The 112,487-nt window shown below is 74.3% G+C and carries 100 protein-coding genes and 1 riboswitch (1 of these 101 only partly in view); of the genes, 42 read left to right on the top strand and 58 right to left on the bottom strand.

The genetic code is table 11. From position 1 onward, the window contains the following. Positions 1-272: 272 nt before the first annotated feature. Positions 273-2,351, top strand: a complete 2,079-nt coding sequence (locus tag ACFVUH_RS24000; RefSeq protein ID WP_387915313.1) for an AAA family ATPase — start codon at positions 273-275, stop codon at positions 2,349-2,351. Positions 2,352-2,388: 37 nt separating this feature from the next. Here the strand turns inward: ACFVUH_RS24000 and ACFVUH_RS23995 are convergent, their stop codons facing one another. From ACFVUH_RS23995 to ACFVUH_RS23950, 10 genes are all read right to left on the bottom strand, one after another. Further along, complete coding sequence (locus ACFVUH_RS23995) at positions 2,389-3,372, bottom strand: NAD-dependent epimerase/dehydratase family protein (RefSeq protein WP_387915280.1); 984 nt, start codon at positions 3,370-3,372, stop codon at positions 2,389-2,391. 100 nt (positions 3,373-3,472) lie between these two features. Continuing rightward, positions 3,473-4,519 (bottom strand): hemolysin family protein, encoded by a 1,047-nt coding sequence (locus tag ACFVUH_RS23990; RefSeq protein ID WP_355365586.1) that lies wholly within the window; start codon positions 4,517-4,519, stop codon positions 3,473-3,475. Beyond that, on the bottom strand, positions 4,516-5,859 hold the full coding sequence (locus tag ACFVUH_RS23985; RefSeq protein ID WP_387915279.1) for a hemolysin family protein: 1,344 nt from the start codon (positions 5,857-5,859) through the stop codon (positions 4,516-4,518). The genes ACFVUH_RS23990 and ACFVUH_RS23985 overlap by 4 nt, the downstream gene beginning before the upstream one ends. A gap of 197 nt (positions 5,860-6,056) precedes the next feature. Next, positions 6,057-6,491 (bottom strand): PH domain-containing protein, encoded by a 435-nt coding sequence (locus tag ACFVUH_RS23980; RefSeq protein WP_387915278.1) that lies wholly within the window; start codon positions 6,489-6,491, stop codon positions 6,057-6,059. Positions 6,492-6,604: 113 nt separating this feature from the next. After that, positions 6,605-7,453, bottom strand: coding sequence for an ATP phosphoribosyltransferase (hisG, locus tag ACFVUH_RS23975; protein WP_355365595.1), 849 nt, complete (start codon positions 7,451-7,453; stop codon positions 6,605-6,607). An 85-nt stretch (positions 7,454-7,538) separates the two neighbouring features. Further along, positions 7,539-7,811, bottom strand: coding sequence for a phosphoribosyl-ATP diphosphatase (locus ACFVUH_RS23970; RefSeq protein ID WP_030306151.1), 273 nt, complete (start codon positions 7,809-7,811; stop codon positions 7,539-7,541). 106 nt (positions 7,812-7,917) lie between these two features. Further along, positions 7,918-8,388: a 6,7-dimethyl-8-ribityllumazine synthase gene (ribH, locus tag ACFVUH_RS23965; protein ID WP_355365599.1), complete on the bottom strand. Its 471-nt coding sequence runs from the start codon at positions 8,386-8,388 to the stop codon at positions 7,918-7,920. A 78-nt stretch (positions 8,389-8,466) separates the two neighbouring features. After that, positions 8,467-9,720 carry a bifunctional 3,4-dihydroxy-2-butanone-4-phosphate synthase/GTP cyclohydrolase II gene (locus ACFVUH_RS23960; protein ID WP_355365602.1) on the bottom strand — a complete coding sequence of 418 codons (1,254 nt, stop codon included), beginning with the start codon at positions 9,718-9,720 and terminating at the stop codon, positions 8,467-8,469. After that, a complete protein-coding gene (locus tag ACFVUH_RS23955) occupies positions 9,717-10,367 on the bottom strand; it encodes a nicotinamide riboside transporter PnuC (protein WP_387915277.1) in 651 nt (216 codons plus the stop codon). The genes ACFVUH_RS23960 and ACFVUH_RS23955 overlap by 4 nt, the downstream gene beginning before the upstream one ends. Next, the gene (locus ACFVUH_RS23950; protein ID WP_387915276.1) at positions 10,364-11,107 is read right to left on the bottom strand and encodes a riboflavin synthase; all 744 of its coding nucleotides are present in this window, start codon (positions 11,105-11,107) and stop codon (positions 10,364-10,366) included. Before ACFVUH_RS23950 ends, ACFVUH_RS23955 begins: the two co-directional genes overlap by 4 nt. Before the next feature lie 212 nt (positions 11,108-11,319). Further along, positions 11,320-11,447: riboswitch (FMN riboswitch) on the bottom strand. Positions 11,448-11,629: 182 nt separating this feature from the next. On the opposite strand from ACFVUH_RS23950, the gene ACFVUH_RS23945 reads away from it, so the two are divergent. After that, positions 11,630-11,878, top strand: a complete 249-nt coding sequence (locus ACFVUH_RS23945; protein ID WP_355365611.1) for an SCO4226 family nickel-binding protein — start codon at positions 11,630-11,632, stop codon at positions 11,876-11,878. 23 nt (positions 11,879-11,901) lie between these two features. Continuing rightward, on the top strand, positions 11,902-12,588 hold the full coding sequence (locus tag ACFVUH_RS23940; protein WP_387915275.1) for an MSMEG_1061 family FMN-dependent PPOX-type flavoprotein: 687 nt from the start codon (positions 11,902-11,904) through the stop codon (positions 12,586-12,588). Between the two features lie 66 nt (positions 12,589-12,654). Here the strand turns inward: ACFVUH_RS23940 and ACFVUH_RS23935 are convergent, their stop codons facing one another. Next, complete coding sequence (locus tag ACFVUH_RS23935; RefSeq protein WP_355365617.1) at positions 12,655-12,849, bottom strand: DUF1508 domain-containing protein; 195 nt, start codon at positions 12,847-12,849, stop codon at positions 12,655-12,657. A 160-nt stretch (positions 12,850-13,009) separates the two neighbouring features. Here ACFVUH_RS23935 and ACFVUH_RS23930 point away from each other — a divergent pair, with 160 nt between their 5' ends. Beyond that, positions 13,010-13,426, top strand: coding sequence for an HIT family protein (locus tag ACFVUH_RS23930; RefSeq protein ID WP_387915274.1), 417 nt, complete (start codon positions 13,010-13,012; stop codon positions 13,424-13,426). Positions 13,427-13,516: 90 nt separating this feature from the next. On the opposite strand, the gene ACFVUH_RS23925 is transcribed toward ACFVUH_RS23930, so the two are convergent. Further along, positions 13,517-14,290, bottom strand: coding sequence for a GntR family transcriptional regulator (locus tag ACFVUH_RS23925; RefSeq protein ID WP_387915273.1), 774 nt, complete (start codon positions 14,288-14,290; stop codon positions 13,517-13,519). A 277-nt stretch (positions 14,291-14,567) separates the two neighbouring features. On the opposite strand from ACFVUH_RS23925, the gene ACFVUH_RS23920 reads away from it, so the two are divergent. The 3 genes from ACFVUH_RS23920 to ACFVUH_RS23910 all read left to right on the top strand — a co-directional run bounded on the left by ACFVUH_RS23920 (position 14,568) and on the right by ACFVUH_RS23910 (position 20,524). After that, positions 14,568-15,497 (top strand): glycoside hydrolase family 19 protein, encoded by a 930-nt coding sequence (locus tag ACFVUH_RS23920; protein WP_387915272.1) that lies wholly within the window; start codon positions 14,568-14,570, stop codon positions 15,495-15,497. A 125-nt stretch (positions 15,498-15,622) separates the two neighbouring features. Further along, on the top strand, positions 15,623-16,711 hold the full coding sequence (locus tag ACFVUH_RS23915; RefSeq protein ID WP_387915271.1) for a serine hydrolase domain-containing protein: 1,089 nt from the start codon (positions 15,623-15,625) through the stop codon (positions 16,709-16,711). 123 nt (positions 16,712-16,834) lie between these two features. Further along, positions 16,835-20,524 carry a SpoIIE family protein phosphatase gene (locus ACFVUH_RS23910; protein ID WP_387915270.1) on the top strand — a complete coding sequence of 1,230 codons (3,690 nt, stop codon included), beginning with the start codon at positions 16,835-16,837 and terminating at the stop codon, positions 20,522-20,524. A gap of 8 nt (positions 20,525-20,532) precedes the next feature. Here ACFVUH_RS23910 and ACFVUH_RS23905 read toward each other — a convergent pair whose 3' ends face one another. After that, a complete protein-coding gene (locus tag ACFVUH_RS23905) occupies positions 20,533-21,501 on the bottom strand; it encodes a pseudouridine synthase (RefSeq protein ID WP_355365634.1) in 969 nt (322 codons plus the stop codon). A 330-nt stretch (positions 21,502-21,831) separates the two neighbouring features. On the opposite strand from ACFVUH_RS23905, the gene ACFVUH_RS23900 reads away from it, so the two are divergent. Continuing rightward, positions 21,832-22,932, top strand: coding sequence for a PP2C family protein-serine/threonine phosphatase (locus tag ACFVUH_RS23900; RefSeq protein ID WP_355365637.1), 1,101 nt, complete (start codon positions 21,832-21,834; stop codon positions 22,930-22,932). Between the two features lie 155 nt (positions 22,933-23,087). Continuing rightward, the gene (locus ACFVUH_RS23895) at positions 23,088-23,891 is read left to right on the top strand and encodes a DUF5995 family protein (RefSeq protein WP_387915269.1); all 804 of its coding nucleotides are present in this window, start codon (positions 23,088-23,090) and stop codon (positions 23,889-23,891) included. On the opposite strand, the gene ACFVUH_RS23890 is transcribed toward ACFVUH_RS23895, so the two are convergent. Beyond that, the gene (locus tag ACFVUH_RS23890; protein ID WP_355371424.1) at positions 23,852-25,291 is read right to left on the bottom strand and encodes a GuaB1 family IMP dehydrogenase-related protein; all 1,440 of its coding nucleotides are present in this window, start codon (positions 25,289-25,291) and stop codon (positions 23,852-23,854) included. The genes ACFVUH_RS23895 and ACFVUH_RS23890 overlap by 40 nt on opposite strands. A 298-nt stretch (positions 25,292-25,589) precedes the next feature. Here ACFVUH_RS23890 and ACFVUH_RS23885 point away from each other — a divergent pair, with 298 nt between their 5' ends. Next, positions 25,590-27,095, top strand: coding sequence for an SDR family NAD(P)-dependent oxidoreductase (locus ACFVUH_RS23885; RefSeq protein WP_355371427.1), 1,506 nt, complete (start codon positions 25,590-25,592; stop codon positions 27,093-27,095). 34 nt (positions 27,096-27,129) lie between these two features. After that, complete coding sequence (locus tag ACFVUH_RS23880; RefSeq protein ID WP_355371430.1) at positions 27,130-27,582, top strand: NUDIX domain-containing protein; 453 nt, start codon at positions 27,130-27,132, stop codon at positions 27,580-27,582. A 61-nt stretch (positions 27,583-27,643) separates the two neighbouring features. On the opposite strand, the gene ACFVUH_RS23875 is transcribed toward ACFVUH_RS23880, so the two are convergent. The 4 genes from ACFVUH_RS23875 to ACFVUH_RS23860 form a co-directional block, all read right to left on the bottom strand. After that, positions 27,644-29,959 carry a collagenase gene (locus ACFVUH_RS23875; RefSeq protein WP_387915268.1) on the bottom strand — a complete coding sequence of 772 codons (2,316 nt, stop codon included), beginning with the start codon at positions 29,957-29,959 and terminating at the stop codon, positions 27,644-27,646. A 335-nt stretch (positions 29,960-30,294) separates the two neighbouring features. Then, positions 30,295-32,529: an FtsX-like permease family protein gene (locus tag ACFVUH_RS23870; RefSeq protein WP_387915267.1), complete on the bottom strand. Its 2,235-nt coding sequence runs from the start codon at positions 32,527-32,529 to the stop codon at positions 30,295-30,297. Further along, a complete protein-coding gene (locus tag ACFVUH_RS23865; RefSeq protein ID WP_387915266.1) occupies positions 32,526-33,239 on the bottom strand; it encodes an ABC transporter ATP-binding protein in 714 nt (237 codons plus the stop codon). Before ACFVUH_RS23865 ends, ACFVUH_RS23870 begins: the two co-directional genes overlap by 4 nt. Next, positions 33,236-33,760, bottom strand: coding sequence for a PadR family transcriptional regulator (locus ACFVUH_RS23860; protein ID WP_355371441.1), 525 nt, complete (start codon positions 33,758-33,760; stop codon positions 33,236-33,238). Before ACFVUH_RS23860 ends, ACFVUH_RS23865 begins: the two co-directional genes overlap by 4 nt. A gap of 387 nt (positions 33,761-34,147) precedes the next feature. Between ACFVUH_RS23860 and ACFVUH_RS23855 the strand changes: the two genes are divergently transcribed. Together ACFVUH_RS23855 and ACFVUH_RS23850 are read left to right on the top strand one after the other, a co-directional pair. Then, complete coding sequence (locus ACFVUH_RS23855; RefSeq protein ID WP_387915265.1) at positions 34,148-34,819, top strand: hypothetical protein; 672 nt, start codon at positions 34,148-34,150, stop codon at positions 34,817-34,819. Between the two features lie 40 nt (positions 34,820-34,859). Beyond that, complete coding sequence (locus tag ACFVUH_RS23850) at positions 34,860-35,378, top strand: GNAT family N-acetyltransferase (RefSeq protein WP_387915264.1); 519 nt, start codon at positions 34,860-34,862, stop codon at positions 35,376-35,378. Positions 35,379-35,513: 135 nt separating this feature from the next. Here ACFVUH_RS23850 and ACFVUH_RS23845 read toward each other — a convergent pair whose 3' ends face one another. Together ACFVUH_RS23845 and asnB are read right to left on the bottom strand one after the other, a co-directional pair. Continuing rightward, entirely contained in the window at positions 35,514-36,191 is a 678-nt protein-coding gene (locus ACFVUH_RS23845; protein ID WP_387915312.1) for a YoaK family protein, read from the bottom strand. Positions 36,192-36,282: 91 nt separating this feature from the next. After that, a complete protein-coding gene (asnB, locus tag ACFVUH_RS23840) occupies positions 36,283-38,115 on the bottom strand; it encodes an asparagine synthase (glutamine-hydrolyzing) (RefSeq protein ID WP_355371449.1) in 1,833 nt (610 codons plus the stop codon). A gap of 182 nt (positions 38,116-38,297) precedes the next feature. Between asnB and ACFVUH_RS23835 the strand changes: the two genes are divergently transcribed. The 5 genes from ACFVUH_RS23835 to ACFVUH_RS23815 all read left to right on the top strand — a co-directional run bounded on the left by ACFVUH_RS23835 (position 38,298) and on the right by ACFVUH_RS23815 (position 41,875). Then, positions 38,298-39,233 carry a TIGR01777 family oxidoreductase gene (locus ACFVUH_RS23835; RefSeq protein WP_387915263.1) on the top strand — a complete coding sequence of 312 codons (936 nt, stop codon included), beginning with the start codon at positions 38,298-38,300 and terminating at the stop codon, positions 39,231-39,233. 97 nt (positions 39,234-39,330) lie between these two features. After that, positions 39,331-39,702, top strand: coding sequence for a BlaI/MecI/CopY family transcriptional regulator (locus ACFVUH_RS23830; RefSeq protein ID WP_355371600.1), 372 nt, complete (start codon positions 39,331-39,333; stop codon positions 39,700-39,702). Next, positions 39,699-40,589, top strand: coding sequence for a M56 family metallopeptidase (locus ACFVUH_RS23825; RefSeq protein ID WP_387915262.1), 891 nt, complete (start codon positions 39,699-39,701; stop codon positions 40,587-40,589). Before ACFVUH_RS23830 ends, ACFVUH_RS23825 begins: the two co-directional genes overlap by 4 nt. Positions 40,590-40,691: 102 nt before the next feature. Continuing rightward, positions 40,692-41,195: a metallophosphoesterase gene (locus tag ACFVUH_RS23820; RefSeq protein ID WP_355371458.1), complete on the top strand. Its 504-nt coding sequence runs from the start codon at positions 40,692-40,694 to the stop codon at positions 41,193-41,195. Positions 41,196-41,317: 122 nt separating this feature from the next. Continuing rightward, positions 41,318-41,875 (top strand): hemerythrin domain-containing protein, encoded by a 558-nt coding sequence (locus tag ACFVUH_RS23815; protein ID WP_387915261.1) that lies wholly within the window; start codon positions 41,318-41,320, stop codon positions 41,873-41,875. Here the strand turns inward: ACFVUH_RS23815 and ACFVUH_RS23810 are convergent. Further along, positions 41,851-42,882 carry an NlpC/P60 family protein gene (locus ACFVUH_RS23810; protein WP_355371464.1) on the bottom strand — a complete coding sequence of 344 codons (1,032 nt, stop codon included), beginning with the start codon at positions 42,880-42,882 and terminating at the stop codon, positions 41,851-41,853. The genes ACFVUH_RS23815 and ACFVUH_RS23810 overlap by 25 nt on opposite strands. A gap of 299 nt (positions 42,883-43,181) precedes the next feature. Between ACFVUH_RS23810 and ACFVUH_RS23805 the strand changes: the two genes are divergently transcribed. Genes ACFVUH_RS23805 through meaB form a run of 3 tightly spaced genes read left to right on the top strand, consistent with a single transcriptional unit; the run spans position 43,182 to position 48,325 of the window. Continuing rightward, positions 43,182-45,089, top strand: a complete 1,908-nt coding sequence (locus ACFVUH_RS23805; RefSeq protein WP_387915260.1) for a methylmalonyl-CoA mutase subunit beta — start codon at positions 43,182-43,184, stop codon at positions 45,087-45,089. Continuing rightward, the gene (gene scpA, locus ACFVUH_RS23800) at positions 45,086-47,314 is read left to right on the top strand and encodes a methylmalonyl-CoA mutase (protein WP_387915259.1); all 2,229 of its coding nucleotides are present in this window, start codon (positions 45,086-45,088) and stop codon (positions 47,312-47,314) included. Before ACFVUH_RS23805 ends, scpA begins: the two co-directional genes overlap by 4 nt. A gap of 12 nt (positions 47,315-47,326) precedes the next feature. Beyond that, on the top strand, positions 47,327-48,325 hold the full coding sequence (gene meaB, locus ACFVUH_RS23795; RefSeq protein ID WP_387915258.1) for a methylmalonyl Co-A mutase-associated GTPase MeaB: 999 nt from the start codon (positions 47,327-47,329) through the stop codon (positions 48,323-48,325). 8 nt (positions 48,326-48,333) lie between these two features. Here meaB and ACFVUH_RS23790 read toward each other — a convergent pair whose 3' ends face one another. Beyond that, positions 48,334-48,552 carry a hypothetical protein gene (locus tag ACFVUH_RS23790; RefSeq protein ID WP_387915257.1) on the bottom strand — a complete coding sequence of 73 codons (219 nt, stop codon included), beginning with the start codon at positions 48,550-48,552 and terminating at the stop codon, positions 48,334-48,336. A 618-nt stretch (positions 48,553-49,170) separates the two neighbouring features. On the opposite strand from ACFVUH_RS23790, the gene ACFVUH_RS23785 reads away from it, so the two are divergent. Next, a complete protein-coding gene (locus ACFVUH_RS23785; RefSeq protein WP_387915256.1) occupies positions 49,171-49,644 on the top strand; it encodes a hypothetical protein in 474 nt (157 codons plus the stop codon). 57 nt (positions 49,645-49,701) lie between these two features. Here ACFVUH_RS23785 and ACFVUH_RS23780 read toward each other — a convergent pair whose 3' ends face one another. Continuing rightward, a complete protein-coding gene (locus tag ACFVUH_RS23780; protein ID WP_387915255.1) occupies positions 49,702-50,304 on the bottom strand; it encodes a superoxide dismutase in 603 nt (200 codons plus the stop codon). A 163-nt stretch (positions 50,305-50,467) separates the two neighbouring features. Here ACFVUH_RS23780 and tsaD point away from each other — a divergent pair, with 163 nt between their 5' ends. The 3 genes from tsaD to ACFVUH_RS23765 all read left to right on the top strand — a co-directional run bounded on the left by tsaD (position 50,468) and on the right by ACFVUH_RS23765 (position 56,625). Beyond that, positions 50,468-51,535, top strand: a complete 1,068-nt coding sequence (gene tsaD, locus ACFVUH_RS23775; protein WP_355371484.1) for a tRNA (adenosine(37)-N6)-threonylcarbamoyltransferase complex transferase subunit TsaD — start codon at positions 50,468-50,470, stop codon at positions 51,533-51,535. A 194-nt stretch (positions 51,536-51,729) separates the two neighbouring features. Next, entirely contained in the window at positions 51,730-54,057 is a 2,328-nt protein-coding gene (locus ACFVUH_RS23770; RefSeq protein WP_387915254.1) for a collagenase, read from the top strand. Between the two features lie 231 nt (positions 54,058-54,288). Further along, complete coding sequence (locus ACFVUH_RS23765; protein ID WP_387915253.1) at positions 54,289-56,625, top strand: collagenase; 2,337 nt, start codon at positions 54,289-54,291, stop codon at positions 56,623-56,625. A gap of 90 nt (positions 56,626-56,715) precedes the next feature. Here the strand turns inward: ACFVUH_RS23765 and ACFVUH_RS23760 are convergent, their stop codons facing one another. Beyond that, complete coding sequence (locus tag ACFVUH_RS23760; RefSeq protein ID WP_387915252.1) at positions 56,716-62,616, bottom strand: TIR domain-containing protein; 5,901 nt, start codon at positions 62,614-62,616, stop codon at positions 56,716-56,718. 173 nt (positions 62,617-62,789) lie between these two features. Between ACFVUH_RS23760 and ACFVUH_RS23755 the strand changes: the two genes are divergently transcribed. Continuing rightward, entirely contained in the window at positions 62,790-63,992 is a 1,203-nt protein-coding gene (locus ACFVUH_RS23755; protein ID WP_387915251.1) for an SLC13 family permease, read from the top strand. On the opposite strand, the gene ACFVUH_RS23750 is transcribed toward ACFVUH_RS23755, so the two are convergent. The 7 genes from ACFVUH_RS23750 to ACFVUH_RS23720 form a co-directional block, all read right to left on the bottom strand. Beyond that, positions 63,993-64,844, bottom strand: coding sequence for an inositol monophosphatase family protein (locus tag ACFVUH_RS23750; RefSeq protein WP_387915250.1), 852 nt, complete (start codon positions 64,842-64,844; stop codon positions 63,993-63,995). Next, on the bottom strand, positions 64,816-65,490 hold the full coding sequence (locus tag ACFVUH_RS23745; protein WP_387915249.1) for a hypothetical protein: 675 nt from the start codon (positions 65,488-65,490) through the stop codon (positions 64,816-64,818). Before ACFVUH_RS23745 ends, ACFVUH_RS23750 begins: the two co-directional genes overlap by 29 nt. A 155-nt stretch (positions 65,491-65,645) precedes the next feature. Beyond that, positions 65,646-68,204 (bottom strand): ricin-type beta-trefoil lectin domain protein, encoded by a 2,559-nt coding sequence (locus ACFVUH_RS23740; RefSeq protein ID WP_387915248.1) that lies wholly within the window; start codon positions 68,202-68,204, stop codon positions 65,646-65,648. Between the two features lie 384 nt (positions 68,205-68,588). Beyond that, positions 68,589-69,602, bottom strand: a complete 1,014-nt coding sequence (adhP, locus tag ACFVUH_RS23735) for an alcohol dehydrogenase AdhP (RefSeq protein WP_355371516.1) — start codon at positions 69,600-69,602, stop codon at positions 68,589-68,591. Between the two features lie 147 nt (positions 69,603-69,749). Beyond that, positions 69,750-70,133 carry a VOC family protein gene (locus tag ACFVUH_RS23730; protein WP_355371519.1) on the bottom strand — a complete coding sequence of 128 codons (384 nt, stop codon included), beginning with the start codon at positions 70,131-70,133 and terminating at the stop codon, positions 69,750-69,752. Positions 70,134-70,281: 148 nt separating this feature from the next. Continuing rightward, positions 70,282-71,223 (bottom strand): helix-turn-helix domain-containing protein, encoded by a 942-nt coding sequence (locus ACFVUH_RS23725; RefSeq protein ID WP_387915247.1) that lies wholly within the window; start codon positions 71,221-71,223, stop codon positions 70,282-70,284. A gap of 83 nt (positions 71,224-71,306) precedes the next feature. Continuing rightward, the gene (locus tag ACFVUH_RS23720; protein WP_355371524.1) at positions 71,307-72,104 is read right to left on the bottom strand and encodes a glucose 1-dehydrogenase; all 798 of its coding nucleotides are present in this window, start codon (positions 72,102-72,104) and stop codon (positions 71,307-71,309) included. A gap of 164 nt (positions 72,105-72,268) precedes the next feature. On the opposite strand from ACFVUH_RS23720, the gene ACFVUH_RS23715 reads away from it, so the two are divergent. Both ACFVUH_RS23715 and ACFVUH_RS23710 read left to right on the top strand, forming a co-directional pair. Next, positions 72,269-73,702 carry an MFS transporter gene (locus ACFVUH_RS23715; protein WP_355371526.1) on the top strand — a complete coding sequence of 478 codons (1,434 nt, stop codon included), beginning with the start codon at positions 72,269-72,271 and terminating at the stop codon, positions 73,700-73,702. A 29-nt stretch (positions 73,703-73,731) separates the two neighbouring features. Next, positions 73,732-73,914 (top strand): hypothetical protein, encoded by a 183-nt coding sequence (locus ACFVUH_RS23710; RefSeq protein ID WP_387915246.1) that lies wholly within the window; start codon positions 73,732-73,734, stop codon positions 73,912-73,914. A gap of 32 nt (positions 73,915-73,946) precedes the next feature. Here the strand turns inward: ACFVUH_RS23710 and galK are convergent, their stop codons facing one another. From galK to ACFVUH_RS23690, 4 genes are all read right to left on the bottom strand, one after another. Next, positions 73,947-75,101, bottom strand: a complete 1,155-nt coding sequence (gene galK / locus ACFVUH_RS23705) for a galactokinase (protein ID WP_387915245.1) — start codon at positions 75,099-75,101, stop codon at positions 73,947-73,949. Beyond that, the gene (gene galT, locus ACFVUH_RS23700; RefSeq protein ID WP_387915244.1) at positions 75,098-76,333 is read right to left on the bottom strand and encodes a galactose-1-phosphate uridylyltransferase; all 1,236 of its coding nucleotides are present in this window, start codon (positions 76,331-76,333) and stop codon (positions 75,098-75,100) included. The genes galK and galT overlap by 4 nt, the downstream gene beginning before the upstream one ends. Positions 76,334-76,437: 104 nt before the next feature. After that, entirely contained in the window at positions 76,438-76,773 is a 336-nt protein-coding gene (locus ACFVUH_RS23695; RefSeq protein WP_387915243.1) for a sulfurtransferase TusA family protein, read from the bottom strand. Further along, positions 76,770-77,435, bottom strand: a complete 666-nt coding sequence (locus tag ACFVUH_RS23690; RefSeq protein WP_387915242.1) for an ArsR/SmtB family transcription factor — start codon at positions 77,433-77,435, stop codon at positions 76,770-76,772. Before ACFVUH_RS23690 ends, ACFVUH_RS23695 begins: the two co-directional genes overlap by 4 nt. 110 nt (positions 77,436-77,545) lie before the next feature. On the opposite strand from ACFVUH_RS23690, the gene ACFVUH_RS23685 reads away from it, so the two are divergent. After that, a complete protein-coding gene (locus ACFVUH_RS23685; RefSeq protein ID WP_355371544.1) occupies positions 77,546-78,829 on the top strand; it encodes an MFS transporter in 1,284 nt (427 codons plus the stop codon). A gap of 63 nt (positions 78,830-78,892) precedes the next feature. Then, positions 78,893-79,276, top strand: coding sequence for a hypothetical protein (locus tag ACFVUH_RS23680; RefSeq protein WP_387915241.1), 384 nt, complete (start codon positions 78,893-78,895; stop codon positions 79,274-79,276). A gap of 85 nt (positions 79,277-79,361) precedes the next feature. Here the strand turns inward: ACFVUH_RS23680 and ACFVUH_RS23675 are convergent, their stop codons facing one another. The 5 genes from ACFVUH_RS23675 to paaK all read right to left on the bottom strand — a co-directional run bounded on the left by ACFVUH_RS23675 (position 79,362) and on the right by paaK (position 84,142). After that, entirely contained in the window at positions 79,362-80,654 is a 1,293-nt protein-coding gene (locus tag ACFVUH_RS23675) for an MFS transporter (protein ID WP_387915240.1), read from the bottom strand. A 142-nt stretch (positions 80,655-80,796) separates the two neighbouring features. Beyond that, complete coding sequence (locus ACFVUH_RS23670; RefSeq protein ID WP_355371552.1) at positions 80,797-81,165, bottom strand: metalloregulator ArsR/SmtB family transcription factor; 369 nt, start codon at positions 81,163-81,165, stop codon at positions 80,797-80,799. A gap of 53 nt (positions 81,166-81,218) precedes the next feature. Next, positions 81,219-82,220 carry a tyrosinase family protein gene (locus tag ACFVUH_RS23665; RefSeq protein ID WP_355371555.1) on the bottom strand — a complete coding sequence of 334 codons (1,002 nt, stop codon included), beginning with the start codon at positions 82,218-82,220 and terminating at the stop codon, positions 81,219-81,221. 1 nt (position 82,221) lies between these two features. Beyond that, entirely contained in the window at positions 82,222-82,638 is a 417-nt protein-coding gene (locus ACFVUH_RS23660; protein WP_387915239.1) for a hypothetical protein, read from the bottom strand. Between the two features lie 145 nt (positions 82,639-82,783). Continuing rightward, complete coding sequence (gene paaK, locus ACFVUH_RS23655) at positions 82,784-84,142, bottom strand: phenylacetate--CoA ligase PaaK (protein WP_387915238.1); 1,359 nt, start codon at positions 84,140-84,142, stop codon at positions 82,784-82,786. A 217-nt stretch (positions 84,143-84,359) separates the two neighbouring features. On the opposite strand from paaK, the gene ACFVUH_RS23650 reads away from it, so the two are divergent. Both ACFVUH_RS23650 and ACFVUH_RS23645 read left to right on the top strand, forming a co-directional pair. Next, complete coding sequence (locus ACFVUH_RS23650; protein WP_387915237.1) at positions 84,360-85,304, top strand: ATP-binding cassette domain-containing protein; 945 nt, start codon at positions 84,360-84,362, stop codon at positions 85,302-85,304. Beyond that, complete coding sequence (locus ACFVUH_RS23645; protein ID WP_387915236.1) at positions 85,301-86,920, top strand: hypothetical protein; 1,620 nt, start codon at positions 85,301-85,303, stop codon at positions 86,918-86,920. Before ACFVUH_RS23650 ends, ACFVUH_RS23645 begins: the two co-directional genes overlap by 4 nt. Here ACFVUH_RS23645 and ACFVUH_RS23640 read toward each other — a convergent pair whose 3' ends face one another. Further along, complete coding sequence (locus tag ACFVUH_RS23640; RefSeq protein WP_355371568.1) at positions 86,921-87,658, bottom strand: hypothetical protein; 738 nt, start codon at positions 87,656-87,658, stop codon at positions 86,921-86,923. A gap of 93 nt (positions 87,659-87,751) precedes the next feature. On the opposite strand from ACFVUH_RS23640, the gene ACFVUH_RS23635 reads away from it, so the two are divergent. Then, positions 87,752-88,099, top strand: coding sequence for a GntR family transcriptional regulator (locus ACFVUH_RS23635; protein ID WP_387915235.1), 348 nt, complete (start codon positions 87,752-87,754; stop codon positions 88,097-88,099). Next, positions 88,096-89,085, top strand: coding sequence for a DUF1648 domain-containing protein (locus ACFVUH_RS23630; protein WP_387915234.1), 990 nt, complete (start codon positions 88,096-88,098; stop codon positions 89,083-89,085). The genes ACFVUH_RS23635 and ACFVUH_RS23630 overlap by 4 nt, the downstream gene beginning before the upstream one ends. A 30-nt stretch (positions 89,086-89,115) precedes the next feature. Here ACFVUH_RS23630 and ACFVUH_RS23625 read toward each other — a convergent pair whose 3' ends face one another. Next, entirely contained in the window at positions 89,116-89,958 is an 843-nt protein-coding gene (locus ACFVUH_RS23625; protein WP_387915233.1) for a LysR family substrate-binding domain-containing protein, read from the bottom strand. Positions 89,959-90,016: 58 nt separating this feature from the next. Between ACFVUH_RS23625 and ACFVUH_RS23620 the strand changes: the two genes are divergently transcribed. Together ACFVUH_RS23620 and ACFVUH_RS23615 are read left to right on the top strand one after the other, a co-directional pair. Further along, the gene (locus tag ACFVUH_RS23620) at positions 90,017-90,451 is read left to right on the top strand and encodes a DUF5997 family protein (RefSeq protein WP_387915232.1); all 435 of its coding nucleotides are present in this window, start codon (positions 90,017-90,019) and stop codon (positions 90,449-90,451) included. A 250-nt stretch (positions 90,452-90,701) separates the two neighbouring features. Next, positions 90,702-91,388 (top strand): transglycosylase family protein, encoded by a 687-nt coding sequence (locus tag ACFVUH_RS23615; protein ID WP_387915231.1) that lies wholly within the window; start codon positions 90,702-90,704, stop codon positions 91,386-91,388. Between the two features lie 39 nt (positions 91,389-91,427). Here the strand turns inward: ACFVUH_RS23615 and ACFVUH_RS23610 are convergent, their stop codons facing one another. Beyond that, positions 91,428-91,844, bottom strand: coding sequence for a cupin domain-containing protein (locus tag ACFVUH_RS23610; protein WP_355371582.1), 417 nt, complete (start codon positions 91,842-91,844; stop codon positions 91,428-91,430). Between the two features lie 383 nt (positions 91,845-92,227). Here ACFVUH_RS23610 and ACFVUH_RS23605 point away from each other — a divergent pair, with 383 nt between their 5' ends. Further along, positions 92,228-93,034 carry a GNAT family N-acetyltransferase gene (locus tag ACFVUH_RS23605; protein ID WP_387915230.1) on the top strand — a complete coding sequence of 269 codons (807 nt, stop codon included), beginning with the start codon at positions 92,228-92,230 and terminating at the stop codon, positions 93,032-93,034. A 62-nt stretch (positions 93,035-93,096) separates the two neighbouring features. On the opposite strand, the gene ACFVUH_RS23600 is transcribed toward ACFVUH_RS23605, so the two are convergent. From ACFVUH_RS23600 to ACFVUH_RS23585, 4 genes are all read right to left on the bottom strand, one after another. Continuing rightward, complete coding sequence (locus ACFVUH_RS23600; protein WP_355371587.1) at positions 93,097-94,410, bottom strand: M64 family metallopeptidase; 1,314 nt, start codon at positions 94,408-94,410, stop codon at positions 93,097-93,099. 89 nt (positions 94,411-94,499) lie between these two features. After that, positions 94,500-96,401 carry an amino acid transporter gene (locus ACFVUH_RS23595; protein WP_387915311.1) on the bottom strand — a complete coding sequence of 634 codons (1,902 nt, stop codon included), beginning with the start codon at positions 96,399-96,401 and terminating at the stop codon, positions 94,500-94,502. Between the two features lie 326 nt (positions 96,402-96,727). Beyond that, on the bottom strand, positions 96,728-98,977 hold the full coding sequence (locus ACFVUH_RS23590) for a heavy metal translocating P-type ATPase (protein ID WP_387915229.1): 2,250 nt from the start codon (positions 98,975-98,977) through the stop codon (positions 96,728-96,730). Between the two features lie 123 nt (positions 98,978-99,100). After that, positions 99,101-99,385: a heavy-metal-associated domain-containing protein gene (locus ACFVUH_RS23585; RefSeq protein WP_387915228.1), complete on the bottom strand. Its 285-nt coding sequence runs from the start codon at positions 99,383-99,385 to the stop codon at positions 99,101-99,103. A gap of 194 nt (positions 99,386-99,579) precedes the next feature. On the opposite strand from ACFVUH_RS23585, the gene ACFVUH_RS23580 reads away from it, so the two are divergent. Together ACFVUH_RS23580 and ACFVUH_RS23575 are read left to right on the top strand one after the other, a co-directional pair. Then, positions 99,580-99,861 (top strand): metal-sensitive transcriptional regulator, encoded by a 282-nt coding sequence (locus ACFVUH_RS23580; protein WP_387915227.1) that lies wholly within the window; start codon positions 99,580-99,582, stop codon positions 99,859-99,861. A gap of 88 nt (positions 99,862-99,949) precedes the next feature. Then, positions 99,950-100,936: a hypothetical protein gene (locus ACFVUH_RS23575; RefSeq protein ID WP_387915226.1), complete on the top strand. Its 987-nt coding sequence runs from the start codon at positions 99,950-99,952 to the stop codon at positions 100,934-100,936. A 149-nt stretch (positions 100,937-101,085) separates the two neighbouring features. Here ACFVUH_RS23575 and ACFVUH_RS23570 read toward each other — a convergent pair whose 3' ends face one another. Beyond that, positions 101,086-101,880, bottom strand: coding sequence for a metal-dependent hydrolase (locus ACFVUH_RS23570; RefSeq protein WP_355375506.1), 795 nt, complete (start codon positions 101,878-101,880; stop codon positions 101,086-101,088). A 320-nt stretch (positions 101,881-102,200) separates the two neighbouring features. Between ACFVUH_RS23570 and ACFVUH_RS23565 the strand changes: the two genes are divergently transcribed. Next, positions 102,201-102,806: a disulfide bond formation protein DsbA gene (locus ACFVUH_RS23565; protein WP_380690206.1), complete on the top strand. Its 606-nt coding sequence runs from the start codon at positions 102,201-102,203 to the stop codon at positions 102,804-102,806. Here ACFVUH_RS23565 and ACFVUH_RS23560 read toward each other — a convergent pair. Continuing rightward, positions 102,799-104,115: a DUF418 domain-containing protein gene (locus ACFVUH_RS23560; RefSeq protein ID WP_387915225.1), complete on the bottom strand. Its 1,317-nt coding sequence runs from the start codon at positions 104,113-104,115 to the stop codon at positions 102,799-102,801. The genes ACFVUH_RS23565 and ACFVUH_RS23560 overlap by 8 nt on opposite strands. A gap of 98 nt (positions 104,116-104,213) precedes the next feature. Between ACFVUH_RS23560 and ACFVUH_RS23555 the strand changes: the two genes are divergently transcribed. Then, positions 104,214-104,837: a GNAT family N-acetyltransferase gene (locus ACFVUH_RS23555; protein ID WP_387915224.1), complete on the top strand. Its 624-nt coding sequence runs from the start codon at positions 104,214-104,216 to the stop codon at positions 104,835-104,837. Between the two features lie 95 nt (positions 104,838-104,932). Here ACFVUH_RS23555 and ACFVUH_RS23550 read toward each other — a convergent pair whose 3' ends face one another. The 5 genes from ACFVUH_RS23550 to ACFVUH_RS23530 all read right to left on the bottom strand — a co-directional run bounded on the left by ACFVUH_RS23550 (position 104,933) and on the right by ACFVUH_RS23530 (position 109,247). Next, positions 104,933-105,370 (bottom strand): PPOX class F420-dependent oxidoreductase, encoded by a 438-nt coding sequence (locus ACFVUH_RS23550; RefSeq protein ID WP_387915223.1) that lies wholly within the window; start codon positions 105,368-105,370, stop codon positions 104,933-104,935. Then, complete coding sequence (locus tag ACFVUH_RS23545) at positions 105,367-106,341, bottom strand: NAD(P)-dependent oxidoreductase (protein ID WP_387915222.1); 975 nt, start codon at positions 106,339-106,341, stop codon at positions 105,367-105,369. Before ACFVUH_RS23545 ends, ACFVUH_RS23550 begins: the two co-directional genes overlap by 4 nt. Before the next feature lie 62 nt (positions 106,342-106,403). Next, positions 106,404-107,048, bottom strand: coding sequence for a response regulator transcription factor (locus ACFVUH_RS23540; RefSeq protein WP_355375509.1), 645 nt, complete (start codon positions 107,046-107,048; stop codon positions 106,404-106,406). Beyond that, complete coding sequence (locus tag ACFVUH_RS23535; protein WP_355375488.1) at positions 107,000-108,358, bottom strand: histidine kinase; 1,359 nt, start codon at positions 108,356-108,358, stop codon at positions 107,000-107,002. Before ACFVUH_RS23535 ends, ACFVUH_RS23540 begins: the two co-directional genes overlap by 49 nt. 1 nt (position 108,359) lies before the next feature. Continuing rightward, a complete protein-coding gene (locus tag ACFVUH_RS23530) occupies positions 108,360-109,247 on the bottom strand; it encodes a CPBP family intramembrane glutamic endopeptidase (RefSeq protein WP_387915221.1) in 888 nt (295 codons plus the stop codon). Positions 109,248-109,502: 255 nt separating this feature from the next. Here ACFVUH_RS23530 and ACFVUH_RS23525 point away from each other — a divergent pair, with 255 nt between their 5' ends. Continuing rightward, positions 109,503-110,429 carry a GNAT family N-acetyltransferase gene (locus ACFVUH_RS23525; RefSeq protein WP_387915220.1) on the top strand — a complete coding sequence of 309 codons (927 nt, stop codon included), beginning with the start codon at positions 109,503-109,505 and terminating at the stop codon, positions 110,427-110,429. Positions 110,430-110,471: 42 nt separating this feature from the next. Here ACFVUH_RS23525 and ACFVUH_RS23520 read toward each other — a convergent pair whose 3' ends face one another. From ACFVUH_RS23520 to ACFVUH_RS23505, 4 genes are all read right to left on the bottom strand, one after another. Next, positions 110,472-110,774 carry a DUF1905 domain-containing protein gene (locus tag ACFVUH_RS23520; RefSeq protein ID WP_355375480.1) on the bottom strand — a complete coding sequence of 101 codons (303 nt, stop codon included), beginning with the start codon at positions 110,772-110,774 and terminating at the stop codon, positions 110,472-110,474. 102 nt (positions 110,775-110,876) lie between these two features. Next, complete coding sequence (locus ACFVUH_RS23515) at positions 110,877-111,395, bottom strand: GNAT family N-acetyltransferase (RefSeq protein WP_387915219.1); 519 nt, start codon at positions 111,393-111,395, stop codon at positions 110,877-110,879. An 86-nt stretch (positions 111,396-111,481) separates the two neighbouring features. After that, the gene (locus tag ACFVUH_RS23510) at positions 111,482-112,054 is read right to left on the bottom strand and encodes a dihydrofolate reductase family protein (protein WP_387915218.1); all 573 of its coding nucleotides are present in this window, start codon (positions 112,052-112,054) and stop codon (positions 111,482-111,484) included. Positions 112,055-112,138: 84 nt separating this feature from the next. Next, positions 112,139-112,487 carry the 3' portion of an SRPBCC domain-containing protein gene (locus ACFVUH_RS23505; protein WP_387915217.1) on the bottom strand. Its footprint extends 389 nt past the window's final position, so 349 of the gene's 738 nt are visible here — the last part of the coding sequence; its start codon lies beyond the right edge, outside the window; it ends in the stop codon at positions 112,139-112,141.

Below are 112,487 nucleotides of genomic sequence, written 5' to 3'. Positions count from 1 at the left end.
CCGGATTCGGCCATCCGTCAACGGCCGTCCGCCGGATCGCTTTTGACATCGTGCGGCACCCTTCCGGATCAGCTCCGCGCCGGTACGATTCCTGGCAGGCGCATGTGCGCCCCGGGGGCAGACGACCACCGGCGGGGTCCGCAACGCCACCGCACCAGCCGGGCCCCGAGCCACACCGCGGGGGGCGTTGAGTGACGACGGACAGTTCCCAGAGCAGCAACGCGGGCGGCCCGGCACCGAACCGGCTCGCCGACCGCGCCTGGCTGCGTGCCATGGACGCCTACACGGCCGGGGCGTACAGCCGCGCCGAGGAGGAGTTCCGCGCGGCCGTGCGGCTCGACCCCGGCATGGCCGACGCCTGGCTCGGCCTGCACGCGCTGCGCAGCGACACCTCCGGCGCGCTGCTCGCGATGTACCGCCACCGCACACGGTTCGGCGAGCAGCGCCGTCGGCACGCCCGGCCGCTCAGCTCCTGGTACTGGCTGGGCTGGTGGGTGCAGCCGGTGCTGGAGAGCCCCCGCGACCTCGCCCTCGCGCACGCCTCGCACTGGCTGGACGGTCGTCATCTCGCCGAGCTGGAGCAGGCGTTGCAGCAGTGCCCGACCCCCGCCGAGGACCCTTCGGCGCGTTTCCTCAACGCCTGCCGCTCCTATCTGCTCAAGGACTGGGAGCAGTTGATCCGGGACACCGACCGGCTGCTCGACGACCCGCTGCTCGGCATCGAGGCCGGGCTGTTCGCCGGCATGGCGAGGGTCCGGCTGGACATGTGCGCCCAGGCCCAGACCCCGCTCGCCGCCTCGCTCGCCCGCTGCCGCTCCGAGCAGCCGCAGCGCAAGGAGCTGCGGTACTGGCTGGGCCGCGCCTACGAGGGCGCCGGGCGCAGCGCCGCCGCGTTACCGCTCTACCGGGCGGTGCACCGGGCCGATCCGGCGTTCATGGACACCGCGGCCCGGCTCGCGGCGATCTCGGCCGAGGACGCCGTCGCCGACACCCTGCTGGACACCGTCGTGGGCGGTGGCCGGGAGGCCGGCCGCACGGGCGGGCCGGAGGAGGACGCGCTGGACGCCGCGCTGCTGGACCAGCCGGACTTCGAGGCGTTCGGCATCGACCCGCTCGGGACGGACGGCGCGCCGGCCTCCCCCGGCGTCCCGGACCCCTTCGGCGGGCCGGTCCTCGGCGGGCCGGACCTCGACGATCCGCTTCTGGACGGGGCCGGCGCGGCGGACGCGGCCGACGGCGCGGGCGAGCCGGACCCGGACGGCGCCGCGCCGGACGACGACGGCTTCCCGGTCGTCCCGACCGGCGCCGGACCGGGCGGCGCGGGCACCGACAACCGGTCCGGCGGCACCGGCGCACCTCCCCCGCTGGCCACCGGCGGGCGCACCGGCTCCACCGCGCCGCAGCCCGCCGCCGGCTCCACCGCGGCGCCGGCGCGCGGCGAGGCTGCGCTCCCCCGGGTCGCCAACGCCTATCCGGCCCTCGAACGCGACGGCGACCAGGCCGAGTTGGACGCCGCGCTGGCCGAACTCTCCCGGATGGTCGGCCTGGAGCCGGTCAAGCGGCAGGTCCGGGCGCTGTCCGCGCAGCTGCGGATGGCCCGGCTGCGCGCCGAACAGGGCCTGCCGGTCCAGCCGCCCAAACGCCACTTCGTCTTCTCCGGCCCCTCCGGCACCGGCAAGACCACCGTCGCCCGGATCCTCGGCCGGGTCTTCCACGCCCTCGGCCTGCTCTCCGGCGACCATCTGGTGGAGGCCCAACGGGCGGACCTGGTGGGCGAATTCCTCGGCCAGACCGCCGTCAAGGCGAACGAGCTGATCGACTCCGCGCTGGACGGCGTGCTCTTCATCGACGAGGCCTACAGCCTCTCCAACTCCGGCTACAGCAAGGGCGACGCCTACGGCGACGAGGCGCTCCAGGTGCTGCTCAAGCGCGCCGAGGACAACCGGGACCGGCTGGTGGTGATCCTGGCCGGCTACCCCGAGGGCATGAACCGGCTGCTGGCGGCCAACCCCGGCCTCAACTCCCGCTTCACCACCCGGGTCGACTTCCCCAGCTACCGCCCCGGCGAGCTGACCGCGATCGGCGCGGCGCTCGCCGGGCAGGACGGCGACGGCTGGGACGAGGACGCCGCCGAGGAACTGGCCTCGATCTGCACCCATGTGGTCCGCGAGGGCTGGATCGACGAGCTCGGCAACGGCCGGTTCATCCGCACCCTGTACGAGAAGTCCTGCGCCTACCGGGACCTGCGGCTGACCCTGCTGCGCGAGCCGCCCGGCCGGGAGGACCTCGCGACGCTGCGGCTGCCGGACCTGGTGCAGGCCTACGGCGAGCTGATCGACGGCCGGGGCTGAGACCGCGCGCACGGCCCGGCCCCGGGCGTCCGCCGACTCAGCCGGCCAGGGCCGCCGCCTCGGTCCGCGGGTCCAGCCCCACCGCCGGCCGGTCCGGGCGCCGCGGCGCGACGCCGCCGATCGACCGCAGCCAGGCCCAGGTGTCGGCGACCGTCTCGGCCGTCGGCCGGCAGCGCAGCCCGGCGGCCAGCGCCTTGGTGGCGGCCGCGCCGTGCATGCTGTCGTGGAACTCGCCCGGCGGCACCCAGAACGGCAGCTGGGTCCACGGCTCGATGCCGGCGGCGGCGATCGCCTCCGGGGCCGTCCAGCGCAGCTCGGCGTCCGAGCCGGTGACCGCCGCACAGGCCTCCAGCAGCTCGCCCATGCTGCTGTGGCCGGGCGGGGCGACCAGGTCGTACGGGCCGCCGAGGCCGGCCGCGAGGGCGTCCAGGGTCCAGTCGGCGAGGTCGCGGACGTCGATGAACTGGAGGGCGAGGTCGCGCGGGCCGGGCGCGAGCACCGGGCCGCCCCGGGCGATCCGGTTCAGCCACCAGGGCAGCCGGCCGATGTTCTCGTAGCGGCCGACGATCAGCCCGGCGCGGACCAGCAGCGCCCGGTCGCCGAAGGCGTCCAGTGCCGCCAGCTCGCCGCCGCGCTTGGACTCGGCGTAGGGCACCTCGCCGTCGTCCGGCGAGCCCGCCACCGGCGGGGCGCTCTCGTCGGTCCCGACAGGGGTCGGGTACCCGTACACCGAGCGGCTGGACACGTACGCGTAGCGGCCGGCCCGGCCGGCCAGCAGACGGGCGCTGTCGCGCACCGCCGACGGGGCGGCCGACCAGGTGTCCACCACCGCGTCCCACTCCCCCTCGGCCAGCGCGGCGAGCCCGCCCTCGACCGTGCGGTCCCCGTGCAGGACCCGCGCCCCGGGCGGCGCGGCGTGCGTCCCCCGGTGGAAGACCGTGACCTCCCATCCCCGTTCCAGCGCCGCCTCGGCGACGGCCCGCCCCACGAACTCCGTACCACCCAGCAGGAGAAGTCTCATGCCGACCACCCTGCAGTCAGGGTGGCCGGCATGGGAACAGGCGCACGCTCAGAGCGGAATCGCCGAGAGCGAAGCGTCGACGGCAGCCCGGCGTCCGGCCCTACGCGGCGGAGCGGTGGTCCGGGTCGTGCACCTCGCCGACCAGCTCCTCCAGGACGTCCTCCAGCATCACCACGCCGAGCGTCCGCCCGTCCTGGTCGAGGACGGCCGCGAGGTGGCAGGCGGCCCGGCGCATGGCGCCCAGCGCGTCGTCCAGCGGCATGGTGCCGCGCAGCACGGTGATCGGCCGCCACAGGCGGGCCGGGACGGGCGTGGTCGGGTCCTCGACGTCCAGGATGTCCTTGAGGTGCAGGTACCCGAGGTAACCGTGGCCCGCCGGGTCACCGTCGGTGACCGGGAAGCGCGAGAAGCCGGTGCGCAGCGCCAGTTCCTCGATCTGCGCGGCGGTCACCTTGGTGTCGACGGTGACCAGCTGCTCGGGGGTGAGCAGGACGTCGGTGAGCGGGCGGCGGCCCAGCTCCAGGGCGTCCTCCAGGCGCTCCTGGCGGTCCTTCTCCAGCAGCCCGGCGTCCCCGGAGTCGGCGAGCAGGTAGATCAGCTGCTCGGTGGTGAACACCGACTCGACCTCGTCCTTGGCCTCCACCTTGAACAGCTTGAGCACGCCGTTGGCGAAGGTGTTGAGGAAGGAGATCACCGGGGCCAGCCAGCGGGCCAGGCGGTCCAGCGGCGGGCCGAGCCAGAGCGCGGCCTTCTCGGGGCCGGCCAGTGCCATGTTCTTCGGCACCATCTCGCCCATCACCATGTGCAGGTAGACCACGACGGCCAGCGCGATGCCGTACGCCAGCGGGTGCTGCAGGCCGGCCGGGATGCCGATCGCGTCGAACGGCCCCTCCAGCAGGTGGGCGATGGTCGGCTCGGCGAGCGCACCCAGGCCCAGCGAGCAGACGGTGATGCCGAGCTGGGCGGCGGCGAGCATCGCGGAGACGTTGGACAGGGCGTGCAGCACGGTGCGGGCACGCTTGTTGCCGGCCTCGGCGAGGGGTTCGATCTGGCTGCGCCGGACCGAGACGACGGCGAACTCGGCGCCGACGAAGAAGGCGTTGCCGAGCAGCAGCAGGACGGCGACGGCCAGTTGGAGCGCGGTCATCGGGTTCCGTCCTCGTCGTCGCCCAGGAAGTGGTGGTGGGCGGTGCGTTCCACCCGGACCCGGCTGGTGCGGTGCCGGTCCACGGCCTCGACGGTGAACCGCCAGCCGGGCAGCTCGGCCTGCTCACCGGGGACCGGCAGCTTGCCGAGCAGGTCGGCGACCAGGCCGGCCAGCGTCTCGTACGGCCCCTCCGGGGCGTGCAGGCCGATGGCCTCCAGCTGGTCGAGCCGGGCGCGGCCGTCGGCCGCCCAGACGGGCTGCCCCTCGACCGGCGGCAGCGACAGCAGCTCGGGGGTGTCGGCCGGGTCGTGCTCGTCCTGCACCGCGCCGACGATCTCCTCGACGATGTCCTCGACGGTGACGACGCCGGCGGTGCCGCCGTACTCGTCGACCACGATGGCCATCGGCTGCAGGCGGCGCAGCTGGTCGAGCAGCCGCTCGGCGGGGAGCGTCTCGGGCACCAGCAGCGGCGGGACGGCGAGGTCGGCGACCCGCACGGTGGCGCGCCGCTCGGCCGGGACGGCCAGCGCGTCCTTGAGCGTGACGGTGCCGGTGACCTCGTCGAGGCTGTCGGTGTAGACCGGGAAGCGGGACAGGCCGGTGGCCCGGGTCAGGTTGAGGACGTCGGCGGCGCTGGCGTCGCGCTGGAGCGCGGAGACGTCGACGCGCGGGGTCATCACGGACTGCGCGGTGAGCTCGCCGAGGCCGAGGGTCCGCACGAACAGGGTGGCCGACTCCTCGTCTATGGCGCCCGCCTTGGCGGAGTGCCGGGCGAGCGAGACCAGTTCGGCGGGGGTGCGGGCGTGGCCCAGCTCCTCCTGCGGCTCGATGCCGAAGGCGCGCACGGTGCGGTCGGCGGAGCCGTTGAGCACGCTGATCAGCGGGCGGCAGGCCCGGGAGAACGCCATGTGCGGGGCGGCGACCGCGCGGGCCACCTGGAGCGGGTGGGAGATCGCCCAGTTCTTCGGGACCAGCTCGCCGATCACCATCTGGACGACGGTGGCGAGCAGCATGCCGATGACCACGGCCGCGCCGCGGGCGGCGCCGGCGGGCAGGCCGATACCGGTGAACACCGGCTTCAGCAGGGTCGACAGCGCCGGCTCGGCGAGCATGCCGACCACCAGCGAGGTCACGGTGATGCCGAGTTGGGCGCCGGACAGTTCGAAGGAGAGGTGGCGCAGGGCCTTGGAGACCCGGCCGGACTTGGCGTCCCCGGTCTCGGCGGCGCGCTCGACGGCGCCGCGCTCCACGGTCACGAAGGCGAACTCGGCGGCCACGAAGAGGCCGTTGGCGAGGATGAGCAGGAGGGCTGCGAAGAGCAGCAGCCAGGCGGTGATCACAGTGCCGCCTGCCTTCCGTCGGCCGGAAGGAGGGCGGCGCAGGTACTACCGGACGGATCGTCCATGGACGGGGAGTGTCACTCCTCAGGTCGATTTCGGGCAGGGCAATGCCTTTGCCCCGCTTTTACCAGCGTAGACCATACCCGTGCGGACGTCGGATCCGCGTTCGGACCCGCCCGGCGGCCGACCGTCGTGGTTCAGGCGCCGTGGTGGACGACCAGGTCGCGCAGGGCGCGGGCGTCCGCGATGGCCTGCGCCTTGCCCACGCCGGACTGGATGCCGACGGCGGCCAGCGAGGTGCCGTCGGCGAGGTCGAGGGTGGCCCACGGGTCGCCCTGGCGGAAGTTCACGCCGACGATCTCGGCCCAGGCCAGCCGGCGGCTGCGGACGAAGTTGACCACGGTGACGCCCTCGGCGTCGGCGCTGACCCGCGGCCGGGCCAGCATCAGGCCGACGGCGGCGAACAGCACGCCGCTGACCGCCATCATGATCCGGTCGTTGAGCTGCCAGTTCGCCGGCAGGGCGACCGCCATCGCGGCGAACAGCACCACCAGCAGCGCGCAGACCGGCAGCAGCACGGCACGGGTGCGGCGCGGGGCCCAGGTGACGGGGAACTCGGCGGGGGTGGACACGAGGGGCTCCGGGGTGGTTCGTGGGTCGGGCAGCGGAAAGGGTGGGGACGCCTGTCGGCGGCCCCACCCTATTCAACCGGTGCTTACCCCCGCGGCCGGGGGCCGGTGGGTGTTCAGAGGCGGCAGGCGTGGATGTTGGTCACCAGGATGGCCCGGGCGCCGATGCCCCACAGGTCGTCCATGATCTGCTGGGCCTCCTTGCGGAGCACCATCGAGCGCACCGCCACCCAGCCCTCGGTGTGCAGCGGGGAGACGGTCGGCGACTCCAGGCCGGGGGTCAGCGCGACGGCGGCGCCGACCTGCTCGGCGCGGATGTCGTAGTCCATCAGCACGTAGCGGCGGGCCACCAGCACGCCCTGCAGACGGCGCAGGAACTGGTCGACGGCCGGGTCCTCGCCGGCGCCCTTGGGTCGGATGACCACGGCGTCGGAGATCAGGATCGGCTCGCCGAAGACCTCCAGGCCGGCGTTGCGCAGGCTGGTGCCGGTCTCCACCACGTCGGCGATCACGTCGGCGACGCCCAGCTGCACCGCGGTCTCCACCGCGCCGTCCAGCTTGGTGACGGTGGCCTTCACCCCGTGGTCGGCGAGGTGCTGCTCGACCAGGCCGGTGTAGGAGGTGGCGATCCGCAGCCCCTCCAGGCCCTTGACGTCCTCGACGTCCACGCCGACCGGGCGGGCGAAGCGGAAGGTCGAGCCGGCGAAGCCGAGCGCGAGCACCTCCTCGGCGTTGGAGTGCGAGTCCAGCAGCAGGTCGCGGCCGGTGATGCCGACGTCGAGGCGGCCGGAGCCGACGTACACCGCGATGTCGCGCGGGCGCAGGAAGAAGAACTCGACCTGGTTGCCCGGGTCGACCAGGACCAGCTCCTTGGCGTCCTTGCGCTGCCGGTAGCCGGCCTCATGGAGCATCTCCGCCGCAGGACCCGAGAGCGAACCCTTGTTGGGGACGGCGATGCGCAGCATGGAGGTGAGTTCCTTACCTGTTCGGTGTGGGTGTAGGGGGGTTCCGGGCCGGGGCCCTGAGGCACCGGGGCCCGGAGGTGCTGGCCTAGAGGTACTTGTAGACGTCGTCGAGCGTCAGCCCGCGGGCGACCATCATCACCTGAAGGTGGTAGAGGAGCTGCGAGATCTCCTCGGCGGTCTGCTCGTCGGACTGGAACTCGGCGGCCATCCAGACCTCGGCGGCCTCCTCGACGACCTTCTTGCCGATCGCATGGACGCCCTGCTGGACGAGCTGCGCGGTACGGGAGGACGAGGGGTCGCCGGTGGCGGCCTTCTGCTGGAGCTCGGTGAAGAGCTCCTCGAATGTCTTCGAAGCCATGATGGGACTCACCTTACGGCGTGCGGAGGGACGGACGGTAAACGGTTCCGGACCGTGGACAGTCCGGTGGACGTCCACGGTCCGGAGCGCGGCCCGGCCGGCCGCCTCAGAGCGCGCGCAGGGCGGCGGCGGTGGCGACGGCCGCGGTGACCGCCTCGTGCCCCTTGTCCTCGGCGGAGCCCGGCAGGCCCGCGCGGTCGATCGCCTGCTCCTCGTTGTCGCAGGTCAGTACGCCGAAGCCGACCGGGACTCCGGTGTCCACGGCGACCTGGGTGAGGCCGACGGTGGCGGCCTGGCAGACGTAGTCGAAGTGCGGGGTGCCGCCGCGGATCACCACGCCGAGGGCGATCACGGCGTCGTAGCCGCGCTCGGCGAGGCGCTTGGCGGCGACCGGCAGCTCGAAGGTGCCGGGGACGCGCAGGACGGTCGGCTCGGCGACGCCCAGTTCCTTGAGGGCGCGGTGGGCGCCGTCGAGCAGGCCGTTCATCACCTGGTCGTGCCACTGGGCGGCGATCACGGCGACCTTGAGGCCGGCGGCGTTGTCGATGGTCAGCTCGGGGGCTCCGTGGCCGCTCATGTGCGGGTGCCTTTCGGTGGTTCGGGATCGGTGCTTCGGAATCGGTGGTTCGGGATCGGTGGCAGGCGGTGGTGGTGCTCAGCCGCCGAGGCCGGGCAGGTCGTGGCCCATCCGGTCGCGCTTGGTGCGCAGGTAGCGCGCGTTGTGCTCGCCCGCCGGGATCTCGACCGGCTCGCGGCCCTTGACCTTGAGCCCGTGCTCGGTGAGCGCGGTGAGCTTCTGCGGGTTGTTGGTCAGCAGGGTCAGCGAGCGCACACCGAGGTCGCAGAGCATCTGGGCGCCGATGCTGTAGTCGCGGGCGTCGGCGGGCAGGCCGAGGTCGAGGTTGGCGTCGACGGTGTCGCGGCCCTGCTCCTGGAGTTCGTAGGCGCGCAGCTTGTGCGCCAGGCCGATGCCCCGGCCCTCGTGGCCGCGCAGGTAGAGCACCACGCCGCGGCCGGTCTCGGCGACCCGGCGCAGCGAGGACTGCAGCTGGGGGCCGCAGTCGCAGCGCAGCGAGGCGAGCACGTCCCCGGTCAGGCACTCGGAGTGGACCCGGACCAGCACGTCCTCGCCGTCGGGCAGCCGGCCGTCCGCGTCCAGGCCGCCGGCGACCAGCGCGATGTGCTCGACGCCGTCGAGGGTGCCCCGGTAGCCGACGGCGGTGAACTCGCCGTAGGCGGTGGGCAGCGCGGTGACGGCGGCGCGCTCGACGTGCAGTTCGGTGCGGCGGCGGTAGGCGATGAGGTCCTCGATGGAGATGATCGCCAGGTTGTGCGCACGGGCGAAGGCGACCAGCTCGGGCAGCCGCGCCATGGTGCCGTCGTCGTTGACCACCTCGGCGATGGCGCCGGCCGGTGCCAGTCCGGCGAGCCGGGCCAGGTCGACGGCGGCCTCGGTGTGGCCGGGGCGGACCAGCACGCCGCCCTCGACGGCGCGCAGCGGGAAGACGTGCCCGGGGCGGGCGAGGTCCTCGGGCCCGGTGCCGGGCGAGGAGAGCAGCCGCACGGTGCGGGCCCGGTCGGCGGCCGAGATGCCGGTGTCGACCCCCTCGCGGGCGTCCACCGAGACGGTGTAGGCGGTGCCCTTGCGGTCCTCGTTGACCTGGGTCATCGGGGGGAGCTTGAGCCGGTCCAGTTCGGCGCCGGTCATCGGGGCGCAGATCACGCCGGAGCTGTAGCGGATGGTGAAGGCCATCAGTTCGGGGGTGGCGGCGGAGGCCGCGAAGACGATGTCGCCCTCGTTCTCGCGGTCCTCGTCGTCGACGACGATCACCGCGCGGCCGAGCGCGATGTCGGTGATGGCCCGCTCGACCGGGTCGAGGACGAGTTCGTCGGACTGGTTCTCGGTCATGCCGTTGCTCCCTGCGGGACGGTGGGGGACGTGGGACGCGGCGCGCGGGTGCGCAACCACCACGAGCGCAGCCCGAGCAGGACCAGGACGAAGTAGAGGGAGTAGGTGAGGCCGGAGAAGGTGTAGCCGGTGTTGAAGGCGAGCGGCACGCCGACCGCGTCGACCGCGATCCAGGCGAACCAGAACTCCACCCAGCCGCGGGCCTGGGCGACCATGGCGGCCAGGGTGCCGACGAAGATGTAGGCGTCCGCCCACGGGCTCCACGAGCCGAGCGCGGGGATCGTCAGGAAGGCCCAGGCCAGCAGGCCGGTGCCGGCCGCCGTGCCGGCGACCAGGGCGGCCCGTTCGGGCCAGGTCGCGAAGCGGACGGCGATCTCCCCGCCGCTCTGCCGGCCGTTGCGCCAGCGCGTCCAGCCCCAGGCGGCGGTGACGATGACGATCAGCTGCTTGCCGACCAGGCCCGGCACGTCGCCGGCCAGGTAGGCGGCGATCAGGACCGCTCCGGAGAGCAGCTGGACCGGCCAGCTCCAGACCGAGCGGCGCCAGCCGAGGGCGAGACCGGCCAGGCCGAACAGGTTGCCGATCATGTCCGACCACTTCACGGTCTGGCCGAGGACCGTGAAGGCGTCCGAGTTGAGCCAGTTCACCGCTCCTCCCCCGTGACCGTCGGGCCCGTCGGGTTCGTCGCGTCCGTCGCGTCCGTCGTGCTCGTCGTGTTCGTCGTGTTCGTCGTGCTCGTCGTGTTCGTCGGGGGCAGCGTGCGGGACTCCAGCAGCCGCTCCACGTACTTGGCGAGGACGTCGACCTCCAGGTTGACGCTCTCGCCGACGGCCCTGGTGCCGAGCGTGGTCAGCGCCAGGGTGGCCGGGATGAGGCTGACGGTGAAGCTGTCGCGGGCGGCCTCGACCACGGTGAGGCTGACGCCGTCGACGGTGATCGAGCCCTTCTCCACCAGGTAGCGGGCGATGGACTCCGGCAGCGAGAAGCGCAGCACCTCCCAGCGGAGGTTCCCGGCGGCGTCGCGCTCCCCCGGCTCACGGCTCAGCAGCCGCCCGGTGGCGTCGACATGACCCTGCACCAGGTGGCCGCCGAGCCGGGCGCCGAGCGCCATGGCGCGCTCCAGGTTGACCGTCGAGCCGGGCTTCAACTCGCCCAGGCTGGAACGGTGGAGGGTCTCGGCCATCACGTCGGCGCTGAACTCGCCGGTGCCGGCGGCCAGTTCGTCGGGGGTGTCGACCACGGTCAGGCAGACGCCGTTGACCGCGATGGAGTCTCCGTGGCGCGCGCCCTCACAGACCACCGGGCCGCGCAGGCGGATCCGCGAGGAATCGCCGATCTCCTCGATCGACACGACCTCGCCGAGCTCTTCGATGATGCCGGTGAACACCCGGGTTCTCCTCGCGCTTGGGGCGCGGACTCCGGGGTGCGGCATGGGAGATGACGCGGACGGGCGCGCTGCCGCACGGGTCGCCGGACGGCCACGGGACCCGTCGTCGGGCCGGGGCCGCACCGGACACCGGAGGAGGGAAACCCTCGACCGCCGCCGTGCGCCGTCCCCGCGGTCCACCGGGGGACCACAGGTGTCGCTCACTCGTCCGCCGCGCACGCCTCCCATCCGGACTTTAACCGTCGGTCCAGGAATTTCACCTGGTCAACCGGCCGCTGGCTGCGGACGGGTCGCGGACTGTAACCGCCGGTTCGGATTTTCACCGACCCCGGAGTGCGCTGAACGTCACTGCTACTTCTGCGGTCATTGTGCCACGGCCGGAGCGGGCTCAGGGAGAGGCTCCGGCTGTGGGCTGTTTCACGACCGCCGCGGGAATGCGCGCCGGTGCGCGGGGGCGCAGGCTGGTGGGAGGGGTGGATTTCGGGCCGGGCGCGGGCCCGGCCCCCAGGAGGTGCGAGCGTGATGGCCAAGTTCATGGACGTCCACCGAGGGATGGCCGGCATCACCGAGGAGCAGTTGCGGATGGCGCACCGGGCCGATCTGGAGATCCAGGGCACCGAGGGCGTGCAGTTCGAGCAGGCGTGGGCCGACCCGGAGGCGGGCGTCGTCTACTGCCTCTCCGAGGCGCCGTCGAAGGAGGCCGTGCAGCGGGTCCACGAGCGCGCCGGGCATCCGGCGGACGAGGTGCACCCCGTCGCGTTCACCGTCTGAGCCGAGCGCGCTACGTTTCCGGTATGACCAGCACACCGGAGATCACTCTTCCGTCAACTCCCGGCCCGTCCGGCCTGTTCGCCGCTCTCAGCGCGGAGGCCGTGCGCGACGCCGCGCGGTTGCGGGACGTCTACGAGCAGCCCGGCGACCACGCCCGCCGCAAGCAGGTGGACCGCATCCACGACGTCGCCCGGCAGTTGATCGCCTGCTCCTCGCTGGTGCTGGTGGCCAGCGCGGACGCCGCCGGGCGCTGCGACGTGTCGCCGCGCGGCGGGCCGCCCGGACTGGTCTCGGTGCTCGACGACTTCACCCTGGCGATCCCGGACGCGACCGGCAACAAGCGGCTGGACACCCTACACAACGTCGTCGAGACCGGCCGGGTCGGGCTGATCTTCGTCGTCCCGGGCCGGGACACCACGCTGCGGGTCAACGGGCGGGCCTGCGTCTCCACCGACCCGCGGCTGCTGGAGCAGCTGACGGCGGTCGGCAAGCCGCCGCGCAGCGCGATCGTGGTGGCGGTGGAGGAGGTCTTCGCGCACTGCCCGAAGGCCTTCCTGCGCGCCTCGGCGTGGAAGCCGGAGAACTGGCTCGCCGCGGACGCCCAGCCGAGTTCGGCCGAGGTCACCCTCTCCCACCTGGCGGACCCGGCGCTGACCATCGAGGCGATCGAGCGCAACGAGCGGGAGGCCCTGCTGTACCGCTACGAGTAGCGGGCGAGGGCGGACGCGGGGAGCGGGCGCCCGAGGTCCGGGCGCCCGCTCCCCGTGACCCGGCCCTCAGGCCGCGGCCTTGGACTTCACGTCCACCACGCTCGCGCCGTCCGCCGCCCGCTGGACGGCCTCGACGCCCTTGTGCGCGGCATCCTTGCTCGCGTAACCCTGGCCGGTCGCGACGATCTCGCCGTTGCCCGCCTTGAGCCGGAACCGGTACTTGCCTCCGGCGTCCTCGTACACCTCGAACTTGCCCGCCATCCGGGCCACCTCCTCGTCGACGGGACGCGCCGCGCGCCCCACCTGCACGGTGCGCCCCGGCCACCGGGGCCCGCACCCGCTCGGGGTCCGCTCGGGTGACCTCCCGGCGCCCTCGCGCCGAGCGGATGCCGGGACCTCGGGCGGCCGGTTGAATGGACGGATGGACTGCGTCTTCTGTGCGGTGGTGGCGGGCACCGAGCCCGCGCACCGGGTGCTGGACGACGAGGCGGCGGTGGCCTTCCTGGACCGCCGGCCGCTCTTCCCGGGCCATGTGCTGGTGGTGCCGCGCGCCCACCACCACACCCTGGCGGACCTGCCGGCGGCGCAGGTGGGCCCGTTCTTCCTGCGGGTGCAGCGGGTGGCGGCGGCGGTGGAACAGGGGCTGGGCGCGGCGGGCAGCTTCGTCGCGACGAACAACCGGATCAGCCAGTCGGTGCCGCACCTGCACGTGCACGTGGTGCCGCGCAATCCCAGGGACGGGCTGCGCGGCTTCTTCTGGCCGCGCCGGGCGTACCCGGACGAGGCCGGCGCGGCGCTGGTCGCCGGACGGCTGCGGGCCGCGCTCGCCCCGTCCTAGCGCGGGCTCTGGCGCGGTCGGCCGACCCGGACGATCGCCAGGCCGGCGCGGAAGGCGCCGGAGGGGCGGAACAGTCCGCTTCGAGGCAGGTCAGTCCGCTTCGAGACGGGTGGTGAAGCTGAACCGGTCGCCCCGGTAGAGCGAGCGCACCCGCTCCACCGGCCGGTCCTCGGCGTCCCGGGTCAGCCGGTGCAGCAGCAGCATCGGCAGCGCCGGCGGCGTGCCGATCAGCAGGGCCTCGCGCGGAGTGGCCAGCACGGTCTCGATCCGCTCGTCGGCGGCGCCGAAGCCGATGCCCGCCCGCTCGGCGAGGTAGGCGTACAGCGAGGAGGCGGGGTCGAACTCCACGTCCAGCGCCGGGACCCGACCGACCGCCAGATAGGCGCTCTCCAGGCCCACCCGCTCGCCGTCCGCGAGCAGGACGCGCTCCAGGTGCCAGACCGGCTCGCCCGGGGCGATCCGCAGCTGGCCCGCCAGCTGGGGGTCCGCGCCGAGCCGTTCCAGCCCGATCAGCGTCCGGCCGGGGACCCGGCCCTGGCGGCGCACGCCCTCGGTGTAACTGGCCAGCGAGAGCGGCTGCTCCAGCTTGGGGCCGGCCACCACCGTGCTGCGCCCGCGCCGCCGGATCCGGCCCTGGATCAGCAGGTCGCGCAGGGCCTGCCGGAGCGTCTCGCGGGCCACCTCGAAGCGGGCCGCGAGCTCGCGCTCGGTCGGCAGCACGCCGTCCTCGCCGAGTTCGCCGATCAGGGCCTCCAACTGGCCCTTGACGGCGTAGTACTTGGGCACCCTGCCGTGCTCCGGGATGCCCGAGCGGATCGGCGCGCCCGGGCCGGACCGGGCGGCGGGGTCGGAGGTCTCGTCCACCCCGCCATCCTTCCAGATGGACGGACCGGGCCATGACAGTACCGCCGCGCGGGCCCGGTCGCGGCCGTTCACACCTCCCCCACCGCGCGCGTTTTACCCGAAACCCCTTGACAGGTCTAGACCATTCCGCTTGAGTCTGGGTCAGCCCCGCACCGGCCCGCACCCCGGTCGGCCCGTCCCCCACGACGTGCCCCCACCACGCGGGGCCCCGGCTCCCCTGCCCCGACGTCCCTACCTCCACGACCGTGCGGCCCCACACCGCACAAGGGGTGATCAAGTGTCCACGAAACGCCTGCTCGCACTGCTCTCCGCCGTCGCCACGGCGCTGGCGGTGGTCCTGCTGCTGCCCGCGGCCAACGCCAGCGCCGCCGTCTGCGGCACGCCCTGGAACTCCTCGGCCGTCTACACCGGCGGCGCCGCCGTCTCCTACAACGGCCACAACTGGCTCGCCAAGTGGTGGACCCAGAACGAGCCGCCGAGCACCGGCGGCTCCGGCGTCTGGTCCGACCAGGGCGTCTGCGGCACCGGCCCGACGACGACCCCGACCCCGACCGTCACGCCGACCTCCACCGGCAACCCCAACCCCGGCGGATTCCCGGTCAGCCAGGCCCAGTTCGACCAGATGTTCCCGAACCGGAACCCCTTCTACACCTACCAGGGCCTGATCGACGCCCTCGCCGCCTACCCCGCCTTCGCGGCCACCGGCACCGACACCGTCCGCCGGCAGGAGGCCGCGGCCTTCCTGGCCAACGTCAACCACGAGACCGGCGCGCTGGTGTACGTGGTCGAGCAGAACACCGCCAACTACCCGCACTACTGCGACGCTTCGCAGTCGTACGGCTGCCCGGCCGGCCAGGCCGCGTACTACGGGCGCGGGCCGATCCAGCTGAGCTGGAACTACAACTACAAGGCCGCCGGCGACGCCCTCGGCATCGACCTGCTGCGCAACCCCAACCTGGTGCAGACCGACCCGGCCGTCGCCTGGAAGACCGCGCTCTGGTACTGGAACACCCAGAACGGGCCGGGCACCATGACCCCGCACAACGCGATCGTCAACGGCTACGGCTTCGGCGAGACCATCCGCAGCATCAACGGCTCGCTGGAGTGCAACGGCGGCAACCCCGCCCAGGTGCAGAGCCGGATCAACGCCTACCAGCGCTTCACCCAGCTGATCGGCACCGTGCCGGGCAACAACCTGAGCTGCTGAGCCGGGACGCGCCTCGCCCGGGACCCCGCCCGTCCTCCCGTACCTCCCGGGGACGAGCGGGGTCCCGGTGAAAATCGTCGCCCCGGTGGACGACGCGGCCCGGCGCCGCTCCTAGGCTCGGGGCCATGAACGATCTCGGCAGCCTCGTCCAGCAGACCGCCGACCGCCTCGCCGGCCAGCAGGTCGGCGTGGTGGTCGCCGGCCTCGCCCGCGGCACGGTGGAGATCCGCGGCGCCGGACGCACCGGCCCCGGACCCGCCGGCGGGCGGCCCGGTCCGGACACACTGTTCGAAATCGGCTCCGTCACCAAGGTGTTCACCTCCCTCGTACTCGCCCGGCTGACCCTGGCGGGCACCGTCGCGCTGGACGAGCCGCTCGCGGACCTGTTCGCCGACGCGCTCCCGGCCGGCGCGGCCTTCCCCGGCAAGGGCCCCGCGCCGATCACCCTGCACCACCTGGCGACCCACAGCTCCGGCCTGCCCCGGCTGCCCGCCGGGATGCTGCTGTCCTCCCTGCTCACCCCCAACAAGCCCGACCCCTACGCACACTGCACCCCCGAGTGGCTGCTCGACAGCCTCGGCCGGACCAAGGCGCGGACCGCGCCCGGGCGCGGCTTCCGCTACTCCAACCTCGGCGCCGGACTGCTCGGCCTCGCCCTCGCGCACCGGGCCGGCGTCGGCTACGGGGAACTGGTCCGGCGGGAGGTCTGCGAACCGCTCGGGCTCACCGACACCGTGCTCGCGCCCGACCCGGCGCAGACGGCCAGGCTCGCCCCCGGCCACACGGCGGGCGGGCGCCCGGTGCCGGGCTGGGACCTCGCCGGCCTCGCGGGGGCGGGCGCGCTCAAGTCCACCGCCGCCGACCTCGCCGTCCTCCTGCGGGCCCAGCTGGCGGCCGGCGGCGAGGGCACCGACGGCCGGGACGGCACCGACGGCGGCTCGCCGCTCGCCCCGGCGATCGCGCTGACCCGCGAGGTGCGGCACCGGGTCAACCCCTTCGCCTGGACGCACCTCGGCTGGCTGGGCCACCGCCTGCACGCCCGGCAGGGCGGCCACCTGCAGATCTGGCACAACGGCGGCACCGGCGGCTACCGCTCCTTCACGGCCTTCGACCCGGAGCGGCAGGTCGGGGTGATCGTGCTGGCCAACACCCGCCGCTCGGTCGACACCCCCGGCGTCCAGTTGCTGCGCACCCTGCAGACCACCCAGGCGTAGCCCGCCGACCACCTGGGGGTGACCGGCCGCGGCCGTGCGCCGAGCGGGGGTGGCGGGGCCCGTGGGAAGATGGCAGGGCTGGTGGCGACGATCTCCGGGCGGTTCCGGCCATGGTGACCGAGCATGGTGAACAGACGGCATGAGCGGCGCGAGGCCGCCGGGCCCGGACGTCCCGACGGCCCGGAGGCCCTGCTGATGGTGCCGATCGCCACCGCCCTGATCGAGGCCGACGGCCGGATCCTGCACTGGAGCGGCGACGCCGAGGCCCTGCTCGGCTACTCCGCCGAGGAGGCGATCGGCGCGCGGGCCGCGCAGCTGCTGGTCGCCGACGAGCGGCGGCCGGAGGTGCTGGGGCTGTTCCAGGAGATCCTGGAAGGCCGCGTCTGGTCCGGTGTCTTCCCGGTCCGGCACCGCGACGGGCACCACGTCAACCTGGAGTTCCGCACCCATCCGATCGCCGGGCCGGGTGGCCGCCCGCTGGTACTGGCGGTGGCCTCGGACGTGACCACGCTGCGCCGGATCCAGTCCGACCTGGCCGTACTGGACGGCTTCTTCACCCAGGCCCCGGTCGGCATGAGCGTGTACGACACCGGCCTCGCCTTCGTCCGGCTCAACGAGGCGCTGGCGAGGATCAACGGGCTGTCGGTGGAGCAGCACCTCGGCCGCCGGCTGACCGAGCTGCTGCCCGGCATCAACGGCGCGGAGAGCGAGGAGGTGATGCGCCGGGTGCTGGAGACCGGCGAACCGGTGGTGGACGCCCGTTCGTACGGCCGCACCCCGGGCGACCCGATGCACGACCACGCCTGGTCGGCCTCCTACTTCCGGCTGGAGGACAAGGGCGGACGCGTCCTCGGGGTGAGCTCGACGGTCGTCGACGTCACCGAGCGCTTCCAGGCCGAGACCAGGGCCGCCCGGGCGCAGCGGCGGCTCACCCTGCTGGTCGAGGCCACCGCCTCGATCGGCACCACGCTGGACCTGCGGCAGACCGCCCGGGAGCTGGCCGACGCGATGGTGCCCGAGGTGGCCGACATCAGCGGCGTCTTCGCCCTGGAGGCGCTGGCCGCCGGCCGGGACGTCGAGCCGCTGGACCCCACCGCCCCGCTGCAGGTGCGCCGGCTGGCGCTGGCCACCGCCGACCCGCTCTACCCGGCGGAGGCGCTGCCGGTGGACGCGGTCTACGAGGTGGCGCCGGACTCCCCGTACGCGCGGGCGCTGGTCTCCGGGCGGACGGTGGTCGTGCCGTCCTGGGAGTTGCCGCCGCTGAGCGAGGCGATCACCGAGAGCGGCCGGCAGGCGTACCTCGGCGACCGGCCGCGCTCGGTGCGGATCACCCCGCTGGTGGCGCGCGGCACCACGCTCGGCATGATCGTCTTCTCCCGGCGCGGCGCGCGGGAGTCCTTCGCCGAGGCGGACATCACGCTCGGTGACGAACTGGCCTCCCGGGCCGCGGTGGCCATCGACAACGCCCGGCTGTACCTGCGCCAGCACCAGACGGTGCTCGACCGGCAGCAGGCGCTGCGCGAGGCGAAGGCCGCGCAGGAGCGCCTGGCGGTGGTGAACACGGCCTCCGCCCGGATCGGCACCACGCTCGACCTCGCCCAGACCGCCCAGGAGCTGGCCGAGGTGGCGACGCCCCGGCTGGCCGACACGGTGGTCGTCGAGGTGCTGGACGACCTGGTGCGCGGCGAGCCCGAGGCCCGGACGTCCGAGGACGGTTCTGCGCTGCTGCGGCGGATGGCCTTCCACGCGGCGCCGCACTCGACCCTGCGCCCGATCGACCGGACCGGCGGGGTGCACCGCTTCGTCGCCACCACCCCCTACGCCTGGGCGCTCGCGCACCGCGCCCCGGTGCTGGTGCCGCGGATGGACGAGGCCGGGCTGGCCTGGTTCCGGGACGACCCGGTGCGCGCGGCGGCGGTGCACGAGCAGAACGTCCGCTCGTTGATGGTGGTGCCGCTGATCGCGCGCGGCTCGCCGGTCGGCCTGGCCGCCTTCTACCGGACCGTGGTGGACCGCCCCTACGAGGAGGACGACCTGACGCTGGCCGGGGAGCTGGCGGTGCGGGCGGCCGTGTCGATCGACAACGCGCTGCTGTTCACCCGGGAACGGGACGCGGCCGCCGCCCGGCAGCAGGCGCTCGACGAGGCGCGGTCCGCGCAGCAGCGGCTGTCGCTGCTCAACGAGGCGTCGGGAAGGATCGGCACCACCCTCGACCTGTACCGCACCGCCCGGGAGCTGGTCGACGTGGTGATCCCGCGCTTCGCCGACTTCGTCACCGTCGACCTGCGCGAGGCGGTGCTCGACGGCGAGGACCCGGCGCCCGTGCCGGCCGACGGCTCGGTGCTGATGCGGGCGGTGGCGGTCGGCGAGCTGGACGAGCACGGTGCCATGGCGGACGCCGCCGACGCGATCGGGGAGACCTCGCAGTCGGCGCAGATGTACGCGCAGAGCCTGCGTACCGGCCGGTCGATCCTGGTCCCGGAGGTGGACGCGGCGGCGCTGCGCGGGATCGTGGCCTCGCCGGACCGGGTGCAGCCGAGCCTGGAGGCCGGGGTGCACTCGTACCTGATGGTGCCGCTGCTGGCGCGCGGACTGGTGCTCGGCGGCGCGGAGTTCGTCCGCAGCCGCAATCCGCTGCCGTTCGGCCCGGCGGACCGCGCGCTGGCCGAGGAGCTGGTCGCCCGCACCGCGCTGGCCATCGACAACGGCCGGCTCTACCGGCGCGAGCGGGAGACCGCGCTCACCCTGCAGCGCAGCCTGCTGCCGCAGGAGATCCACCGCACACTGGGGCTCGATCTCGCCTACCGGTACCTGCCGAGCAGTGTGGTCAGCGAGGTCGGCGGCGACTGGTTCGACGTGGTGCCGCTCTCCGCCGGCCGGGTCGCGCTGGTGGTCGGCGACGTGATGGGCCACGGCATCCGGGCCGCCGCGACGATGGGCCAACTGCGCACCGTGGCAAGGACGCTGATCACCCTGGAGATCGCCCCCGACCGGGTGCTGCAGCGCCTGGACGAGGCCACCACGGCGCTCGGCGAGGGCCAGTTCGCCACCTGCATCTGCGTGGTGTACGACCCCGTCGGCCGGCACTGCACCGCCGCCTGCGCGGGCCACCTGCCCCCGGTGGTGTCCGACACCGAGGGCAACGCCCACCTGGTCGAGCTGCCACCCGGCGCGCCGCTCGGGGTCGGCGGAGTCCCGTTCGAGAGCGTCGAGTTCACCCTCCCCGAGGAGGGCATCCTGACCGTCTACACCGACGGCCTGGTCGAGCGGCGCGGCCGTGACCTCGACGAGGGGCTGCGGCTGCTCTGCCGCACCGTCGCCGACCGCCGCCCCTCGCTGGAGCAGACCTGCGACGCGGTGCTCACCGAACTCACCGGCCGCACCAGCGAGGACGACATCGCCGTCATCATGGCGCAGGCCCGGCCGGCCGGTTCGGACCGGATCGCCACCCTGGCGCTCGGCGGCGACCACGCGATGGTCGCCCACTCGCGCCGCTTCACCCGGGAGACGCTCACCGACTGGGGGCTGTCCGCGCTCGCCGACTGCGCCGAGCTGCTCACCAGCGAACTGATCACCAACGCCCTGGTGCACGCCGGATCGCCCACCCAGCTACGGCTGTTCTGCAACCGCACGCTCACCGTCGAGGTGGCCGACCGGGACATCACCACCCCGCGGATCGGGCGCGCCCACGAGGAGGACGAGGGCGGACGCGGCATCCACCTGGTGAACGAGCTCGCCCACCGCTGGGGCAGCCGGCGCACACCGGAGGGGAAGGTGGTCTGGTTCGAGCTGGAGCTGCCGCCGGGGCGGTAGCCGGCGGGTTACGCGTCCCCGCTGATCGGCAGGTGTTGCTCCCACGGGCCATCCGCCCAGGCCGCCAGCGTCCGGCGGCTCTCGAAGCGGCGCGGACGGCCGGTCAGCGGGTCGGTGAACTCCATCACCGCGGAGAGCAGTTGTAGCGGACGGCGGAAGTCGTCCGGGGCCGGCTCCGGCAGCACCACCGGGTACACCGGGTCGCCCAGGATCGGCAGGCCCAGCCCGCTCATGTGCAGCCGGAGCTGGTGGGTGCGGCCCGTCGACGGCCGCAGCAGGTAGCGGCCCAGCCCGTCGCGCTGCTCCAGCAGCTCGATCCGGCTCTCGCTGTTCGGCGCCTCGTCGAGTTCGCGCGCGGCGATCTCCCCGCGCTCCTTCACGATGTGGCTGCGCACCGTGCGCGGCAGTTCCACCGCCGGGTCGTACGCCGCCACCGCCCGGTACTCCTTGCGGACCAGCCGGTCGCGGAACAGCGTCTGGTAGGCGCCCCGGTCCTGCGGCCGGACCACGAACATCGCCAGCCCCGCCGTCAGCCGGTCCAGCCGGTGCGCCGGGCTCAGCGCGGGCAGCTCCAGCGCGTGCCGCAGCCGGGAGAGCGCCGTCTCCACGACGTGCCGTCCGCGCGGGGTGGTGGCCAGGAAGTGCGGCTTGTCGACGACCACCAGGTGCTCGTCCCGGTGCAGCACCTCCAGCTCGAACGGGACCGGTACCTCCGGCGGCAGCTCCCGGTAGAACCACAGGTGCGTCCCCGGCCGGAACGGCTCCGCCGCGTGGACGGCCCGCCCGTCCTCCCCGACCACCCCGCCGGCCCGCAGCAGCGCGTCCACCCGCTCGGCCGCCACCGCCGGCAGCCGCTCCGCCAGGTACGCCCCCACCGTCGCCCACGGCCCGCCCGTCACGGGCAGCCGCAGATGCACCGGATCCACCCCGAACCGCTGGGGAAGCGGCGAGGCCGGCGCCGTACTCCTACGTCTCATCTCGCCCGCCACCCTACGTCCTCCGCACACCGCCCTGTCGGCGGCGTCCGGCAGACTGCGGGCCATGGCACCCGTGGATCATGACGTCCCCGCCCTGTCCGCCCGCATCACGGCCTGGCTCGCCGCGCACACGGCGTAGGGGTCCACCTTCGGACCCCCGTCGTCCGCCCGGAGGACGGGTCGGGCGGCTCCCCTCGCGGACCGCGAACCGGACTGGGAACCGGCCGGGGCCCGACCGTCCCGGCGGGTGCCGGGATGCCGGTGGGGTGGGGGGCGGTGGAGAGTGGACGAAGGGGTTCCGGAGCGGGCGAACGGGCAGGAGGCGAGGGCGTGGCCGTGGGCGCCGGCGGGTCCGAGGACGGCGAGATGCCGCTGCCGCCGCTGCCCCGGCGGACCAGACGGCTGCTGCTCGGCGCCTTCCTGCTGCTCGTCGGGGCCGTGCTGGCGGACCTGCTCACCGGGCCGGGCACCACCCTCTCCCCCGTCCTCGCGGTGGCCCCCGTCCTGGTCGGCGCCACCACCCGGCGGGCCCGGGTGCCGCTCGCCACCGGGGTCGCCGCCATCCTCGTGGCCGGGCTGCTGGAGGAGGAGAACAGCCACCTGCCCGACACCGTCCACCTCGCCTCGCTGATCACCATCACCGCCGCGACGCTCGCCAGCGCCGCCAACGTCGTGCTGATCGCCTCCCGCGAACGCGAGCTGTTCCACGTCCGGACCGTCGCCGAGGCCGCCCAGCGGGCCCTGCTGCGCCCGCCGCCCGAGCGGGTCGGCCCGCTGCGGATCGCCGTCCGGTACGTCGCGGCCGCCGCCGAGGCGCGGATCGGCGGCGACCTGTACGAGGTGGCGGACACCCCGTACGGGATCCGGGTCCTGCTCGGGGACGTCCAGGGCCACGGCCTGCCCGCCGTCGAGACGGCGGCGGACGTGCTCGGCGCCTTCCGCACCGCGGCCCGCACCGAGCCGGACCTCGCCCGGCTCGCCGAACGGCTCGACGCCGTGGTGAGCGACCGCCCGACCGACGGGCGGTTCGTGACCGCGCTGCTGCTCGCCGTGGACCGGGACGGCGCGGCCCGGCTGGTGAACTGCGGCCACCCGCACCCCCTGCTGCGCCGAGCCGGCCGTATCACCGAACTCGCCCCGGCCCGGCACGCCCCGCCGCTCGGCCTGCTCGGCCTGGCCGGCGACGGCGGCTACCACGCCGACCCCGTCCACCCGCACCCCGGCGACCTGCTGCTGCTGTACACCGACGGGGTCTCCGAGGCCCGCAACGCGGTGGACGTCTTCTACCCCCTCCCGGCCCGCCTCCCCGGCCTGCCCGCCGCCACCCCGGACGACCTGCTGGACGCCCTGCTCGCCGACGTCGCCTCCTGGGTCTCCCCCGCCGGCCTCGCCGACGACGCCGCCGTCCTGGCGATCCGCTGGGAGCCCTGAGCGGCGGCACCCGCCCTGAGCGGCGGCACCCGCCCTGGGCGCGCCGGCAGCCCGACCCCGACGGGCCGGTCCGACCGCCCGGGATCCACCGACCCGGCGTGCCACGATGATGCGATCAGTGCACGATCGACGCCGGAGGGTGACGCATGGTCAGGGTGTCCACGAGGACCACGGCGGCGGCGCACGGGATCGACGCGGTGGTCCGCCGGTTGCGGGCGATCGGGGCCGGGCTGCCGCCCTCCGACGGGGTGGCGGTGTTCAACCGGATGTACCTCACCGTCACGCGGACCGTGCGCTCCCGGCTGGGTTGCTTCGCCGACCCGTCCGCGATGGCCGTACTCGACACGGTGTTCGCCGGGCGCTACCTGCTGGCCGTGGACGCGGTCGCGGCGCGACGGCGGCCACCGGCCTGCTGGCGGCCGCTGTTCGAGCTGCGCGCGCACCCGGGCGTGCACCCGGTGCAGTTCGCGCTGGCCGGGATGACCGCCCACATCCAGCACGACCTGCCGCTCGCCGTCGTCGCCACCTGCCGGCGGCTCGACCGGGAGCCGGAGCACCTCGCGGAGGACTACCACCGGATCAACGACCTGCTGGCGGAGGTGGAGACGACCGTGCGGGAGCAGCTGATGCCGGGCCCGGACGTCCTGGAGCGGTTCGAACCGCTGACCCACCGCTTCGGGGCGTGGTCGGTCGACACCGCCCGGGAGGCCGCCTGGGGGTCGGTGCAGGTGCTCTGGGAGCTGCGCGAGCGCCCCGCGGCGGCCGCGGCGTTCGGCACGGCGCTGGACGGCGCGGTCGGCCTGCTCGGCCGCGCCCTGCTGCTCCCGCTCGGCCTGGGGCCCGACGCACCGGCGGCCGGCCCGTTCCCCCCGACAGGGAACGGACCGGCCGCCGGGCCCGCAGGACGGGCCCCAGGGGCTCAGGCCCAGCTGGAGTGCAGCGGCTTGCCCTCGGCGTAGCCGGCCGCGCTCTGGATGCCGACCACGGCCTTGTCGTGGAACTCCTCCAGGGTGGCCGCGCCCGCGTAGGTGCAGGAGCTGCGCACGCCCGCGATGATCGAGTCGATCAGGTCCTCGACGCCCGGGCGGGCCGGGTCCAGGAACATCCGCGAGTGCGAGATGCCCTCCTCGAAGAGCGCCTTGCGGGCCCGGTCGTACGAGGAGTCCTGGGCGGTGCGGTTGCCCACGGCCCGCTTGGAGGCCATGCCGAAGGACTCCTTGTACTGCCGGCCGTCGGCGGTGGTCTGCAGGTCGCCGGGCGACTCGTAGGTACCGGCGAACCAGGAGCCGATCATCACATTGGACGCACCGGCTGCCAGCGCCATGGCGACGTCGCGCGGGTGGCGCACGCCGCCGTCGGCCCAGACGTGCCTGCCGAGCCGGCGGGCCTCGGCGGCGCACTCCAGAACGGCCGAGAACTGCGGTCGGCCGACGCCGGTCATCATCCGGGTGGTGCACATCGCGCCCGGGCCGACGCCGACCTTCAGGATGTCGGCGCCCGCCTCGACGAGGTCCCGCACGCCGGCCGCCGAGACGACGTTGCCCGCGACGACCGGAACCTGCGGGTCCAGGCCGCGCACGGCCCGCAGCGCGGTGATCATCGACTCCTGGTGACCGTGCGCGGTGTCCACGACGAGCGTGTCGGCACCGGCCTCCAGCAGGGCCTTGGCCTTGCCGGCGACGTCGCCGTTGATGCCGACGGTGGCGGCGACCCGCAGCCGGCCGGCGGCGTCCACGGCCGGGGTGTAGAGGGTGGCGCGCAGCGCGTTCTTGCGGGTCAGGATGCCGACCAGGCGGCCCTCGCGGTCCACCACGGGGGCGAGCTTGCGGTGCCCCTCGCTCAGCCTGTCGAAGGCGTCCCGCGGGTCGATGTCCTCGTCGAGCAGCAGCAGCTCGCGGGACATCACCTCGGAGAGCGAGGTGAAGCGGTCGACGCCCTGGCAGTCGGAGTCGGCGACGACGCCGACCGGACGGCCGTCCTCGACCACGACCAGCGCGCCGTGGGCGCGCTTGGGCAGCAGCGAGAGCGCCTCGGCGACGGTGGCGCCCGGGTCGAGGGTGATGGCCGTGTCGTGCACCAGGTGGCGCCGCTTGACCCAGCCGACGACCTCGGCGATGACCTCGGTCGGGATGTCCTGGGGAATGGCGACCAGGCCGCCGCGGCGGGCCACGGTCTCGGCCATCCGGCGGCCGGCGATGGCGGTCATGTTGGCGACGACCAGCGGGATGGTGGTGCCGGTGCCGTCGTTGGAGGAGAGGTCGACACCCTGGCGGGAGCCCACGGCGGATCGACTGGGGACCATGAAGACGTCGTCGTACGTGAGGTCGTACGAGGGCATGAGGTCGTTCAGGAAGCGCATGAAGGGGGCTCTCTGGCTGGGAGAAGATACATCTCGGGTGCGGGTGCGGCACGGCCGCAGGGCGCACTCGGGCGCCCCTGCACCCGACGTTCGATTCTGCGGGAGCCCTGTACCAAAAGCCAGTTCGAGCACGATTGCTGGCACTGCACACAAGCCATGATCGAAGCTCCGCGCGTAGACCTGGAGGATCCTCCAAACACTCGGCTTTTCGCCCCGCCCCGGGCCACTCCCGTAGCATTCACGCGGTGAACGCGGCGACCGCCGTGGTCGGTGAGGCGAGCGGGAAACGGCAGAGGGCATGACGGCGGCGGGCGTGGACATCGAGCAGGACAACGGCACCGGGACCGCCGAGGAGATCGACTACGGCCCCGGCCTCGACCCGGAGCGGCTGCGGCTCTGCCTGGAGGTGCTCGCCGAGCTGGACGAGCTGCACGTCGACCACCCGGACGCGATCACCGTCCGGCAGGCCGTCGGCGGCATATTCCGCACCCTGAAGCAGCGCCGCCGCCAGGAGACCCGGGCCCGCAAGACGGCCAACGACCGCGAGGTCACCGCGCGCACCGCGACCGGCGCGCCGACCCGGATCGACGACGAGACGGCCGGCGCGTTCGGCCTGACCACCGTCACCACCACCGAGATCGCCGGGATCCTGGAGCGCCCCCGCTCCTGCTACATCTGCAAGCAGCGCTACGTCGAGGTCGACGCCTTCTACCACAACCTCTGCCAGAACTGCGCGGTCAAGAACCGGACCCGCCGGGACGCCCGCGCCGACCTCACCGGCAAGCGCGCGCTGCTGACCGGCGGCCGGGCCAAGATCGGGATGTACATCGCGCTCATGCTGCTGCGCGACGGCGCCCACACCACCATCACCACCCGCTTCCCCAACGACGCGATCCGCCGCTTCACCGCGATGCCGGACAGCGCCGAGTGGCTGCACCGGCTGAAGATCGTCGGCATCGACCTGCGCGACCCGGCCCAGGTGATGGCGCTGGCCGACGAGGTCGCCGCAGACGGCCCGCTGGACATCCTGATCAACAACGCCGCGCAGACCGTGCGCCGCCCGCCGGAGTCCTACCGCGAGCTGGTCGCCGCCGAGTCCGCGCCGCTGCCGGCCGGCGAGCTGCCGCAGTCCACCACCATCGGCCGGTTCAACAGCGGCAGCGTCGACCTGCCCGCCCTGCCGCAGCAGTCCTCCGGCGGCGAGCGGATCTCCGCCGAGGACGTCACCTCGCTCGCCCTGGTCACCGGGTCGGCGACGCCCGAGCGGATCCAGGCCGGCACGGCGATCGACGCCGGCGGCCTGGTGCCCGACCTCGCGGACACCAACAGCTGGGTGCAGACGGTCAGTGAGGTCGGCCCGGTGGAGCTGCTGGAGGTCCAGCTGTGCAACTCCACCGCGCCGTTCATCCTGATCAGCCGGCTCCGCCCGGCGATGGCCGCCTCGGCGTCCCGCCGCAAGTACGTGGTCAACGTCTCCGCGATGGAGGGCGTGTTCCAGCGGGGCTACAAGGGCGCCGGCCACCCGCACACCAACATGGCCAAGGCCGCGCTGAACATGCTCACCCGCACCAGCGCGCAGGAGATGTTCCAGGCCGACGGCATCCTGATGACCGCCGTCGACACCGGCTGGATCACCGACGAGCGCCCGCACCCGGACAAGATGCGACTGGCCGACGAGGGCTTCCACGCCCCGCTCGACCTGGTCGACGGCGCGGCCCGGGTCTACGACCCGATCGTCCGCGGCGAGCAGGGCGAGGACCTCTACGGCTGCTTCCTGAAGGACTTCGAGCGCGCCGCCTGGTAGCCACAGCCCGTCCCCACGTCACGGAGGAACCGCCATGACCACCGCACCGCTGCTCGGCGCCGGCGTGATCGTGCCCACCGGGGACGGCCGGGTGCTGATCGGCCGCCGCACCACCGCGGGCGAGCCTCCGACCTGGAGCCTGCCCGGCGGCAAGGTCGACCCCGGTGAGTCCTTCGAGCGGACGGCCGCGCGCGAACTGGCCGAGGAGACCGGGATCGTGCTGCCCGCCGAGGGGATGCGGGTGCTCGCGGTGCTGCTCGACCACGAGCTGGGCCGCCCCCGGCTGACCGCCGCGGTGCTCGCCCCGCCGAGCCTGGCGCCCGCCGTGGTCACCGAGCCGCACGCGTGCGGCGGCTGGGAGCGGCTGCCGCTGGACGCGCTGCCGGAGCCGATGTTCTACCCGTCCGGGCTGGTGCTCGGCAGCTGGCGCCGGGAGCTGGGCGGCTCGCCGCGGCCCGGGACGCACGCGTACCCCGTCCACGGGTGAGACCCGCCCCGGGCGGGACGGGTCTCACCTTCACCTCAAGGATCCGCTGTCGGGGTTCCGGTCAGAACTCGCTGGTGACGGTGACGCCCTTGAAGTCCTGCTGGGCGTACAGGCTGAAGAACACGTAGCCGGCGGGCGGGTTGGTGATGGTCAGGGTCTCGGAGTTGTCCGGCCCCGCCGAGCGCGTGACGTACGCGTTGGTGTACGCCCAGCTGCCCCAGTGGTAGTAGAGGTCGGCATTGCCGGTGCCGCCGCCGCTGGTCACCCTGATCTGCTTGGTACCGGCCGGCACGTTGAGGTAGAAGTGCGCGTAGTTGCCGGCGGTCGCCGAGATGCCGGTCCGCACGCAGTTCTTGTCGAGCTGGCGGGTGTCGCCGCTCTCGCACGCCTTGAACTGCGGGAACTCCGGGACGGTCGCGCAGGCACCGGCGGCGCAACGGCTCAGCCAGTTGTCGAAGTCGGCGTCGTAGCGGGTGCCGATGGCGGTCGTGATGGCGCGGGAGCCCGCCCAGTCACCGACGCGCCACTTGGCGAGCAGCGCGTCCACGTCGGAGCGGTGCTGCTCCAGCATGTAGCGGACGGCCAGGTAGCCCCACTGGTAGACGCGGTTCTGGTCGCCGTAGGCGGTGTCGAAGAGCTCGCTCAGCCGGTAGCTGTGCCGGGCCGCCGAGTCGATGGCGGCCTGGTTGACCTGCTTCAGGTACGAGGTGGCGACGACCTCGGCGAGGCCCTCGGTCCACCAGACCAGCTTGCCGGGCCCGCCCTGGTCGAAGTTGCCCCAGAGGTTGAAGCGGGCGTCGAGGTAGTGGGTGTACTCGTGGTTGAGGTTGCGGATCTCGTAGCCCCCGGACCGCGACGGCTCCTCGTAGGCGAGGAAGCGGGCCTGGTTGCCGGCCTTGGAGGGCTCGCCCTCCAGGTAGATGCCGCCGTTGTTGGTGTCGGTGTTGAAGATCGCCCGGCCGAGCAGCACGTACTGGACGTCGGAGTCGAAGGCGACGACCTCCAGGGCCGCGTTGTTGTCGTCGGCGACCGGGCCCTTGTCCCGGGACACGGCGTGGAAGAAGACGTCCTGGCCGTTCAGGCTGGTGCAGGCCGCGGCCAGCTGGGCCGCGGTCAGGTCCTGGCCGAGGATGCGCAGGGTCGGGCTGCAGGTGTGCCGGACCGGCAGGTAGGCGTCCTTGAACCGCTGCGGGTCGTCACAGGTGCCGTAGTACCCGCACTTGGCCTGGTCGAGCTTCTGGATGGAGGCCACGGCGGAGGCGCGCTGGGGCCAGTTCGGCCCGGTGACGCCGCCGGAGGTGTCGACCAGGTTCTTCACCATCGCGCGGGACCGCGGGGCGATCTCCCCGATCGCCTTCAGCCGGGTCAGCTCGTCGATGGCGTTGTTGAGGGTGAGGGAGTTGTTGCGGTCGCGGTCCAGCAGGTGGCCCCTGGCGCGGAGGATGAAGCCGTTCAGCGCGTCGAGCACGCCCGGGTCGGCCACGACGGCCGCCCGGAACGCCGGGTCCTCGGAGTTGACGCCCCGGTACAGCACCAGGGTGACCGGGTTGACCGCCCGCAGCAGGTTGGCCTTGTCCCAGGCCTCGGGCTGATAGGCGTTCAGGATCTGCTTGACGACGTCGACGTAGTCGCCGGGCCGGCGGGGCACGTCGGCCAGCACGGCGGCGCGCTCCAGCGGGACGGCGTTGGCCGCGGTGGCGTCGAGCGAGCGGGGGTTGGCGAAGAAGGCGTGGACGGCCTCGCTGATCTTGGCCGGGAGCTTGTCGTACGAGCCGACGACGTCCGCCTTGGTCCACTGCACCGAGTAGCCGGCCTGCACGTAGTACATCAGCTGCGTGATGTGGTCGTTGTCGTTGCCCTGGTAGGTGCGGGCACTCTCGCGCAGCGCGTCGATGACGGTGAGCATCTGGGACTCGCGGAAGGCCCCGGCCGCGTACTCGGTCGGGATCCGGAACAGCCCGTCGACGCAGTCGTAGCTGGCCGCCTTGACGAGGCGGACCAGGGCCGCGCCGGTCCGGGCGAAGGACGCCGGGTTGCAGGCGGCGGCGTCGGCCGCCTCCGTGTCCGCGGCCTCCGCGCCCAGGCCGAACGCCTTGGCGGAGGGCGCGGGAGCCTTGGCTGGCGCGGAGTCGGACTCCTGGAAGGCGCGCCGCTCGGGGGCGGCGTCCGCCGGCCTCGACGCCGCGTCGCGGCCGTGCGCCGACGACGCGAGGTCGCTGTCGGCGCCGGGCGGCGGGAGGTCACCGCGGTCGGTCGCGGGTGTCGCCGTGGGGGTCGGGACGACGGGAGCGGCCTGACTCCGCGGGGCGAACAGGCCGATCGTCAGGGCACAGGAAAGGACGAGCAGAAGAACTCTTGCCAGTTGCGGAAGTCGCAACAGGCGCACGGTACTCACGTGGGGGCCTCCGGGCCTGGTTCGGCCGCATTGGGGTACGGCCGGTGGGGGGGGTGAGGACCGATGGCAACGGGGCTGGGTACCGGTCCGTCGCACGGTGGGGAGGTGAGCAGTACCATTGCACATGTCACATGCCTTGCGGAAGTCCCTTTCCCGACTCCGCACGTTCGTCCCGGAACGACCGGGGGGCTTGACCCTCGGTCAGACTCCGTGCGCGCCACGGGAATTCGCCGGAATTCGGGCCGGACGTACGCGAACCCCGCCTCCGGGTCCGGGGGCGGGGTTCGCGCGAAAGGGCCGTGGCCGGCCACGGGGGATCAGCCGTTGCGGGCCGCCTCCGGGCCGGTGATCCGCTTCAGCAGCGGCAGCGTGGAGGCGATGATCCCGAGCGACACCGCGAGCCCGAGCAGCACCAGCACGAAGTACACCGCGCCCGGCGAGACCAGGTCGTAGTTCATCTGCGACTTGAGGAACATCGCCGCCGCGCCGAAGCCCGTACCGGTCGCGATCGCCGCCACCACCAGCAGCGGCAGCGCGCTCTCCAGGGCGATCACCCAGCGCAGCATGCGCAGCGGCGCCCCGGTGAGCCGCAGCATCGCGAACGGCCGGCGCCGGTCGGAGAGGCCGGCGACCACGCTGACCGCGAGGCTGCAGCCGGCGATCGGCAGGGTGGTGAGCAGGACGACGTCGGCCAGCTGCCGCCAGCCGGCGAGGACCTGCTGCTCGGCGGAGCCCCAGTCGTGGACCGTCCGGGCGTTGTGGTCCGGGAAGGCCCGGCTGAGGATGGTGCGGACCCGTTCCTTCGCGGCCGTCGACCCGTCCGTCGTCACGTAGAGCGACTGCACCGGCAGCCGGGCCGCCGCCTCGACGGTGATCGGCGCGCTCGGCCACTCGACGGCCTGCTGGGAGCTCAGGCTCAGGAAGCCGTACGGCTCGACGGCCGCCACGGCCGCGCCCGGGGCGCAGTGGCCGACCGCCTGGACCTGCGCGAGGTCCGCGCAGTCCGTCAGCAGGGGCACCGGCCCGCCGGGCCGGTTGGACGTTTCGCGGGCCAGGCCGTCCGGGTTGGCATGGGCGACGGCGAGGCCCCGGAAGCCGGGGACGGCCTTCAGGTCGGCCAGCACCCGCTCCGGGACGGCCGCGGTCATCGGCGGCTGGTCGGAGGAGGCGCCGTGCTCCACCGCCACCCGGGTCTGCGGGTCACCGCTGAGCGCGCCCCGGTTGGCGTCGATGGTGCCGATGATGGAGACCGTCGCGGTGGTGACGAACAGCGCCAGGATCAGGCCGGCGACCGAGCGGAACCCGGCCTTGGGGTCGTCGGCGAGCCGTCGTACGGCGATCAGGGTGGCCGGGCGGCCGGTCCGGGCGGCGACCGCGCGGGCGGCCGCCATGGTCAGCCAGGGGCCGGCCACCACCAGGCCGAGCATGACCACCAGGAAGCCGGTCAGGTAGGCGGCGGTCTGCCCGTCGGTGGTGTCCGGGCGGCGGCCGACGAACCAGGCGAGTTCGGCGAGTCCGGCCAGCAGCGGCACGACCCGCCAGACGGTCGGCGGCTTGGGGGTGACCCGGCGGCTGACGCCGAGCGGGGAGATGGTCACCCGGCGCAGCGCGAGCCGGGCGGCCACCGCCGCCGCCACCGGGACGCCGAGCAGCACGGCCAGGCCCTGCGGCGCGGTGAGCGCGAGGTCCTCGACGAAGAAGCGGTCCCCGGTGAACGGCACGGTCGCCACCAGCGGGCGCAGCGCCAGGTACAGCCCGAAGCCGAGGGCGGTGCCGACGACGGCGGCGAGCGTGGACTCGACGGCCGCGATCAGCGTGATCTGCCGGGGCGTCGCGCCGACCAGGCGCATCGCGGCGTAGCGCTGCTCACGGGTGGCGGCGGAGAGCCGGGTCGCGGTGCCGATGAAGATCACCACCGGGAAGAGCAGTGCCCCGGCGACCACCGAGAGGATCAGGGTCATGGCGTCGCCGCGGGTGCCGGTGGCCGGGCAGTCGCTGGTGCACTCCGGCGGGAGGGCGGTGGCGATGGTGGTGATCCGGCGGGCGTCGGGCCGGGCCGCGAGGGCCGCCTGGTCCTGACCGCCGATCAGGACCAGCGAGTCCGGGGAGGCGAGCGCGGAGTCGCCGATCTCGCCGGCCAGCCGGCCGGGGAAGCGGTCGGCCAGTTGGTCGGCCGGCCGCTCGCGGATCAGCTTGGCGAGGGCGGGCGAGGCGTAGTACTCGCCGGCCGCGGGCAGCTTCGGCAGACCGGGCGGCACCGGCGAGGTCGGCCCGGTGGCGGCGACCTCGAAGAAGAGCAGCCGCGCGCCGTCGTAGAACTCGGGGCCGCGGTCGCGCCACCAGAGCGGGTCGACGGCCGCGGTCTCGGTGCGGCTCTCGGCGCCGCTGTTGGCCCAGAGCATCCGTTCGTTGGTGGCGCCGACGGCGTTCACGGCGGCGATCGTGGAGAGCAGCAGGCCGACGCCGACGGCCGCGGCGGCGGCGATGGTGAGCAGCCGGGCGACGGCCTGCCGGCCGCCGCTGACGGCGAGGCGCAGGGCGAAGGAGATCACGAGGCGGCCCGTCCCGCCGGTGCGGGGCCGGTCGCGTAGTCGGCGGAGAGCGTACGGGCCCGGCCGTCGCGGACGATGGCCTCGCGGTCGGCGTAGGCGGCGACCCGGGGCTCGTGGGTGACCAGGACGACCGTGGTGCCCTGCTCGCGGGCGGCGGCGACCATCAGTGCCATCACCTGCTCGCCGGTGAGCGAGTCCAGCGCGCCGGTCGGCTCGTCGGCGAACAGCACCCGGGGGCGGGTCACCAGGCCGCGGGCGAGCGCGACCCGCTGGGCCTGACCGCCCGACAGCTCGCCGGAGCGGCGGCGCTCCAGGCCGTCGAGGCCGAGCTGGGCGAACCACGGGCGGGCGTCGGCGAGGGCGGCGGAGCGGCGGACGCCGGAGAGCAGCAGCGGCAGGGCGATGTTCTCCTCGGCCGTCAGTTCCGGGACGAGCTGGCCGAACTGGAACACGAAGCCGAAGCGGTCCCGCCTTAAGGCGCTGCGCCGGTTCTCGTCGAGGTTGTCGATCCGCTGCCCTTCGAAGAGCACCTCGCCCGCGTCGGGGACGAGGATGCCGGCCAGGCAGTGCAGCAGGGTGGACTTGCCGGAGCCGCTGGCGCCCATCACGGCGAGCACCTCGCCGGCCTCGGCGGCCAGGCTGGCACCGCGCAGGGCCGGGGTCTCGCCGAAGGCCAGTTCGACGTCGCGGGCTTCGATCAGGGGGGTCATGCGCGCACCTCCGAGGCAAGGGCGTCCAGGCGGGCGGTGGTCAGGTCGATCCACCGCAGGTCCGCCTCCAGGTGGAAGAGGCCGTGGTCGGCGAGCAGGGCGTCGACCAGCGGGCCGGTCCGGCGCAGTTCGGTGAGCTCGCGCATCCGGCGCAGGTGCGCGGCGCGCTGGGTGTCGAGGTAGGCCTCGGCGTCGCGGCCGAGCAGCAGGGCCAGCACGACCTTGGTGAAGAGCACGGACTGGAGGGTGGGTTCGGGGGCGACGGGCTCGGCGAGCCAGTGCTCGAACTCGCTCACCCCGGCCTCGGTGATGACGTAGCGCTTGCGCTCGGGCCCGTCGCCGGGCTCGGCCTCGCCGGGCACGACCTTGCCGTCGCGCGCCAGGCGGCCGAGCGTGGCGTAGACCTGACCGTACGGCAGGGGTTTGCCGCGTCCGAAGAAGGTGTCGTAGTCGCGCTTGAGGTCGTAGCCGTGGCTCGGCTCCCGCTCCAGCAGCCCGAGAAGGGTCAGGGGAACACTCATGGAAGGACCATACACCAGAGGTATACATCGAGTGTATAGCTGGCGAGAATACGGCCCTGACCTGGAGAAACGCGATGTCGATCTCTCCTCGGGAAACGCCGCGAGCGGGGGACGGCCCCAACCCCGTCCCCCGCTCTGCACGGCGGCCCGGCGAGCCCCCACAGCGGGCCGGGCCTCCGCGTCCCCGGCACGAGAACGCGGCCAGGGCCCAGCCTGCCTCCTCACCCCCCGGCCCGCCGAGGGCCGAACGTCCCGGTCCTCCCCCGCGCTTTGGGCCCAAGGGCCCGCCGGGGCCGGGCCCCCCGCTCTTGTGCGAGGGGCCGTCGCCGGGGGAGATTTGGATCCGACGGGGCCGAACCACGCCAACAGCCGTGAGGAGCACGCATCGTGTCCAGCTCACCCCGCTCGGCCCGCACCGCGTCCCTGCCCCGGCGGGCCGGCCGCCATCTGCGCCGCGCCCTCGGCCGCCACCGCACCGTCCAGCGCCGTGAACCGCTCGCCCGTCCCGTCGACCGGGCCCGCAGCCGGGCCTGGCTGGTCGCCGGGCTCGCCCTGGTCGTCGGACTCGCCGGCGTCGTCACCGCCGCCGTCCTCGGCTACCGCGCCGCCGGGCGCACCGCCGAGGCCGAACGCGGCCGGCTGCACCGCACCGAGGCACTGGTGCTCGGCAAACTCCGCACGGAGGAGACCGGCGTCGGGCGCTGGAGCGGCGGCTACCAGAAGCGGACCGACACCTCGGTCTCCTGGACCGCCCCCGACGGCCTCGCCCGCACCGGCACCGTCGAGATCCCGCGCAGCACCGCCAGCGGCTCCACCATCGTCCTGTGGGTCGACGACGCCGGGCAGCCCGCCACCGCCCCGGCCACCCGGGTGGGGCTGACCGTCGGGGCCGTCTGCACCGGACTGGCGGGCTCGGCGTGCCTGGCCGCGCTGGTCGGCGGCGTGCTGGCGCTGCGGCTGCGCGTGCTCGACCGGCGGGCGCACCGCGGCTGGGAACGGTCCTGGGCCCGCTGGGAGCCGCGCTGGTCCGGGCGCGCCAGCCAGCCGCAGGACGACTGACCGCACGTCACGGCACCACGCCCTCGGAATTGGAGCACCGTTGTTCACCACCGACCGGTTGACCGCCCGCCTCTGGGAGCACACCGACGCCGAGCGCGCGTACGACCTGTACTCGCGCTGGGAGGTCGCACAGTGGCTCGGCGCCGCGCCGCGGGCACTGGAGTCGCCCGCCGAGGTGCCCGCCATGATCGACCGCTGGCGGGCCCGGTCGGCGGACCCCCGGTACGGCGTCTGGGCGCTGGAGCGGCGCGACACCGGGGTGGTGGCCGGCTCGGTGATGCTCCTCCCGCTGCCGGACCCGGACGGCACCGGGAACGGCGAGGTGGAGGTCGGCTGGCACCTCCACCCCGACTCCTGGGGCCACGGCTACGCCACCGAGGCCGCCCGTGCCGCCCTCGCCAAGGGCTTCGCCGACGGCCTCACCGAGATCCACGCCGTCGTCCGCCCCGGCAACGACCGCTCCGCCGCCGTCTGCCACCGCCTCGCCATGACGCCCCAGGGCCGCACCACCCGCTGGTACGGCGCCGAGTTCGACGCCTTCCTCGCCACCCGCCCCTGACCCCCTCCTCACCCCGCCCCGCCCCGCCCCGCACCATATGCAGACCGGTCCACTCAGCACGAGAAGTCGGCCCGGCCGACTTCCTGCTCCGGCACCCCCACAGCCCCCGCCCCAGGTGGACGGGCGAAGGCCGCGTCAGGCCGGGGCCGACCAGGGGGTGGCGGGGTGGCGGGAGGCGTGGTGGGTGAGGGCGGCGACGGAGAGCAGCAGGGCGAGGGCGGTGGCGAGGGCGACCGGGACCGCGGCGTGCAGGACGAGCACGGCACCGACCAGGGCGCCCGCGAACATCCAGGCGGCGGAGGCGAGCCGACGGCCACCGGCGCGGTCGGCGGCCAGCGCGGTGAGCGTCATGGTCAGCACGGTGGTCGTCAGGTCCGGCACCTTGAGCGCGCGGACCACCGCGTTCTGCAGCCCCATCGCCGCGCCCAGCACCGCGATCAGCGGGTAGCGGACCGGGTCGGCGGTGTGCCCGAAGGCCGCGGCGAAGGCCGTGCACGCGGCGAGCAGCACCGACTGCACGCCGGCCGTGACCACCAGCAGCCGCCCGCGGTGGCCGGGACGGCGCTCGGCGAGGCGCCCGCCCGCCAGCGCGCCCGCCAGGAAGGCGGCGAGCGCGGTGAGCGAGGCCGTCGCGGACAGCCCCGGCGCGCCGGCCAGGGCGAAGCCGAGGAAGACCACGTTGCCGGTCATGTTGGCGACGAAGACGTGCCCGAGCGCGAGGTAGCTCACCGCGTCGACCAGTCCGGTGACCACCGTGAGCACCAGCAGCATCGGCACCAGCGGGCCGTGCCGGGGGTCGGGGTCGCCGTACATCCGGGTCAGCACCGCCTCAGCCTAGCCTCGCCCGGCCGGTGGGGCCCGACGGTGCCCGTCGGGCCCCACCGGCGGACGAGTGGACGAGCGGTCAGATCGCGAGCGCCGGCTTGTGGTGGTCCAGCCAGAGCGCCAGGTCCACGACCCGCTCCAGCCGGAGCCGGTGGCCCCACTCCAGCTGGTCGGCCGGCGTGTCCAGGCTGCTCTTGATCACCGTCTCGTCGGCGATGTCCCGCACGTGCGGCGCGTCCAGCGCCTCGCGGGCGAGCCGCTGCAGCCCGCTGTTGTAGTCGGCGTGGTGGGTGGCCGGGTAGTGGTTCTTCGGCCGCCACAGCACCGAGTCCGGGGCGATGCCCTGGCCGGCGGCGCGCAGCAGGCTCTTCTCGCGGCCGTCGTAGCTCTTCATCGCCCACGGGGTGCTGAAGGCGTACTCGACCAGCCGGTGGTCGCAGTACGGCACCCGCACCTCCAGGCCCTGGGCCATCGACAGCCGGTCCTTGCGGTGCAGCAGCTGGCGCAGCCACCGGGTCAGCGACAGGTGCTGCATCTCGCGCTGCCGGTGCTCGGCCGGGCTCTCGCCGTCCACGTGCGGGACGGCGGCCAGCGAGCTGCGGTAGGTGTCGTCGCGGAACTCGGCGATCCGCAGGTGGGCGGCGAGGTCCGGGTTGATCGGCATGGCCGCCTCGTCGCCGGTGACGAGCAGCCAGGGGAAGGTCTGCGCGGCGAGCGCCTTGGGGTTGTGGAACCACGGGTAGCCGCCGAACACCTCGTCGGCCGCCTCGCCGGAGAGCGCGACCGTCGAGTGCTTGCGGATCTCGCCGAACAGCAGGAACAGCGAGGTGTCCATGTCGCCGACGCCGATCGGCGAGTCCCGGGAGACGACGACGGCCCGCCGGTTCTCCAGGTCGAGCAGGGTGCGCGGGTCGAGCACCACGGTGGAGTGGTCGCTGCCGATGAACGCGCCGGCCTCGGCGGCGTACGGGGTGTCGTGGCCGGTGCGCAGCACGTCGCCGGTGAACTGCTCGGCCTGGTCGCTGTAGTCGACGGCGTAGGAGCGCAGCTTGGCGTCCGGGCCCTCCTGGAGGCGCAGTTCGTCGGCGACCAGGGCGGTGACGATGGTGGAGTCGAGGCCGCCGGAGAGCAGGCTGCAGAGCGGGACGTCCGCCTCCAGCTGGGCGCGGGCGGCACGGTTGACCAGCTCGCCGATCCGCTCCTTGGTGGCGTCCAGGTCCTCGGTGTGCGGGCGGGCGGTGAGCTCCCAGTAGGTCCGCTCGCGGATGCCGGTGCGGTCGAGGACGAGCAGGCCGCCGGGGTGGACCTCGCGGACGCCGGACCAGACGGTGGGGCCGGTGTTGAAGAGCAGGCTGTAGGCCTCGCGCAGGCCGTCGGCGTCGACGGTGGGGGTGACCTCGGGGTGGGCGAACAGCGCCTTGGGCTCGGAGCCGAAGACCAGCCCGCCGCCGGTCTCGGCCCAGAACAGCGGCTTGACGCCGAGCCGGTCGCGGACCAGCAGCAGCCGCTGCTCGCGCTCGTCCCAGACGGCGAAGGCGTACATGCCCTCCAGCCGCTCGACGAGGGCGTCGCCCCACTCCTGGTAGGCGCGGAGCACCACCTCGGTGTCGCTGCGGGTCTCGAACCGGTGGCCCCTGGCCCGCAGTTCGGCGCGCAGCTCGTGGTGGTTGTAGACCTCGCCGCTGTAGGTGAGGACGACACCCGGTTCGTCCTGCCGGTCGGGCATGGGCTGGGCGCCGCCCTCGATGTCGATGACGGCGAGGCGCCGGTGGCCCAGGGCGGCGTGGCGGCCGAGCCAGACACCTCCGGCGTCGGGGCCGCGCAGGGTCATGGTGGCGGTCATCGCCTCGATGACGGGGGCGCTGTGGCGGACGTCCTGGTGGAAGGACACCCAGCCGGTGATTCCGCACATGCGCGAGCACTCCTTGGACGAGCTGACAATCGGATCCGGCCCAGCAGTCGGACAAGCGGCGGCGGTGGTTCCAGGAATTCGGACACATTTCCGGCCACGCCACGGCGGCTCCGGAATTTTGAACACGTTCAGTCCACCCCTTAGGGTGGGTACCGACGAACGACCGAGGGGGTCTCGACGCGATGAGAATCGTCATACCCGGGGGGACCGGGCAGATCGGCCGCATCCTGGACCGGGCGCTGACCGACGACGGCCACGAGGTCCTGGTCCTCACCCGCCGGCCCCGGCGCGACCAGGAGATCCACTGGGACGGCCGCTCGCTCGGCCGCTGGACGGACGTGGTCGACGGCGCCGACGCCGTCGTCAACCTCGCCGGACGCAGCATCGACTGCCGCTACACCGAGCAGAACCTGCGCGACATGCGCGAGTCCCGGGTGCACTCCACCCGGACCGTCGGCCGGGCCATCGCCGGCGCCCGGCGCCCGCCCCGGGTCTGGCTGCAGATGAGCACCGCCACCGTCTACAGCCACACCTTCGGCACCCCGCACGACGAGGACACCGGCGTCATCGGCGGCGGCGAGCCCGGCGTGCCCCGCTCCTGGGACCACAGCGTGCGGATCGCCCGCGACTGGGAGCGCGAGCAGACGGACGCCGCCACCCCGCACACCCGCCGGGTCGCGCTGCGCTGCGCGGCGGTGATGAGCCCGGACACCGGCGGCACCTTCGACCGGCTGGTGCGGCTCGCCCGGACCGGCCTCGGCGGACCGGTCGACGGCGGCGCGCAGTACGTGTCGTGGATCCACGACCACGACCTCGTCCGCGCCGTCCGCTTCCTGCTCGACCGCGAGGACGTCACCGGCCCGGTGAACCTGGCCGCACCGGCGCCGCTGCCGCAGCGGGAGTTCATGCGGACGATCCGGCGGGCCAAGGGCATCCCGCTGGGGCTGCCCGCGACCCGGTGGATGGCCCGGGCGGGCGCCTTCGCGCTGCGCTCGGACAGCGAACTGCTGCTGAAGAGCCGTGCCGTCGTCCCGGGCCGGCTCCAGGCGGCCGGGTTCGGCTTCGAGCACCCGCACTGGCCGGCGGCGGCCGACCTGGTCCGGCGGATGCGCCGCTGAGCGCGCGCCACCGTACGATGGGCGGCGGCCCGGACGGTACGACGGGCGCAACGGCAGGCCGGCGGAACGGCGGGACGGCGGAGGAGCGCACGGGGTGCTGCGGGGACTGGGCGATCTGGAGGCCGAGATCATGGACCGGCTCTGGTCCTGGGGCCGCCCGGCCACCGCCCGCGAGGTCGTCGACGACCTGCGGCAGGACCGCCCCGTCGCCTACACCACCGTCAACACCGTCGCCGACATCCTGCACACCAAGGGCTGGCTGCGACGCCACAAGGTCGGCCGCGCCTGGGTGTACGAGCCGACCTGCACCCGCGAGTCGTACACCGCGCAGCTGATGCACCAGGCGCTGGAGACCACCTCCGACCGGGCCGGGGCCCTGCTGCACTTCGTCGACCGGATCAGCGGGGACGAGGCGACGGCACTGCTCGCCGCCCTGGAGCAGGTCAAGGCCCGGGACGACGCCCGGTGACCCTGCTGCTGCTCGCGCTCCACCTGCTCCTGGTCGGCGTCCTGCTCCCCCGGCGGCTGGCCGGCTCACCGCGGCTCCGGGCCCGCCCGGGCGTCGGCGCCGCCGTCTGGCTCGCGCTGATGGCCTCCTTCGGCACCGGCCTGCTGCTGGCCGCGCACCATCTGCTCGCCCCGCTCGGACACGAACCGGCCGGGCTGGTCGGACTGCTGCCGCACGTCGAACCGCCCACCGCCGCGCCGCACGCGCACGGCTGGTGGCTGCCGGCCGCGGCGGGCGGGGCGGTCGCCGCGGTGGCGGCGGTCCTGGCCGTCCGGGCCGCGCGGGTCCGGCGGCGGCACCGGGCCGCGCTCGACCTGGTGGCCGCCCGGGACCCGCGGCGCCGGCTGCTGGTGCTGGACGACCCGCGGCCCGCCGTCTACTGCCTGCCCGGCCGCCGGTCCCGGGTGGTGGTCACCCGCGGCGCCGTGGAACTGCTGGACGAGCGGCGGCTGGCCGCGGCCGTCGCCCACGAACACGGCCACCTGCGGGGGCGTCACCACCTGGTGCTGCTCGCGGCGGACACCTTCGCGCTGCTGCTCGGCCGCCGGCTGCCGCTGGCCGGCCTCGGGCGGACGGAGGTGGCGCTGCTGCTGGAGATGGCGGCCGACGACGCCGCCCTCGCCCGGGTGACCCCTACCGACCTGGCCGGCGCCCTGTACGCGCTGGCCACCGCCTCCCCGGCCGCCCCCGCCGCCGGGCCGGGCACCCTCGCCGCCGCGTCCACCGGCGTGCTCGCCCGCGTCCAGCGCCTCGCCCACACCCCCGCGCCCCCGGCGCGCGCCTACCGCCTGGCCGCCCTCGCCGCCCCGCTGCTCCCCTACCTCCTCGCCTGCGCCCCGCACCCGTAGGAGCGCACCCGTAGGAACAGGCGCCCCGGCGTTTCGACGCTCCCGCGCCGCCGCGCGCGGGGAGGATCGGACCCACCGTCCGCCACCCCGACGGAGTCCCGGATGCGCCTGCTGATCACCTCGGACACCCACGTCCCGCCGCGCGCACGGCAGTTGCCCGCGCCGCTGCTCACCGCCGTGGACGAGGCCGACGTGGTGTTCCACGCCGGCGACTGGGTCGACACCGCCACCCTCGACCTGTTCCTGGCGCGGTCCGCCCGGCTGGTCGCCGTGCACGGCAACAACGACGGGCCCGGACTGCGCGAGCGCCTCCCCGAGATCGCGCGGGCGGAACTCCAGGGCCTGCGCTTCGCCGTGGTGCACGAGACCGGCCCGGCCCGGGGCCGGGAGCAGCGGTGCGAGGCGCGCTTCCCCGACACCGACGTCCTGGTCTTCGGCCACAGCCACATCCCCTGGGACAGCACCGCCCCCGGGGGCCTGCGGCTGCTCAACCCGGGGTCGCCCACCGACCGCCGCCGCCAGGCGTTCGCCACCTACCTGACCGCCCGGGTCGACGACGGCCGCCTGGCCGACGTCCGGCTCCACCGGCTGCCGCCCCGGCCCTGACCGGCACCGCCCCCCTGCCGCCTTGACCGGCCGCCGCGCCGTGTGATCGGATCGCGGGGCATCGCGTGCCGGTGGCGGACCGCGCCAGGCATGGAGGTGTGGAACCCGAAAGGGCGGCCGCCATGGCTTCCCCCACCAGCGACCGCACGGTCGCGCTCAGTCTCCAGCTCTCCCGTACCCACCGGGACCTGCTCCGCCGGATCGACGACCTCAGGTCCGATCCGGGCTCCCGCCGGCCGGACGACGATCCGCTCAGCACCCACTGCCTGGCCTTCTGCGAGGCCCTGACGGCCCACCACGAGGGCGAGGACGACGGCCTGTTCGCCCAGCTGCTGCGCGAGCGCCCCGACCTCGCGCCGACGATCGCCAAACTCGTCGAGGACCACGGACTGATCTCCGGGATCCTGTCCCGGGTCCGCGCACTCGCCCTGCGGGCCGCCGGATCCGCCGCAGCCGAACGCGAAGCGGTCAGGCGTGAGCTCGACGGCCTCGCGGCGATCATGGAGTCCCACTTCCGCTACGAGGAACGCACGATCAGCGCGGCCCTCGACGCCACCACACCGCTCGGCGACTGGCCAGACCCGGTCTTCCGCCCCGGCCCGGCCGCCGCCCGCCGCGACCACCCGCGGCAGCACACGGCTCAGGGCCGGACGGCTCAGGGGCGGACGGCGCCGACGTAGGGCATCGCGTCGATCGGGAGGACCTCGACGTTCTTGCCGGTGCGCGGGGCGTGGATCATCTTGCCCCCGCCGATGTAGATGCCGACGTGGTGGATGTCGCCGTAGAAGAACACCAGGTCCCCGGGCTGGAGGTCGCCGCGGGCGATCCGGGCGCCGGCCTTCCACTGGTCCTGGGAGACGCGCGGGAGCTTGACGCCCGCCGCGCGGTAGGCGGCACCGGTCAGGCCGGAGCAGTCGAACCCGGAGGGGCCGGTGGCGCCCCAGACGTAGGGCTTGCCCAGCTGCGCGTAGGCGAACTGGAGGATGGTGGCCGCCCGCCCGGTGGCCGGTGCGGCGTCGGCCGGGCGCTCGGCGGCGGCGGAGCGGGAGGCGCGGGTGGCGGCGGCCTCCTGGGCGTTGACCTTGGCCCGGTCGGCGGCGCTCAGCTTGTTGAGCATCGCCTGCGCCTTGGCCAGCTTGTCCTGGACCGCCTTCTTCTCCGCGGCCAGGGACGTGCCGGCCTCGTCGAGCTGGGCGAGGGTGGCGGTGGCCTCGGCACGGTCCTGGTCGAGCCGGCGCTGCTCGTCGAGGGCCCGGCGCAACAGCGCCGCCTGGGAGTCGACGACCTGGTTCTGCGCGGCGGCCCGGGCCAGGTAGCCGCCGGGGTCGGAGTCGAGCATCAGCTGGACGGACGGGTCGATGCCGCCGTTGCGGTACTGCTCGGCCGCGATGCCGCCGAGCTGGGTGCGCAGCTCGTTCATCGCCTCCTGGCCGCGGGCCACCTTCTCCTGGATCCGGTTGGCGTCGCCCTGGAGGGTCTGCTGCTTCTCCTGGAAGCCGTTGTAGCGCTCGATCGACTGCTCGGCCTCCTCGTTGAGCTGGTCGACCTGCTCCTTGACCGAGGCGAGGCTGGGCGCGGGCTCGGCCTGGGCGGGGCCCGCGGTGAGGACGACGCCGCCGGCCATCGCGGTGGTGACGACCGCCAGGCGGGCCCGGCTGGGCGGGCTGGGCTTGCGGCGCTTTCCCATGACGGCTGACTCCTCGGGGCGGGGAAGACGGTGCGGAGGGAACACGGGCAGGGGGTGTCCGGGGAGAACCGCCCCGACCCGTGTTCTACTAAGCAAGTTAATAGATGACGGCCGCTGTTCCGCAAGCCGCCCGCCCGCAGCCGCCCGCACGGCCCTCACCGCGCGCCCTCCACCGGGGCCCCGCCGGTACGCCCGGCGGCCGTCCTCCGCGCCGGTAGTGCAACAGAGTGCAGAGCGAGGGCAAGGTCACACCCTTCGCCTCTCCTGCGCCCCCGCGAACGAGCGCTAACCTGCCGGACATGACGGTCCCGCCCGAAGGGCTTCCCCTGGCCGCCGAGTTCCCGGCCGCCCACCACGAGCAGTGGCAGACCCTCGTCGAGGGTGTGCTGCGCAAGTCGGGGGCGCAGCCCGAGGACGGCGCAGCCGCCGAGCGCGCGCTCAGCACCGCGCTCCAGGACGGGCTGCGCGCCCGCCCGCTGTACACCGCCGAGGACGCCCCGGCCGACCCGGGCTTCCCCGGGTTCCCGCCGTTCGTCCGCGGTGCCCGTCCGCAGGGCGCCTCGGTCGCGGGCTGGGACGTCCGCCAGCGGCACGGCGACCCCGATCCGCGCCGCACCAACGAGGCGGTGCTGGCCGATCTGGAGCACGGCGGCGGCTCGCTCTGGCTGGAGCTGGGCGGCGACGGCCTGCCGGTCACCGCGCTGGGCGAGGCGCTCACCGGCGTCTACCTGGACCTGGCCGGGGTGGTGCTCGACGCGGGCGCCGAATTCCCCGAGGCCGCCGAGCAGTTGTTCAAGCTGTACCGGGAGCGCGAGGTCTCCCCCGGCGCCGCCGTCGGCACCCTGGGCGCCGACCCGCTGGGCCTGCAGGCCCGCACCGGCGACGCCGCGCGCACCGAGGCACTGCTCGCCGAGGCCGCCGCGCTCGCCACCCGCTGCGCCGAGGGCTTCCCCGGTCTGCGGACACTGGCCGTCGACGCGCTGCCGTACCACGAGGCCGGCGCCTCGCCCGCGCAGGAGCTGGGCGCCTCACTGGCCACCGGCGTCGCCTACCTGCGCGCGCTGACCGGGGCCGGGCTGCCGGTGGACGCCGCGCTCGGCCAGCTGGAGTTCCGCTACGCCGCGGACGCCGACCAGTTCCTGACGATCGCCAAGTTCCGTGCCGCGCGCCGTCTCTGGGCCCGGGTGGCCGAGGCCTGCGGCGCGTCCCCGGCCGTCTCGGCGCAGCGCCAGCACGCCGTCACCTCCGCGGTGATGATGACCGCCCGCGACCCGTGGGTGAACATGCTCCGCACCACGATCGCCTGCCTGGCCGCCGGTGTCGGCGGGGCGGACGCGGTCACCGTCCTGCCGTTCGACGCCGCACTCGGCCTGCCGGACGCCTTCGCCCGCCGGATCGCCCGCAACACCCAGGCGATCCTGCTGGAGGAGTCGCACCTGGCCCGCGTCGTCGACCCGGCCGGCGGCTCCTGGTACGTGGAGCGGCTGACCGACGAGCTGGCCCACGCTGCCTGGGCGTGGTTCCAGGAGATCGAGCGGGCCGGCGGCCAGCACGCCGCACTGGAGTCGGGCCTGGTCGGCGAGCGGATCGCGGCCACCTGGGCGGAGCGCTCGGTGCGGCTCGCCAAGCGGCGCGAACCCGTCACCGGCGTCAGCGAGTTCCCCCACCTCGGCGAGCAGGCGCCGGTGCGCGAGCCGGCCCCGGCCGGACCGACCGGCGGGCTGCCGCGGGTGCGCCGCGCCAAGGCCTTCGAGGCGCTGCGCGACCGCTCGGACGCCCGGCTCGCGGCCACCGGCACGCGGCCGACGCTGTTCCTGGCGTCGATCGGCACCGCCGCCGCGCACACCGCGCGCACCACCTTCGCCGCCAACCTGTTCCAGGCCGGCGGGATCGCCACCACCGCGTTCGAGGGCACCGAACCCGCCGCGTTCGCCGAGGCGTTCGCCGCGAGCGGCGCCGCGGTGGCCTGCCTCTGCTCCAGCGACGCCCTGTACGCCGAGCACGCCGAGGCGGTCGCCGCCGCGCTCCGGGCGGCCGGCGCGCAGCGGGTGCTGCTGGCCGGCCGCCCGGGCGGGACGCCGCCGGCGGGTGTGGACGGGTTCGTCTTCGCGGGCGGCGACGCGGTGGCCGTGCTGACGTCCCTGCTCGACCAGATCACCGAGACCGCCGACAACGGCGGGACCGCCCAGATCGGAGTGGCCCGATGATCCCCGACTTCACCTCGATCGGGCTGGACGCCGACGGCACCGACGCCCCGGCGGCCGCCCCCGGTGCTGCCGTCACCGACGGCCAGTGGCGCGCCGCCTGGCGGCAGGCCACCGGCAAGGACGTCGACGAGCAGCTCTGGGACACCCCCGAGGGCATCGGCGTCAAGCCGCTCTACACCGCCGAGGACCTCGCGGGCCTGGACTTCCTGGGCACCTACCCGGGCATCGCCCCCTACCTGCGCGGCCCGTACCCGACGATGTACGTCAACCAGCCGTGGACGGTGCGCCAGTACGCGGGCTTCTCCACCGCCGAGGAGTCCAACGCCTTCTACCGCCGCAACCTGGCGGCCGGTCAGAAGGGCCTGTCGGTCGCCTTCGACCTGCCGACCCACCGCGGCTACGACAGCGACCACCCCCGGGTGACCGGCGACGTCGGCATGGCGGGCGTGGCGATCGACTCGATCTACGACATGCGCCAGCTGTTCGACGGCATCCCGCTCGACCGGATGTCGGTGTCGATGACGATGAACGGCGCGGTGCTGCCCGTCCTCGCGCTGTACATCGTGGCGGCCGAGGAGCAGGGCGTACCGCCGGAGAAGCTGGCCGGGACCATCCAGAACGACATCCTCAAGGAGTTCATGGTCCGCAACACGTACATCTACCCGCCGCAGCCGTCGATGCGGATCATCTCGGACATCTTCGCCTACACCTCGCAGAAGATGCCCCGGTACAACTCGATCTCCATCTCCGGCTACCACATCCAGGAGGCCGGGGCCACCGCCGACCTGGAACTGGCCTACACGCTGGCCGACGGTGTGGAGTACCTGCGGGCCGGGCTGGACGTCGGTCTCGACGTGGACGCCTTCGCGCCGCGCCTGTCGTTCTTCTGGGCGATCGGCATGAACTTCTTCATGGAGGTCGCCAAGCTGCGCGCGGCCCGGCTGCTCTGGGCGAAGCTGGTCAAGCAGTTCGACCCGAAGAACGCCAAGTCACTGTCGCTGCGCACCCATTCGCAGACCTCCGGCTGGTCGCTCACGGCGCAGGACGTCTTCAACAACGTCACCCGCACCTGCGTGGAGGCGATGGCCGCCACCCAGGGCCACACCCAGTCGCTGCACACCAACGCGCTGGACGAGGCGCTGGCGCTGCCGACCGACTTCTCCGCCCGGATCGCCCGCAACACCCAGCTGCTGCTCCAGCAGGAGTCCGGCACCTGCCGGGTCATCGACCCGTGGGGCGGCTCGGCGTACGTCGAGAAGCTGACCAACGACCTGGCGAACCGCGCCTGGCAGCACATCCAGGAGGTCGAGGCGGCCGGCGGCATGGCCAAGGCCATCGACGCGGGCATCCCCAAGCTGCGCGTCGAGGAGGCCGCCGCCCGCACCCAGGCCCGGATCGACTCCGGCCGCCAGCCGGTGATCGGCGTCAACAAGTACCGGGTGGAGAGCGACGAGCAGATCGAGGTGCTCAAGGTCGACAACTCCGCGGTGCGCGCCCGGCAGGTCGAGAAGCTGCGCCGGCTGCGCGAGGAGCGCGACGAGGCCGCCACCCGCGCCGCGCTGGACGCGCTGACCCGGGCCGCCGAGGCCGGTCCGCAGCGCGGCGGTTCGCTGGACGGCAACCTGCTGCACCTGGCGGTGAACGCGGCCCGTGCCAAGGCCACCGTCGGCGAGATCTCGGACGCCCTGGAGAAGGTGTACGGCCGCCACTCCGGGCAGATCCGTACCATCTCGGGTGTGTACCGAGACGAAGCGGGCCCGTCGGCCCCCCTGCAGCGCACCCGCGAGCTGGTCGAGCGGTTCGAGGAGGCCGAGGGCCGCCGCCCGCGCATCCTGGTCGCCAAGATGGGCCAGGACGGCCACGACCGCGGCCAGAAGGTGATCGCCACCGCCTTCGCCGACCTCGGCTTCACGGTGGACGTCGGCCCGCTGTTCCAGACCCCGGCCGAGGTCGCCCGGCAGGCCGTCGAGGCGGACGTGCACATCGTCGGCGTCTCCTCGCTGGCCGCCGGCCACCTCACCCTGGTGCCCGCGCTGCGCGCCGAACTGGCCGCGGCGGGCCGGGAGGACATCACCATCGTGGTCGGCGGGGTGATCCCCCCGCAGGACTTCGACGCGCTGTACGAGGCGGGCGCCGCGGCGGTCTTCCCGCCCGGCACGGTGATCCCGGAGGCCGCCTACGACCTGCTGAAGTCGCTCGCCGCCGATCTCGGCCACGAGCTCTGAGGCGCTGATCCGATGGCGCCCCGGACGATCGACCTGGACAGCTACGCGACGGGCGTGCGGGAGGGCTCGCGCGCGTACATCGCGCGGGCCATCACCCTCGTCGAGTCCACCCGGCCGGACCACCGCGTGCTGGCGCAGCAGCTGCTGACGATGCTGCTGCCGCACGCGGGCGGGGCCGTGCGGGTGGGCATCACGGGGGTGCCCGGAGTCGGCAAGTCGACTTTCATCGACGCCTTCGGCACCATGCTCACCGGGCTCGGGCACCGGGTGGCGGTGCTGGCCGTCGACCCGACGTCCAGCCGTACCGGCGGCTCGATCCTGGGCGACAAGACCCGGATGGAGCGGCTCGCGGTCGACCCGCAGGCCTTCGTCCGCCCCTCCCCCACCTCGGGCACGCTCGGCGGGGTGGCCAAGGCCACCCGGGAGTCGATGCTGGTGATGGAGGCGGCCGGCTACGACGTGGTGCTGATCGAGACGGTCGGCGTCGGCCAGTCGGAGACCACGGTGGCCGGCATGGTGGACTCCTTCCTGCTGCTGTCGCTGGCCCGCACCGGCGACCAGTTGCAGGGCATCAAGAAGGGCGTGCTGGAACTCGCCGACGTCATCGCGGTCAACAAGGCGGACGGCCCGCACGAGCTGGACGCCAAGGCCGCGGCCCGGGAGCTCGCCGGCGCGCTGCGGCTGCTCCAGGCCCCGGACGCCCCGTGGACACCGCCGGTGCTGACCTGCTCGGGGCGCGACGGCAGCGGCCTGGACGTCGTCTGGGAGCGGCTCCAGCAGCACCGCAAGGTGCTGGACGCGACCGGCGCACTCGCCGCCAAGCGCCGCGACCAGCAGGTGGAGTGGACCTGGGCGATGGTCCACGACCAGCTCCTCGCCCGCCTGCACTCCGATCCTGAGGTGACCCGCCTGGTCCCCGACCTGGAACGCCGGGTCCGCGAGGGCACCCTCACCGCCACCCTGGCAGCCGACACCATCCTGGACGCCTTCGGCACGCCACCGGCGACCTGAGCAGTCCGCTACACCGCCGCGAGGCCCAGCGCCGTGCCCCACCCATGCGTGGGGCACGGTGCTCCGCACTGCTCGGGAAGCTCGAACCGCAGTGCATCGACGATCACCTCGCTGGCACACAACTCCAGGTCCTGGAACGCATCATCCGTGAGCGGCACATCCCACTCCCGCACGATCGCCGCCACCAACCACCGCGCCGCCGGCACCGCCTCCGGCCCCGGCACCACCCCCCCATTCCAACGGCACCGGGAACCGCGCACCACCGAGCGGACTGACCGTCCTGAACGCCTCCACGTCGACGGGGCAGAAGAGCTGCCGAGGACCGAGCGACTGATCACCACCAGTCAACAAGCGGTCACACCTATGGGACGATCGATGATGCGGTGCGCGCATACCCGTATGCGCGCACCGCATCGAACCGCATCACGGCCCGGTGAGGGCCCGTAGCGTTTGGGTGGGCTGGTGAACTGGAACTCGGCAGCCGTCCGGCAGGCGTCCCGGGCCGGGAACCACGGCACGGATCTCACGGCACCTGGACATCCCACCGGCCATGCTCGGCTTGGCCGCCCCGCCGATGCGGACGACGAAGGAAGGCGAGTACGTGGAGAGGCGGCAGTTCCACCCGCCGCTCGCCGCCTACAAGACAGGAAGTCTCGCCCAGTTCGAGGCGCAGCGGCGTTCACGCTCGCCGGCCAGGCGTTGGAGATCGGCCTCCAGTACCGCTCGGGGCGGATCGTCGAAAGGGGCCGTGCGCTCCGGCGCTCCTTCAGCACGTCGTCGCCGTCCAGGGCCGTCCGTGACTTCGACGAGCGGCTGCACGGCGTACACCTCCAGGAAGGAGCACGATGCGGATCGGGATCACGGGGCACCGAGGGCTGGATGCCGAGCTGGAGCGGAAGGTCCGGCAGTTGCTGGCCGACTCCCTGGCGGCAGAGGCCGCGGGCGAACTCACCGTCGTGTCCTGCATCGCGGACGGTCCGGACGCGTGGATCGCCGAGATCGCACTCGACCGGGGAGCCCGACTCGCGGTTGTCATCCCCGCCCAGCAATACCGTGACGGCCTGCCGGAGTGGCACCATCCGGTCTACGACCGCCTCCTCCGGGGCGCCTCCGAGCAGCACCACACCGGGCGGGTGGAGTCCGACGAGGCCGCCCACATGGCCGGGAGCGAGTTGCTCGTCGGCCAGGTCGACCGCCTGATCGCCGTCTGGGACGGGCTGCCCGCCCGGGGCTTCGGCGGGACGGCGGACGTGGTCGCCCACGCACGGCGGCTGGGTGTTCCCGTCGAGGTGCTCTGGCCCGCTGGGGCCCGGCGCTGACGGAAGGGCCCCCGGACGGTGCGCACCGTCCGGGGGCCCTCCGTTACCTGCCCCGGGTCAGGCGCTCTTGGCGGCCGTGAAGCGGGTCGAGACGTCCTGCCAGTTGACGACGTCCCACAGGCGGGTGACGTAGTCGGGGCGGACGTTCTTGTACTGCAGGTAGTAGGCGTGCTCCCAGGCGTCGAAGGCCAGCAGCGGGGTGGTGCCCTGGCCGACGTTGCCGTGGTGGTCGTAGACCTGCTCGACGATCAGGCGGCCGGCCAGCGGCTCCCAGGAGAGGATGCCCCAGCCCGAGCCCTGGACGCCGGTGGTGGCGGTGGTCAGCTGCTTCTTGAAGGCCTCGAAGCTGCCGAAGTGCTCGGTGATGGCATCGGCCAGCTCGCCCTCGGGGCGGTCGCCGCCCTCCGGGGAGAGATTCTGCCAGAACAGCGAGTGCAGCACGTGGCCGGAGAGGTGGAAGGCGAAGGTCTTCTGCAGGCCGACCAGACCGCCGAACTGCTCCTTGTCACGCGCCTCGGCCAGCTGCTCCAGGGTGTCGTTGGCGCCCTTGACGTACGCGGCGTGGTGCTTGGAGTGGTGCAGCTCCAGGATTTCCGCGGACATCGCGCGCTCCAGCGCGGAGTAGTCGTACGGCAGGTCGGGAAGCGAGTAGGTGCCCATCAGGACACGGCCCCTTTCGGCGAGTTCAACGATGACGATCGTGCCGGGTCAACACTATTGCGTATCAGTTGCAAGAACGAACAAGAGGCTCCTGCATATTCCTCCCGCCGTGTCGGGCACAATGGGACCGGCAGCGTGTAATGAGCGGTGAGGGCGAGTGACCATGACAGGCGCACCGGTGGTGCTGGGCATCGAGTCGTCCTGCGACGAGACCGGCGCGGGGCTGGTGCGCGACGGCGTGCTGCTCGGACAGGCGGTGGCCTCCTCGATGGACGAGCACGCCCGCTTCGGCGGCGTGGTCCCCGAGATCGCCGCCCGGGCGCACCTGCACGCGATGGCCCCGGTGGTCGACGAGGCGCTGCGCCGGGCCGGGCTGACCCTCGCCGACGTCGGAGCCGTCGCGGTGACGGCCGGTCCGGGCCTGGCCGGGGCCCTGCAGATCGGGGTGGCGGCGGCCAAGGCGTACGCCTTCTCGCTGGGCGTCCCGCTGTACGGGGTGCACCACCTGGCCGGGCACGTGGCCGCCGCGACGCTCGACGGCGGACCGCTGCCGGACCCGTGCGTGGTCCTCATCGTCTCCGGCGGGCACACCTCCCTGCTGCTCGTCCGCGACCTGGCCCGCGATCCGATCGTGCACCTGGGCGACACCCTGGACGACGCGGCCGGCGAGTGCTTCGACAAGGTGGCCCGGATCCTGCGGCTGCCCTACCCCGGCGGCCCCGCGATCGACCGGGCCGCGCGCGAGGGCGACCGGCGCGCGGTGCGTTTCCCGCGCCCGCTGAGCGGGCCGAACGACCCGCCCTACGCCTTCTCCTTCTCCGGCCTCAAGACCGCCGCCGCCCGCTGGGTGGAGGCGCAGCGGGCCGCCGGCGCCGAGCCGCACGTCCCGGACGCCGCCGCCGCACTCCAGGAGGCGATCGCCGACGTGCTGACCCGCAAGGCCGTCAGGGCCTGCCTGGACCACGGGATCGGGACGCTGGTGGTGGTCGGCGGGGTGGCCGCGAACTCGCGGGTGCGGGAGCTGGCCGAGCGGCGCTGCGCCTCGGCCGGGATCGCGCTGCGGGTGCCGCCGCTCGGACTGTGCACGGACAACGGGGCGATGGTCGCGGCCGTCGGCGACCTGCTGGTGCGTGCGGGCGCCGCGCCGGCCCCGGCAGACCTGTCGGTCGACCCGTCGGCGCCGCTGGAGTTCGCGGCACTCACCCCGCGGGTGACGGCGCGGGCCGCCTGAGTCACAACAACCGCAGGACGATCCGGGACAAAAGCCCCGGGCGACTGTCCTCTGACAACGTTTCGGTTGCGACGAACAATTCTTCGATCATTCATCTTCCCAGCGCACTGTGACCTGTGCCATTTTACATGTCACACATCGAGAGGTCGCGGTCCCCCAAACCGCGGCCCGAACGGCCCCGGAGGCCCCCACAGATGCGTCCCTTCCGGATTTCCAAGGCCAACGCGCGCAGGCTCCCTGCGCTCGGTGCCGCCTTCTTCATCGCACTCGGCCTGTTCGCCCCGCAGAGCCAGGCCGCCCCGGCCGGCTCCGCCGCGGCCCCGGCCGGCAACAGCGCCGCCTCGTCGACGCCGCGGTCGATCCCGGTGCCCAAGTCGCCCGACGCGAAGAGCACCAGCCCCTTCAAGCTCTCCGCCCAGGACAGCGCCGAGGCGAACACCCCGCCGGCCGCCCCGGCCACCCAGCCGGCCAAGGCCGCCAAGGGCTTCTCGGCCGCCGCCGCCGACCCCTGTCCCGACCTCTCCGGAGTGCTCAACGCCACGGGCAGCGCGCTGGTCCAGCAGCTGAAGGCCCTGCCGCGGGTCGACTGCACCTACCCGCTGTTCAACATCACCGGGGACAGCGTCAAGGCCTTCCGCGAGGCCAACATGGTGACCGTCGCCAACGCCCTGCGCGACGCCTCCCCCGCCTACCCGGGCGACAACAGCACCAACATCGGGCAGCTGGTGCTGTTCCTGCGCGCCGGCTACTTCGTGCAGTGGAAGTTCCCGGAGACCGTCGGCGCCTACAGCTCGACGCTGAAGTCCGCGACCGGTGCCGCGCTGGACGCCTTCTTCGCCTCCGCGCACGGCAAGGACGTCACCGACGCCAACGGCGCGCTCCTCGTCGAGGTCGTCAAGGTGATCGGGCAGAGCGACACCCTCGGCCGCGAGGCCGGCGTGTTCAAGTGGCTGCTCTCCAGCTACAACGGCAGCTGGCCCACCCAGATGACCAACACCGTCTCGGAGTTCGACTGGGTCCTCAAGGACGCCTACGAGTCCAAGACCGACGCCGCCGGCTGGAAGGCCGCCCTCAAGGCCGACCCGAGCATCGTCAACACCTGGTCCGGCTTCATCACCCGCAACGACTCGCAGCTGAACCGCTGGGACGTCGTCAGCAACATCGGCCGCTACCTCGGCTACGCCCTGCAGGTCGACGAGCTCAAGGGCCAGCTCCGGCCGGTCCTGAAGGACCTCATCAACCGCTACCCGAACGTCGGCCCCACCGCCCCGATCACCATGAACCTGGGCTGGGCGACCCGCCAGTTCGACAAGGGCAACTGCGCGGCCTACGGCATCTGCGACCTGGGCACCCGCCTCATCCCGGTGATCCTGCCGATCCAGCGCGTCTGCAACGACGGCCTGAAGATCAAGGCCCAGGACATGTCCCCGGGCCAGCTGGACTCGACCTGCACCAGCCTGATCAACCAGGACGCCTACTTCCACAAGATCATCGGTGACAAGGGCGCCATCCCCGGCGACGTGAACACCAACCTCGAGGTCGTCGCCTTCGACGACTACGACCAGTACTCGCTGTACGCCTGGGCCTTCTACGACATCGACGTCGACAACGGTGGCATGTACGAGGAGGGCGACCCGTCCAAGCCGGGCAACCAGGCCCGCTTCATCGCCCACGAGGCCTCCTGGCTGCGGCCGAAGTTCGAGATCTGGAACCTCAACCACGAGTACACCCACTACCTCGACGGCCGCTACAACATGCACGGCGACTTCGAGGCCAGCCAGACCACCCCGACCATCTGGTGGGTCGAGGGCATCGCCGAGAACATCTCCTACGGCTACCGCAACGAGCGCAACGCCGCCGCGATCACCGAGGCCGGCAAGAAGACCTACAAGCTCAGCGAGCTCTTCGACACCGTCTACGGCCAGACCGCCGACCCCGACGAGAACTCCAACCGCGTCTACCGCTGGGGCTGGCTGGCCGTCCGCTACATGCTCCAGGAGCACCGCTCCGACATGGACGCCATCCTCACCAAGTACCGCACCGGTGACTGGAACGGCGCCCGCACCATCCTGAAGCAGGACATCGGCACCCGCTACGACGCCGGCTTCGACGCCTGGCTCACCAAGTGCGCCAGCAACGACTGCGGCCCGCTGCCGGAGGCCCCGACCGGCCCGGTCACCCCGAGCACCCCGCTCTGCACCATCCCGGACACCCGCCAGTTCGACAACAACTGCCGCCGGGACAACCTCACCGCCACCACCGGCAACTACAGCTACCACTTCATCAACCTGCCGGCCGGCGTCAAGACGCTGACCATCACCAGCAGCGGCGGCACCGGCAACGCCGACCTCTACTACGGCGGCAACAACTGGGCCACCACCAGCAACGCGCTGGCCAAGTCCACCAACGCCGACAACAACGAGACGCTGACCATCACCAACCCGCCGTCCGGCTGGGTCTACTTCAGCCTCGCCGCCCAGCAGACCTTCAGCGGTACCACGCTCTCCGTGTCGTACCAGTAACAGGCTCCGCATACGAAGGGCCCCGCCGGTTCGCCCGGCGGGGCCTTTTCCATGCCCGCGCACACCTTCTCGAAGCCCCCCCGGGAAGCGAACTGACAACGTTTCGGTTGCGGCGAACAATTCTTTGGTTCGCAACCTTCCCAGTGCACTGTGATGTGTGCCATTTTACATGTCACACACCGAGAGCCGCGTGCCCCACATGCGGCCCAACAGGCCCGGAGGCCCCCACAGATGCGCTCCTTCCGCATGTCCAAGGCCAACGCGCGCAGAGTCCCTGCGCTCGGCACCGCCTTATTCCTCGCGATCGGCCTCTTCGCTCCGCAGAGCCAGGCCGCGCCGGCCCCCGCGGGCACCCCGGCCGCCGCCGGCGCCGCCTCTGCTTCGGCGCCCCGGTCGATCCCGTTCCCCGAGCCCGATGTCCAGCGGACGCACCCCTTCAAGCTCTCCGCCGATGACAACGACCGGGCCCAGCGCGCGCTCGGCGCCCCGACCGACGCGCCCTCCCCGGCCGCCAAGGGCTTCTCGGCCCCCGCCGCCGGGGACAGCTGTCCCACCGACCTCTCCGAGCTGATCAGCGCCACGGGCAGCGCGCTGGTCCAGAAGCTCAAGGCCCTGCCGAAAGTCGAGTGCACCTACCCGCTGTTCGACCTCACCGGGGACAACGCGGCGACCGCCTTCCGCGAGTCCAACCTGGTGACCGTCGCCAACGCGCTGCGCGACGACTCCCCCGCCTACCCGGGCGACAACAGCACCGACATCGGGCAGCTCGTGCTGTTCCTGCGCGCCGCCTACTGGGTGCAGTCGAACTACCCGGCCGTGGTCGGCACCTACGGCCCGACGCTGACCGCCGCGACCAACGGCGCGCTGGACGCGTTCTTCGCCTCCCCGCACAGCAAGGACGTCACCGAAGCCAACGCCGCGCTCCTCGTCGAGACCACCAAGGTCATCGACCAGACCTCGACGCTCGGCCGGTACGCCGGTGTCTACAAGTGGCTGCTCTCCACCTTCGACGGCGTCACCGCACCCGCGAGCCTCAAGGCCACCGTCGTGCGGTTCGACCCGATGATCGAGGACGGCTTCGAGGACAAGAAGGACAGCACGGGCTGGAAGGCCGCGCTCCGGGCCGACCCCACCATTCTCGACGCCTGGGCCGGCTTCATCACCCGCAACGAGCCGCTGCTGAACCACGACAACCTGATCAGCAACACCGGCCGCTACCTCGGCTACGCCCTGAAGGTCGACGAGCTCAAGCCCCGGCTCCGGCCGATCCTGAAGGACCTGATCAACCGCTGGCCGAACACCGGCCCGACGGCCCCGATCACCATGAACCTGGGCTGGGCCACGCGCCAGTTCGACAAGGGCCACTGCGCCGACTACGGCATCTGCGACCTGGGCGCCCGCCTCATCCCGGTGATCCTCCCGACGACGTACACCTGCAACCCGGACCTGAAGATCCGGGCCCAGGACATGTCCCCCTGGCAGCTGCGCTCCACCTGCACCAACCTGACGGACCAGAACCCGTACTTCCACAAGATCATCGGCGACCCGGGCGTCATCCCCGGGGACGTGAACACCAACCTCGAGGTCGTCGTCTTCAACGACGAGTACCACTACAAGCTGTACGCCTGGGCCTTCTACGACATCGACGTCGACAACGGCGGCATGTACGAGGAGGGCGACCCGTCCAAGCCGGGCAACCAGGCCCGCTTCATCGCCCACGAGGTGTGGTGGGACACCGCGACGTTCGCGATCTGGAACCTCAACCACGAGTACACCCACTACCTCGACGGCCGCTACAACATGGGCGGCGACTACGCGGCCAGCGAGCTGACCCCGACCACCTGGTGGGTCGAGGGCATCGCCGAGAACATCTCCTTCGGCTACCGCAACGAGCGCAACGACAAGGCGATCGCCCTGGCGGCCGCCAAGACGTACAAGCTCAGCGAGCTGTTCGACACCACGTACGACCCGGAGGCCGGCGCCGACGTCAACACCAACCGCGTCTACCGCTGGGGCTGGCTGGCCGTCCGCTACATGCTCCAGAACCACCGCGCGGACGTCGACACCGTGCTCACCATGTACCGCGCCGCCGACTGGAACGGTGCCCGCGCCTTCCTGAAGCAGACCATCGGCACGCGCTACGACGCCGACTTCAACACCTGGCTGGACGCCTGCGCCAAGAACGACTGCGGCCCGCTGCCGGAGGCCCCGACCGGCCCGGTCACCCCGAGCACCCCGCTCTGCACCATCCCGGACACCCGCCAGTTCGACAACAACTGCCGCCGGGACAACCTCACCGCCACCACCGGCAACTACAGCTACCACTTCATCAACCTGCCGGCCGGCGTCAAGACGCTGACCATCACCAGCAGCGGCGGCACCGGCAACGCCGACCTCTACTACGGCGGCAACAACTGGGCCACCACCGGCAACGCGCTGGCCAAGTCCACCAACGCCGACAACAACGAGACGCTGACCATCACCAACCCGCCCGCCGGGTGGGCCTTCTTCAGCCTCGCCGCCCAGCAGACCTTCAGCGGTACCACGCTCTCCGCGTCGTACCAGTAGACCGATATCCACTACGCAGCACCCATGACAAGGGGCCCCGCCGGTCTGCGAACGGCGGGGCCCCGCTCCGTGCACAGGACGCGCCGCCGCCTACAGCTCCGCCTCCGGGGGGAGGCGGTGGACGCCGGGGAGGTGGGTGTCGAGTTCGCCGGGTTCGAAGCGGCACATGCCGACGGCGTGCCAGAACTCACCGGCCACGTCGCCCTCGCACTTGTAGGCGCCGGAGGGGAGCAGGGCGGCCCAGCCGTCCGGCGCGCCGAGCAGGGTGGCCAGCGCGGTCGGGCGGCCGTCGGCCTGGACGCGCCAGAGGCGGACGGTGCCGTCCTCGCCGCCGCTGGCCAGCAGTGAGCCGTCCGGGCTGAAGGTGACGGCGAGGATCCGCCCGGTGTGGCCGCGCAGACCGGCCAGTTCGGTGCCGCTGAGCGGGTCCCAGACCCGGACCACCCGGTCGTCGCCGGCGGTGGCGAGCAGCGGGCGGTGCGGGTGGGCGGCGGCGGTCCACAGCCGGCCGACGTGGCCGGTGAGCCGGTGGCGGACGGTCCGGTCGACCCAGATCAGCGCGGTGCCGTCCCAGGAGGCGCTGGCCAGCCAGGCGCTGTCGGCGGCCGGGGCGACGGCGTACACCCGGTCTGTGTGGCCGTCGAGTTCGGCCTCCACCCGCCCGGTCGCGATGTCGGAGATCCGCACCTTGGTGTCGTCGCAGCCGGTGAGCAGCTGCCGGCCGTCCGGGCTGAAGGCGATCGAGCGGACCCGGCCGCGGTGCTCGCGCAGCGTGGTGAGGTGGGCGCCGGTGCGGCGGTACCAGATGCGGACGGTGTCGTCGTCGTTGGCGGTGGCGACCAGGGCACCGTCGGCGCTGAACGCCTCCGCCCAGACGTGCTCGGTCTCGACGTCCATCTCGCGCAGGTACTCGCCGGTGCGGGCGTTCCACAGGCACAGGTCGCCGTCGTTGGTGGCGGTGGCCAGTACGGCCTCCTCCGGGCTGAACACCGCGGAGACCAACCGGCTGCTGCGGCCGGAGAGTTCGCGCAGCCGACGGCCGGTGGACGGCTCCCAGATCCGGACCGCGCCGTCGTTGCCGCCGGCGGCCAGCAGGGCTCCGTCGCCGCTGAAGGTGAGCGAGCCGATCCGCCGCCCGTGGCCGCGCAGCAGCTGGCGGCTGCGGCCACTGGAGGGGTCCCAGAGCCGGACCCGGCCGTCGTTGCCGCCGGTGACCAGCAGCGGGTCGCTCTCCGCGCCGCCGCGGCCCGAGCCGGGGCGGAACCGGCAGGCCCAGACCGAGCCGCGGTGCTCGGGCGGCTGCCGGCGCAGCGGCACCACCTCGCGGGCGCCCGCGGCGCCCACCGTGCCCGCGCCCTCCCCGGCGCCGACCCGCCAGACCCGGACCCCGCCGTCGCTGTCGCTGGCCGCGAAGCGGGTGCCGGCCTCGTCGAAGGTGACCTGGTAGATCTTGCCGGTGGAGTCCTCGGGCCGGCCGGCGGCAGTGCCGTCGAGCGGGTTCCAGAACCGGATCTGGCCCTCGGTGTCACCGCTGGCGAGCAGGTCGCCGTCGGGGTGGAAGGCCAGCGTGTAGATCCGGCCGGCGTGGCCGGGCAGGCTGTGGCGCAGCCGGCGGCCGGCCACCTCCCAGATCCGCACGGTGCCGCCGGTGCCGTCGTCCGGCCCGCCGTCGGCGGTGGCCACCAGGGTGCCGTCCGGGCTGAACGCGGAGCGGTAGACGGTGCCGCGGTGGCCGGGCAGGACGGCGAGCCGGCGGCCGGTCACCGTGGACCACAGCCGGGCACCGCCGCCCTGGTCGCCGGTGACCAGCACGGTGCCGTCGGGGTTGAACACCGAGGTGTAGACGGGCGCGGCGTGGCCGGGCAGCCGGTGCAGCGGCTCGCCGGTGGCGGTGTCCCAGAGGGTGACGACGCCGTTGAGGTCGCCGGTGGCGACCATCCGGCCGTCGGGGGCGAGCGAGACCGGCCAGACGCCGCCGGGGTGCACGTCGAGGCGGTGGCGGCACTCGCCGGAGACCGGGTCCCAGAGCCGGACGGTGCCGTCGGCGCTGCCGGTGGCGAGCACGTTGCCGGCGAACTTGACGGTGTAGACGCGGCCGATGTGGTCCTTGAGGGTGCGCAGGGCGATGCCGGTGACGGCGTCGCAGACCAGCACGCTGCCGTCCTCGGAGCCGACCGCCAGCAGGTGGCCGTCCCGGCTGAAGGCAACGGGCTCGGGCAGCCGGGTGGAGCGCACGTCGAAGCCGTAGGGGACGCCGACCTCGGAGGGGCTGAAGCCGGCCTCGACGGGCAGCCCGGGGGCGATGGCGGCGGCCTGCAGCTCGGGGGCGGCCAGCACCTCCTCGTCGGTGACGGCGGAGATCAGCGCGGCCCGCTGCCAGCGGCTGCCGCGCAGCCGGGCGCCGCGCAGGTCGGTGCGGATCAGCCGGGCACCGTGCAGGTCGGCGAAGCGCAGGTCGGCGCCGCTGAGGTCGGCGGCGTCGAGCCGGGCGCCGGCCAGGCGGGCGCCGCGCAGGTCGGCGCCGGCGAGGTTGGCACCGAGCAGCCGGGCCCCGCGCAGGTCGGCGCCGAACAGGTCGACGCCGGACAGGTCGCGGTGCGAGAGGTCCTCGCCGGCCAGGGTGGCGCCGCGCAGGTCGGTGTGGGCGGGCACCCGCAGCCGGTCGAGGATCTTGACGGCGTTGAGCCGGGCCGCTTCGGAGGCGGCCTCGGGGATGTCCAGGACGGAGCGGGCCCAGCGCTGGCAGACCTGGTGGTCGGTGAGGTCGCAGAGGAACTCGACGGCCAACCGGCTGAGCGGGCCGCGGCCGAGCAGGGTGGCGTCGCCGCGCCGCAACGCCTCGGCGGCGGCCCGGGCGACCAGCCACTCCACCACCGAGCCGTGGATGAAGTGGAACATGCCCTCGTCGGAGCGGACCAGCAGGCTGCCGGAGCCGACGGCGTGGGCGACCTGCGGGGTGGGCATCCGGTTCTCGGCGAGGCCGTTGAGCACGCCGGCGATGTCGACGATCTCGTCCAGCGGGATGGAGCTGCGGCCGCTCTCCCACAGCCGCAGCGCGAGCAGGGTGACGGCCTGCCAGAGCTGGTCGAGGTGCAGGCCGGGGGCGGCGCCGGGGCCGCCGTGGCCGCGCTGCTCCTCGAACCGCAGCCAGGCGGTGAAGACCTCCTGGTAGAGGCCGGCGGCGCTGAGGGCCCGGCCGGCGCCGGCGACGGCGCGCAGCCGGTCGTGGTCAAGGTCGGCGACGAAGCTCAGCAGCCGGGGGTTGCGGCAGAGCGCGAGCAGGTCGGGGATGGCCTCCAGCAGCCGCATCCGGCGGTCGGCGGCCTCCCGGTCGCCGTAGCGGTTGCCGAGGTAGCCGCGGATCTGGTGCGGGGTGAAGTCCTGGACGGCGATGAGCCGGCGCTGCGGGAGCAGGCCGACGCGTTCACCGAGCGCGGTGAGCACCTGCTCGTGGGAGCTGAAGTGCTGGGTGCGGCTGGTGACCACGATCTTGGCGCTGTCGACGGCGGCGTCCAGCAGAACCTGGAGGTGGTCGGCGGCGCGTTCGTAGCTGACCCGGTTGACGAGTTCGTCGAAGCCGTCGAAGAGCAGCACGACCCGGCCCTGGCGGAGCATGTAGCGGAAGGCCCGCAGGTCGAGGGTGTCGATGCCGTGCTCGGTGAGATGGGCGGCGACCAGGCCGTCCAGCGAGTGCGCCTTGTCGAGGGCGCTGAGCTCGATGAACAGCGGCGACAGGTGCGGGAGTTCGGCGGGCAGCCGGCGGGCCAGCTCGCGCAGCGCGAAGGTCTTGCCGCGGCCGAAGTCGCCGAGCAGCAGGACGAAGCGGCCGTGGTCGGAGTCGAGCAGTCGCAGCATCTCCTCGACCAGGCCGTCGCGTTCCTCGGCGCCGGGGCGTTCGGCGTCGCGGTAGCGCTGCGGCAGGTAGAGGCCGGGGTGGTACTGGCTGTCGGTGGCGAGCCGTTCGGTCTGGGCGGCGACGTGGCCGCGCAGGTCGAGCAGGCCCTGGAACTCCAGGAAGCTGCGCAGCCGCACGCCCCGGCGGCGGGCCCGGTCGCGCAGTTCGCGCGAGGGCGGCGGGCCGTCGTGGACGAGTTCGGCGTCGAGGGCGGCGCCGTCGGCGTGCACCGCGTCGGCGAAGCGCTCGACCTCCTCCTCGGTGGGGGTGCCGACGCAGGCGGCGACCCGCTGTTGGCGGACCAGTCCGGATTCCGCCCAGGTGACGAACAGCTGGGTGGCGGTGCCGGCGACGGAGCGGATCTGGGCGCCCGGGTGGCGGGTGCGGCAGACCTCGGCGACCCGCTCCAGCAGGGCCTGCTCCGGGGTGGCGAGCGCGCGGGCCTCGTGGTCGGTGTCGGCGGGTTCGCGGACCTCCTCCAGCTGCGGCGGGCCGGCCTGCGGGGCCGGTTCGGGGGCCGGGAAGGCGCGTTCGGCCCGGTGCCAGGCCACCGTGAGCCGCTGGTGTTCGCCGACGGGGGCGGGCCAGCGGGTGAGGCCCTCACGGGTGAGCCGGAGCAACTGGTGGGCGCCGGGGGCGGCTGCGCCCAGGACGGGAAGCTCGCCGGTCGAGGTGGCCAGGGTGCGCGGGGTGGTGCGGCCGTCGGCCGGGCCGTGCAGCAGCAGGTGGAGGCGGGGTGCGGTGAGCCGGGTGAACCGGTCGGCGTCGCGCAGCGGTTCGGCGCCCGGGCCGTGGGAGGCGCGGGCGGGGGCGATGTTGGCGGAGCGCACGCCGGAGCCCGGGGTGACCGGGTGGCGCACGGCGCCGATCCGCAGCCAGCCGTCGTTGGCGTACGGGCGCAGCGCCTGGGCGAACCAGGCGGCCTGCTCGGGGCCGAGCCAGCCGTAGTGGTCCTCGGGCCGGTGGGTCCAGGCCATCGAGGAGTTGAGCCCGGCGACGACGGTGCCGAGTTCGGGCACCGGGAAGAGCGTCCACGGCTGGGCGCTGTCGAAGACCACGTCCAGGCCCTGGTAGAACTCCTGGAACAGCCGGGCGTAGTGCCGCCACTTGGGCCAGTACGGCGCGGCGGGCCGCAGCTCGTCGGCCTCGCAGGTGGCGAAGTAGGCGCGGGAGGCGGCCTGGCTGACGTCCTGGCCGCCGGGCAGCACGGCCACCCGGTGCGGTTCCAGGCCGAGCAGGGCGCGGATGCCGGTGAGGAAGGTGAGCGCCTGCTCGCACTCGCGGGGGCTGCCGGAGGCGGTGAGGTCGCCGGTGACGACGACGAGTTCGGGCGCGGGGGCGCCGGCGTCGGCGAGTTCGACCAGGTCGCCCCAGATGGCGGCCTGCAGGTCGACCGGGTCGTGGCCGCTGCCGAAGGCGGGTCCGGCCAGGTGCAGGACGGTGATCGCCTCGCGGCCCGCGGGGCGGGCGGCGGCCTGCGGGTACTCGGGCTGGGCGGAGGGGCGGCGGCGTCCGGCCCAGCCGGTGCCGCCGACCTGGCGCGGGGCGGGGACGGCGCTCGGCGTCCGGACGGGGCCGCCGCTGCTGCCGTTGCCGCCGCTGGTGCCGTTGCCGCCGTTGCCCGGGTAGCCGGGGACCAGGTCGGGGCGGGCCCGGCCGTCCACCGCCTGGCCGACCCGGGTGAGCAGCAGTTCGCGCGCCCGGGCGGGCTCGGTGACGCCGACGAGGTCGATGTAGGTGAGCGTGGCGAGCAGCCCGTCCACCGGGATGTCCTCGATCCGGACGGTCAGCAGCCGCCGCTCCGGCGCGTCCGGATCGGCGCGCAGCGCGGCCTGCCACTCCATCCGGCCGTAGCGCGAGCGCTCGTAGTTGCGCGAGAGCAGCGCGATGACGGCCGCGGACTCGGTCACCCCGCGGTCCATGAAGTCGACGAAGTTGGTGCCCGGCACGAAGTCCCAGGCCTGGAGCAGCGCCCGGTAGCCCGCTTCCTCCAAGGTCCAGGCGATCCAGGACGCCCACCGTTCGTCGGCCGGCGAGTAGCTGATGAAGAAGTCGATCGGCCCGGGGCCACCCGGGGTCGCGTCAAGAGCCCCCATGGAAGCAGCTTATGACCGATCCGGAGAGGCTCAACCCTGTTTCACCTCAACGAGTTCGGGTGGTTTTCGGCCGTCGCCCCTCCCCCACGTTTCCGTCACTCGTCCGTCCGTACGAGCGGCGGCCCCGGCCGACGGCCTCGACCGGCAACGTCTCGTGTGCGACCCTGACGTCCGTGTTCGCGTACTGGCCCGCCGTCAAGCGGCTGCACCCCCTGGACCTGCTGGCCGCGGGGCTGCTCGCCTGCGGCCTGCTCCTCCTCGCCACCGGCCTGCTGCCGACGGACTCCGCCGGGGCGGCCGTGCAACGGATCGCCCCGCTGCTGGCCTTCCTCGGCTCGGTCATCGTGCTCGCCGAACTGACCAGTGCCGCAGGAGTGTTCGACGTGGTGGCGGCCTGGGTGGCGCGGGCCGGACGGGGCAGCTACCCGGCGCTGTTCCTGCTCTGCGTCGGCTTCGCGGCGCTCACCACCACGGTGCTCAACCTGGACACCACCGCCGTCCTGCTCACCCCCGTCATGCTGGCGCTGGCCACCCGGGTGGGCATCGCCCCGCTGCCGCTGGCGATGACCACGGTCTGGCTGGCCAACACGGCGAGCCTGCTGCTGCCGGTCTCCAACCTCACCAACCTGCTGGCCGCCGACCGGGTCGCGCTCTCCCCCGCCGGCCTGGCCCGCGTGATGTGGGCGCCGCAACTCGCCGCGCTGCTGGTCACCATGGTCTGCCTGTGGGGCTTCTACTGGCGGCGCGGCCGGCGCGGCGCGGCCACCTACCGGCCGCCCGCGGCGCACCGGCCAGGGGACCGGACGCTGTTCCGGATCTGCGCGCTGGCCTGCTCCGGCTTCCTGGTGGCCAGCCTGGCGGCCGTCGTCCCGCTCTGGGCGGCCTCGGGCGCGGCGGCGGCCGTCGTGGTGGTGGCGTTCGCGGTGCGCCGGCCGGAGGCGCTGCGGGCCTCACTGGTGCCGTGGCGGCTGCTGGTGATGGTGCCCGGCATGTTCCTGGTGGTGCAGACGGTGGACGCGCACGGTCTGCACCGGCTGCTGGCCGACGCGATCGGCGCGGACGGCGGCACGCTCGGCCTCTTCCGGGCCTCGGCGGTCGGCGCGGGCCTGTCCAACCTGCTGAACAACCTGCCGGTCTACCTGGCCGGCGAGGCCGCCGTCCCGGAGGGCAACCACACCCAGCTGCTGGCCCTGCTGATCGGCACCAACATCGGCCCGCTGGTGACTCCCTGGGCTTCGCTGGCCACCCTGCTCTGGTACGAGCGCTGCCGCTCGGCCGGTCTGCAGGTGCCGCTGCGCGGCGTCGCCGCGACCAGCGCGGTCCTGACCCTCGGCGGCGTCGCCCTGGCCACGACGGCACTGGCCCTCACCGGGTGACTACCCGGCCGCCGCGACCAGGTCGAGCAGGTGGGGCAGGACCTCCGGGCGGGCCGCGACATAGCTGCGAGCGGTGTCCGGCCGGCCGATCCGGGCACTGAAGGGGCCGCCGTCCAGCGTGCGGACCTCCAGCCCGGCCTCGGTGGCGAGCAGGCAGCCGGCCGGCAGGTCGATCTCCTCCGCCCGGTAGCCGACGAAGCCGTCGATCAGCCCGCAGGCCAGCAGCGACCAGGTGAGCAGCGGCGCCCACAGCTGGAGCACCCGGCGCGCGCCGCTCTCCAGGCCGTCCTTGAGGGCCCGCGCCACCGGGTCGCCGGCCGGCACGCCGTGGCCCTGGGTCCAGCCGAGCACCGGTCGGACGGCGCCGAGCGGTCGCCGCGGCGCCGCCAGCCGCCCGGCCGGGCCGTGGGCGCCCGAGCCGCGCACCGCCCGCCAGGTGCGGCCGGCCACCGGGTCGTGCACCACGCCGAGCACCGGCTCGTCGTCCACGCACAGCGCGATGCCGACCACGTAGGCGGGCAGGCCGATCACCACGTTGTTGCTGCCGTCCAGCGGGTCGACCAGCCAGGTGCGGCGGGCGCCGGGCCCGCCGGCCACCAGGTCGCCGCCCTCCTCGGCGCGGATCCGGTCGGCGGGGAAGCGCTCGGCCAGCCGGCGGGTCACCAGCTGCTCGGCGAGCAGGTCGAGTTCGGTGACCACGTCGCCGTCCGCGTCCTTGGTGTCCACCCGGAACGTGCTGAGGAAGCGCGAGCGCAGCAGCGCGCCCGCGTCCTCGGCGGCCCGCACCGCGACCCGGCATTCCTCTTCGAACGCCCCGGCGCCGTCACCCGGGTCCGTCGTCGTACTCCCCACTGATCCTCCTGGCTGCCTCTTCGGCGATCCGGGCCGTGCGTTCCGCGTCGCAGAGCCGGCGCACCATCCGGCGGGGGCCGCCGTCCACCGGCCCCAGCACCACGTCCACCGGCCCCGGTACGGTGCGGCCGAGCACGACGGTGGCGGTGGGCGTGCCGTCCGGCAACACGGTGGCGTGGAACTCCCCGGCCCGCAGCGTGTAGGTCTCGCCGCGCCCGCTGGTCTGCTCGGCCAATGGCTCCCAGCGCACCAGCCGGGCGGTGGGCCGCACCTCGTCCACCCCGGCGGCGGCGTCGCTGTGCACCGCGTAGGCCCGGTGCGTCGGCCGGGCGGGCTCGTCGTACACGCCGATCCGCAGGTTGCCGATCCGGCCGTAGAGCACGCTGCTCTTCAACTCCCAGCTGTGGCAGTGGATCTCGCGCTGTCCGGCGGCAGTCGCCGGGTCGAACACGTGCACACAGACGCCGAGCGCCCCGTCGCGCACCACCGGCAGGCAGTAGAACCCGAGCGGGTGCGCCACCGCCCGCAGCACCCGGGCCCCGCTCACCACCTGGGCCAGCAGCCCGCCCACCAGCGTGTCCAGCCCGGGCTCGGCAACGGTGCGGCCGGTGGCCCGGTCGAGCGTCGTGAACAGGTCGTTGCTCATCGCTCCCCCTTGTCCCCCGCCCAATATGCTAGGACTGCCGAGAAGTTGACGGCCAGCGAGTTGACGCCCCCGGCCACGGTTTCCCGTTGCCGAAAACCCGCGGGCCCGCGACGCGTGGTGCGTCGCGGGCCCGCGGGTCCTTGTGGGAAAGGCGGTCAGGCGGTGGCGGGCTGGAGGGTCCAGCGCTGGTTGGCGTTGCCGTTGCAGCCCCAGATGCCCAGGATGGTGCCGTTGGCGTCGTTCCAGCCGGGCAGTTCCAGGCAGGCGTTGGCGGCGGGGTTGTGGAGGGTGCCGTCGGCGCGGTACGTCCAGATCTGGCCGGTGGTGGCCCGGCAGTCGGTGAGGACCGTCGGCGCGCCCCAGGAGGTCACGTCGTCCCGGACGGTCACGCAGCGGCCGCCGGAACGCAGGGTGCCGTCGGAGCCGAACGCGAACTTCTGGCTCGCGCCGTTCCAGCAGTCGTAGAAGCGCAGGCCGCCGCCGTCGGGCGCGCCGTAGTTGTCGAGGCAGCGGCCCGGGTTGTGGGCGGAGCGGACGCCGAAGTCGGCGGAGCGGTCCCGCGGGATCTCCTGGGGCGCGGCGAAGCGCGGTCGGCCGCCCGCCGGGGCGGTGCCCGCGAAGCGCACCAGCCGGCCGTCGTAGACGGTGGCGACCAGGTCGGGGTAGCCGTCGCCGGTCATGTCACCGGGCGAGTCCACGGTCGGGAAGACGTTCGCGGCGAGCCCGATCGGGAGCACCGCGTGGGCGGCGGGCACCGTCCACTGCTCGGTCGCGGTGCCGCCGCAGTCCGCGATCACCAGGCGGCTGCCCAGTCGGGTGACCGGGTCGGCCGCGTCGAGGCACTTGCCCGCGTTGGGGTTCATCAGCGTGCGCGGGTGGGGACCGGCGACCCACTGCTGGGCCGGGCTGCCGTTGCAGTCCCACAGGTTGACCGGCGAGCCGTTGGCGGTGTTGCCGCCGGTGACGTCGAGGCACTTGCCGAGGACGTGCAGCGAGCCGTCGGTGCCGAGGGTGAACTGCTGGTTGGGGCTTTCGCCCTGCTCGGAGCAGGTCCACAGCAGGGCGGCGGTGCCGTTGCCCGTCCAGCCGTGGTCGATGTCGGCGCAGAGGTCCTTGCCGTCGGCGGCCTTGAGGCCCCAGCCCAGGGGCCGGTGGGCGGGCATCGTCAGCGGGGCGGAGCCGTTGACCGGCCAGCCCTCGGCGTCCAGCGGCAGCGGCAGGCCGGTGACGGCCCCGGTCACGGTGTCCCGCACCCAGAGCGTCGGCGCGCCGTTGACCTCGCCGGGGTGCAGCAGGGTGAAGCCGCTCCAGTCGTCCCCGGCGGCGCCGAGCTCGACACCGGTGCCGACGTGGCACAGGCTGTCGGAGGGGTAGTAGCGCAGGTGGCCCTTCTCGACGGTGACGAGGCCGGTCCCGCTGCCCCGTCGGACGGCCGTCAGCTGGGCGATGTTGTCCCAGGTCCCGTCGACACCCCGGGTGCACATGCCGCTGGTGCCCAGCTGGGTGGCGGAGCGGGTGAAGTGGCCGGCCGTGCCCTCCGGGGCGGCGTTCACGTCGTTGCTGTAGAGGAAGAGCTGCTTGGTGGCCTTGTTGTACGCGAACAGCGAGTCGCCGCTGCCCATGACGGCGCCGCGGTGGGCCACCAGGTAGTTGTTCCAGTCGTCCTTGCGCGGGCTGCGGTCCGCCGTGGACGCCGCCTCGGGCGTCAGCGGCTTGGTGCCGTCGCCGCCCCGGAACAGGGTCAGCGAGCCGTCCGCGGCCGGGAGCAGGAAGTCCGCGACGCCGTCGCGGTCGACGTCGCCCGGCACGACCGGGGCGGCCGGCTTGGCGGGGACGTAGTACGCGTAGGTGGACGCCTGCGGCGCGGAGTTGCCGGCCCCGTCGACGGCGCGCACGAACAGCGTGTGGCTCCCCCAGTTGCCGACACCGACGCTGATCGGGACGTCGGCGTACGCGGTGCCGTCGGCCGTGAAGGAGGCCGGGACGCTGCCGGTGCCGTTGGGCGAGCTGTTGTCGTCGAGCGCGTACTGGAACGCGCGGACGCCACTGGCGAGGCAGTTGCCGACGACGCAGCCGGCCGGGACCGGGTCCTTGCTGGTGACGCGGACGGTGACGCCGGTGTCACCGGCGCGGCCGGTGGGCGTGGCGCCGCTGCCGAGCGGCGGGAACACCGAGGAGGGCGCGATGGACGCCTGGGTCGGCGCGCTGAGGTCGACGGTGAAGGCACAGTCCGCCGACGCGGGGCTGTTCACGCCCCCGGCGGTGGACCAGGCGTTCCAGCCGTACCGGTGGCCGTCCGCCAGCGCGCGGCCGACGTAGGTGTCGCCCCAGCCGCCGGTGCCGGCGATCGGCACGCTGGTCCGCGAGGTCGCGCCGGACTCGGCGCTCTCGCCCGCCGAGGCGTCCCACACGTGGAACCCGACGGTGATGTTGCTGCCGGGCGCCCCGCCGGCCCAGGCGAACAGGCGGACGTCGGACGAACCGTCCTGGAACGTCGACGTCCGGCCGATCCACCCGGGCGTGCCGCCGCCGCAGGCACTGTCCGCGGGGTTCCTCGACTGGGGGCTGGTGTACATCCCGGTGGGGGTGCTCGGTCCGGAGCCGTCCGCGAACGCGGCTCCGGGAGCGGCCAGCACCAGGGCGGCCGCGGACAGGGGGACCAGGCGTCTCGCCAGCGGGCCCCGCAGCCTTCCGGGGGGACGGGATTCTCGCATGATGTGTTCGTTCGCCTTCGCAGCCGTACCCCTCGGCCCGGGGCCGACCGCCGGTCGCCTCGCCGACGGCACCGCACGGGCAGCGTCTCGCCGAAGACCGGTGAATGAAGGGGTGTTTGTCCGATTGGTGCGCATTCCGACCACTCGTCAGGTGACGAGCCCTCACCTCGACGATCGGTGCGCGGTCGAACGCTAGTGCGTGCGAACGCGGGCTGGCAATCCGGTTTCCACGATCTTCGCGCCCGCCCCGCCGGGGCGAACGGCGCAGGTCACCGGCGCGCCCGGCGGCGGATGCGCCCCGGTGACAAAAGCGCCCGGCCCCGGCCGGAGGGTTCCGGTCGGGGCCGAGCGCCGTCGTGGCGGGACGGGCGGGGTGGGGCGGGGTCAGCGCAGGTCGAAGACCAGGCGGGCGGAGACCTTGCCGTTCAGGACCTCGTCGAAGCAGGTGTTGACGTCCTCCAGCCGGCGGGTCTCGCGGATGACCCGGGTGCGGCCCAGGGCGTGCAGCCGGAAGACCTCCGCGAGGTCCTCCCGGGTGCCGACGATCGAGCCGATCACCTTGGTCCCGTTGAGCACGGTGTCGAAGACCGGCAGTTCGAGCCTGCCCTCGGCGGGAAGGGCCACCAGGACGAGGGCGCCACCGCGGCGCAGCGAGCCGTAGGCGGCCTGGAAGGAGGCGTTGCTGACGGCCAGCGCGATGGCGGCGTGGGCCCCGCCGAGCTTCTGCACCTCGGCGGCGACGTCCTGGACCCGGGCGTCCAGCACGTGGTCGGCGCCGAGCTCGCGGGCCAGCGCGAGCTTGTCGTCGGTGACGTCGACCGCGATGGTCTCGGCGCCGGCGATCCGGGCGTACTGGAGGGCGAGGTGGCCGAGGCCGCCGATGCCGGAGATCAGGACGCGGGTGCCGGGCCCGGCACCGGAGACCTTGAGGGCCTTGTAGGTGGTGACGCCGGCGCAGGAGAGCGGGGCGGCGTCCAGCGGGTCGATGCCGTCGGGCACCGGGACGACGTAGTCACCGTGGGCGAGGGCCTGCTCGGCGTAGGCGCCGTCGACGGAGTAGCCGCTGTTGTGCTGCCGGGTGCAGAGGGTCTCCCAGCCGGAGACGCAGTGGTCGCAGCGCCCGCAGGCGTCGGCCAGCCACGGGATGGCCACCCGCTCGCCGACCCGGACGTGCCGGACCTCGGAGCCGGCCGCCTCGACGATGCCGACGCCCTCGTGGCCGGGGACGAACGGCGGGTTCGGCTTCACCGGCCAGTCGCCGCGGGCGGCGTGGATGTCGGTGTGGCAGAGTCCGGAGGCCTCGATCCGCACCCGCACCTGGTGCGGACCGGGGTCGGGCAGCGGGCGCTCCTCGATCACGAGCGGCTGGGTGAAGTCGTGGACGACGGCGGCCTTCATGGTTCTGCTCCTGCCCTTCGTACCGGGGGGACCGTTCCCGGCCCCCGGAACCCCGTTCGGTTCACCTCCATCCCACGCCACGGCCGGGCGGGCCGCCAGGGCCGGACGGGTGAACCCGGAGGGACCATGGTCCCTCCGGGGCGCCGGTCAGGACTCGCGGTGCACGATGCGGCGGACCAGCTCGGGGACCCATTCGACGTACTCGACCTCCGCGCCGTCCGCGTGCCGGGCGTAGAGGAACCGGCCGGTCGCGGAGGCGGTCTCGGGCGTGGTGACGACGGCGCCCGCGGCCTCCAGGGTCTCGCTCAGCTCGTCGAGGTCGGAGACCACGACGGTCGCCGAGGCGTGCGCGTACTTGGCGCGCTCGGAGGGCGGGCCGGCGATCACCAGGAAGTCGCCGATGGCGGCGAGTTCGATCTCGTGGAAGCGGAACAGCAGGTCCGGCTCGGCCCCGGTGAGGGTGCGCAGCAGCGGGAGCGCGTGGTCCAGGCCGTCGGCCCAGAGCCGGGCATAGGTCTTGAGGATGGGCATGGGTGCTCCGAGTCGTCCGACGCCGTCCGGCGTCGAACGGCGCCACGGGTGGCCACCGTGTCAATCCGCCGGACGCCGGGTCTCCGACAGGTACCGGATCACCGTAAGCGGGCGGGCTCCCGCACAGAAGACCGTACTTTGCGGTGCGTCAGTGCCCGACGGTAACCGACCCGCCACCTGCGGCGGAGCCGACCGGTCCGGTCCGGCCGCCGTCCCAGGCGATCAGCATCCGCAGGGCGTCCTCGGACGGGCTGCCGGGGTCGGGGGTGTAGGTGATCAGCGCCTGGTCGGGGTCGTCGGCCGGGCGGAGGGTCTCGTAGACCAGTTCCATCCGGCCGACCAGCGGGTGGTGGAACACCTTGCGGCCGGAGGTCTTGTCGCGCACCGGGTGCTCCGCCCACCACTGGCGGAACTCCGGGCTGCGTACCGAGAGTTCGCCGATCAGCTCGGCGAGCCGGGGGTCGTCGGGGCGGCGTCCGGCCTCCAGCCGGAGGAAGGCGGCGTTCTCCCGCGCGCAGCCGACCCAGTCGTCGTAGAGGGTGCGCGAGGCCGGGTCGAGGTAGGTGATCCGGGCGATGTTGCGCTCGGCGGGGGCGAGCGCGCCGTAGTCGCCGAGCAGGGAGACGGCGGCGCGGTTCCAGGCGAGGACGTCCATCCGCCGGCCCATCACCACGGCCGGCACCTCGGGCATCGCCCCGAGCAGCCGGGCCAGGGCCGGGCGGACCTTCTGCGGGCCGGAGCCCCGGCCGCCCGGGCCCCGGCCCCCGGCGCCGCGGCCGCGGGCCGGGCGGGTCCGGGCGAGGCGGTGCAGGTGGCCGCCCTCCTCGGGGTCGAGGCGCAGCGCGCGGGCGACCGCGTCGAGCACGGAGTCCGAGGGGTTGCCGACCCGGCCCTGCTCGAGCCGGGTGTAGTAGTCGACGCTGACGCCGGCGAGCTGGGCGAGCTCCTCGCGGCGCAGGCCGGCCACCCGGCGCCGGCCGCCGAGGTCCGGCAGGCCGACGTCCTCGGGGCGGAGCCGGGAGCGGCGGGTCCGGAGGAACTCGGCGAGGCCGGCGCCGGTGGCGGCGACGTGGGTGGGGCTCGTGCTCATACGGCCATTCTCACCGCTCGGCGCTCCCGCAGCCTGGCCCTGGCAGGACCAGGCTGCGGGTGCGGAGGCAATCGGAGCGGCGGTCACCAGCCGTTGGCGACCGCCACCACGCCGCCGTCCACCACGAGGTCCTGGCCGGTGATGTAGGAGGCGCGGGGCGAGAGCAGGAAGGCCACCGCCTCGGCGACCTCCGCCGCCTCGCCCAGCCGGCCGAGCGGCACCAGGGACCGTACGGCGTCCTGCTGGGCCGGTTCGGTGATCACCTCGTGGAACATCCCGGTGACGATGTAGCCGGGGCTGACCGAGTTGATCCGGATGCCACGCCCGGCGAACTCGCTGCCGAGGGTGCGGGTGAGGTTGTGCACGGCCGCCTTGGTCGCCGCGTACACCGGGGCGTTGGGCAGGCCGCGGTGCAGCGTCCAGGAGGCGTTGAGGACGATCGAGGCGCCGCCGGCGGACCGCTCCAGCAGCGGCAGGGCGTGCAGGACGGTGAACAGGACGCCCTTGAAGTTGACGTCCACGGTGCGGTCGAAGCTCTCCTCGGTCACCTCGGCCGAGGTCTCGAAGACGCCGACCCCGGCGTTGGCGAACACGCCGTCGAGGCGGCCGAAGCGCTCCTCCACCCGGCCGGCCAACCGGGCCAGTTCGGCGGGCCGGGAGGAGTCGGCGCGGACGGTGAGCAGCCGTTCCCCGCCGCCGAGTTCGGACTCGGCCCGGCCCAGTCGGGCGTCGTCGCGGCCGGTGATCACGACGCTCGCCCCGCGGTCCAGCAGCAGCCGTGCGGTGGCGAGGCCCATGCCGCTCGTCCCGCCGGTGATCAGCACCGTCCGGCCGTCGAAGTCGCGGGCGGTGTCCGGGGTGTTCTCGTTCAGGTAGGTCATGCCCCCACCCTCGGGGCCGCGGGCGGACCGGACCAGGCCCGCCCGGACCGGGGGTCCGCCGGGACCACCCTGGCGTCGGAACGCTTGCGCTACATACCCCCTGGGGGTATGTTTCCCCTCGCCCCTCGGAGACATACCCCCACCCGGTATTGGAGAACGTGGTCATGTCCGACCTCACCGCCGCGTCCGCGGCCCCGGCCGCGCCGCCCGCGGCACCCTCGCCCCGCCGCTGGACAGCCCTCGGGCTCATCGCCCTCGCCCAGTTCATGGTGATCATGGACACCTCGATCATCGGGGTCGCCCTGCCCGAGATGCGCTCCGCGCTCGGCTTCACCCAGGAGGGCCTGTCCTGGGTCTTCAACGCCTACGTCGTCGCCTTCGGCGGACTACTGCTGCTCGGCGGCCGGCTCTCCGACCTGTTCGGCGCCAAGCGGCTGTTCGCCACCGGCTGGGCCGTCCTCGCCGCCGGCTCGCTGCTCGCCGGCCTCGCCGGGAACCCCGGACTCGAACTCGCCGGACGCGCCGTCCAGGGCGCCGGCTCCGCGCTGATCGCCCCGGCCGCGCTCACCCTGCTGATCAGCCTGTTCGGCGCCCGCCCGCAGGAGCTCGGCAAGGCACTCGCCCTGTACGGCGCGGCGGCCCCGGCCGGCGGCACCGCGGGGGTCTTCCTCGGCGGCGTGATCACCCAGTACCTCAGCTGGGAGTGGGTCTTCTACGTCAACATCCCGGTCGCCCTCGGCGTCCTGCTCGCCACCCCCGGCGTGATGCCCGCCGCCCCCGCCCGCCGCGGCTCGGTGGACTGGCTCGGCGCGCTCACCGTCACCGCCGGCCTCGCCGTCTCCGTCTACGCCATCGTCCGCGCCCCGGAGACCGGTTGGGGCTCCGCGAGCACCTGGCTGGTGCTCGCCGGGGGCGTGCTGCTGATCCTCGCCTTCGTCGCGCTCCAGGCCAAGCGGCGCGAACCGCTGATGCGGCTCGGCATCTGGCGCAGCCCCGGCCTGGCCGGCGCCAACCTCGCCCAGCTGCTGATGGCCGCCGCCTGGATCCCGATGTGGTTCTTCCTGAACCTCTACCTCCAGCAGGTGCTCGGCCTGCAGGCCTTCGCCTCCGGTGCCGCGCTGCTGCCGATGACCGCCGCCATCATGCTGATGATGATCGTGCTGGCGCCCCGGCTGATCGCGCGCTTCGGCCCCAAGCCGCTCATCGTCACCGGTCTGCTCGCCCTCGCCGGCGGCATGCTCTGGCTCTCCTTCGCCCGCCCCGACGGCAGCTTCGCCGTCGACGTGCTGCCCGCCTCGCTGCTCGCCGCCGTCGGCATGTCGCTCGCCTTCATCCCCTCGCTCGGCACCGCGCTCGCCGTGCCGAACCCGGCCGAGGGCGGTCTGGCCTCCGGCATCGTCAACACCAGCTACCAGATCGGCTCCGCCCTCGGCCTCGCCGCGATGACCGCGCTGGCCGCCGCGAACGGCGCGCGCGAACCCGGCGACCCGGTCGCGCTGACCGACGGCTTCTCCGCCGCGTTCCTGGGCGCCGCCGCCCTCGCCCTGCTGGGCGCGCTCGTCTCGGCGCTCACCATCCGTACCGCCAAGAGCGGTTGAGGCCGCCGACCGATCCCCGCCCCGCGCCCGTGCCCCCGCCCAACCCGGCGGGGGCGCAGGCGCGGGGCGGGCCCGGGGCACTCCGGGACATCCACGGGTCGTCGACGCTGGCGCTGGCCACCCGGGACGGGCGGCACGTGCTGGCGCTCAACGCCAACGCCGACTGGTTCCGCGACAAACTCCCCCTGGCCGAGGCCGAGTTCTGCGGCTGAGCGACCGAACCCGGGCCGCCCGCCGGGGGGCGTCAGGCCTCCCGGCGGGCCCCCTCCGACGGGACCGCCCGGTACACGTGCGGCTCGGCGTAACCGGCCGCCGCGAAGGCCTCGACCACCGCTGCGGCCACCGCCTGCGCCTTCTCCGTCGACACCAGGGCGATCACCGAGCCGCCGAAGCCGCCGCCGGTCATCCGTGCGCCGAGGGCCCCGGCGGCGACGGCGGTGTCGGCCGCGAGGTCGGTCTCCGGGCAGGACGTCCGGTAGTCGTCGCGCAGCGAGGCGTGGCCGGCGGTGAGGATCGGGCCGAGCGCGGCCGGACCGTGCCGCTCCAGCTCCTCGACGGCCCGCTCGACCCGCTCGTTCTCGGTCACCACGTGCCGCACCAACGGGACCAGCTCGGCGGGCAGTCGGGTGGAGGCCGCGGGCAGGTCGGCGGCGGCGAGGTCGCGCAGTGCGGGCAGCCCGAGCAGCGCGGCAGCCCGTTCGCAGCCGGCCCGCAGCGCCGCGTACGCGCCGTCGGCGAGGTCGTGCTGCACCCGGGTGTCGAGGACCAGCAGGGTGAGGCCGGCGCCCGCCAGGTCGAGCGGCACGTGCCGGGCGGAGAGGTCGCGGGCGTCCAGGTGCAGGGCGGCCCCGGCGCGGCAGACCATCGAGGCCATCTGGTCCATGATCCCACAGGGCACGCCGACGAACTCGTTCTCGGCCCGCTGCGCGAGCAGGGCCGACTCGACGGCGTCCAGGCCGAGTTCGTACAGGTCGTTGTACGCTGCCGCGACCGCGCACTCCAGTGCGGCCGAGGAGGAGAGGCCAGCGCCGCCGGGCACGTCGCTGTCGAGCAGCACATCGGCGCCGCCCACCTCGTGCCCGGCCTTTCGCAGCGTCCACACCACGGCCGCGGGGTACGCGGCCCAGCCGGCCACCCCGCCCGGGGTGAGCGCGGCGACGTCCAGTTCCACGGTCTCGCCGGGCACCCGGGTCGAGACGAGCCGCAGCACCCCGTCGGAACGGCGCCGGGCGTACGCGCGCACGGCCTGCGGGATCGCGATCGGCAGCACGAACCCGTCGTTGTAGTCGGTGTGTTCGCCGATCAGGTTGACCCGGCCGGGGGCCGCCCAGACGCCCTCGGGGGCGTGGCCGTAGAGCTCCTCGAAGGTGCTGCCGGGAGCGGTGCTGGTCGTGGTCATCCCTGCGGTCCTCCGTCGGTCGGGGCGGTGGGGGCGGTGGGGGCGGCGGCGGGCGCCGCGGCGGGCGCGGTGAGGGGCGCGGCGGGCGCGGCCTCGCGCAGGCGCCGGGCGGCGTCCTCCGGGGCGACGTCGTTCATGAACGCCTCCATGCCGGACTCGGTGCCGGCCAGGTACTTGAGCTTGTCGGCCGTCCGCCGGACGGTGAACAGCTCCAGGTGGAGGGCGAATTCGGCCTCCTCGCCGACCGGCGCCTGGTGCCAGGCGGCGATGTAGGGCGCACGGACGCGACGGCCGCCGTCCGCCGGGTCGGTGAAGAGGTTGTCGAACCGGCGCAGCAGGTCGAGGTAGACGCGGCCGAACTCGGCGCGCTCGGCCTCGGTGAGGCGGGTGAGGTCGGGGACCCGGCGGTTCGGGTGGAGGTGGACCTCGTAGGGCCAGCGGGCGGCGAAGGGCACGAAGGCGGTCCAGTGCTCGCCGGTGAGGACGACCCGCGAGGAGGACCGCTCGGCGGCGAGCAGGTCCTCGAAGAGGTTGCGGCCGGTGGCGGCCCGGTGGCGGGCGGCCTGGTCGAGCATCCGGGCGGTGCGCGGGGTGGTGAACGGCAGCGCGTAGATCTGGCCGTGCGGGTGGGCGAGGGTGACGCCGATCTCGACGCCGCGGTTCTCGAAGCAGTACACCTGCCGGACGCCGGGCCGGGCGGAGAGTGCGGCGGTGCGGTCGGTCCAGGCGTCGAGCACCAGGCGGGCGCGGTCCTCGTCCAGGTCCGCGAAGGAGGCGCCGTGATCGGAGGTGAAGCAGACCACCTCGCAGCGGCCGACGCCGGGGCGGCGACCGAGCAGCGGGTCCTCCTCGGCAGGCACGCCGGGGTGGGTGCCGGGCTCGCCCGCGAGGGACGGGAAGCGGTTCTCGAAGACGGCCACCTGGTAGTCGGCCGCCGGGATCTCGCTGAGCCGGCCGTCGCGGCTGGGGCACAGCGGGCACTCGTCGGCCGGCGGGTGGTAGGTGCGTGCCTGGCGGTGGGCGGCGATGGTCACCCAGGCGCCGGTCAGCGGGTCGAGCCGCACCTCGGAGGAGGGCACGGCGGCGTCCAGCGGACGCCGGTCGGCGACCGTCCGGCCGGCGGGCGGTGCGCCCCGGTCGTAGTAGATCAGCTCACGGCCGTCGGCGAGTTCGGTGACGGTCCTGGTCGTCGCACCGGCCGTCCCGGTCGGGTCGGTCACCGTCGCGGGCATGACGTGCTCCCTCTCATGGGGCTTCCCTTCAACCACATGACCAAACAATATCGAACAGGATCCAACATGCACGCCACCGGGCCGGGGGTGATCCGCGAACAGGGTCAGCCGGCCGCCCGGTGCCAGGGGGCGTCGGGCCGGGTCGGCACCGGATCCGCCGTGAGCCGCAGGGCGTAGACGTCCCGCCCGTCGGGGCCGGACACCGGGCCGAGGTAGTCGTGGCCGGTGAGGTGGCACCAGGCGGGCAGGTCGAGCGGCGCCGCCGGATCGGTGCTGATCACGTGCACGACCGTCCCGGCGGAACGGCCCGCGATGCGCTTGCGCAGGTGCAGCAGCAGGGTGACGCAGAGCATGCCGGTGCCGTCGACGACCAGCGGACCGGGCCCGTCGGCTCCGGGGTCATCGGCCCCCGGGCCGGCAGCGGCCGGAGCGGCGGTCATGCGGCGCCCGCCTCGACCGGGAGGGCCGCCAGCCGCCATTCGAGCATGCCGTCGGCGAGCCGCTTCGCGTCGCGACCGTGCGCGGCCAGCAGCCGCACGGCGTCGTGGGCGAGGACGCAGTTGGTGCCGCGGCAGTACGCGACGACCTCCACCGCAGCGGGCAGCTCGGCGAGCCGGGCCTCCAACTGGTCCAGCGGGACGGACAGGGCGCCGGGGATGTGCCCGGCGGCGTACTCCTCGGCCGGCCGCACGTCGATCACGGTGGCGGTGCCCGCCTTCACCCGCGCCAGCAGCTCCTCCCGGGTGAGGTGGTCGGTGTCCTGCGGCCCGAGGTAGGCGGCCCGGGCCTGTCCGGTGGCCGCGAGACGGGCGAGCGCGACCTGCTGGAGCTGCGCGTAGAGGGCGGCGACGTCGTCCCCGGCGAGGCGGTAGTGGATGCGCACGCCGTCGCGGCGGGCGACCACCAGCCCGGCCTGCTTGAGGGTCTGCAGATGGGCGGAGGCGGTGGTCAGCCCGAGCCCGGCGGCCCGGGCAAGGGCGTCGACGCCGCGCTCCCCCTGGGCGAGCAGATCGAGCAGCTCCAGGCGCTTGCCGCTGGACAGCGCCTTGCCGGTGGTGGCCAGCGCGTCGAACAGCGCGGCCTTCTGTGCGGGATCTCCCATGGCATCCTCCATAAATCCATGGATTATTGTAGAACCAGTCGGGTGGACCTGTCGCCCGGCCCGACACCGGATGTCCGACACCCGGATCCGCCCATTCTGGAGGACGGCCCGTGACCGCCACCCTGTCCACTGCCGGCTCCGCCGTCCGGCTCGGGCTCCGCGCCAACCTCGCCCAGTTCACCCTGCTGGTCGCGGTCAACGCCCTGGTCGGCGGCATGCTCGGCCAGGAACGCACCGTCCTGCCCCTGCTCGCCGACCGCACCTTCCAGCTCTCCGCCTACACCGCCGCACTGACCTACATCGTGGCGTTCGGCGCGACCAAGGCCGTCACCAACTTCTTCGCGGGCGCCCTCTCCGACCGCTACGGCCGCAAGCCGGTGCTGGTCGCCGGCTGGCTGCTCGCCCTCCCGGTGCCGCTGCTGCTGATCTGGGCGCCGACCTGGGGCTGGGTGGTGTTCGCGAACGTCCTGCTCGGCGTCAACCAGGGCCTGACCTGGTCGACCACCGTCATCATGAAGATCGACCTGGTCGGCCCCGCCCGCCGGGGCCTGGCGATGGGCTTCAACGAGGCCGCCGGCTACCTCGCCGTCGCCGCCACCGCGATGGGCACCGGTGCCATCGCCGCGCACTGGGGACTGCGCCCGCAGCCGTTCCTGCTCGGCATCGCCTTCGCCGCCCTCGGCCTCGGCCTGTCCGTCCTCGCCGTCCGCGAGACCCGCGAACACGCCCGCGCCGAGGCCGCCCGCCACCCGGCCCCCGCCAACCCCGACCACCACGGCGAGCTGACCACCGGCCAGGTCGCCCGCACCACCAGCCTCACCGACCGGGCGCTGTCCTCGGCCAGCTGGGCGGGCATGGTCAACAACCTGAACGACGCCCTCGCCTGGGGCGTCTTCCCGCTGCTGTTCGCCACCCACGGCCTGTCGGTCGCCCGGATCGGCCTGCTCGCCGCCCTCTACCCGGCGGTCTGGGGACTGGGCCAGATCCTCACCGGCTGGTGGTCCGACCGGATCGGCCGCAAGCACCTGATCACCGCCGGCATGCTCCTGCAGGCCGTCGCCATCGGCCTGGTCGCCGCCGGCACCACCTTCCCGGTGTGGGCACTCGCCCAGATCCTGCTCGGCGCCGGCACCGCGCTGGTCTACCCGACCCTGCTCGCCGTCATCGGCGACGTCGCCCACCCGGCCTGGCGCGCCCGCGCCGTCGGCGTCTACCGCCTCTGGCGCGACGGCGGCTTCGCAGTCGGCGCCCTCCTCGCCGGAGCGCTCGCCGACGCCTACGGCGTGACCACCGCCATCTGGGCGGTCGCCGCCCTCACCGCCACGGCGGGCGCGGTCGTCGCGGTGCGGATGTACGAGACCCACCCCCGCGCGGCCCGTGGCGAATCCGCCTGAGCGGGCGGCCCCCTCGGCGGATACTCGCTGGACCCGCCGCGGAGCGGAGCCGATAGTGGAGCGATGTGCTTCCGTCGCATCAGTTCGAGCCGACATTTCGTCTGCCTGCCGTGCCGCGCGTCCTCCAAGAAGCGCGACGCGAACGACGGCCGCGCGAACCGCTGCCCGCGCTGCCGGGGCTGCCTGATCGACGCCGGCCACGACCTGGAGGTCCCCCGCCGCACCGACACGGCCGGGTGGCGGGCACTCACCGTCGTGCTCAACGCGGGCATCACGTTCCACTCCTCCTGCTGCGAGGGCCCCGGCTGGCGACCGCGCACCCCGCGCGAGGTGAAGGAACGCCTGACCGCGGCGGCGAGAAGCGGCGCCCCGATCCGCAAGGCCCTCACCACGGCGACCCCGGCCGACCTCACGGTCAGGACACGCACACCCCGCAGGCCCCGCTGACCCCCTGCCGGGACGACGGCACCGCCCGACGGTCCCCCGCCGGCCCGAGCGCGGGCGGGCCCGAGGGGTCGTCCGGGCCCGCGCGTCACCGGGCGGCAGGACGGGGCCGAGGAGGGAGGGACCGGACCGGGCGCGGGGCCCGGGCGGGGGGCCAGGTGTGGAGGGCGAGGGTGGCCGCCGCGAGGGCGAGGACGCCGAGGGCGAGGGTGGCGGCGGGGAGGCTGGCGGTGGCACCGAGCCAGCCGGCCAGGGGGTAGGCGAGCAGCCAGCAGCCGTGGGAGAGCGAGAACTGGGCGGCGAAGGCGGCCGGCAGGTCCGCCGCCGGCACGGCGGAGCGCAGCAGGCGACCGCCCGGGGTGAGGATCAGCGAACCGGCCGCGCCGAGCCCGGCCCACAGGGCGAGCAGCGCGGGCCAGCGCCATCCGCCGCCGCCCGCCGTCGGCCCCGCCGCGGTGACCAGGGCCAGCGCGGCGAGCAGGCCCACGACGGCAAAGGCGGCGGGCAGCATCACCGCGCGGTCGGTGACCCGGTCCAGCACCCGGGGCAGCAGCAGCGCCACCGTCATCGAGCCGGCGCCGTACGCGCCGAGCGCGAGCGGCACGTCGGCCGCCGGCCGGCCCAGTTGCCCGCGGACACAGACGACGGTGTTGACGATCACCATGGCCCCGCCGGCCGCGACGGCGAGGTCCAGGGCGAGCAGCGCCCGCAGGCGTGGCACGGAGAGGAAGAGCCGGATCCCCGCCAGCGAGCGCGAAGCGAGCGCCCCACCCGGGCGGGCCGCGCCACCCGGTCCGCCCGCCCCGGCCGTGCCGCCCGGCAGGACCACCGAGACCACCAGGGCGGCGGACGCGAGGAAGCCCGTCACCGTCCCCCAGAACAGCCAGCGGTAGCCGACCAGCGCCAGCACCCCGGCGGCCAGCACCGGGCTGACCAGGCTCTCGGTGTCGTAGGCGAGCCGGGACAGGGACAGCGCGCGGGTGTAGTCGTGCTCCTCGGGCAGGACCTCCGGGATGACCGACTGGAACGCCGGGGTGAAGGTCGCCGAGGCCGCTTGCAGGACGAAGATCAGCAGGTAGACCTGCCAGACCGAGCCGACGAACGGCAGCCCGAGCGCCACCCCGGCGCGCGTCAGGTCGGCGGCGACCAGCAGTCGGCGCCGCGGGATCCGGTGCGCGAGCGCGGCGACGACCGGGGCGATCCCCACGTAGGCGACCATCTTGATCGCCAGCGCGGTGCCGAGCACCGAGCCGGCGTCGGCGCCGGCGAGGTCGTAGGCGAGCAGGCCCAGCGCGACGGTGGCCAGGCCGGTGCCGGCGAGGGCGACCACCTGGGCGGTGAACAGGTGCCGGTAGGTGCGGTTGCGGAGGACGGAGAGCATCGGGGGCTCCGTTCGGACTCGGCGCGCGGGCCGGGGGCGTCCCGTTCGGGCTGCCGTCCCTCCAGAATAGGCCAACATGTGCATACCTGTGCACGTATTGAGGGCGGCAATCCGCCCAGGGGTACAACGGTGGATCGCGCGCTCAGTCGTGCGGGGGCAGCCCGCTGATCTGGTGGTCGGCGACGTTCAGCGCCTCGTGGACCAGCCGCCGCAGGTGTCCGTGCCGCAGCGTGTACACCACCCGCCGCCCGTCCTTGCGGGTCGACACCAGCCCGGCCAGCCGCAGCTTGCCGAGGTGCTGGCTGACCGACGGCCGCGCCGCGCCGGCCGCCTCGGTCAGCGTGGTCACGTCCGCCTCGCCCTCGCCCAGCCGCTGGAGCAGCGCGAGCCGGGTGCGGTCGGCGAGCAGGGCGAGGATGCCGGCCGCCACGTCCAGCCGCTCGTCCAGCCGCCCGTCCGCGCCGGAGTGCTGCGATTCATGTGCACCTGATACCTGGACGCTGCCGCTCATGGCCTCAGCTTAGGGCGTGTCCGGTGACTTCCCGCCGGGCCGGCGTCCCGGCCTCAGGGCAGGACGTCGTAGGTGTAGACGGCGGTCGAGTCGAGGACGGACTCCGGCGTGGCGGAGGAGCCGAGCGGGGAGACGATCGGGTCCTTGAGGCGGTGGCCCTGCAGCGAGGCCGGCGCGGACTGGTCGGGGAGGTAGTGCCGCCCGTTGCGCCGCATCCAGCCCTCCCAGATCCGGTCGATGTTGCAGTGGTGCAGGTAGAAGGCCGGCTCGTTGGGCGAGGAGGCCAGGCCCATGTCACGGCCGATGTAGACGTGCACCAGGTTGTGCAGGCCGAAGGGGTTGAACCCCTCCAGGCGGTTGCGGAAGCCCTCCGAGGTGACGTCCCACGGCGCGAAGTCGTAGACGGCCAGGTTGGGGTCGCCGGTCGCCGGGTCGCTGTCGTACGCCGCCGTGACGTCTCCGGCGGTCGGCAGGTTGGGCGCGTCCACGCCGAGGGCCCGGCGCAGACCGCGCGGCGGGCGGTTGATCAGCGTCAGCATGGAGTTGACGTCGATCCGGACGCGGAAGGCATCGGGGTCGGCGGGGTTGGCCGGGTCGACCCCGAACGGGCCGTCGGTGACCGCGCCGCCGGCGGCCGGGGAGCCGGTGCCGCCCATGCAGGTCGGCTTCCAGAAGTCGCTGTCCGACGGGCGGGCGAGCGCCGCGTCCGCCGTCCAGTCCCAGTAGGGCAGGCCGAAGGACGGATCGCCCAGGACGCGTTGGAGGTTGGCCTCCAGCAGGCCGAGCATGACCCGGTGCCAGGGCAGGAAGATCGGGCCGCGGTGGGCGGCGTTGCGGACGTCGGGATCGCCGCCGGGCGGGACGGCGGTGCGCATCGACATCACGTGCCAGATCACGAAGAGGTCGTAGGTGCGGACGGTCTCGGCCGGGCCGGCGATGCCGAAGTCGGCGGTGGTGAAGGTGCTCTGCTCGCGTTTGAGCAGGTTGACGCCGGAGGTGTAGGCGTCGCGGGCGGCGGGGTCGGTGAGGATGTTCCTCCGGACGACGGCGGCCATCTCAGCCGCCTCCGTGCCCGTGGCCGTGGCCGCCGCCCATGTCCATGCCCGTGCCCGTGCCACCCATGCCGGTACCCGTCCCCGTACCGGAGCCGGATCCGCCTGCGGCCGTGAACTCGTCGGGATAGTTGTCGATCAGCGCCTTCACCGCGTCCAGTGCCGAGAGGAACCGGTACGCGGGCAGGGCATGGCAGTGCAGGGTGCCGTTGTCCTCCACGCCGATGTGCGCGCCGATCGGGCGGCCGTCCACGGTGATCTCGTACCTGGTGGTGACGACGATCCGGTGGCCGTCGTACAGCGTCGTGCGGACCGTCGTCGCGGGCCCCATGTGAGGGGCGGCCGGCGGGCGCGGCAGGCTGCTGAGGTAGCCACCGAGCTTCGCCGGAGTGGCAGCGGCGGCCAGGCCTTCTGGGTCCATGGCTGACTCCCGGGCTGAGGGCGGCCCCGGGCGTGCCCCGGAGCACGGTTCTCCCGCCTCCCACCGTCCCGCAGAACCGCCCGCCGCGCGCGGCGGGGCGGCGTTTCCGCAGGTCAGCCGCCCTACAGGCCGGTTCCCTCGGAGGTCACCCCTCCCGGAGGTCCGCGATCCGGCGGATCTTGCCGACGGAGCGCTCCAGGCTGTACGGGTCCACCACCTCGACGTCCACGCTCACCCCGACCCCGTCCTTGACGCCCCGCGCGATCTCCGCGGCGGCGGCGGCCCGTTGCTCGGGGGCGGCGTCCGGACGTGCCTCGACCCGCACCGTCAGGTGGTCCATCCGGCCCCGGCGGGTCAGCCGGAGCTGGAAGTGCGGCGCGACGGCGGGCACCCGCAGCAGGACCTCCTCGACCTGGGTCGGGAAGAGGTTGACCCCGCGCAGGATGATCATGTCGTCGCTGCGGCCCGTCACCCGGGCCATCCGGCGGAAGGCGGGGCGGGCGGTGCCCGGCAGCAGACGGGTGAGGTCGCGGGTGCGGTAGCGGATCACCGGCAGCGCCTCCTTGGTGAGCGAGGTGAAGACGAGTTCGCCGCTCTCGCCGTCCGGCAGCACGTCGTCGGTCAGCGGGTCGACCACCTCGGGGTAGAAGTGGTCCTCCCAGATGTGCAGGCCGTCCTTGGTCTCCACGCACTCCTGGGCGACGCCGGGCCCCATCACCTCGGAGAGGCCGTAGATGTCGACGGCGTGGAGGTCCATCCGCCGCTCGATCTCGGCGCGCATCTCCTCCGTCCACGGCTCGGCGCCGAAGATGCCGACCTTCAGCGAGGTCGACCGCGGATCGACGCCCTGCCGCTCGAACTCGTCGAGCAGCGTGAGCAGGTAGGACGGGGTGACCATGATGATCTCGGGGCGGAGGTCCTGGATCAGCTGGACCTGGCGGGCCGTCATGCCGCCGGACGCCGGGATCACCGTGCAGCCGGCCCGTTCGGCGCCCGCGTGCGCGCCCAGTCCGCCGGTGAACAGGCCGTAGCCGTAGGCGATGTGCACCGTCTGGCCGGGCCGCCCGCCGGCCGCCCGGATCGAGCGGGCCACCACGTCGGCCCACACGTCGAGGTCGTGCTCGGTGTAGCCGACGACGGTGGGCCGGCCGGTGGTGCCGCTGGAGGCGTGGATCCGGCGGACCTTCTCCCTCGGGACGGCGAACATGCCGAACGGGTAGGTGTCGCGCAGGTCGGCCTTGGTGGTGAAGGGGAAGCGGGCGAGGTCGGCGAGGGTGCGGCAGTCCTCGGGGGCGACGCCGGCCGCGTCGAACCTGCGGCGGTACAGCTCGACCTCGTCGTAGGCGTGGCGCAGCGTGGCCCGCAGGTGCGCGAGCTGGTGCGCGCGCAGCTCCTCGCGAGTCATCCGCTCGCCGGCGTCCAGCAGTTCGTCCGGCGGCGCTTCGCCCGGCCGCACCGCCCCGGGTGCCCCGGCTCCGCCCGGGTCCGCCGTTCCGCCGCTCATCGCGCCTCCTCCCAGCCATGCCTACCGATCATTCGGTCGGCACTCGACGGGGCCAAGTAATCCAGTACCCGAACCACCTGTCAAGGGTCGGCGCGCACGGATCCCCGCCCCTCCTCAGCCCCGATCTCTGCCGAACGGCAGATGGCAGCGGCCCGCCGATCGGACAGGCTCGTCGTCGTCACCCGCCGTGAACGTACCCGCTGGAAGAGCAGATCGCATGAGCCGACCCGACCTCCGCCCCTCCCCCCTGCCCGAGGACCCGCCGTACCTCGAACTGACCGACGTCAGCAAGGTCTACCGCGGCGGCAAGCGCGCCGTCGACGGCCTCTCGCTGCGGCTCGGCCCCGGGCTGCTCGGCCTGCTCGGACCGAACGGCGCGGGCAAGTCCTCACTGATGCGGATCGTCGCCACCGTCACCCGGCCCACCTCCGGCCGGCTCACCTACCGGGGTGCCGACGTGCTCGCCGAACCCGAGCGGCTCCGCCGCGAACTCGGCTTCCTCCCCCAGGACTTCGGCGTCCACCCGCAGCTCACCTCGCGCGAGTTCCTCGGCTACCTGGCCGCCGCCAAGGGCCTCTCCGCCCGCTCCGCCCGGGCCCGGATCGACGAGCTGCTCGCCCTGGTCAACCTCACCGAGGCGGTGCGCCGCCCGCTCGGCGCCTACTCCGGCGGCATGCTGCGCCGGGTCGGCATCGCGCAGGCGCTGCTCGGCGATCCGCGCGTCATCGTCGTCGACGAGCCCACCGCCGGGCTCGACCCGGAGGAGCGGGTGCGCTTCCGCAACCTGCTGAGCGCGCTCGCCGAGGACCGGGTGGTGCTGCTGTCCACCCACATCGTCTCGGACGTCGAGTCGGTGGCCGGGGACATCGCGGTCGTCGCCGGCGGGCGGCTGCTGCGCCGGGGCAGCCCGGAGGAGCTGCTGCGCGGCCGGAGCGGCCGGGTGTGGGAGGTCCTGGTGGACGCCGGGGCGGTCGCCGCCGTGCAGGCGCGGTACGTGGTGAGCCGGATGGTGCGCACCGGCGACGGCCGGGTCCGGCTGCGGCTGCTCGCGGACGGTTCGCCGTTCGCCGACGCGGTGCCGGTCGCCCCGGACCTGGAGGACGCGTACCTGGGCCTGGTCCGCTCCGCCGCCACCGACGACCGCCCGGGGGTGCGGCGATGAGCACGACCGCCCTCGCCGCGGCCCGTGCCGGGGCGCCCGCCCGGCTCTGGCGGCTCGCCCTCGGCGACTTCCGGGACCGGGTCCGCCGCCCCGCCTACGCGGTGACGCTGCTGGCCGCCGTCGGCCTCGGCCTGCTGGCCGTCCCGCCCGCCGACGGACACTGGGCGATCCTCGCGCTGGGCCGCTACCGGGGCGAGTACACCAGCGCGTACGTCGGCACCGCGACCGCGCTGGCCGGCGCGCTCTGGCTCACCCTCGGCGGCTTCTACGTGGTCCGCAAGGGACTCGGACGCGACGAGGAGACCGGCGTCGGCCAGTTGCTCGCCGCGACGCCGCTGCGCACCGTCGAGCTGCTGCTCGCGAAGTTCCTCGGCAACCTGCTGGTCCTGGCGTCGATGCTCGGCGTGCTCGCGCTCACCGCGCCCGCCCTGCAGCTGGTCCGGGGCGAGGACCGCTCGCTCGACCCGGCCGCCCTGCTGACGCCCTTCCTGGTGCTGACCCTGCCGCTGCTCGTGGCGACGGCGGCGCTGGCCGTGCTGTTCGAGACGGTGCCGCTGCTGCGCGGCGGGCTGGGCAACGTCGTCTGGTTCGCCTGCGCCCCGGCCCTGCTGATCGCCGGGGAACGGCCCGGCGCCCCGCTCGGCGGGCTGGGCCTCGGCCCGGTGGCCGCCTCGCTGCGGGACGCCCTGGCCGTGCGCGGGGTCGACCTCGGCGGCGAGGAGTTCAGCCTCGGCCTGACCAAGGTGGACACCCCGCTGGAGCCGTTCCCCTGGGAGGGCGTGGGCCCGGACGGCGGCTTCCTCGTCCAGCGGCTGCTGCTGGTGCTGCTCGCGGTGGCGGTCGCCGCCCTGCCCGCGCTCTGGTTCGCCCGCTTCGACCCGGCGCGCCGGGCGTCGGCCGAGCGCAAGCCGCTCCTGGGCGGTGGCGAGGAGGCACCGGCGCCCGCCGCTCCCCCGGTGCTCGCGCCCACCCTGACCACCGCCGCCCCGGCCCACGCGGGGACGGGCCGCGGCTTCGGCCGCCTGCTGCTCGGGGAGGCCCGGATGCTGTTCGCCGACGCCTCGCGCTGGTGGTGGCTCGCCGCCGCCGGTCTGGTCACGGCCGGCCTCGCCGTCCCGCCGGACACCGGGGCGGGCGCGGTGCTGCCCGCCGCCTGGATCTGGCCGGTCCTGCTCTGGTCGCGCCTCGGCAGCCGCTCGGCCGAGTACGGCCTGGAGGCCCTGCTCGGCGCCTACCCGGCCGCCCGCGCGCGGCTGCTCGCCGAATGGGCCGCCGGGGTCCTGCTCTCCGGCCTGGTCGGCGCGGGCGTCCTGGTCCGCCTCGCGGCGGCCGGTGACACGGCCGGGGTGGCCGCCTGGTCGGCCGGTGCGCTGTTCGTCCCCTCGCTGGCCCTCGCCCTCGGCACCGTCTCCCGTTCCCACCGCCTCTTCCAGGCCCTCTACCTCCCGCTCTGGTACCTGGTGGTGAACCAGGTCGCCGCCCTCGACTTCATGGGTGCGGTCCGCCGGGCCGGCCACCTCGCCGGCCCCTCCCCGGTCCTCGTCGGCGCCCTGGCCCTGGCCCTGCTCGCCGCCACCCTGGTCGCCGCCTCGGCCCGCCGGGCACTGCGCGGCTGATCACCCGTCGGCGACGATCGCGTCGGCGACCGCGAAGCCGGCCTCGCAGACGGGGCAGACCGCGCGACCGAAGACGTACGTCAGCACGCCGGCGACCTCGCCCCGGCCGTCGGCGAGCGCGAGGCCGTGCAGGCGCCGGCCGAGGCCGTCGAGGTCGGCGGGGGCCGCGGGGCGCAGCGGACGGGTCTCGACGTCCCCGTCCGCCAGCACGTAGTCCTCGGCGGTCGAGAAGAACCCGGACTCGCCGAGGACGATGAACAGATCGCACTCGCAGTCCGGACAGGCGATCTGGTACTCCTCGTTGACGATCCCCCAGGCCAGCTCCTCGCTCCAGCCGGGGACGCCTTCGAGACCCAGCAGGGCTTGCAGGAGATGGACGTAGTCGGCGGCGTCCGTGCCGCCCCTGAGCTGCCGGTTCGCCGCCGCCAGCAGGGTGGCGGTCTCCGCCGCGAACCGCGAGCGGACCCCGCCCGCCCCGTGGTCCTGCTCGGCCCCGGCCATGATCGCGCCGGCCAGGAGCACGGCGTCGACCTCCTGCTCCCGGTCCCCGCACCCGGCCCGCGCGGCCAGCCAGGGCAGGGCCGCGAAGCTGGCCGGGTAGACGGTGCCCTGGTGGTACAGCGCCGACCAGAGGTCGCTCCACAGGTCGGCGGTCGGCGCCGCGACCAGCCGGTCCAGCAGATCCGGGATGTCGTCGGCGGGGCCGTAGGCATGGGTGAGTCGGGACCAGTCCGTCATACCCGGATCCAACCAGCCGGTGGGCCCGGCCCTCGGGCCGGGGGTCGCCGCCCCGTGGCAGGACGCCGGTATGGTGCTACTGTCACTAGCACCATGTTGCTGAAGCTGGAGGCCGGGGACCCGCGGCCGTTGCACGAGCAGGTCGCGGGAGCGATCCGGCGGGCCGTCGCGGACGGCGAGTGCGCGCCCGGCGAACGGCTGCCGCCGGCACGGGAGTTGGCGGCGGCACTCGGGGTGAACGCGAACACGGTGCTGCGGGCACTGCGGGCGCTGCGCGACGAAGGGGTGCTGGAGTTCCGGCGCGGGCGCGGCGTCACGGTCGTCCAGGGCGCCGACCGGCGTGCCGAACTGCTGGACTCGGTGCGCCGGTTGGTCGCGGACGCGGCACACGCGGGCTTCGGCCGGGAGGACATCGTCGAGATGATCAGGGGGCTGGAGTGAGCAGGGATGCACGGCAGGACGGCCGGCGTGGCGGGCAGGCGGCGGTCCGGGCCGTCGGGGTGCTCGGGGTGCTCGTGCTGCTGCTCGGACTGCCCTGGGGCGCCCGGGCCCGGCTGCCGGAGCCCCTGGCCACGCACTGGAGCGGGGCGCACCCGGACAATTCGTCGTCGCTGACGGCCGCCGTGCTGTTCCCGGCCGGAGTGTGGGTGGTCGGGGCCGCCGTGGCGGAGGCCGTCCGATGGCACGGCGGGGAGCAGGCGCGGCTCTGGGCCGCGGTCGCAACGGCCTTCGGGGGTGCGTTGCTGACGGGCATTCAGGTCTCGATCGTCTCGGCCAACCTGGACCGCCCGAGCTGGCAGGAGGCCCGGCCACTGGGCGTCGAGGTGGCACTGGTCCTGGCGGCGGCGGTCGGGTCCGGCCTGGTGGCCTGGCGTCTCGCCCGGCGCGGCGGACCCGGGCCGCGCCCCGTGACGGCCGCCGACGGGCCGCGGCTCGACCTCCCGGACGGGCAGCGCGCCGTCTGGCTCTCCCGGGCGGTCAACCCCTGGCTGGGCCTGCTGGCCGCCGTGGCCGGCCTGGGCGCGGCGGGCGCGGCCCTGGCCGGGTTCGCCGGGCTGGGCGGTCCGTCCTGGGCGGCGGCCGCCACGCTGGCGGTCGTCGCGCTGGCCGGGGCCGCCTGCTCCTCGGTCCAGGCCCGGGTCACCGAGCAGGGCCTGACCGTGGCCTTCGGCCCGCTCGGCCGGCCGTCCCGGCACTGGGCGCCGGAGCAGATCGCCTCGGCCCGGGCCGAGCAGCGCTCCCCGGCCGAGGTGGGCGGCTGGGGCTACCGGCTGAGCGGCCTGGGCACCACGGTGATGCTGCGCCGCGGCGAGTGCCTGGTGATCAGCCCCCGCGAGGGCACGGACTTCGCGGTGAGCGTGGACGACGCCGAGCGCGGCGCCGCCCTGCTGAACGCCCTGGCCGCCCGCCGGAACGCCGCCGGGTGAGGCGACCGGCGCGGACCTGTTCGCCCCGGGTCAGCCGCGGCGCTTCGGACGGCCCCGACGGGCAGCCGCCGAACCACCGGAAGCGGAACCCGAGCCGCCGCGCGGGCGGCCGCCGCCGGTGGCGCGGCCCGTGGCCGGTCGGCCGCCGGTGCCCTTGCCCGTGTTCTTCGCGGCGCCGCCGCCCTTGGCCGCACTGCCCTTCGCGGCGCCGCCCTTCGTCGTGCCGCCCTTGGGCTCGGCCGCGGCTGCGGCGGCGCTCTGACCACGGCCGCGGGAGCTGTTGACCGTCCGGCCGCGCACGATGCCGATGAACTCCTCCACCAGGTCGGTGGTCCGGTCCTCCGGCCAGGACAGCGCGACCCGGGACTGCGGGGCGTCCGCCATCGGCCGGTAGGTGAGGTCGCGCCGGTGGTGCAGCCGCGCCAGCGACTGCGGGACGAGCAGGACGCCGACACCGGCCGCGACCAGCTCGATCGCGTCCGCCGTGGTCGCCGGCCGCTCGATGGCGGGCCGGCCGGGCAGCTGCTCCCATTCGAGCGTGTCGTCGAGCGGGTGGAAGACCACCTCGTCGGCGAGGTCCTCGACGGTGGCCTCCTCGGCCGCCGCCAGCCAGTGGTCCTTCGGGAACACCACCACCGTCGTCTCGGTGTACAGCGGGATGGCGCTCAGGCCGGTCCGGTCGACCGGCAGCCGCACCAGGCCCGCGTCCGCGCCGCCCGCCCGCAGCGTCGGTTCGCCGTCGGCGGCGTCCACCGCGACCAGGGCGAGCGGAACGTCCGGCAGTCGCTCCGACCAGACGCGCGCCCACTTGCCGGGGGTCACGCCCGGGACGTACGCGAGCCGGAACGAGGGTGTCACCTGCATCTCTGTCACCCGACCAAGGCTACCGACCGTGACAGGCGGCCCCCGCCGCTCGCTTACCCTGGTCACCATGACATCGCTCAAGCAGAAGACCACGCAGACCATGAAGCCGGCGACGGCGGCGAAGAAGCTCGGGGTCTACCTCGGCGCCACCCCTGCCGACTTCCAGTCGGGCGTGATCTCCCGCGAGGAGCTCACCGCCCTGCAGTCCGAGCCGCCGCAGTGGCTGCAGGACCTGCGCCGCAACGGCCCGCACCCGCGGTCCGTGGTGGCCTCGCGGCTCGGCGTCTCGGCGTCCGGCCTGGCGCGCGGCGGCATCACCGAGGCGCTCACCACCGCGCAGATCGAGGAGCTGCGGGACGAGAACCCGGAGTGGCTCCAGCGTGAGCGCACGATCCAGGCGGAGGTCCGCAAGGAGTCCGTCCGGGTCAAGGACAAGCACGAGAAGGAGGAGAAGCGGCGCAAGCAGACGGCCGCTGCGGCCGAGCGCCAGCAGGCCCGCTGACCTGCGTCTTCACCGTCTTTTCGAATACGCTCCACCCCGGCCCCCCGGCGTTCGCGCCGGGGGGCCGTCGTCTGCCGGAACGGCGGGGCGCGGCGGGCTTCGGCCGGGGGGCCGGTCGGGTGGTGGCGCGAGGCCGCCCGGGTGACCCGGCCGACGTGTCGACGACGTGTCGGCGCCCCGGGTGTGCGTCGGTGGGAACGCGCCGCTCCCGAGCGGCACACGCCCCTGTCCCCGGACCTGAGAGCCGCGCATGCCCCCCACCGCGCACCTGCGCCGACTGCTTCCGACCGCCGCCTGCACCCTGGCCGCAGCCGTCCTCGCCGCCCCCGCGGCGCACGCCGCGCCACCGGGTCTAGGAGGTGGGGCGGGCACCGAACGGGGGGCCGTGATCGACTGGGACCGGGTGGCCGCCTGCGAGAGCGGCGGGAACTGGAGGATCAACACCGGCAACGGCTACTTCGGCGGCCTCCAGTTCGACCAGCCGACCTGGCGGGAGAACGGCGGCCTCGCCTACGCGCCGCGTCCCGACCTCGCCAGCCGCGAGCAGCAGATCGCCGTCGCCGACCGGCTCGCCGACCGGCGCGGCCTCAAGCCGTGGCCGGTCTGCGGCACCCGCGCCGGCCGCACCAGCGAACGGCCGCCGGTCGCCGGCCGGCCGGCCCACAAGCCACCGGCGCACCAGGAGCCGGTCCGCCAGGCACCGGTCCGCCAGGCACCGGCCGACGAGGAGGAGACCACGACCGGGACACCCTCCGCGCCTCCCCCGGCCGACGGGTCCGGCACCTGGACGGTGCGCGACGGGGACACCCTCGACAGCATCGCCGCCGAACTCGGGATCGAGGGCGGCTGGCCCGAGCTGTACGAGCACAACCGCGCCGTGCTCGGCGAGGACCCGGACCTCATCCAGCCGGGGCAGGAACTCGTCCTGCCGCTCTGAGCCGCACCGCCCCCGCCCGCCCCGGGCCCGCGCCACCCGTCAGCCCACCGTGGGCTGCCAGGGGCCGGACTCGGGGCGGGCCTCCGTGGTCGAGCCGTCCGGCCAGGGCGGCACGGTCAGGGCGACGATCCGCAGCGGGCCGGGGCCGTCCTCGTCGGCGCGGAACTGGAAGGCCGTCCCCAGCGGCACCGAGACCGCCGTCCCCGCCCGCAGCAGCTCCACGCTCTCCCGGCCGGACTGCCGCCGCCAGATCCGCCCGCTGCCGCCGATGACGTACCAGAGCTCCTGCACGGTGCTGTGCGACACCGCCCTGCTCACCGCGCCGGGGGCGAGTTCGAAGACCGCCTGACTGCCGAGGCCCTCCAGTACCAGCAGCGGCCGGACGACGGCGCCGTCCGGGGCGCGGACGACCGGGGCGTCCTCGGTCTCGGCGGTGCGGAACGGCTGCTCACCCATGTCACCCGGCCCCTCTCGGCTCCGGCGGGCCCCCACCCGCTCCCTCCGGCGATGGGACCACACCCCCGCCCGTCCCGCCAGAGCGCCGTCAGAGCGTGCCCGTGTCCGCGGCCGCCGACGGACCGGGCCGGCGCCCCGACCCCCGTCCGGGGCGCCGGCCACCACCACCTTCCCGCCGCGCCCTCCCCGGCGGCTGCGGGTCGCGCCGGCCCTGGAGCGGCTGACCGAGGGCGAGACGCGACTCGCGCTGCTGGCCCAGGAGTTGGGGTTCAGCGACCAGGCGCACCTGACCCAGGTGGTGCACCGGACCGCCGGCCGGCCGCCTACGGGCCCTGCTCGGCCCGGCCGGCCCGGTGGCGGGGCGGCGGGCGTAGGCTCGGCGGATGCCCCAGCACTCCTCCTCCGCCCCGCTGACCAGCCTGCACGACCGCGCGGCGCTCGCCGACCGCTTCGGCCGCGACCCGGAACTGCACCTCTTCGAACTCGGCGACCTGGACGAGCCGTTCTGGTCCCACACCGCCTGGTACACCGCCTCGGCGGACGGTCCGGTGGCGCTGCTGTACGCCGTCGGGGAGGTGCCCACCCTGCTCGGCCTGGCCCGGCCCGAACGCGCCGACGAGCTGGCCGGGCTGCTCCGGGCGATGCGGCCGGTACTGCCCCGGCGTCTGCTCGCCCACCTCACCACCGGCGGGGTGGACGCCCTCGCCCCGGACTACCGGGCCGAGCACCGGACGGCGATGCTGCGGATGGCGCTCACCGACCGCGCCGCCCTCGCGCCCCATCTCGGGCGCGAGGCCGGGCTGCTCGGCGCGGCGGACCTGCCGGACCTGCTCGCCCTGTTCGCCGCCGGCTACCCGGACAACTGGTTCGACGAGCGGATGCTGACCACCGGCCCGTACGTCGGCATCCGGGACGACGCGGGCCGGCTGGTCGCCACGGCCGGGGTGCACGTGTCCTCCCCGGAACGGCGGGTGGCGGTGATCGGCAATGTCACCACCCACCCGGAGGCCCGCGGCCGGGGCCTCGCCGCCGCCTGCACGGCCCGCCTCTGCGAGCTCCTCGCGGAGGGCGGCGCCGACCACATCGGCCTCAACGTCCGCGCCGGCCACCCCGCCGCCCTCCCCCTCTACCGCCGCCTCGGCTTCACCACCGTCACCGGCTACGACGAGGCCGTGCTCGCAGCAATCTGACGCCCCGCTCCCCCACCAGCGCAGGAGGTCGGACCCGCCGACTTCCTGCGCCGACAGCCTGGTCAGCGGGTGACGGGCCAGGTGAGGGTGGCGGTGAGGCGGGGGCGCAGGGCGGGGTCGAGGACGGCGGGGGTGGTGTCGGTGGCGGTGGCGGTGAGGGTGTGGACGCGGCCGGGCGGGCCGGGGAGCGGGAGGGTGCGCAGGTTGACGTCGGTGCGGCCGCGCAGTTGCGGGAGCTCGCGCCCGTCCACCGACCAGGTGAGGGCGGTGCCGGCGACCGGGAGGTCGATGCTGAGGCGGTCGGCGCGGGTGAGCGGGGTGCCGGCCGGGGTGGGGCTGGTGAGCGGGACGGCGTGCCGGTAGAACCCGGCGATCATCGCCTCCCGCCCGGGCAGGTTGAACTGCCGCCCCAGCGAACGCATGATCGAGTTCTCGGTCGGCCGGTACAGCCCCTTGGGGAAGTAGCTGGCGCCCTCGTAGGCGCCGACCACTCCCCCGTCGGGCGAGGTCCGCCCGAGCCAGCGGTACCACTTGAGGTGGTCACGGGCCAGCCGGTCGGCGGTGTACATGCTGATGTTGGACACCTCCGGCTCGCCCTCCTCCGCCGGGTAGACGTCGTCGCCGTCGTAGAAGTACTCGTCGGCGAGCTTGCCGACCGAGTGGCCGGTCTCGTGGATGGCCACCTGGCCGGCCCTCGGGTTGCCGCCCGCGACCGTGGCGATGCCGTCGTAGCCGAGCGGGGAGGCGACGTTGTAGCCGGCGCCGCCGTACTTGGCGGTGTTGGCGACGACGAGCACGAGGTCGGCCTCCGGCGCCTTGACGGCGTACTTCTCGACCGCGTCGGTGTCGACGCAGAGCAGGCGCTCGATGTCGTCGCACCAGAAGTAGGAGCCCAGGGCGGTGTGGCGGACGGTGGCCCGGTCCGGGTCGCCGGTGATGCCGGACTCGGCGGAGACGGTGGCGACCGCCCAGACGTTGAACAGGCCGCGGTAGGAGGCGTACGGCTCGACGGAGCTCAGGTCCTGCCACTTGGCGGCGGCGTCGGCGCGGAACCTGTCCTGCTCGGCCGCGGTGTAGCCGTCGCCGATGACGACGACGTCGACCTTGCCCGCGGGTTCGCCGTTGCGCAGGATCGTGGTGACCTCGCCGTCCCCGGCGGCGGGCGCGAGTCCGGGCCGGCCGGCGGCCAGGTACGGGGAGGCGGCGGGCACGGTGGCCCGGCCGATCGAGCCGTCCTCGCCGAACACCTCGACGCCGTACCGGGCGCCGCCCGACGGTGAGGAGGCACCGGCGGACGCGACGGCGGGGGCGCTGCCGAGGGCGGCGAGGGCGAGGGCACCGGTGAGGGCGATCGAGCCGATCCTGCGATGGCGCACGGGCGTTGCTCCTCTGCGGGTGGGGCCGGTGGAGCCGCCATGGTAGGCAGCTGACGGCGCGTCGGCACAAGCCCCAGGTCCCTGGGGGCTCAGCCGACGTGCACGCGCGGCCGGCGGGCCGGGTCCGGCTCGGCCTCGCGGAGGACCTCGCGGGTGACCGGCGCGACCTCGCCCTGGCCGAACAGGAAGAACCGCAGGAACTGGGCGAACGGATTGCCCTCGGTCCACTCGAAGTAGATGTGCGGCTGCTGGCCGGTGCGGTCGCGCACGGCGAGCAGCAGCGCGGCGAGGGCGTTGGGCACGCTGGAGCTCTCCAGGCTGAGCAGCCGGTAGCGGTCGTGCAGCACCTCGCCGTGCACGGTGAGCACCGCCTCGAACTCGGACGGGTCGCGGACCGTCACCTCGACGAAGACCAGGTCGTCCTCGGCGGGGATGTCGTTGTGGGCGCGGATCTGCTGCTTCTTCCGCTGGTACTCGGCGAGGCCGCGGCCCTTCGGCTCATTGGCGATCAGCCGTAGCGGACGGTGGGTGTAGTCGTGCACGAAGCGCTCGGCGGCCTCGTCGAAGACGATGTCGGTGACCCGGAGTTCGAAGGCGCGCTTGAGGCGGGAGAGGAAGGAGAGCAGCACGATGGCCGCGATGAAGCAGGCGCCGATCTTCACGCCGTCCGGACGCTCGGCGATGTTGAGGGCCGTGGTGTAGAGGAAGACGGCCGCGATGACCGCGAAGCCGATGGTCCAGCCGTGCTGGCGGGCGGCGCGGGCGGCGATGGTGACGGCGATGGCGGCGGAGCTGATCAGCACCAGCACGCCGGTGGCGTAGGCGCCGCCCTGGGCGTCCACGCTGGCGTCGAAGATCCAGGTGACCAGGAAGGCGATCAGGGTGAGCACGATGACCATCGGCCGCACCGCCTTCGCCCAGTGCGGGGCCATGCCGTAGCGGGGCAGGTAGCGCGGCAGCAGGTTGAGCAGACCGGCCATCGCGGAGGCGCCGGCGAACCAGAGGATGGCGATGGTGGAGAGGTCGTAGACGCTGCCGAAGGTGTTGCCCAGGTACTCGTGGGCCAGGTAGGCGAGCGCTCGGCCGTTGGCCTGGCCGCCCACCTCGAAGGCCGCCTTGGGGATCAGCAGGGTGGTGATGAAGCTGGTGGTGATCAGGAAGACGCTCATGATCAGCGCGGCGGTGGTGAGCAGCTTGCGGGCGCCTCGGATCCGGCCGGCGGGGCGTTCCTCGGTGTCGTCCGGGTCGCCCTCGATGTGCGGCATGACGGCGACGCCGGTCTCGAAGCCGGACAGGCCGAGCGCCAGCTTCGGGAAGACGACCAGTGCGACGCCGATCATCGCGATGACGTTGCCGTGCTCGGCGGTGAGCGCGTCCGCCCAGTCGCCTACCACGTGCGGGGACTTGAAGAGGTGGTAGAAGCCGGTGACGACGACCACCACGTTGAGCGAGAGGTAGACCCCGACCAGAACGACCGCCAGGCCGATCGCCTCGCTGAAGCCCTTGAGGAAGACGCCGCCGAGCAGGGCGACCAGCACCAGGGTGATCAGGACCTGCCGGCCGGCCAGGGCGCTGTTCAGGTGCGGGTTCTCGACCAGGTGGGCGGTGGCGTCGGCGGCGGACAGGGTGATGGTGATCATGAAGTCGGTGGCGGCGAAGCCGAGCAGGGCGAGCACGAAGAGCTTGCCCTTCCAGAACGAGAGCAGGCGTTCCAGCATCGCGATCGAGCCCTGGCCGTGCGGGCTCTCCACGGCCACCCGGCGGTAGACGGGCAGGGCGCCGCAGAGGGTGACGACGACGAGCACGACGGTGGCCACCGGGGAGAGCAGGCCGGCCGCGAGGGCGGCGATGCCGGGCTGGTAGCCGAGGGTGGAGAAGTAGTCGAGGCCGGTCAGGCACATCACCCGCCACCAGGGGCGGCTCTGTTCGGCGGGGGCCTGGGCGTGCGGGCCGGGGTGCTGCTTGGCCCGGTCGGAGAGGCCTTCCAGCAGCCAGGCGCGGAACCGCTGTTCGCGCGGGGTGCCGCCGGCGACCGAGCCGGGGACCCGCGTCCTGCGGCGCGGGCGGTACGAGCCGCCCGCGCCGTCCGTTCCCGAGGAAGCCACCCTGCACCCCTTGTCCACGGCCCCGGATGCCGTCCGTCCGACGGCGGGGCGACAGGGCGACAGGCTATGCGACGGGGCCGCCGACCTGCGGGAACGCCTCGGCGGTGTCCCCTCATCGGGCCAGTGCGGTCCGGACGCGCGGGAGCCCCCCGGAACCGGGTGGTTCCGGGGGGCTCCGTCCGTCGGCCGGCCTTCGGTCAGCGGGCCGGCGGTCAGCGGAAGGTGCGCAGCCGGAGGCTGTTGCCGACCACGAAGACCGAGGAGAAGGCCATCGCCGCTCCGGCGATCATCGGGTTGAGCAGGCCGGCGGCGGCCAGTGGCAGGGCGGCGACGTTGTAGCCGAACGCCCAGAACAGGTTGCTCTTGATGGTGCCGAGGGTCCTGCGGGAGAGCCGGATGGCGTCGGCGGCCGAGCGCAGGTCGCCGCGGACCAGGGTGAGGTCGGCGGCCTCGATGGCGGCGTCGGTGCCGGTGCCCATGGCGAGGCCGAGGTCGGCCTGGGCGAGTGCGGCGGCGTCGTTGACGCCGTCGCCGACCATCGCGACGATCCTGCCCTCGGCCTGGAGGATCTCGACGGTGGCCACCTTGTCCTCGGGCAGCACCTCGGCGATCACGTCCTCGGCCGGGATGCCGACCTCGGCGGCGACCGCCTCGGCGACCAGCCGGTTGTCACCGGTGAGCAGCACCGGCCGCAGGCCGAGGGCGCGCAGTTCGGCGATGGCCTCGGCGCTGGTGGGCTTGACCGCGTCGGCGACCTCCAGGACGGCCCGGGCCGCGCCGTCCCAGCCGACCGCGACGGCGGTGCGGCCGGCGGCCTCGGCGGCGCGCTTGGCCTCGGCGAGCGCGGCGGGCAGGTGCTGCGACCACTCGGCGAGCAGGGCCTCCCGGCCGGCGACCACGGCGTGGCCGCCCACCACCCCCTGGACGCCCAGGCCGGGGATGTTCTCGAAGCCCTCGACGGGGGGCAGGGTGCCGAGCCGCTCGGCGGCCGCGGTGGCGATGGCGGCGGCGATCGGGTGCTCGGAGGCGTGTTCCAGGGCGCCGGCCAGGCGCAGCGCCTGCTCCTCGGTGACGCCCTCGGCGGTCCGTACGGCGAGCAGGGTCATCCGGCCGGTGGTGACGGTGCCGGTCTTGTCCAGGACGACGGTGTCGACCCGGCGGGTGTTCTCCAGCACCTCGGGGCCCTTGATGAGGATGCCGAGCTGGGCGCCGCGGCCGGTGCCGACGAGCAGGGCGGTCGGGGTGGCCAGGCCGAGGGCGCACGGGCAGGCGATGATCAGCACCGCGACGACGGCGGTGAAGGCGGCGGTCCAGCCCTCGCCGGTGCCGAGCCAGTAGCCGAGGGTGGCCAGGGCCAGCGTGATGACGACCGGCACGAAGACCGCGGAGATCCGGTCGGCGAGCCGCTGGGCGGCGGCCTTGCCGCTCTGGGCGTCCTCGACGAGCTTGGCCATCCGGGCGAGCTGGGTGTCGGCGCCGACCCGGGCGGCCCGGACGACCAGCCGGCCGCCGGCGTTGACGGTGGCACCGGTGACGGTGTCGCCGACGCCGACCTCGACGGGCACGGACTCGCCGGTGAGCATCGAGGCGTCGACGGCCGAGGCGCCCTCGACGACCACGCCGTCGGTGGCGATCTTCTCACCGGGGCGGACCACGAACAGCTCGCCGACGGTCAGTTCGGTGACCGGGACGCGGACCTCGGCCCCGCCGCGCAGCACGGTGACGTCCTTGGCGCCGAGTTCCAGCAGCGCCTTGAGCGCGGCGCCCGCGGTGCGCTTGGAACGGGCCTCGAAGTAGCGACCGGCCAGGATGAAGGCGGTGACGCCGGCGGCGGCCTCCAGGTAGATGTTGGACGAGCCGTCGGAGCGGGCGATGGTGAACTCGAAGCCGTGCCGCATGCCGGGCATCCCGGCGTGGCCGAAGAACAGCGCCCACAGCGACCAGAGGAAGGCGGCGCCGGTGCCGAGCGAGACCAGGGTGTCCATGGTGGCGGCGCCGTGCCGGGCGTTGGTCCAGGCGGCCTTGTGGAAGGGCCAGGCGGCGTAGGTGACGACGGGGGCGGCGAGGGTGAGCGAGAGCCACTGCCAGTTGTCGAACTGGAGGGCCGGGACCATCGCCATCGCGATGACCGGGACGGCCAGGGCGAGCGCGGTGATCAGCCGCCGGCGCAGCGGGGCGAGTTCGTCGGCGGGCTCGGCGCCGCCGTCCGGGCCGGCGGGCTCGGCGGTGGCGGGGCGGGGCACGGCGGCGGTGTAGCCGGTGGCCTCGACGGTGGCGATCAGATCGGCGACCTCGACGGCGCCGGTGACGCTCACCCTGGCCTTCTCGGTGGCGTAGTTGACGGTGGCGGTGACACCGTCCATGCGGTTGAGCTTCTTCTCGATCCGGGCGGCGCACGAGGCGCAGGTCATGCCGCCGATCTGGAGTTCCACCTCGGTGGAGGCGGGTGCCTGGGTGGTCATCTGGGCTCCTCGTGGGTCGTCGGTGAGGCGGTGGGGGCGGGTCGAGGTTCCGGGGCCCGATACCCCCAGGGGGTTCGGGCGGGTGAAGCGGCGGGGGCGCCGGGCCCCGGGCCCGCCGGGTGATCAGGCCCGGCCGGCGAGCTCGTAACCGGCGTCGTCGACGGCGGCGCGCAGGGCCGCCTCGTCCAGCTCCGCCTCGGCGGAGACGGTGACCAGGCCGGCCGGGACGTCGACGCGCACGGCGGTGACGCCGGGGAGGGCGGAGACCGCCTTGCCGACGGCCTGCTCGCAGTGGCCGCAGGTCATCCCGGCGACGGCGTAGACGGTGGTCACGGTGGTGACGGCGGCGGGGTCGACGGTGACGGTCGCGCCGGTGGAGCAGGTGCCGTCGGCGGAGCAGCAGGACATGGGTTCCTCCATGAGGTGGGTAGCACCCTGGAGATACCTGGTGGGGGTATCCCCTTGTGATGGCTCCTTTATACCCCTGGGGGGTATGCCATGCAACCCCTCGACCGCCAGAGGCCATCCTTGACGTCATACCCCCCGGGGGTATCTAATCGAGGGCATCGGAGGACCAGCTCGACGATCCGGGGGAGATTCCCATGAACGGCTACCACCACGAGAAGGACCAGGTACAGCGCAGACTGCGCCGGGTCGAGGGCCAGATCCGCGGGCTGCAGCGGATGGTCGACTCGGACAGCTACTGCATCGAGGTGCTCACCCAGGTCTCGGCCGTCACCAAGGCGCTCCAGTCGGTGGCACTCCAGTTGCTCGACGACCACCTCGGCCACTGCGTGCAGGACGCCATCGCCAAGGGCGGCGCCGAGGCCGATGCCAAGGTCGCCGAGGCCTCGCAGGCGATCGCCCGCCTGATGCGGGCCTGAGGCGCACCCGCCGAGCCCGCCCCGTCCAGCCCGTCCAGCCCGTCCGCCCCCACGCCCGCGCCCGCGCCCGCGCCGCCAGGAGTCCGCCATGAACACCGCACTGAAGATCGCCGCCTTCGCCACCGGGGTGACCACCGCCTTCGGCGCCGCGTACGGCGTCGGCCACCTGACCGGCGACGGGAAGCCCGCCCCGCGCCCCACCACCGCCGCGCACGCCGGGCACACCCCGGCCCCGGCCGCGAGCGCGGGAGCGGCAGCCGCCGAACAGCTCCCCGGCGGCCTCCAGGTCTCCGAACGCGGCTACACCCTCGCCCTGGAGAACCCCTTCGTCACCGCCGGCGCCCCGACCGAGCTGAGGTTCCGCGTCCTCGGCGCCGACGGCCGCCCGGTCACCGACTACCGCCCGGCCCACGAGAAGGAACTGCACCTGATCGTCGCTCCGCGCGACCTCGCCACCTTCCAGCACCTGCACCCCGTCCGCGCCGCCGACGGCACCTGGAGCGCGCCCGTCGCGCTGCCGGCCGCCGGGGAGTACCGGGTGTTCGCCGACTTCACCCCGGCCGACGCCGCCGAGGGCCTGACCCTGGGCGCCGACCTGCACGCCGCCGGCGAACTGCGCCCGGCCCCGCTGCCGGCGACCGGCCGGACCGTCACCGTCGACGGCTACACCGTCACCCTGGACGGCGAGCTCACCCCGGGCCGGGCCGGGCAGCTGACGCTGAACGTCGGCCGGGACGGCCGGCCCGTCACCGACCTCCAGCCCTACCTCGGCGCGGCCGGCCACCTGGTCGCGCTGCGCGCCGGGGACCTCGCCTATCTGCACGTCCACCCCGACGGCCACCTGCCCGAGGGCGCCGCGACGGCCGGCGGTCCGGCGATCACCTTCACCACCACGGCGCCCAGCGGCGGCGAGTACCGGCTCTTCCTGGACTTCCAGCACCGGGGCACCGTGCACACCGCCGCGTTCACCCTCCCGGTGGGCGGCACCCCGGCACCCGCCGCCACCGGGGCGCCCACCGCAGAGGCGCCCACCACCGCGCCGGCCGGTCACGACGGCGCGGGCCACCAGCACTGACCCCGCGCCCGACGTGCGAACGGGCCCCGCACCGGAGGACATCCCTCCGGAGACGCCGTCGGCGGTGAGGTGGTCGCCGATGTCGACGTCCGTGCGGAACCGGTCGAGTGCGGGGCCCGTTCGCACGGCGCCACCGCACGGCGGCCCGCTCAGCTGAAGTAGCCGAGCGCCCCCACCGCGCACAGTCCGCCGGCGCCCATGAACACCGGCATCAGCACCTTCAGCTCCACCCAGCTGCCGGCCCGGAAGCGCATGCCCTTCGGCGGGCCCAGCGGGTACCAGCGCTTGCGCCCGATCGGGATCGGCCAGAGCACCGGGCAGCCCGAGACGGTCAGCGCGTCGCCCAGGCAGTGCACCAGCGCGCCGAGGGTGATCGGCAGGCCGATCCACAGGTACTCCTGCCCCGGCTGGTCGAACAGCCAGAGCGCACCGTTGCCCGGCTTGTCCAGCACGCCGGTGATCAGCCAGGTGGAGGCTGCGCCGAGCAGCCAGACCAGCACGTCGCTGGAGCCCCGGGCCTGACGCCAGAGCAGACCGTCGATCGCCAGCACCATGTGCACGAAGAGCACCACCAGCACGCCCCAGCGTCCGCCGTACACGGTGACGGCCGAGGCGCCGGCGCCGCAGAGCACCGCCCAGAGCCAGGTGTGGGTCAGGGTGCGGTGGCCGCCGGAGCGGCGCGGGTCGTGCCGGCTGCGGGTCGCCTTGTAGACGGCGTAGGAGAGGTTGTCGATCACCTCGCAGAGGATCCGCGACACCGGGCCGAACGCCCGGGATATGGTCGCCGCCTTGTGGTCGAGGTCCGGCGCCAGCGCGGCGCCCGCGCAGATCAGCGCCCCCGTCAGCAGCACCGGCCAGGGCATCGGTTCGCCCATGGCCTCCGCGATCGCCCCCACGCCCAGCCACGCCGCCGCGCCGGACAACGAATGCGCCGGTCCCATCATCTTCTCGGCTCCCGCCCTCGTCCCTCACCGCCCATCGCGAGGGCTTCGCGAGGGCCTGACCGGGCGGCAGCATAGTCGCCCATGATCGAAAACATTGGAAGCCATGAATTCACTCGAATGGCGGAAGCGATTCATCGGCGAGAGGGAGGCCGCCCACCAGGGGCGCTGACGGAGCGTCACCGATCCGGGTGGTTTTGACGCCCGGGCGCGTCGTGGGCGCCCCCAGCGCGCGCCGGACGGACCGATCCGGCAAGTGGCCCAGGAATTCCGTGCCGGACCGGCCCTTCCCGGCGGTCCGCCGGGCTCCTACGCTCGGCCGGGTGACCAACACCGTGGACTTCTACTTCGATCCCGTCTGCCCCTTCGCCTGGATCACCTCCCGCTGGATCCTGGAGGTCGAGAAGCACCGGGACCTCGACCTCACCTTCCGGGTGATGAGCCTGTCCGTGCTCAACGAGGGCCGCGAGGACCTGCCCGAGCGCTACCGGCGGCTGCTCTCCACCGGCTGGGGCCCGGTCCGGGTCTGCGTCGCCGCCGCCGAGCAGCACGGCGTCGAGGTGCTGCGCGACCTCTACACCGCGCTCGGCACCCGGCTGCACGTCCAGGACCGGGAGGCCGACGACAAGCTCGTCCGGGAGGCGCTGGCCGAGACCGGCCTCCCGGAGGAGCTGGCGGAGGCCGCGCACACCACCGACTGGGACGAGGCGCTGCGCCGCAGCCACCACGCCGGCATGGACCCGGTCGGCGAGGAGGTCGGCACCCCGACCATCCACGTCGACGGCACCGCGTTCTTCGGGCCGGTGCTCAACGCGATCCCGCGCGGCGAGGAGGCCGTCCGGGTCTTCGACGGCGTGCGGCTGCTGGCCGGGAACCCGGCGTTCTTCGAGCTCAAGCGGACCCGGACGGGCTCGCTGGACTTCAGCTGAGCGGTTCGCGGGGGCCGGGCGGTGCCGCCCGGCCGGTCCCCGCCGCCGCGCCGTCCGCGACACCGTCCGCCGCGCCGCGCCAGCGCGGCCGGGACAGCGTGGTGAGCGCGCGCAGCAGCCATTCCACCGGCCCGTACGGGTGCCGGGTCAGCCACCGGCGGCAGCACACCGCCTGCACCGCGAACAGCGCGACGCCGATCAGCGCCACCCCCGCCGGCGCCACCCGCCCGACCAGCCCGGCCCCCACACCGGTGAACACGAGCACGCAGACCAGCGACTGCGTCAGGTAGTTGGTCAGCGTCATCCGCCCGGGCGGCGCCAGTACCGCCACCAACCGCCGGCCGTGCCGCCCCCGGGCGATCCGCAGCACGGTGGCCGCGTACGCGGCGGCCAGCACCGGCGCGGTGATCACGTCCACCCCGAGCGCGAACACCTGCGCGGAGACACCGGGGTGGGCGAGCGCCGACCAGGTGTAGACGCCCGCGCCGAGCAGTCCCAGCGGGAAGCCCACCGCCTGCAGCCGGCGCAGCGTCCGCTCGTGCCGGGCGAGGTCGCTCAGCGCCCGGTGCCGGCCGGCCGCCAGTCCGAGCAGGAAGGCCGCGAGGGCCGCCGGGGCCTGGAAGAACACCAGCAGGAACACCACGCTCGGCAGCTGGTCGAGGTGCGCCCCGACCACCGACCCGAAGCCGCCGCGCAGGGCCTCGGTGGCCCGCTGCGCATCGGCCGCGACGGCCGCCGGGTCCCCGCCGTCGGCGCCGCGCAGGGCCAGTGCGAGCAGCAGGTAGGCGGTGGAGGTCACCGCGAACAGCACGACGGCCGTGCGCACCGCGGTGCGCGGCCGGATCCGGTGCAGCGCGAGCAGGATCAGCCCGAGCACCGCGTAGGTGGTGAGGATGTCGCCGGGGAAGAGCAGCACGGCGTGCAGCACCCCGAGCACGAACAGGCCCGCCAGGCGGCGCAGGAAGCGCGGGGTGAAGCGGGCGCCGCGGCGTTCGGCGGAGTCGAGCTGCAGGGTGAAGCTGTAGCCGAAGAGGAACGAGAACAGCAGGAAGAACTTGGCCTCGAACAGCAGCGCCACCACGGCCCGTACGCCGGTGTCGAGCGCCGAACCGAGGCCCGGCTCGTCGACGCCGGTGCCGTGGTAGGCGGAGGCGAGGTAGGTGATGTTGACGGTCAGGATGCCGAACAGCGCGAAGCCGCGCAGGGCGTCGACGTCCGCGAGCCGTGCCGGACCGGCCCTCCCCCGGTCCGGGTCGGCGGTGGTGGTCGTGGCGGTGGTCGTGGTCGTCGCGGGTCGGGTCCGCTCCATGGAATCCCCTCCAGAAACTATCGCCATGGAAACTCTCGCTTCGAGAATGAACGTTATATGCTCGATCGCGCAAGTTCGGACGAGAGGGGCGCACCACAATGGGAACCACGGACGGGAACGGCGGTCCGACGCTGCTGCGCGCGGTACCGGCCGGAGCGGAGCCACGGGTCGCCGCGCTGTACTGGGAGGCCTTCGGCCGCAAGCTCGGCCCGGCGCTCGGCCCGCCCGAGGCCGGGCAGGCGTTCATCGCCGAGCACCTCCACCACGACCGCGGCATCGTGGCCGAGCACGGCGGGGAGGTGGTCGGTGTGGCGGGCTACCAGCTCGGCGGCCGCGGCCTGACCGGCGGCGAGGTCGGGGACGTGCTCGCCGCCTACGGCGCGTTCCGCGGCCTGCCCCGGCTGGCCGTCCTCGCCCTCTTCGGCCGCGGCCCCGAGCCGGGCGAGCTGGTGATGGACGGCATCGCGGTGGACGCCGGGCATCGCGGCCTGGGCATCGGCGGGCGACTGCTCGCCGAGGTCGCGGCGGTCGCCGCCGAGCACGGCTGCCACCGCGTCCGCCTCGACGTCATCGACGTCAACCCGCGGGCCCGCGCACTCTACGAGCGCCGCGGCTTCACCGCCGTCCGCACCACGCGGACGCCGTACCTGCGCCCGCTCCTGGGCTTCGGGGCCGTCACCACCATGCACCGACCGGTCTCCCCGGCCGACGCCCGCGTCTGACCGGCGCCCCGGCGGGCGGGGACGGCGGACTGCGGACGGCGGGCGCCGCCGGGGTCCGGGTGTGACGCGCCCCCCGGGGGGCGTCCTGGGGGGTGTCAGCCGAGCCGGGCGCCGTAGACGTGGTCGACGGCGAGGACCATCAGGACACGCCGCTCGGCGACCATGGCGGCACGGTACTCGTCCCAGTCCGGGTGCTCGCCGGCAGCGCGCCGGTAGTAGTCGACCAGCGCCTCCACCTCCGGCCCCGCCGGGTCGGCGGACGGGCCGAGCAGGGTGACCGCACCCTCGGCGGTGGCCCAGGCGCGGCCGTCCGCGCGGGTCACCTCCAGGGCGGCGCGCGGGTCGCGGCGCAGGTTGGCCACCTTGGCGCGGCCCTCCGCCATCGAGACGTAGAGCCGCTCGGCGTCCCGGTCGTAGTACGGCATCACGGGCGAGAGCTGGGGCCGCCCGTCGGACTTGATCGTGGCCAGCACGCCGAGGCGGCTCTCGGCGAGCAGCGTGCGGGGGTCGAAGTCGGTTGTCATGGCGGTCATTCTCCGCCGCCCGGTCCGGCGGAGGGCGCAGGACCGCGGAACTGCTCGACCAGCGCGGCGTAGCTCTCGCCGCCCCGCCCGGCGGCCAGCGCCCGGCCCGCCAGCGCCCGGATGAACGCCGGGAGTTCGGTACTCACGCCGAGGGCCGCGCTCTCCTCGGCGAGGTGGTCCATGGCGGCGATGTGGGTGCCCAGGGCGGCGTCCTCGGCCGGGTAGGCACCGGCGTCGATCTGGTCGGCGTACCCGGCCAGCCAGTCGGCCACCGTGACGGTCGAGCGGGCGGCGAGCGGGGCGAAGGCCTTGGCGTCCACGCCCGCCGCGCCCAGCAGTGCGGCGCCGTGCAGAAAGCCGTTCAGGACGCTCCACATCAGGGCGAGCACGGCGGAGTCGTGCAGCGCGGGCAGGCCGTGGTCCTCGCCCAGGTGCGTGGTGCCGTCCGGGGCGAGGCGGCGCAGCACGGGCGCGTACCGCTCGAAGTCGGCGTGGGCGCCGCCGTAGAGCACCACGGCCTCGGGCGTGCCGATGGCCGGCGGCACGGCCAGGATCACGCCGTCCAGGTACCCGCCGCCCGTGGCGGCCACCCGTTCGGCGTTCGCCCGGGCCGACGCGGCGGTGCCGGAGGTCAGGTCGACCAGGACGCGGCCGGCCAGCAGGCCCGGGCCGGCGGCGTCGAGGCGGTCGAGCAGTCCGCGGACGGCGGCGTGGTCGGAGACGCAGAGCACCACCAGCTCGGCGGCGGCCACCGCCTCCTCGGGCGAGGCGGCGGGGCGGGCTCCCCCGTCGGCGAGTCCGGCGGCCTTGCCGGGCGTGCGGTTCCACACCGTGGTGGGGTGTCCCGCTCGCAGGAACGCCGCGGCCAGGGCCCGCCCCATCAGGCCGAGGCCGAGCACGGCCACGGGGACGGCGGCGGGGGCCGCGGCCGGGACCGCGGTGGGGATGTTCTTCGCTGATCCGTTCTGATCGTCGGTCATGGCGCCATCCTCGACCTTCACATCGATGTGAGGTCAAGCGACGTGGGCGAACTGACCGAGCGTCATCGCTTGAGGTAGGCGAGGACCGCGAGGACGCGGCGGTTGTCGTCGGCGGAGGCCTCGATGCGGAGCTTGGCGAAGATGCTCGCGGTGTGCTTGGCGACGGCGCTCTCCCCGATGTGCAGGGTGTGCATGATCGCGGCGTTGGAACGGCCCTCGGCCATCAGCCGCAGCACCTCGTGCTCACGCGGGGTGAGCTCGGCGGTATTGCCCCGGGCGTCGCTGCGGGCCAGCAGCTTGGCGATGACCTGCGGGTCCATCACGGTGCCGCCGCCCGCGACGGTCCGCACCGCGTCCACGAACTGGGCGGTGTGGGTGACCCGGTCCTTCAGCAGGTAGCCGATCGCGCCCTGGCCGCCGGCCAGCAGCTCCTGCGCGTAGAGCTGGTCGACGTACTGGGAGAGGATCAGCACCGGCAGCGCGGGACGCGTCCGGCGCGCCTCCAGGGTGGCGCGCAGCCCCTCGTCGGTGAAGCTCGGCGGCAGCCGGATGTCGACCACGGCGACGTCCGGCTCCTGCTCGCGCAGCGCGCGCAGCAGGGCCGGCCCGTTGTCGACGGCGGCGACCACCTCGCAGCCGTGCTCCTGGAGCGTGCGGATCAACCCGTCCCGGAGGAGGAAGAGGTCTTCGGCGAGGACGACGCGCAGGGGTTCTCGCAGCGGATCTCGCACGGTATCTCCAGGGTCACGGTGGTCGGGCCGCCCGGCGGGCTGTGCAGGGCGAGGGTTCCGTCGACGGTACTCAGCCTGCGCACCACGCCGCGCAGACCGGTGCCCCGGTCGAGCCGGGCGCCGCCGTGGCCGTCGTCCTCGACGACCGCGCGCAGGGTGCCGTCCGCGTGAGTCAGGCGGACCGTCACCTCGCGGCCGCCGGAGTGCTTGGCCGCGTTGGCGAGCAGTTCGGCGACGGCGAAGTAGCCGGCGGTCTCGACCGGGACCGGGAGGCGCCCCGGCAGCTCGGCCGAGACGTGCACGTCGAGGAAGCTGTCCAGGGCGAGGGAGCGGACGGCGTCGCCGAGGCCGCGGTCGGTGAGGATCGGCGGGTGGATGCCGTGGACCAGGTCGCGGAGGTCCTGCAGGGCCCGCGCCGAGCCGGCCCGCACCTCGGTCAGGAGGGCCCGGGCGCCGCCCGGGTCGGTGTCCAGCAGCCGGGTCGCCTCGTCCAGCGCCATGCCGACGGCGACCAGCCGGGCCTGCGCGCCGTCGTGCAGGTCCCGCTCGATGCGCCGCAGTTCGTCCGCCCGCTCGTCCAGCGCCTCGGCGCGGGTGTCGGTCAGGTGCTCGATCCGCCGCTCCAGCTCGGTGCTGTACGGCGCGGAGAGCGCCCGGGAGCTCCAGCGGGCGTGCAGTTCCAGCGCGGCGGGCGCCAGCCGCAGGCCCGCCCCGGTGAACAGCAGGCCGAGCACGGCGGCGGCGAGCATCGAGGGGGTGGAGTCGACGAGCACGAAGGCGTACCAGTTGCTGGGGCCGAGCCACGGCCAGACGAAGGGCTGGACGACCGCGCCGAACAGCCCGAACTCGACGAGCCCGAGCGGCACCGCGGCCAGCAGCCCGCCGGTCCAGGGCTCCAGCCACGACCACCTGAGGTCCCGCCAGAAGCCGTCGTCACCGAGGATGCCCACGGCCCGCCGGCCGCGCGGGCCCTCGGCGGGCGGCAGGGGCTCGGGCGGGCTGATCCTGGTGCCCGTCCAGCGCTCCGTCCAGGAGCGGTAGCGGTCGGACAGCCGGCGCAGCGCCGTCGCCGCGCCCGGCAGCAGCAGCCGGCCCACCCCGATCGGGAGCAGCATCAGCGTCACCGTCACCAGCGCGCCGACCGCGCTCACCGCGAGGGAGTACAGCGAGAGCAGCTGGCAGCGGGCCAGCGCGCGCACCTGGGCGCGCGCCGTGGGCACCGCCCCCGCGCCGGCCTCTGCCGCCCCGCCCCGCCCCGCCGCCATGTCCGCCCGTCGCTCCGTCACCTCAGCGCGCCCCGTGCCGCGCCGCCGGGATCCTATCCGGCGCGACCGACGGCGCCTCGCCCCGGTACGGCGTGGTGCCGTCCGCCGCCGGGCCCGCCATCGAGCACGCCGTCCCGTCCGCCGCGCTGTCCGCCGCGCTGTCCGCCGCACCGGGCCGCCGGGCCCGCAGCACCCACGGCACCGCCGCCACCAGGCACGCGGCGCCGAACAGCACCATGGGCAGCACCGTGCCGTCCTCCTCGTCCATCGTCAGCAGCATCCCCAGGTTCACCAGGGTGTGGAAGCCGCCGGCGAGCAGCAGCCGGTTCGCCCGCACGCCCTCCAGGCCCAGCCCGAGCACGACCGACATCGCCACCGTGGCGAGCAGGAAGCCGCCCGCGTACGCGGGCCGCTGCGCGAACACCTGCACGTGCCAGGCGCCCCAGAGCAGGCCCACCGCCACCGAGGAGGTGACCGGCCCGAAGCGGGTGCGCAGCAGCGGCTGGAGGTAGCACCGCCAGCCGATCTCCTCGCCGCAGGCCCCGACCAGCTGGGCCAGCACGATCAGCGTGAACGGGTGGGCGAGGGAGCGGGGGTCGGTCAGCCGGGCGTCGCCGTCCAGCAGCCCGTAGGCCCCGGCGGCCAGCAGGATGATGAGCGGCGCGGTGAGCAGCAGCAGCCGCCCGGAGCGGCCCGGGCCCGCCCACGCGGTGTCGTCCCGGGCAGCCCGCCTGCCGATTCCCGTCCCGGCCAGCCGCCCCCGGATCCGCTCCTGCCACACCAGCGCCGCCACCAGCACCCCGGCGGCCGGGCCGAACTGGGTGAGCTGGACGATCTCGTCCGGGATCCCGGTCGCCGGCTGGAGCGCGCCCAGGGCGCCTGCGGCGGGGAAGGCGACGGCGAGGAACACCGCCGCCTCCGCCTTCCACGGCGCCCGCTGTTCCCGCTCCGCCCCTACCCGCTCTGCCCGTACCCGCCCTGCCCGTACCTTCTCTGCCGGTGCCTGCCCTGCCTGTACCCGCATGTCGTCCGCCTTCCGGTCCGCTCGATCGCGTGGTTCCTTCGGCGTCGACTCTTCCGTTCCGCGGGCCTTCGGCCATTGCGGGTAGCTGCCCAACGGGGGTACAGCTAGCTGTACCCCCGGCCCGCCTCACCTGGAGAGAACTTGTCGATCCGCGTCACCCCGCTGACCGATCCGGCTCGCAACGCCTACAGCCGACGGCTCGTCTGGCTCGCGCAGGACGAGGAGGGGAACCCGGTCGGGACCGCGTCCTTGCGGCTGTCCACCGACCCCGGGCAGGCGCACCTGGCCGACCTGGCGGTGCGGGTGCACCCGGCGGAGCGGCGCCGAGGCGTGGGCTCGCGGCTGGTGGAGGCCGCGCTGGCGACGGCGCGCGCCGAGGGACGGCGGGCCGTGGTGGCACCGGCCGGGGACGGGACGGCGGGCGAGGCGTTCCTGACGGCGCGCGGGTTCCGCAGGGCGCTGACGCTGCGGCACACACGGCTGGACCTGACGGCGGCGGGCGCGGACGCGGCCGGCGGGGAGCGGGCCCTCGGGAAGGGGGCCGGCGCGGAGGGCGGGGCCGGCGCCGAGCGCGGGGCCGGCGCGGAGTACCGGCTGGTGGCATGGGACGGCACCGTCCCCGACGACCTCGCCGCCTCGTACGCGGCCGCGCGCCGGGCGATGGACGACATGCCGATGGGCGAGGTCGACTACGGCAGGATGACCTGGGACGTCGAGCGGCTGCGGGCGGTGGCCCGGGCCGTCGCGGAGCGCGGCGAGCACCTGCACACGGTGGCGGCCGTCAGCACCGCCGACGGCGCGGTCGCCGGGTTCACCGAGCTGGTCGTCCCGGCGGACGGGCTCGGCGACGGTCTGCATTACGGCACCGCCGTCCTGCCCGCGCACCGCGGCCACGGGCTCGCGCGGCGGATGAAGGCCGAGGCGATCCGCCGGGCGCGCGGCCGTCACCCGCTGCTGGCCGGCCTGGTGACCGACACCGCCGAGGACAACTCCCCGATGCGCAGGGTCAACGAGTCCCTGGGCTACCGGCCGACCCACGAGACGTACCGGTACCAGCGGGAGCTGTAGCGGGCCCGTCCGTCCAGGGGCCCCTTCGGTCCAGGGATCCGCTCAGAGGTCGAGGAGCTCGACGGTGACGGCGGCGAGGTCGCCCGGTTCGAGGTCCTCGGCCGTGCGGACGGCGCGTTTGACGGGCAGCACGTAGCAGCCGCGGGTGCTGTCCGGGAAGATCGACGTCTGCCAGGTGCTGCCACCGAGGGTGACCCGCACCCGCAGCGAGCCGAAGCCGCGGCGCGGCCCGGCGGCCACGTCGCGGATCTCCTCGGACGCCTCGACGGGCAGGCTGACGAAGGTCCAGCTGTCGGCGCGCCGGGCGTCCCAGATCCAGAGCTCGGCCTCAAAATCGAACACCACGGGTCCAGCATCGCATGCGGCACCGACAACCCGTCCGTTCGCGCGCCCCACCGGGCGCCCATCGTGCCCGTCACGCCCCGTCGCCGCACATGGCGCCCGCGCTCACATCGGCAGGGAGTGCAGCCGCACGGCGCCCTCCGGCCATTGCGCGCCCTCGTGCAACGGGAACCACATCGAACGCAGCGGCATCACCACCGGGCCGGCGGGCTGCTCGACCTCGACGGGCCCCTCCACCGGGCGCCAGCCGAGGCGCGCGTAGAGGCCGGCCACCTCGGGGAGGCAGAACAGGATCGCCACCTGCGGCCCCAGGGCGCGGGCGCGGACCAGCGCGCCGTCCACCACCGCGCGGGCGAGGCCCTGCCCGCGCCGCTCGGCGGCGACGGCCACCCCACCCAGCCCGACGACGTCCAGGTGCCGCCCGCCCGCCGACAGCGGCAGGACGACCAGTCCGGCGTGCGCGACGAGCCGGCCGTCCGGTTCCGCGCGGATCCCGACGTGGTGCTCCTTGGACCGCCAGGTGAACCCCAGCCCGGCCACCCCGAACGCGTCCGGGGTGTCGCCGAGGATCTCGGCCATGTCGTAATTCACCAGCGGCACGACGATGTTCTGATGATCAGTCATCCCCGCATGCTGCCACCCCGGCGGGCCCGCCGGAACGGGGCCGGGGGGTATCCTCGGCCGGAGGTGAGCCGGGAAGTCCCGCGGCGTCAGCGGACCACGTCGAAGACCTGCTTCTGCAGGCCGTTGGAGTAGACCGCGTGCTCGACCAGCTTCAGCTTCTGGACGTCCTTGTCCGTGCCGCTGAACAGACGCTTGCCGGCGCCCAGCAGCAGCGGGTAGACGAGCAGGTGGTAGCGGTCGACGAGGCCCGCGTCGGAGAGCGCCCGGTTGAGGGCCGCGCTGCCGTGGACGATGATCGGGCCGCCCTCGGTCTCCTTCAGAGCGGCGACCTCGTCGAGCGAGCGCAGGATGGTGGTCTCGCCCCAGTTCGCCACCAGGTCGTCCTCGGTGAGGGTGCTGGAGACGACGTACTTCGGCAGCTCCTTGTAGCGGGCGAACTCCGCCATGTCCGGCCACACGGGGCTGAAGGCCTGGTAGCTGACCCGGCCGAGCAGCACCGCGGTGGCCTCCTCCTGTTCCCGCCCCTTGATCTCGTACGCCTCGGGGACGAACTCGATGTCCTTGAAGGTCCAGCCGGAGTTGCGGTAACCGGGTTCACCGCCGGGGCCCTCGACGACGCCGTCGAGGGAGATGAACGCGGTGCTGATCAGGGTGCGCATGGTGTTTCCTCGCTGAGCGGTGGTGAGCAGTGGTGAACGGTGGTGCCCGGTGGTCGGTGAGGGTGAACGGTGGCAAGCGGTGGATCAGGCGAGGGCGCCGGTCAGCCACTGCTGCCAGGCGGCCTCGGCGCCCTCCGGCCGGGGGCCGAAGAGGTGGTGGAACATCAGGACCAGTCCGGCGCCGTGGTGGAAGGTGTAGAGGCCGTCGGCGGCACGGACGGCGAAGCGCTCGCCGTCCGCCCAGACCACCTCGCCGTCCAGCGTCGGCAGTCCGGCGGGCTCGACGTGCACTCGCGCGCCGACGCCGGGCGGCTGCGGCAGGGCGAGGGCGCGGGCCAGTGCCGCGCGGAGCTCCTCCGCCGGCCGCCCGGGCACCGGGGCGACCGCGAAGACCGGGGCGCCGGTGCGGCCGGGGAAGTGGACGAGGTACTCG

Origin of the sequence: Kitasatospora sp. NPDC058032, assembly GCF_042885845.1 — a bacterium.
In the GTDB taxonomy this organism is placed as follows: Bacteria; Actinomycetota; Actinomycetes; order Streptomycetales; family Streptomycetaceae; genus Kitasatospora.
This window is presented reverse-complemented; position numbering and strand designations above follow the sequence as displayed.

What these genes read in the sequence shown, in the direction of transcription:
- ACFVUH_RS24000 (WP_387915313.1), top strand. Translation starts at nt 273, where the DNA reads ATGGACGCCTACACGGCCGGGGCGTACAGCCGCGCCGAGGAGGAGTTC.
- ACFVUH_RS23995 (WP_387915280.1), bottom strand. Translation starts at nt 3,372, where the DNA reads ATGAGACTTCTCCTGCTGGGTGGTACGGAGTTCGTGGGGCGGGCCGTC.
- ACFVUH_RS23990 (WP_355365586.1), bottom strand. Translation starts at nt 4,519, where the DNA reads ATGACCGCGCTCCAACTGGCCGTCGCCGTCCTGCTGCTGCTCGGCAAC.
- hisG (WP_355365595.1), bottom strand. Translation starts at nt 7,453, where the DNA reads ATGCTGCGCATCGCCGTCCCCAACAAGGGTTCGCTCTCGGGTCCTGCG.
- ACFVUH_RS23970 (WP_030306151.1), bottom strand. Translation starts at nt 7,811, where the DNA reads ATGGCTTCGAAGACATTCGAGGAGCTCTTCACCGAGCTCCAGCAGAAG.
- ribH (WP_355365599.1), bottom strand. Translation starts at nt 8,388, where the DNA reads ATGAGCGGCCACGGAGCCCCCGAGCTGACCATCGACAACGCCGCCGGC.
- ACFVUH_RS23960 (WP_355365602.1), bottom strand. Translation starts at nt 9,720, where the DNA reads ATGACCGAGAACCAGTCCGACGAACTCGTCCTCGACCCGGTCGAGCGG.
- ACFVUH_RS23945 (WP_355365611.1), top strand. Translation starts at nt 11,630, where the DNA reads ATGGCCAAGTTCATGGACGTCCACCGAGGGATGGCCGGCATCACCGAG.
- ACFVUH_RS23940 (WP_387915275.1), top strand. Translation starts at nt 11,902, where the DNA reads ATGACCAGCACACCGGAGATCACTCTTCCGTCAACTCCCGGCCCGTCC.
- ACFVUH_RS23935 (WP_355365617.1), bottom strand. Translation starts at nt 12,849, where the DNA reads ATGGCGGGCAAGTTCGAGGTGTACGAGGACGCCGGAGGCAAGTACCGG.
- ACFVUH_RS23930 (WP_387915274.1), top strand. Translation starts at nt 13,010, where the DNA reads ATGGACTGCGTCTTCTGTGCGGTGGTGGCGGGCACCGAGCCCGCGCAC.
- ACFVUH_RS23915 (WP_387915271.1), top strand. Translation starts at nt 15,623, where the DNA reads ATGAACGATCTCGGCAGCCTCGTCCAGCAGACCGCCGACCGCCTCGCC.
- ACFVUH_RS23910 (WP_387915270.1), top strand. Translation starts at nt 16,835, where the DNA reads ATGGTGAACAGACGGCATGAGCGGCGCGAGGCCGCCGGGCCCGGACGT.
- ACFVUH_RS23905 (WP_355365634.1), bottom strand. Translation starts at nt 21,501, where the DNA reads ATGAGACGTAGGAGTACGGCGCCGGCCTCGCCGCTTCCCCAGCGGTTC.
- ACFVUH_RS23890 (WP_355371424.1), bottom strand. Translation starts at nt 25,291, where the DNA reads ATGCGCTTCCTGAACGACCTCATGCCCTCGTACGACCTCACGTACGAC.
- ACFVUH_RS23885 (WP_355371427.1), top strand. Translation starts at nt 25,590, where the DNA reads ATGACGGCGGCGGGCGTGGACATCGAGCAGGACAACGGCACCGGGACC.
- ACFVUH_RS23880 (WP_355371430.1), top strand. Translation starts at nt 27,130, where the DNA reads ATGACCACCGCACCGCTGCTCGGCGCCGGCGTGATCGTGCCCACCGGG.
- ACFVUH_RS23865 (WP_387915266.1), bottom strand. Translation starts at nt 33,239, where the DNA reads ATGACCCCCCTGATCGAAGCCCGCGACGTCGAACTGGCCTTCGGCGAG.
- ACFVUH_RS23860 (WP_355371441.1), bottom strand. Translation starts at nt 33,760, where the DNA reads ATGAGTGTTCCCCTGACCCTTCTCGGGCTGCTGGAGCGGGAGCCGAGC.
- ACFVUH_RS23845 (WP_387915312.1), bottom strand. Translation starts at nt 36,191, where the DNA reads ATGTACGGCGACCCCGACCCCCGGCACGGCCCGCTGGTGCCGATGCTG.
- asnB (WP_355371449.1), bottom strand. Translation starts at nt 38,115, where the DNA reads ATGTGCGGAATCACCGGCTGGGTGTCCTTCCACCAGGACGTCCGCCAC.
- ACFVUH_RS23835 (WP_387915263.1), top strand. Translation starts at nt 38,298, where the DNA reads ATGAGAATCGTCATACCCGGGGGGACCGGGCAGATCGGCCGCATCCTG.
- ACFVUH_RS23820 (WP_355371458.1), top strand. Translation starts at nt 40,692, where the DNA reads ATGCGCCTGCTGATCACCTCGGACACCCACGTCCCGCCGCGCGCACGG.
- ACFVUH_RS23815 (WP_387915261.1), top strand. Translation starts at nt 41,318, where the DNA reads ATGGCTTCCCCCACCAGCGACCGCACGGTCGCGCTCAGTCTCCAGCTC.
- ACFVUH_RS23810 (WP_355371464.1), bottom strand. Translation starts at nt 42,882, where the DNA reads ATGGGAAAGCGCCGCAAGCCCAGCCCGCCCAGCCGGGCCCGCCTGGCG.
- ACFVUH_RS23805 (WP_387915260.1), top strand. Translation starts at nt 43,182, where the DNA reads ATGACGGTCCCGCCCGAAGGGCTTCCCCTGGCCGCCGAGTTCCCGGCC.
- scpA (WP_387915259.1), top strand. Translation starts at nt 45,086, where the DNA reads ATGATCCCCGACTTCACCTCGATCGGGCTGGACGCCGACGGCACCGAC.
- meaB (WP_387915258.1), top strand. Translation starts at nt 47,327, where the DNA reads ATGGCGCCCCGGACGATCGACCTGGACAGCTACGCGACGGGCGTGCGG.
- ACFVUH_RS23785 (WP_387915256.1), top strand. Translation starts at nt 49,171, where the DNA reads ATGCGGATCGGGATCACGGGGCACCGAGGGCTGGATGCCGAGCTGGAG.
- ACFVUH_RS23780 (WP_387915255.1), bottom strand. Translation starts at nt 50,304, where the DNA reads ATGGGCACCTACTCGCTTCCCGACCTGCCGTACGACTACTCCGCGCTG.
- tsaD (WP_355371484.1), top strand. Translation starts at nt 50,468, where the DNA reads ATGACAGGCGCACCGGTGGTGCTGGGCATCGAGTCGTCCTGCGACGAG.
- ACFVUH_RS23770 (WP_387915254.1), top strand. Translation starts at nt 51,730, where the DNA reads ATGCGTCCCTTCCGGATTTCCAAGGCCAACGCGCGCAGGCTCCCTGCG.
- ACFVUH_RS23765 (WP_387915253.1), top strand. Translation starts at nt 54,289, where the DNA reads ATGCGCTCCTTCCGCATGTCCAAGGCCAACGCGCGCAGAGTCCCTGCG.
- ACFVUH_RS23760 (WP_387915252.1), bottom strand. Translation starts at nt 62,616, where the DNA reads ATGGGGGCTCTTGACGCGACCCCGGGTGGCCCCGGGCCGATCGACTTC.
- ACFVUH_RS23745 (WP_387915249.1), bottom strand. Translation starts at nt 65,490, where the DNA reads ATGAGCAACGACCTGTTCACGACGCTCGACCGGGCCACCGGCCGCACC.
- ACFVUH_RS23740 (WP_387915248.1), bottom strand. Translation starts at nt 68,204, where the DNA reads ATGCGAGAATCCCGTCCCCCCGGAAGGCTGCGGGGCCCGCTGGCGAGA.
- adhP (WP_355371516.1), bottom strand. Translation starts at nt 69,602, where the DNA reads ATGAAGGCCGCCGTCGTCCACGACTTCACCCAGCCGCTCGTGATCGAG.
- ACFVUH_RS23730 (WP_355371519.1), bottom strand. Translation starts at nt 70,133, where the DNA reads ATGCCCATCCTCAAGACCTATGCCCGGCTCTGGGCCGACGGCCTGGAC.
- ACFVUH_RS23725 (WP_387915247.1), bottom strand. Translation starts at nt 71,223, where the DNA reads ATGAGCACGAGCCCCACCCACGTCGCCGCCACCGGCGCCGGCCTCGCC.
- ACFVUH_RS23720 (WP_355371524.1), bottom strand. Translation starts at nt 72,104, where the DNA reads ATGACCTACCTGAACGAGAACACCCCGGACACCGCCCGCGACTTCGAC.
- ACFVUH_RS23715 (WP_355371526.1), top strand. Translation starts at nt 72,269, where the DNA reads ATGTCCGACCTCACCGCCGCGTCCGCGGCCCCGGCCGCGCCGCCCGCG.
- galK (WP_387915245.1), bottom strand. Translation starts at nt 75,101, where the DNA reads ATGACCACGACCAGCACCGCTCCCGGCAGCACCTTCGAGGAGCTCTAC.
- galT (WP_387915244.1), bottom strand. Translation starts at nt 76,333, where the DNA reads ATGCCCGCGACGGTGACCGACCCGACCGGGACGGCCGGTGCGACGACC.
- ACFVUH_RS23695 (WP_387915243.1), bottom strand. Translation starts at nt 76,773, where the DNA reads ATGACCGCCGCTCCGGCCGCTGCCGGCCCGGGGGCCGATGACCCCGGA.
- ACFVUH_RS23690 (WP_387915242.1), bottom strand. Translation starts at nt 77,435, where the DNA reads ATGGGAGATCCCGCACAGAAGGCCGCGCTGTTCGACGCGCTGGCCACC.
- ACFVUH_RS23680 (WP_387915241.1), top strand. Translation starts at nt 78,893, where the DNA reads ATGTGCTTCCGTCGCATCAGTTCGAGCCGACATTTCGTCTGCCTGCCG.
- ACFVUH_RS23675 (WP_387915240.1), bottom strand. Translation starts at nt 80,654, where the DNA reads ATGCTCTCCGTCCTCCGCAACCGCACCTACCGGCACCTGTTCACCGCC.
- ACFVUH_RS23670 (WP_355371552.1), bottom strand. Translation starts at nt 81,165, where the DNA reads ATGAGCGGCAGCGTCCAGGTATCAGGTGCACATGAATCGCAGCACTCC.
- ACFVUH_RS23665 (WP_355371555.1), bottom strand. Translation starts at nt 82,220, where the DNA reads ATGGCCGCCGTCGTCCGGAGGAACATCCTCACCGACCCCGCCGCCCGC.
- ACFVUH_RS23660 (WP_387915239.1), bottom strand. Translation starts at nt 82,638, where the DNA reads ATGGACCCAGAAGGCCTGGCCGCCGCTGCCACTCCGGCGAAGCTCGGT.
- paaK (WP_387915238.1), bottom strand. Translation starts at nt 84,142, where the DNA reads ATGAGCGGCGGAACGGCGGACCCGGGCGGAGCCGGGGCACCCGGGGCG.
- ACFVUH_RS23650 (WP_387915237.1), top strand. Translation starts at nt 84,360, where the DNA reads ATGAGCCGACCCGACCTCCGCCCCTCCCCCCTGCCCGAGGACCCGCCG.
- ACFVUH_RS23645 (WP_387915236.1), top strand. Translation starts at nt 85,301, where the DNA reads ATGAGCACGACCGCCCTCGCCGCGGCCCGTGCCGGGGCGCCCGCCCGG.
- ACFVUH_RS23640 (WP_355371568.1), bottom strand. Translation starts at nt 87,658, where the DNA reads ATGACGGACTGGTCCCGACTCACCCATGCCTACGGCCCCGCCGACGAC.
- ACFVUH_RS23635 (WP_387915235.1), top strand. Translation starts at nt 87,752, where the DNA reads ATGTTGCTGAAGCTGGAGGCCGGGGACCCGCGGCCGTTGCACGAGCAG.
- ACFVUH_RS23620 (WP_387915232.1), top strand. Translation starts at nt 90,017, where the DNA reads ATGACATCGCTCAAGCAGAAGACCACGCAGACCATGAAGCCGGCGACG.
- ACFVUH_RS23615 (WP_387915231.1), top strand. Translation starts at nt 90,702, where the DNA reads ATGCCCCCCACCGCGCACCTGCGCCGACTGCTTCCGACCGCCGCCTGC.
- ACFVUH_RS23610 (WP_355371582.1), bottom strand. Translation starts at nt 91,844, where the DNA reads ATGGGTGAGCAGCCGTTCCGCACCGCCGAGACCGAGGACGCCCCGGTC.
- ACFVUH_RS23605 (WP_387915230.1), top strand. Translation starts at nt 92,228, where the DNA reads ATGCCCCAGCACTCCTCCTCCGCCCCGCTGACCAGCCTGCACGACCGC.
- ACFVUH_RS23590 (WP_387915229.1), bottom strand. Translation starts at nt 98,977, where the DNA reads ATGACCACCCAGGCACCCGCCTCCACCGAGGTGGAACTCCAGATCGGC.
- ACFVUH_RS23585 (WP_387915228.1), bottom strand. Translation starts at nt 99,385, where the DNA reads ATGTCCTGCTGCTCCGCCGACGGCACCTGCTCCACCGGCGCGACCGTC.
- ACFVUH_RS23580 (WP_387915227.1), top strand. Translation starts at nt 99,580, where the DNA reads ATGAACGGCTACCACCACGAGAAGGACCAGGTACAGCGCAGACTGCGC.
- ACFVUH_RS23575 (WP_387915226.1), top strand. Translation starts at nt 99,950, where the DNA reads ATGAACACCGCACTGAAGATCGCCGCCTTCGCCACCGGGGTGACCACC.
- ACFVUH_RS23570 (WP_355375506.1), bottom strand. Translation starts at nt 101,880, where the DNA reads ATGATGGGACCGGCGCATTCGTTGTCCGGCGCGGCGGCGTGGCTGGGC.
- ACFVUH_RS23560 (WP_387915225.1), bottom strand. Translation starts at nt 104,115, where the DNA reads ATGGAGCGGACCCGACCCGCGACGACCACGACCACCGCCACGACCACC.
- ACFVUH_RS23555 (WP_387915224.1), top strand. Translation starts at nt 104,214, where the DNA reads ATGGGAACCACGGACGGGAACGGCGGTCCGACGCTGCTGCGCGCGGTA.
- ACFVUH_RS23550 (WP_387915223.1), bottom strand. Translation starts at nt 105,370, where the DNA reads ATGACCGCCATGACAACCGACTTCGACCCCCGCACGCTGCTCGCCGAG.
- ACFVUH_RS23545 (WP_387915222.1), bottom strand. Translation starts at nt 106,341, where the DNA reads ATGACCGACGATCAGAACGGATCAGCGAAGAACATCCCCACCGCGGTC.
- ACFVUH_RS23515 (WP_387915219.1), bottom strand. Translation starts at nt 111,395, where the DNA reads ATGACTGATCATCAGAACATCGTCGTGCCGCTGGTGAATTACGACATG.
- ACFVUH_RS23510 (WP_387915218.1), bottom strand. Translation starts at nt 112,054, where the DNA reads ATGCGCACCCTGATCAGCACCGCGTTCATCTCCCTCGACGGCGTCGTC.